Source organism: Novacetimonas cocois, assembly GCF_003311635.1.
GTDB lineage: Bacteria > Pseudomonadota > Alphaproteobacteria > Acetobacterales > Acetobacteraceae > Novacetimonas > Novacetimonas cocois.
Genome location: NZ_QEXL01000002.1, coordinates 112,379 through 227,721 on the forward strand (window position 1 = coordinate 112,379; position 115,343 = coordinate 227,721).

Annotated in this window: 92 protein-coding genes (2 of these 92 running past the window's edge); 36 read left to right on the plus strand and 56 right to left on the minus strand. The window is 64.4% G+C overall.

Annotated features, from left to right (window positions below):
• The 4 genes from NJLHNGOC_RS02210 to NJLHNGOC_RS02225 all read left to right on the plus strand — a co-directional run.
• On the plus strand, positions 1-131 hold the 3' end of the coding sequence (locus NJLHNGOC_RS02210; RefSeq protein WP_113594898.1) for a 50S ribosomal protein L11 methyltransferase. Its footprint begins 772 nt before the window's first position; the window shows 131 of its 903 coding nt (coding positions 773-903); its start codon lies beyond the left edge, outside the window; the stop codon is at positions 129-131.
• Positions 124-645 (plus strand): GNAT family N-acetyltransferase, encoded by a 522-nt coding sequence (locus NJLHNGOC_RS02215; protein ID WP_113594899.1) that lies wholly within the window; start codon positions 124-126, stop codon positions 643-645. The genes NJLHNGOC_RS02210 and NJLHNGOC_RS02215 overlap by 8 nt, the downstream gene beginning before the upstream one ends.
• A 61-nt stretch (positions 646-706) precedes the next feature.
• Positions 707-2,491, plus strand: coding sequence for an aminopeptidase P family protein (locus NJLHNGOC_RS02220; RefSeq protein WP_113595023.1), 1,785 nt, complete (start codon positions 707-709; stop codon positions 2,489-2,491).
• Positions 2,492-2,666: 175 nt separating this feature from the next.
• Positions 2,667-3,695: an isocitrate/isopropylmalate dehydrogenase family protein gene (locus NJLHNGOC_RS02225; RefSeq protein ID WP_110527166.1), complete on the plus strand. Its 1,029-nt coding sequence runs from the start codon at positions 2,667-2,669 to the stop codon at positions 3,693-3,695.
• Positions 3,696-3,890: 195 nt separating this feature from the next.
• On the opposite strand, the gene uraH is transcribed toward NJLHNGOC_RS02225, so the two are convergent.
• From uraH to NJLHNGOC_RS02300, 14 genes are all read right to left on the minus strand, one after another.
• Positions 3,891-4,247 carry a hydroxyisourate hydrolase gene (gene uraH, locus NJLHNGOC_RS02230; protein ID WP_113594900.1) on the minus strand — a complete coding sequence of 119 codons (357 nt, stop codon included), beginning with the start codon at positions 4,245-4,247 and terminating at the stop codon, positions 3,891-3,893.
• Positions 4,244-4,759 (minus strand): 2-oxo-4-hydroxy-4-carboxy-5-ureidoimidazoline decarboxylase, encoded by a 516-nt coding sequence (gene uraD, locus NJLHNGOC_RS02235; RefSeq protein ID WP_113594901.1) that lies wholly within the window; start codon positions 4,757-4,759, stop codon positions 4,244-4,246. Before uraD ends, uraH begins: the two co-directional genes overlap by 4 nt.
• Before the next feature lie 8 nt (positions 4,760-4,767).
• Positions 4,768-5,679: an allantoinase PuuE gene (gene puuE, locus NJLHNGOC_RS02240; protein ID WP_113595024.1), complete on the minus strand. Its 912-nt coding sequence runs from the start codon at positions 5,677-5,679 to the stop codon at positions 4,768-4,770.
• Positions 5,680-5,683: 4 nt separating this feature from the next.
• Positions 5,684-6,913 carry a pyridoxal-phosphate-dependent aminotransferase family protein gene (locus NJLHNGOC_RS02245; RefSeq protein ID WP_113594902.1) on the minus strand — a complete coding sequence of 410 codons (1,230 nt, stop codon included), beginning with the start codon at positions 6,911-6,913 and terminating at the stop codon, positions 5,684-5,686.
• Positions 6,913-8,181 (minus strand): allantoate amidohydrolase, encoded by a 1,269-nt coding sequence (locus NJLHNGOC_RS02250; protein ID WP_408890431.1) that lies wholly within the window; start codon positions 8,179-8,181, stop codon positions 6,913-6,915. The genes NJLHNGOC_RS02245 and NJLHNGOC_RS02250 overlap by 1 nt, the downstream gene beginning before the upstream one ends.
• Positions 8,175-9,767, minus strand: coding sequence for a gamma-glutamyltransferase family protein (locus tag NJLHNGOC_RS02255; RefSeq protein WP_113594904.1), 1,593 nt, complete (start codon positions 9,765-9,767; stop codon positions 8,175-8,177). Before NJLHNGOC_RS02255 ends, NJLHNGOC_RS02250 begins: the two co-directional genes overlap by 7 nt.
• 6 nt (positions 9,768-9,773) lie before the next feature.
• Entirely contained in the window at positions 9,774-11,141 is a 1,368-nt protein-coding gene (locus tag NJLHNGOC_RS02260) for an AtzE family amidohydrolase (RefSeq protein ID WP_113594905.1), read from the minus strand.
• Positions 11,138-11,371 carry a DUF4089 domain-containing protein gene (locus tag NJLHNGOC_RS02265; RefSeq protein WP_113594906.1) on the minus strand — a complete coding sequence of 78 codons (234 nt, stop codon included), beginning with the start codon at positions 11,369-11,371 and terminating at the stop codon, positions 11,138-11,140. The genes NJLHNGOC_RS02260 and NJLHNGOC_RS02265 overlap by 4 nt, the downstream gene beginning before the upstream one ends.
• A 42-nt stretch (positions 11,372-11,413) precedes the next feature.
• Positions 11,414-12,880: an NAD(P)-binding domain-containing protein gene (locus NJLHNGOC_RS02270; RefSeq protein ID WP_206059687.1), complete on the minus strand. Its 1,467-nt coding sequence runs from the start codon at positions 12,878-12,880 to the stop codon at positions 11,414-11,416.
• Positions 12,881-13,069: 189 nt separating this feature from the next.
• Entirely contained in the window at positions 13,070-14,026 is a 957-nt protein-coding gene (locus tag NJLHNGOC_RS02275) for a LysR family transcriptional regulator (RefSeq protein ID WP_110527141.1), read from the minus strand.
• Between the two features lie 246 nt (positions 14,027-14,272).
• A complete protein-coding gene (locus tag NJLHNGOC_RS02280) occupies positions 14,273-15,616 on the minus strand; it encodes an amidohydrolase family protein (protein WP_113594907.1) in 1,344 nt (447 codons plus the stop codon).
• Between the two features lie 267 nt (positions 15,617-15,883).
• The gene (locus NJLHNGOC_RS02290) at positions 15,884-17,371 is read right to left on the minus strand and encodes a Ppx/GppA family phosphatase (RefSeq protein WP_113594909.1); all 1,488 of its coding nucleotides are present in this window, start codon (positions 17,369-17,371) and stop codon (positions 15,884-15,886) included.
• Between the two features lie 78 nt (positions 17,372-17,449).
• Positions 17,450-19,780: an RNA degradosome polyphosphate kinase gene (locus NJLHNGOC_RS02295; RefSeq protein WP_408890435.1), complete on the minus strand. Its 2,331-nt coding sequence runs from the start codon at positions 19,778-19,780 to the stop codon at positions 17,450-17,452.
• Between the two features lie 111 nt (positions 19,781-19,891).
• Positions 19,892-20,629, minus strand: coding sequence for a P-loop NTPase family protein (locus tag NJLHNGOC_RS02300; protein WP_113594910.1), 738 nt, complete (start codon positions 20,627-20,629; stop codon positions 19,892-19,894).
• A gap of 175 nt (positions 20,630-20,804) precedes the next feature.
• Here NJLHNGOC_RS02300 and purM point away from each other — a divergent pair, with 175 nt between their 5' ends.
• On the plus strand, positions 20,805-21,941 hold the full coding sequence (gene purM / locus NJLHNGOC_RS02305) for a phosphoribosylformylglycinamidine cyclo-ligase (protein ID WP_113594911.1): 1,137 nt from the start codon (positions 20,805-20,807) through the stop codon (positions 21,939-21,941).
• A gap of 1 nt (position 21,942) precedes the next feature.
• Entirely contained in the window at positions 21,943-22,569 is a 627-nt protein-coding gene (gene purN, locus NJLHNGOC_RS02310) for a phosphoribosylglycinamide formyltransferase (protein ID WP_113594912.1), read from the plus strand.
• Positions 22,570-22,766: 197 nt separating this feature from the next.
• On the opposite strand, the gene ndk is transcribed toward purN, so the two are convergent.
• Positions 22,767-23,189: a nucleoside-diphosphate kinase gene (ndk, locus tag NJLHNGOC_RS02315; RefSeq protein WP_110527117.1), complete on the minus strand. Its 423-nt coding sequence runs from the start codon at positions 23,187-23,189 to the stop codon at positions 22,767-22,769.
• A 168-nt stretch (positions 23,190-23,357) separates the two neighbouring features.
• Here ndk and NJLHNGOC_RS02320 point away from each other — a divergent pair, with 168 nt between their 5' ends.
• The 3 genes from NJLHNGOC_RS02320 to NJLHNGOC_RS02330 all read left to right on the plus strand — a co-directional run bounded on the left by NJLHNGOC_RS02320 (position 23,358) and on the right by NJLHNGOC_RS02330 (position 26,730).
• Entirely contained in the window at positions 23,358-25,250 is a 1,893-nt protein-coding gene (locus NJLHNGOC_RS02320; protein WP_113594913.1) for an ABC-F family ATP-binding cassette domain-containing protein, read from the plus strand.
• Positions 25,251-25,263: 13 nt separating this feature from the next.
• The gene (locus NJLHNGOC_RS02325; RefSeq protein ID WP_133258657.1) at positions 25,264-25,494 is read left to right on the plus strand and encodes a hypothetical protein; all 231 of its coding nucleotides are present in this window, start codon (positions 25,264-25,266) and stop codon (positions 25,492-25,494) included.
• Positions 25,495-25,611: 117 nt separating this feature from the next.
• Positions 25,612-26,730: an AI-2E family transporter gene (locus tag NJLHNGOC_RS02330; RefSeq protein ID WP_239021269.1), complete on the plus strand. Its 1,119-nt coding sequence runs from the start codon at positions 25,612-25,614 to the stop codon at positions 26,728-26,730.
• Between the two features lie 155 nt (positions 26,731-26,885).
• On the opposite strand, the gene NJLHNGOC_RS02335 is transcribed toward NJLHNGOC_RS02330, so the two are convergent.
• Positions 26,886-28,541 carry a DUF2029 domain-containing protein gene (locus NJLHNGOC_RS02335; RefSeq protein ID WP_133258658.1) on the minus strand — a complete coding sequence of 552 codons (1,656 nt, stop codon included), beginning with the start codon at positions 28,539-28,541 and terminating at the stop codon, positions 26,886-26,888.
• 347 nt (positions 28,542-28,888) lie between these two features.
• Here NJLHNGOC_RS02335 and NJLHNGOC_RS02340 point away from each other — a divergent pair, with 347 nt between their 5' ends.
• Positions 28,889-29,107: a hypothetical protein gene (locus NJLHNGOC_RS02340; RefSeq protein ID WP_113594916.1), complete on the plus strand. Its 219-nt coding sequence runs from the start codon at positions 28,889-28,891 to the stop codon at positions 29,105-29,107.
• Between the two features lie 74 nt (positions 29,108-29,181).
• On the opposite strand, the gene NJLHNGOC_RS02345 is transcribed toward NJLHNGOC_RS02340, so the two are convergent.
• The 4 genes from NJLHNGOC_RS02345 to NJLHNGOC_RS02360 form a co-directional block, all read right to left on the minus strand.
• On the minus strand, positions 29,182-29,766 hold the full coding sequence (locus NJLHNGOC_RS02345; RefSeq protein ID WP_113594917.1) for an HAD family hydrolase: 585 nt from the start codon (positions 29,764-29,766) through the stop codon (positions 29,182-29,184).
• Positions 29,763-30,257, minus strand: coding sequence for a hypothetical protein (locus NJLHNGOC_RS02350; RefSeq protein ID WP_110527103.1), 495 nt, complete (start codon positions 30,255-30,257; stop codon positions 29,763-29,765). The genes NJLHNGOC_RS02345 and NJLHNGOC_RS02350 overlap by 4 nt, the downstream gene beginning before the upstream one ends.
• A 200-nt stretch (positions 30,258-30,457) precedes the next feature.
• Entirely contained in the window at positions 30,458-31,600 is a 1,143-nt protein-coding gene (locus NJLHNGOC_RS02355) for a DegT/DnrJ/EryC1/StrS family aminotransferase (protein ID WP_113594918.1), read from the minus strand.
• Positions 31,597-33,504, minus strand: coding sequence for a polysaccharide biosynthesis protein (locus NJLHNGOC_RS02360; protein ID WP_239021270.1), 1,908 nt, complete (start codon positions 33,502-33,504; stop codon positions 31,597-31,599). The genes NJLHNGOC_RS02355 and NJLHNGOC_RS02360 overlap by 4 nt, the downstream gene beginning before the upstream one ends.
• Positions 33,505-33,647: 143 nt before the next feature.
• Between NJLHNGOC_RS02360 and NJLHNGOC_RS02365 the strand changes: the two genes are divergently transcribed.
• Positions 33,648-34,649, plus strand: coding sequence for an MraY family glycosyltransferase (locus tag NJLHNGOC_RS02365; RefSeq protein ID WP_113594920.1), 1,002 nt, complete (start codon positions 33,648-33,650; stop codon positions 34,647-34,649).
• A 117-nt stretch (positions 34,650-34,766) separates the two neighbouring features.
• Here NJLHNGOC_RS02365 and NJLHNGOC_RS02370 read toward each other — a convergent pair whose 3' ends face one another.
• From NJLHNGOC_RS02370 to NJLHNGOC_RS02380, 3 genes are all read right to left on the minus strand, one after another.
• Entirely contained in the window at positions 34,767-35,213 is a 447-nt protein-coding gene (locus tag NJLHNGOC_RS02370; protein WP_165837826.1) for a hypothetical protein, read from the minus strand.
• A 124-nt stretch (positions 35,214-35,337) separates the two neighbouring features.
• Complete coding sequence (locus NJLHNGOC_RS02375; protein WP_113594922.1) at positions 35,338-35,754, minus strand: MarR family winged helix-turn-helix transcriptional regulator; 417 nt, start codon at positions 35,752-35,754, stop codon at positions 35,338-35,340.
• A gap of 160 nt (positions 35,755-35,914) precedes the next feature.
• The gene (locus NJLHNGOC_RS02380) at positions 35,915-37,354 is read right to left on the minus strand and encodes a leucyl aminopeptidase family protein (RefSeq protein ID WP_113594923.1); all 1,440 of its coding nucleotides are present in this window, start codon (positions 37,352-37,354) and stop codon (positions 35,915-35,917) included.
• A gap of 138 nt (positions 37,355-37,492) precedes the next feature.
• On the opposite strand from NJLHNGOC_RS02380, the gene NJLHNGOC_RS02385 reads away from it, so the two are divergent.
• The 3 genes from NJLHNGOC_RS02385 to fdxA all read left to right on the plus strand — a co-directional run bounded on the left by NJLHNGOC_RS02385 (position 37,493) and on the right by fdxA (position 40,974).
• Entirely contained in the window at positions 37,493-40,135 is a 2,643-nt protein-coding gene (locus tag NJLHNGOC_RS02385) for a helicase-related protein (RefSeq protein ID WP_113595027.1), read from the plus strand.
• Positions 40,132-40,464 (plus strand): S4 domain-containing protein, encoded by a 333-nt coding sequence (locus NJLHNGOC_RS02390; protein ID WP_113594924.1) that lies wholly within the window; start codon positions 40,132-40,134, stop codon positions 40,462-40,464. Before NJLHNGOC_RS02385 ends, NJLHNGOC_RS02390 begins: the two co-directional genes overlap by 4 nt.
• Before the next feature lie 177 nt (positions 40,465-40,641).
• The gene (fdxA, locus tag NJLHNGOC_RS02395) at positions 40,642-40,974 is read left to right on the plus strand and encodes a ferredoxin FdxA (protein WP_110527080.1); all 333 of its coding nucleotides are present in this window, start codon (positions 40,642-40,644) and stop codon (positions 40,972-40,974) included.
• 140 nt (positions 40,975-41,114) lie between these two features.
• Here fdxA and cyoD read toward each other — a convergent pair whose 3' ends face one another.
• From cyoD to NJLHNGOC_RS02420, 5 genes are all read right to left on the minus strand, one after another.
• Complete coding sequence (gene cyoD / locus NJLHNGOC_RS02400) at positions 41,115-41,447, minus strand: cytochrome o ubiquinol oxidase subunit IV (protein WP_110527077.1); 333 nt, start codon at positions 41,445-41,447, stop codon at positions 41,115-41,117.
• Positions 41,447-42,052, minus strand: coding sequence for a cytochrome o ubiquinol oxidase subunit III (gene cyoC / locus NJLHNGOC_RS02405; protein ID WP_110527074.1), 606 nt, complete (start codon positions 42,050-42,052; stop codon positions 41,447-41,449). Before cyoC ends, cyoD begins: the two co-directional genes overlap by 1 nt.
• On the minus strand, positions 42,052-44,046 hold the full coding sequence (cyoB, locus tag NJLHNGOC_RS02410) for a cytochrome o ubiquinol oxidase subunit I (protein ID WP_110527071.1): 1,995 nt from the start codon (positions 44,044-44,046) through the stop codon (positions 42,052-42,054). Before cyoB ends, cyoC begins: the two co-directional genes overlap by 1 nt.
• A gap of 5 nt (positions 44,047-44,051) precedes the next feature.
• Positions 44,052-44,978, minus strand: coding sequence for a ubiquinol oxidase subunit II (gene cyoA, locus NJLHNGOC_RS02415; RefSeq protein ID WP_165829188.1), 927 nt, complete (start codon positions 44,976-44,978; stop codon positions 44,052-44,054).
• A gap of 726 nt (positions 44,979-45,704) precedes the next feature.
• Positions 45,705-46,484: a Bax inhibitor-1/YccA family protein gene (locus NJLHNGOC_RS02420; protein ID WP_113594925.1), complete on the minus strand. Its 780-nt coding sequence runs from the start codon at positions 46,482-46,484 to the stop codon at positions 45,705-45,707.
• 282 nt (positions 46,485-46,766) lie between these two features.
• Here NJLHNGOC_RS02420 and thpR point away from each other — a divergent pair, with 282 nt between their 5' ends.
• From thpR to NJLHNGOC_RS02445, 5 genes are all read left to right on the plus strand, one after another.
• A complete protein-coding gene (gene thpR, locus NJLHNGOC_RS02425; RefSeq protein ID WP_113594926.1) occupies positions 46,767-47,306 on the plus strand; it encodes an RNA 2',3'-cyclic phosphodiesterase in 540 nt (179 codons plus the stop codon).
• Positions 47,307-47,774: 468 nt separating this feature from the next.
• Complete coding sequence (locus tag NJLHNGOC_RS02430) at positions 47,775-49,997, plus strand: PQQ-dependent dehydrogenase, methanol/ethanol family (RefSeq protein WP_110559442.1); 2,223 nt, start codon at positions 47,775-47,777, stop codon at positions 49,995-49,997.
• Positions 49,998-50,048: 51 nt separating this feature from the next.
• Complete coding sequence (locus tag NJLHNGOC_RS02435; protein ID WP_206057851.1) at positions 50,049-51,449, plus strand: c-type cytochrome; 1,401 nt, start codon at positions 50,049-50,051, stop codon at positions 51,447-51,449.
• A gap of 125 nt (positions 51,450-51,574) precedes the next feature.
• The gene (locus tag NJLHNGOC_RS02440; protein WP_113594927.1) at positions 51,575-52,279 is read left to right on the plus strand and encodes an NAD-dependent deacylase; all 705 of its coding nucleotides are present in this window, start codon (positions 51,575-51,577) and stop codon (positions 52,277-52,279) included.
• Complete coding sequence (locus tag NJLHNGOC_RS02445; protein WP_113594928.1) at positions 52,276-52,899, plus strand: uracil-DNA glycosylase family protein; 624 nt, start codon at positions 52,276-52,278, stop codon at positions 52,897-52,899. The genes NJLHNGOC_RS02440 and NJLHNGOC_RS02445 overlap by 4 nt, the downstream gene beginning before the upstream one ends.
• 4 nt (positions 52,900-52,903) lie before the next feature.
• On the opposite strand, the gene NJLHNGOC_RS02450 is transcribed toward NJLHNGOC_RS02445, so the two are convergent.
• The 3 genes from NJLHNGOC_RS02450 to NJLHNGOC_RS02460 form a co-directional block, all read right to left on the minus strand.
• A complete protein-coding gene (locus NJLHNGOC_RS02450; protein ID WP_239021283.1) occupies positions 52,904-53,566 on the minus strand; it encodes a MarC family protein in 663 nt (220 codons plus the stop codon).
• Between the two features lie 200 nt (positions 53,567-53,766).
• Positions 53,767-55,737 (minus strand): lysylphosphatidylglycerol synthase domain-containing protein, encoded by a 1,971-nt coding sequence (locus tag NJLHNGOC_RS02455; RefSeq protein WP_113594930.1) that lies wholly within the window; start codon positions 55,735-55,737, stop codon positions 53,767-53,769.
• A 145-nt stretch (positions 55,738-55,882) separates the two neighbouring features.
• Positions 55,883-57,499, minus strand: a complete 1,617-nt coding sequence (locus tag NJLHNGOC_RS02460) for a lysine--tRNA ligase (RefSeq protein ID WP_113594931.1) — start codon at positions 57,497-57,499, stop codon at positions 55,883-55,885.
• Between the two features lie 129 nt (positions 57,500-57,628).
• Here NJLHNGOC_RS02460 and NJLHNGOC_RS02465 point away from each other — a divergent pair, with 129 nt between their 5' ends.
• Positions 57,629-60,598, plus strand: a complete 2,970-nt coding sequence (locus tag NJLHNGOC_RS02465) for an ATP-dependent DNA helicase (RefSeq protein ID WP_113595028.1) — start codon at positions 57,629-57,631, stop codon at positions 60,596-60,598.
• Between the two features lie 22 nt (positions 60,599-60,620).
• Here the strand turns inward: NJLHNGOC_RS02465 and NJLHNGOC_RS02470 are convergent, their stop codons facing one another.
• From NJLHNGOC_RS02470 to NJLHNGOC_RS02480, 3 genes are all read right to left on the minus strand, one after another.
• On the minus strand, positions 60,621-60,824 hold the full coding sequence (locus NJLHNGOC_RS02470) for a cold-shock protein (protein ID WP_110527040.1): 204 nt from the start codon (positions 60,822-60,824) through the stop codon (positions 60,621-60,623).
• Between the two features lie 315 nt (positions 60,825-61,139).
• Positions 61,140-62,789 (minus strand): chaperonin GroEL, encoded by a 1,650-nt coding sequence (groL, locus tag NJLHNGOC_RS02475; protein ID WP_110527037.1) that lies wholly within the window; start codon positions 62,787-62,789, stop codon positions 61,140-61,142.
• Positions 62,790-62,848: 59 nt separating this feature from the next.
• Positions 62,849-63,139: a co-chaperone GroES gene (locus NJLHNGOC_RS02480; RefSeq protein ID WP_110096383.1), complete on the minus strand. Its 291-nt coding sequence runs from the start codon at positions 63,137-63,139 to the stop codon at positions 62,849-62,851.
• 490 nt (positions 63,140-63,629) lie between these two features.
• Here NJLHNGOC_RS02480 and NJLHNGOC_RS02485 point away from each other — a divergent pair, with 490 nt between their 5' ends.
• Positions 63,630-64,292 carry a dienelactone hydrolase family protein gene (locus NJLHNGOC_RS02485; RefSeq protein ID WP_113594932.1) on the plus strand — a complete coding sequence of 221 codons (663 nt, stop codon included), beginning with the start codon at positions 63,630-63,632 and terminating at the stop codon, positions 64,290-64,292.
• Positions 64,293-64,571: 279 nt separating this feature from the next.
• On the opposite strand, the gene NJLHNGOC_RS02490 is transcribed toward NJLHNGOC_RS02485, so the two are convergent.
• Positions 64,572-65,480 (minus strand): S-methyl-5'-thioadenosine phosphorylase, encoded by a 909-nt coding sequence (locus tag NJLHNGOC_RS02490; protein ID WP_113594933.1) that lies wholly within the window; start codon positions 65,478-65,480, stop codon positions 64,572-64,574.
• Complete coding sequence (locus tag NJLHNGOC_RS02495) at positions 65,470-66,306, minus strand: cytochrome c1 (protein ID WP_113594934.1); 837 nt, start codon at positions 66,304-66,306, stop codon at positions 65,470-65,472. The genes NJLHNGOC_RS02490 and NJLHNGOC_RS02495 overlap by 11 nt, the downstream gene beginning before the upstream one ends.
• A gap of 193 nt (positions 66,307-66,499) precedes the next feature.
• On the opposite strand from NJLHNGOC_RS02495, the gene hemF reads away from it, so the two are divergent.
• Both hemF and NJLHNGOC_RS02505 read left to right on the plus strand, forming a co-directional pair.
• Positions 66,500-67,408, plus strand: coding sequence for an oxygen-dependent coproporphyrinogen oxidase (gene hemF / locus NJLHNGOC_RS02500; RefSeq protein ID WP_113594935.1), 909 nt, complete (start codon positions 66,500-66,502; stop codon positions 67,406-67,408).
• Positions 67,409-67,479: 71 nt separating this feature from the next.
• Positions 67,480-68,637, plus strand: coding sequence for a hypothetical protein (locus tag NJLHNGOC_RS02505; protein ID WP_239021273.1), 1,158 nt, complete (start codon positions 67,480-67,482; stop codon positions 68,635-68,637).
• Positions 68,638-68,646: 9 nt separating this feature from the next.
• Here the strand turns inward: NJLHNGOC_RS02505 and NJLHNGOC_RS02510 are convergent, their stop codons facing one another.
• The 5 genes from NJLHNGOC_RS02510 to NJLHNGOC_RS02530 form a co-directional block, all read right to left on the minus strand.
• Entirely contained in the window at positions 68,647-69,246 is a 600-nt protein-coding gene (locus tag NJLHNGOC_RS02510) for a Smr/MutS family protein (RefSeq protein WP_113594937.1), read from the minus strand.
• Positions 69,247-69,553: 307 nt separating this feature from the next.
• Positions 69,554-70,963, minus strand: coding sequence for a cytochrome-c peroxidase (locus tag NJLHNGOC_RS02515; protein ID WP_113594938.1), 1,410 nt, complete (start codon positions 70,961-70,963; stop codon positions 69,554-69,556).
• Positions 70,964-71,084: 121 nt separating this feature from the next.
• Positions 71,085-71,945, minus strand: a complete 861-nt coding sequence (locus NJLHNGOC_RS02520; protein WP_113594939.1) for a DNA-methyltransferase — start codon at positions 71,943-71,945, stop codon at positions 71,085-71,087.
• 39 nt (positions 71,946-71,984) lie between these two features.
• Positions 71,985-73,214 carry a murein transglycosylase A gene (gene mltA / locus NJLHNGOC_RS02525; protein ID WP_239021274.1) on the minus strand — a complete coding sequence of 410 codons (1,230 nt, stop codon included), beginning with the start codon at positions 73,212-73,214 and terminating at the stop codon, positions 71,985-71,987.
• 40 nt (positions 73,215-73,254) lie between these two features.
• A complete protein-coding gene (locus NJLHNGOC_RS02530) occupies positions 73,255-73,938 on the minus strand; it encodes a Tim44/TimA family putative adaptor protein (protein WP_113594941.1) in 684 nt (227 codons plus the stop codon).
• A 221-nt stretch (positions 73,939-74,159) separates the two neighbouring features.
• Between NJLHNGOC_RS02530 and secB the strand changes: the two genes are divergently transcribed.
• A complete protein-coding gene (gene secB, locus NJLHNGOC_RS02535) occupies positions 74,160-74,693 on the plus strand; it encodes a protein-export chaperone SecB (protein ID WP_110527002.1) in 534 nt (177 codons plus the stop codon).
• Positions 74,694-74,770: 77 nt separating this feature from the next.
• On the opposite strand, the gene NJLHNGOC_RS02540 is transcribed toward secB, so the two are convergent.
• The gene (locus tag NJLHNGOC_RS02540; protein ID WP_113594942.1) at positions 74,771-75,547 is read right to left on the minus strand and encodes a uroporphyrinogen-III synthase; all 777 of its coding nucleotides are present in this window, start codon (positions 75,545-75,547) and stop codon (positions 74,771-74,773) included.
• Complete coding sequence (gene hemC, locus NJLHNGOC_RS02545; RefSeq protein ID WP_110526997.1) at positions 75,537-76,613, minus strand: hydroxymethylbilane synthase; 1,077 nt, start codon at positions 76,611-76,613, stop codon at positions 75,537-75,539. The genes NJLHNGOC_RS02540 and hemC overlap by 11 nt, the downstream gene beginning before the upstream one ends.
• Before the next feature lie 71 nt (positions 76,614-76,684).
• On the opposite strand from hemC, the gene tsaD reads away from it, so the two are divergent.
• The 6 genes from tsaD to NJLHNGOC_RS02575 all read left to right on the plus strand — a co-directional run bounded on the left by tsaD (position 76,685) and on the right by NJLHNGOC_RS02575 (position 87,032).
• Positions 76,685-77,794 (plus strand): tRNA (adenosine(37)-N6)-threonylcarbamoyltransferase complex transferase subunit TsaD, encoded by a 1,110-nt coding sequence (gene tsaD, locus NJLHNGOC_RS02550; protein WP_113594943.1) that lies wholly within the window; start codon positions 76,685-76,687, stop codon positions 77,792-77,794.
• Between the two features lie 306 nt (positions 77,795-78,100).
• The gene (locus NJLHNGOC_RS02555; protein ID WP_113594944.1) at positions 78,101-79,081 is read left to right on the plus strand and encodes an NAD(P)H-dependent glycerol-3-phosphate dehydrogenase; all 981 of its coding nucleotides are present in this window, start codon (positions 78,101-78,103) and stop codon (positions 79,079-79,081) included.
• 178 nt (positions 79,082-79,259) lie between these two features.
• Positions 79,260-79,745: a glutathione peroxidase gene (locus NJLHNGOC_RS02560; RefSeq protein ID WP_113594945.1), complete on the plus strand. Its 486-nt coding sequence runs from the start codon at positions 79,260-79,262 to the stop codon at positions 79,743-79,745.
• A 36-nt stretch (positions 79,746-79,781) separates the two neighbouring features.
• Entirely contained in the window at positions 79,782-81,356 is a 1,575-nt protein-coding gene (gene murJ, locus NJLHNGOC_RS02565; protein ID WP_113594946.1) for a murein biosynthesis integral membrane protein MurJ, read from the plus strand.
• 104 nt (positions 81,357-81,460) lie between these two features.
• Positions 81,461-84,088 carry a DNA mismatch repair protein MutS gene (gene mutS / locus NJLHNGOC_RS02570; protein ID WP_113594947.1) on the plus strand — a complete coding sequence of 876 codons (2,628 nt, stop codon included), beginning with the start codon at positions 81,461-81,463 and terminating at the stop codon, positions 84,086-84,088.
• A gap of 58 nt (positions 84,089-84,146) precedes the next feature.
• Positions 84,147-87,032, plus strand: a complete 2,886-nt coding sequence (locus tag NJLHNGOC_RS02575; protein WP_113594948.1) for a [protein-PII] uridylyltransferase — start codon at positions 84,147-84,149, stop codon at positions 87,030-87,032.
• Here the strand turns inward: NJLHNGOC_RS02575 and NJLHNGOC_RS02580 are convergent.
• Positions 87,022-88,971, minus strand: a complete 1,950-nt coding sequence (locus NJLHNGOC_RS02580) for a tetratricopeptide repeat protein (protein ID WP_113594949.1) — start codon at positions 88,969-88,971, stop codon at positions 87,022-87,024. The genes NJLHNGOC_RS02575 and NJLHNGOC_RS02580 overlap by 11 nt on opposite strands.
• A 91-nt stretch (positions 88,972-89,062) precedes the next feature.
• On the opposite strand from NJLHNGOC_RS02580, the gene NJLHNGOC_RS02585 reads away from it, so the two are divergent.
• The 6 genes from NJLHNGOC_RS02585 (at position 89,063) to NJLHNGOC_RS02610 (ending at position 97,192) form a co-directional block, all read left to right on the plus strand.
• Positions 89,063-90,583 carry a carboxypeptidase M32 gene (locus tag NJLHNGOC_RS02585; RefSeq protein ID WP_113594950.1) on the plus strand — a complete coding sequence of 507 codons (1,521 nt, stop codon included), beginning with the start codon at positions 89,063-89,065 and terminating at the stop codon, positions 90,581-90,583.
• A gap of 73 nt (positions 90,584-90,656) precedes the next feature.
• The gene (locus NJLHNGOC_RS02590; protein ID WP_239021275.1) at positions 90,657-91,889 is read left to right on the plus strand and encodes a major royal jelly family protein; all 1,233 of its coding nucleotides are present in this window, start codon (positions 90,657-90,659) and stop codon (positions 91,887-91,889) included.
• Between the two features lie 89 nt (positions 91,890-91,978).
• Entirely contained in the window at positions 91,979-93,376 is a 1,398-nt protein-coding gene (thrC, locus tag NJLHNGOC_RS02595) for a threonine synthase (RefSeq protein WP_113595030.1), read from the plus strand.
• Between the two features lie 82 nt (positions 93,377-93,458).
• A complete protein-coding gene (locus NJLHNGOC_RS02600) occupies positions 93,459-94,724 on the plus strand; it encodes a M16 family metallopeptidase (protein ID WP_113594951.1) in 1,266 nt (421 codons plus the stop codon).
• Positions 94,721-96,061: a TldD/PmbA family protein gene (locus NJLHNGOC_RS02605; protein WP_113594952.1), complete on the plus strand. Its 1,341-nt coding sequence runs from the start codon at positions 94,721-94,723 to the stop codon at positions 96,059-96,061. Before NJLHNGOC_RS02600 ends, NJLHNGOC_RS02605 begins: the two co-directional genes overlap by 4 nt.
• Before the next feature lie 138 nt (positions 96,062-96,199).
• Positions 96,200-97,192: a Tim44 domain-containing protein gene (locus tag NJLHNGOC_RS02610; RefSeq protein ID WP_113594953.1), complete on the plus strand. Its 993-nt coding sequence runs from the start codon at positions 96,200-96,202 to the stop codon at positions 97,190-97,192.
• 240 nt (positions 97,193-97,432) lie between these two features.
• Here NJLHNGOC_RS02610 and NJLHNGOC_RS15820 read toward each other — a convergent pair whose 3' ends face one another.
• The 12 genes from NJLHNGOC_RS15820 to NJLHNGOC_RS02665 form a co-directional block, all read right to left on the minus strand.
• Positions 97,433-97,573, minus strand: a complete 141-nt coding sequence (locus NJLHNGOC_RS15820; protein WP_165837822.1) for a hypothetical protein — start codon at positions 97,571-97,573, stop codon at positions 97,433-97,435.
• 77 nt (positions 97,574-97,650) lie between these two features.
• Positions 97,651-98,598, minus strand: a complete 948-nt coding sequence (gene cyoE / locus NJLHNGOC_RS02615) for a heme o synthase (protein WP_110559416.1) — start codon at positions 98,596-98,598, stop codon at positions 97,651-97,653.
• On the minus strand, positions 98,595-100,016 hold the full coding sequence (locus NJLHNGOC_RS02620) for a cbb3-type cytochrome c oxidase subunit I (RefSeq protein WP_113594954.1): 1,422 nt from the start codon (positions 100,014-100,016) through the stop codon (positions 98,595-98,597). Before NJLHNGOC_RS02620 ends, cyoE begins: the two co-directional genes overlap by 4 nt.
• A 187-nt stretch (positions 100,017-100,203) precedes the next feature.
• Positions 100,204-100,914 carry a class I SAM-dependent methyltransferase gene (locus tag NJLHNGOC_RS02625; RefSeq protein WP_113594955.1) on the minus strand — a complete coding sequence of 237 codons (711 nt, stop codon included), beginning with the start codon at positions 100,912-100,914 and terminating at the stop codon, positions 100,204-100,206.
• A 240-nt stretch (positions 100,915-101,154) separates the two neighbouring features.
• Positions 101,155-102,153 carry a glutathione synthase gene (gshB, locus tag NJLHNGOC_RS02630; RefSeq protein ID WP_113594956.1) on the minus strand — a complete coding sequence of 333 codons (999 nt, stop codon included), beginning with the start codon at positions 102,151-102,153 and terminating at the stop codon, positions 101,155-101,157.
• A gap of 120 nt (positions 102,154-102,273) precedes the next feature.
• The gene (greB, locus tag NJLHNGOC_RS02635; protein ID WP_113594957.1) at positions 102,274-102,807 is read right to left on the minus strand and encodes a transcription elongation factor GreB; all 534 of its coding nucleotides are present in this window, start codon (positions 102,805-102,807) and stop codon (positions 102,274-102,276) included.
• Positions 102,801-103,685 carry an aldose 1-epimerase gene (locus NJLHNGOC_RS02640; protein WP_113595031.1) on the minus strand — a complete coding sequence of 295 codons (885 nt, stop codon included), beginning with the start codon at positions 103,683-103,685 and terminating at the stop codon, positions 102,801-102,803. The genes greB and NJLHNGOC_RS02640 overlap by 7 nt, the downstream gene beginning before the upstream one ends.
• A gap of 93 nt (positions 103,686-103,778) precedes the next feature.
• Positions 103,779-106,013 (minus strand): excinuclease ABC subunit UvrB, encoded by a 2,235-nt coding sequence (gene uvrB / locus NJLHNGOC_RS02645; protein WP_113594958.1) that lies wholly within the window; start codon positions 106,011-106,013, stop codon positions 103,779-103,781.
• A gap of 105 nt (positions 106,014-106,118) precedes the next feature.
• A complete protein-coding gene (locus NJLHNGOC_RS02650) occupies positions 106,119-107,507 on the minus strand; it encodes an ABC1 kinase family protein (protein ID WP_113594959.1) in 1,389 nt (462 codons plus the stop codon).
• Positions 107,488-109,341: a M3 family oligoendopeptidase gene (locus NJLHNGOC_RS02655; RefSeq protein WP_408890466.1), complete on the minus strand. Its 1,854-nt coding sequence runs from the start codon at positions 109,339-109,341 to the stop codon at positions 107,488-107,490. The genes NJLHNGOC_RS02650 and NJLHNGOC_RS02655 overlap by 20 nt, the downstream gene beginning before the upstream one ends.
• A gap of 216 nt (positions 109,342-109,557) precedes the next feature.
• On the minus strand, positions 109,558-114,096 hold the full coding sequence (gene gltB, locus NJLHNGOC_RS02660; RefSeq protein ID WP_113594961.1) for a glutamate synthase large subunit: 4,539 nt from the start codon (positions 114,094-114,096) through the stop codon (positions 109,558-109,560).
• Between the two features lie 5 nt (positions 114,097-114,101).
• A protein-coding gene (locus tag NJLHNGOC_RS02665; RefSeq protein ID WP_113594962.1) for an NAD(P)-dependent oxidoreductase crosses the window boundary here: on the minus strand, positions 114,102-115,343 show its 3' portion. Its footprint extends 213 nt past the window's final position; 1,242 of the gene's 1,455 nt are visible here — the last part of the coding sequence; the start codon falls outside the window, past its right edge; its stop codon occupies positions 114,102-114,104.

Consider the following 115,343-nt stretch of genomic DNA (forward strand, 5'->3'; position numbering starts at 1 on the left):
TCCTTGCGGGGCTGTTGCAGACGCAGGTGCGCATGGTGCTTTCGGCCCACCGCCGGCAGGGGCTGGTACTGGAACGTCACCTGCGCGAAGGCGACTGGGCCACGCTGATCCTGAGAAAACCCGATGCCTGAGCCCACACCCCCCGTTCATATCCGTCCCGCGACGGACGACGACATTCCCGCGATCGTGGACATCATCAACGACGCCATCCGCAATAGCACCACCCTGTGGGAAACGCGCGAGACGACGGTGCCCGTCCGGCTGGAATGGCTGCATGACAGCCAGAAGAACGGCCATCCCGTCCTTGTCGCCGTCACGCCGGAGGGCGTGGTCGCGGGATACTGCAGCTGGAAGACCTTCCGTCCGTTTTCGGGCTATGCCCACACGGTCGAACATTCCATCTATATCGCCCCCGCGTACAAGCGCCGGGGCATCGGCAGCCTGCTGCTGGGACACCTGTGCGAGCTTGCACGCCATTCGGACGTGCATGTGATGGTCGCGGCCATTACCGCGTCGAACACGGCGTCGCGCCTGCTGCATGAACGTTTCGATTTCCAGCGCGGCGGCACGATCCCGCAATGCGGGACCAAGTTCGGCAAATGGATGGACCTGATGTTCCTCTACCGGCTTGTCCCGAACGACTGAGCGTCGTCATGAACATGACGCGCGCGCCTGCTTTTTCATTCCAGAAACGGAGTCACGTTCCATGACGGATGCCCCCACCCGCCTCCGCGCCCTGCGACAGATCCTGCGGGAGGACAATGTCGATGGTTTCATCCTGCCGCGCGGGGACGAACATCTGGGCGAATATGTCGCCCCCTGCGCCGAACGGCTGGCGTGGCTGACGGATTTCACCGGCAGCGCGGGCATGGCGACGGTGCTGATGGATCGCGCGGCGGTCTTTTCCGATGGCCGCTATACCACCCAGATGGAACATCAGGTGGACGGGCTGTGCTGGGAACGGCTGCACCTGCGCGAAACGCCGCCTGCGCAATGGCTGGCCCAGCATGCCGCTGGCGCGCGGATCGGGTACGACCCGCGCCTGCTGAGCGAAAACGCCCTCCTGCCCTTCATCCAGGCGGGACTGACGCTGGTGGCCCTGGTGCGCAACCCGGTTGACGCCATATGGACCGACCGCCCCGAACCGCCACGCACCCCCTGCCTGGAACAGCCGCTTGAATATAGTGGCATCGACAGCCTGACCAAGCGCCAGACGCTGGCGGCACAGTTGCGCAAGTCGGGCGAAGCCTGCGTGGTGCTCAGCGATCCGGCCTCCATCGCATGGCTGCTCAACATCCGTGGCAACGATGTTCCCTATACGCCGCTGAGCCTGTGCTTTGCCATCGTCAACGCGGATGCCTCCGTCTCCCTGTTCATTGACCCGGTCAAGCTGACCCCGCGCACGCGCGAATGGCTGGGGGAGGACGTGCGCGTTTTCACCCCCGATGACCTGCCGGCGCAACTGGCGGCACAGGCGGGACAGCGGGTGCAGATCGACCCGGCGGCGAATTCCGTGTGGTTCATCCAGACGCTGGAACAGGCCGGCGCCACCGTCATCCGCGCCACCGACCCCTGCCTGCTGCCCAAGGCCATCAAGAATCAGGTGGAACAGCAGGGTGCGCGTCACGCCCATGAACAGGATGCCATCGCCATCTGCCGTTTCCTGCACTGGCTGGACACCGAAGGGGTCGGCACGGGCGAGCTGGAGGCAGCGCAGCGTCTGGACGCATTCCGCAAGGGATCGCAGGATTATCGCGAGGAAAGCTTTCCCGCCATTTCCGGATCCGGCCCCAATGGCGCGATCATCCATTACCGCGTCACGGCCGAAACGGACCGCATCCTGCGCCATAACGAGGTGTACCTGATCGACAGCGGGGGACAGTATCCCTATGGCACCACGGACATCACCCGCACCGTGTGGACGGGCCCCGAACAGCCCGACGATGATGTCTGCGACGCCTTTACCCGCGTCCTGCGCGGCCATATCGCGCTGGCGCGCGCCCATTTCCCGCACGGCACCACGGGACACGCGCTCGACGCGCTGGCGCGGCAGGCCCTGTGGGAAGGCGGGCTGGATTACGACCATGGCACCGGGCATGGAATCGGCAGCTACCTGTCGGTGCATGAAGGGCCGTGCAACATTTCCACCAATTACCGTCCCGTCCCGCTGGAGGCGGGGATGATCATCTCGAACGAGCCGGGATATTACCGCCCCGGCGCGTTTGGCATCCGCCTGGAAAACCTGCTGCTGGTGCAGCCCGCGATCACCCCCGCGGTCACCACGGGCGCGACGCGGCGCTTTCTGGCGTTCGAGGTGCTGACGCTGGCGCCGTTCGATCGCCGCCTGATTGCGGTGGACATGCTCAACACCACCGAAATTGCCTGGCTCGACGCCTATCATGCACGCGTTTTTGAACAGGTCGCGCCACATCTGGACAAAGTCGGGCAGACATGGCTGCAGGCGGCCTGCGCGCCGCTGAGCGCCAGATAATGTGACCACGAATCTGGTCCCGGACGGGGGGGATGGAATTGTCACATGCCGGTCCGGGGCCTAGGACTTTTTACCAGTTCCGACGCAACTGGATCCGAAGCATCAGCGGAAACAGCCAAGCCGGTGCGCAACCTGCCCCCCGGGCAGGCGCAAGCACGATAGGGAGACGTTCAAAATGTCCGCAGAAAAAACAATTCCCGCCACCCTGATCCCCGGCGACGGGATCGGCCCTGAAATTGTTGACTCCGTCATCGAAATCCTCGACGCCGTCGGCGCACCGTTCAAGTGGGAAAAGGCATTGGGTGGCGTCGCGGCCCTTGATGCCACCGGCAGCCCGCTTCCCAAGGAAACGATCGAAAGCATCCGTCGCACCGGCCTCGCGCTGAAGGGTCCGCTGACCACCCCCGTCGGTGGCGGCTTCAAGTCCATCAACGTGACACTGCGTCAGGAGTTCGGTCTGTTCGCGAATGTCCGTCCCACGAAAACGATCGTGCCGGGTGGCCGCTTCGACAACATCAACCTCGTCATCTTCCGCGAAAACCTCGAAGGCTATTACGCTGCCCTGGAAAACTACATCCCGGTTGGTGACGACCCGCATGCCATCGCCACCAGCGCGGGCTATACCTCGCGCGCGGAATGCAACCGGATCGTGCGTTACGCCTTTGAATACGCGGTCAAGAACAACCGCAAGCGCGTGACCCTGGTGCACAAGGCCAACATCCTGAAGCTGCTGACCGGCCTGTTTCTGGAAGAAGGCCGCAAGGTCGCCAAGGAATATGAAGGCCGCGTGGAAGTGAACGAGCGTATCGTCGATGCCTGCGCCATGCAGCTGGTGACCGATCCGTGGCAGTTCGACTGCATCGTGACCACCAACCTGTTCGGTGACATCCTGTCCGACCTGACGGCCGGCCTGGTGGGTGGCCTGGGTCTGGCGCCCGGCGCGAACATCGGCGAAAAGGCCGCCGTGTTCGAAGCCGTCCACGGTTCCGCCCCCGACATCGCGGGCCAGAACAAGGCCAACCCGACCGCGCTGCTGCTGGCGGCGAACATGATGCTGCAGCATGTCGGCCGGAAGGATCTTGCCGACCGCATCGACAGCGCCATCAACAAGGTCATCACCTCCGGCGCGGTGCGCACGGGCGACCTTGGCGGCAAGGCGACCACGACCGACCTGACGGCAGCCCTGAAGCAGGCGCTGGTCTGATCCGGTGATTATTCCCGCGACGGCTGATCGCTGTCGCGGGACATGAAAAAAGGGTCGTGGCAGATGATGCCACGGCCCTTTTTACGTTTCCGGCCGGCGGGAACAATACACGTCCTCCGGGACAGTATTTTTTAAAAATTCAGTGTTCTTTCGAAGCTTTTGCGAAAAGCTTCACCAAAACCCTCCTTCGGGCTTTCAGCTTCCGCGATAGGTCGAAAACCCGTAGGGGGAAACCAGCAGCGGCACATGGTAATGCCCGCCCTTTTCCCCCGCCGTGGCCCGCGCCATGCCAAAGACAATCGGCACGACATCAAGGAACGGCGGATCGGACAGCACCACCCCGCGCCCCCGGAAATAGGCCGCAACGCCGAATTCCAGCCGGTAAGTGCCCTGTGCCATTTCCCCCGTCGCGGCCGACAGTTCGGGGCAGCGCCCGTCCGCATTGGTGATCCCGTGGAACAGGCGCTCATTCCCTGACCACAGGCCGATTTCCATGCCAGCCGCAGGCAGGCCGGAGACAAGGTCCAGCACATGGGTCGAAAGGGTGCTCATGACGCGTCCTCCATCTGTCTGAGGATGCCGTCCTGCCGCAGGGCCGCGATCCTGGCAATTTCATCAAGCGCCGTCTGGATTTCGGTGTCGGGATCATGCTCCAGCCGTCGCTGCATTTCCGCAAGGATCCGTTCCTTGTCCGCCAGCCGGACGCAGATGATGAACGGAATGCCGAATTTGGCCGCATAGGCGTCATTGAGCGCACGGAACCGGGCGAATTCCTCCGGCGTGAGACGGTCCAGCCCGGCGGAGGCCTGCTCAGTGGCGGAGGCATCGGTCAGCGTCGGGTCCACCCCGGCACGGCGCGCAAGTTCGGGATGGGCCCGGATCAGCGCCATCTGCTCCCCGTCCGTGGCGCGGCGCATCTCATGGTCCATGACGCGCAGCATGTGCGCGGCATCTGCGAACGGACGGTGGTCGAACGCGCGTTCGGCCACCCAGGGGGAATGTTCGTACATCGGCCCGAACAGTTCGACGAACCGCGCCTCGTCCAGGGTATTGACGCGTGCCATATCCGCTGTCATGCCGGATGCACCGACAGCCAGTGCCGCGCAATATCCAGCCGTGTCGCGACCCACACCTGTTCCTTTGTGGCGATGTAATCAAGGAACCGCGCCACGGCCCGCGCGCGGCCCGGTCGCCCCGCCACCCGGCAGTGCAGTCCGACCGACATCATCTTTGGCGTCTGTGCCCCTTCCTCATACAGCTCATCAAACGTGTCGCGCAGGTAGTTGAAGAACTGCTCCCCCTCGGTAAAGCCGTTCAGGGCGACGAAGCGCATGTCGTTCACATCCAGCGTATAGGGCACGATCAGCTGCGCGCGGCCATTCGCACGATCGTAATACGGCAGGTCATCGGCATAGGAATCGGCGTCATAGACAAACCCGCCTTCCTGCGCGACCAGACGCGCGGTGTTGGGGCTGGTACGGCCCTGATACCATCCCAGCGGGCGCGATCCCGTCACCCTGGTATGCAGGGCAATGCATTCCTCGATATGGGCGCGTTCCACCGCTTCGGGAATGTGCTGGTAATCGATCCAGCGCAGCCCGTGGGAGGCGATTTCCCACCCGGCGTCCTTCATCGCGCGCACGGCATCGGGGTTGCGGGCCATGGCCATCGCGACCCCGAACACGGTCACGGGCTGGCGTCGCTGCGTGAAAATCCGGTGCAGGCGCCAGAACCCGGCACGCGCGCCATATTCATACAGGCTTTCCATCGCGATCGCCCGCGCGCCGGGGATCGATGCCGCGCCAATCATTTCCGACAGGAATGCCTCGGACCCGCGATCGCCATGCAGGATGGAGTTTTCGGCCCCCTCCTCGTAATTGATGACGAACTGCACCGCGATGCGCGCCCCGCCCGGCCATTTCGCATCCGGCGGAGATGCGCCATAGCCGACAAGGTCACGCGGATATCCGGTCTGCTGTTCCATCACGTCATTCACCATATTCTGCCAGCGCGGCATCGACGGCACGCCCCGAAACCAGGTTATGCCCTTCCTGCCGCAGGACTGCCTCAAGCGCGCCAAGCGTCAGGAGGACCTTGTGCTTCGCCGCGTTGTATCCCATCGCGCCGATACGCCAGATCCTGCCCTGCAGCGGGCCAAAGGCCGATCCGATCTCGATCTCGAAATCATCGCGCATGCGCGCGCGCACCCGTTCGCCGTCAACGCCATCGGGGATAAGGACGCCGGTCACGTTGGTCATGCGGTGCGCGTCACTGCCGAACAGGCTCAGGCCCATCGCGCGCAGGCCCGCGCCCATCGCCCGGCTGGCGGCGGCATGGCGGGCGAAACGCGCCTCCAGCCCTTCCTCCACCATGATGCGGGCGGCCTCGCGCGCGGCATACAGCATGCTTGTCGCCTCGGTATGGTGGTTCAGGCGCTTTTCGGACCAGTAATCCATGATCATCGCAAGGTCGAAATAGTTCGAGGCAATGCGCGCGCGTATCCCGTCCGTGGTCGTGGCGCTGCGGATCCCGGCCTCCACATGGCGGCGCGACATGATGTAGTCGGCGGCGCGGTCCGAAATCGTGATGGGCGAGGACCCGGGCGGGCCGCCCATGCATTTCTGCAGCCCGCCGGTCACGATATCCACGCCCCAGCGGTCCGTCGCAACCGGCATGCCGCCCAGCGTCGCCGTCGCATCGACATACGACAGCACATCATGCCGGCGACACAGTTCCCCCACCCCGTCCAGCGGCTGCGCCATGGTGGTGGAGGTATCGCCATGAATACATGCCAGCACATGCGGGCGATGCGCGACGATGCCGTCCTCGATCTGCTTCAGGGTCGCGACCTCGCCCCACGGGATGTCGATGGTAAAGATTTCCGCGCCTATCCGCTGCGCGATTTCCGACAGAAGCAGCCCGAACCGCCCCGCGCATACGATCAGCAGCCGCGCCCCCGGTTCCAGCAGGGAGACCAGCGCCGCCTCGATCCCCGCGCGCGCCGTGCCGTCAACCAGCAGCGTCCAGCGGTTTTCGGTCATGAAGACCTGACGGTACAGCGCCATGGTCTGGTTCATGTAGCCGGTCATTTCGGGATCGAACTGCCCCAGCATGTCGGCCGCCATGGCACGCAGCACGCGCGGATGCACGTTGACCGGCCCCGGCCCCATCAGCATCCGTGAAGGAGGATCGATCTGGCCAAAAATATTCTGTGTCATCAACAACGTCTTTCAAACAGGCGGACAAAATCCATCATGGCGCGCAGGGCGATTTCCACGTCCGCCGCCGTCACGGCCTCGGCCGGGTTGTGGCTGATCCCCTTTTCACAGCGGACAAACAGCATCGAAACCGGGGCCAGATGCGCCATGACCATCGCGTCATGGCCCGCGCCACTGACCAGCACGCGCGCCGGCGCGCCCGTCACATCCGCCACCGCCTGTTCCATCAGCTGCGTCAGCACGCCATCACAGGGGGTGGCCGACAGGTCCTGCTGCAGCTCGACCTCCAGCCCGATCCCGCGCCGGTCCGCAATCTGGCGCAGTTCGTGGCGTATCGCCTTCGCCGCTGCATCGCGCTGCGCGTTGGTTCCCGCGCGCACATCGATGCTGAAGACCACGTCGCCGGGCACGACATTCGCGGCACCCGGCGCAACCTCCAGCCGTCCCACCGTGGCGACAAGGTCGTCCGGCCCGCCCCGGCCGATACGTTCCACCATGGCGATCGCTTCCGCCGCCGCCGCCAGCGCGTCATGGCGCAGGCGCATCGCAATCGTGCCCGCATGGCCCGCGACACCGTGCATGGTCACGAGATAGCGGTACTGCGCGGCAATGGCGCTGACGACGCCCACGGCGTGTCCTTCCGCCTCCAGCACCGGCCCCTGCTCGATATGTGCCTCGACATAGGCCAGCACGCGTTCGCGCGTCATCCGGGCCTCATCGATGGTGGCAAGGTCGAGGCCGAATTCCGACAGGGCCTCCGACAGGGAAATCCCCTCACGATCCGTCATCGACAGGTCGAAGCCATCGCGTGTGCCCGCGACCGTGCGCGACGTCAGCATGGCGGCGGGAAAGCGTGATCCTTCCTCATCCCCGAAACCGATGACCTCCAGCGCGAAGGGAAAGCGCCGTCCCTCCCGCGCGAAGCAGGCCACCACCTCGATCCCCAGAACCACGCCGAGCATCCCGTCATAACGGCCGCCATTGCGCACGCTGTCCACGTGCGAGCCAAGCAGGAGGGCGGGCGCGTCGGGAACGGCCCCTTCGTACCGCCCCACCACGTTGCCCACCGCATCGACATGCACGGACATGTCCGCCAGCGCCATCCACGCCGCGATCCGGTCCAGCGTCGCCCGGTAGCCGGAGCCGAGATAGGGGCGGAACAGGCTGCCCGCCTCGTCGGAATAGGGGGGACGGCCCAGCAGGTCGCAGCGTTCGACAATGCGCCGACCGCCCGGCGGCGGGGCGGAGAGTCCGTGCATGTTCACCATGCCGCCACCCCTCCATCGCTGCGGGGGTCGGTCGCCCCCTCGATCAGGCCCGTTTCATGGCGCACCAGTGCCCCCGCATGCCCCATGGCCTGTGAAAATGCCTCCACCCGTTCCATCTGGTGGCCGGCGGCCGACATGCGCGCGATCAGTTCGGGGTCAAAGCGGTCCTCATATTTCAGGCTGACGCTTTCCTCCCCCCACGTGCGGCCCAGCAGCCAGCGCGGGGCGGTGACGGCGCGCTGCAACGGCACGCCGTAACAGGCGTAACGGGTAAACACCGCCGCCTGCGTCTGGGGCTGTCCCTCGCCCCCCATGGTGCCATAGACCATGACGCGGCCATCATCGAAACGCGCCCCGGCGGGATTGAGGGTATGAAAGGGCTTGCGCTCCGGACGCAGGCCGTTCCAGCCATCAGGGTCCATGCCGAAGCTGGTGCCCCGGTTCTGCCACACCACGCCGGTGCGCGGCAGGACAATGCCGGAGCCATATTCGAAATACAGGCTCTGGATCATGCTGACCGCCAGCCCGTCGGAATCAACGACACCCAGCCATACTGTGTCGCCCGGCTGTGACGGGTCGGGCCACGGCGCCGCGCGCTGCGGGTCGATGGACGCCGCCATGCGGTCCAGCGCCCCCGCGTCGTCAAGGATATCCTGCGCCTGGACCGTCATCAGCGCGGGATCGCCCACATGCGTGTCGCGATAGCGAAAGGCGATCTTCGTCGCCTCCACCAAGGTGTGCATGTAATCGTAACTGTCTGCCTTCGCCGCGCGCAGGCGATCGAACAGCGACAGGATCAGCAGGGAGGCGACGCCCTGCGTCGGGGGCGCGACATTGTAAAGATCCGCCCCCCTGATGCGCGCATGCAGCGCGGGCTGGTGCACGGCGCGATGGGCCTGAAGGTCCGCCAGCGCAAGCGGACTGCCCAGATCGGCAAGGTCGGCCGCAAGGTCGGCCCCGACCCGCCCGCGATAGAAACTGTCCAGCCCGTCATCCGCCAGCGCGCGCAACGTGCGGGCAAGGCGCGGGTTATGCAGGATGTCGCCCGCGCGTGGCAGGCGGCCATGGGGCATGAACTGATCCGCGAACCCCGGAACCTTCCGCAGTTCGTCCGCCTTTGCCCGCGTGATGTCGGCGGCACCCGCCGTGACCGGCGCCCCCTGTTCGGCGTAATAGATCGCATCGCGCAGCACGCGCCCCAGCGACAGGCCGGGCTGTATGCCATGACTCCATGACAGGGCCATGTCCCAGCCCGAAACCGTGCCCGCCACCGTATTCGCCGCCAGCGGCCCGCGCCACGGGATACGCGACAGGCCCCTGTCGCGGTAGAACCCGACATCCGCATGCCGCGCCGCGGCCCCGCACGCGTCGATCGTCTCCGCCCGTCCGTCAGGCCACAGCGTCAGCCAGAACGCGTCCCCGCCAATGCCCGTCATGTGGGGATAGACCACGGCCAGCGCCGCTGCGGTGGCGACCGCGGCCTCGATCGCCGTACCCCCGGCCTTGAGGACATCAAGACCCGCCTGACTGGCGAGGTGATGGGGCGATGTCACCATCCCCCGGCAGGAGCGCGGCGTGTTGAGCATGAAGGTTCAGTCCCCGGTGGTCAGTGGCGTACAGCGGGCAAGCCCCGCGCGTTGCAGTTCCCCCGCCACCGCGAACAGCGCGGCCTCCGCCCCGGGTGCGCCGATCAGCTGCAGCCCCAGCGGCAGCCCGGACGGATGGGCCAGCGGCGTGGAGAGCACCGGCACGCCCGCCAGGCTGATTGGCTGCGTGAACAGGCCCAGGTTGGCGCGGGCCGAAACCTCGCGTCCCTCCACCACGATGGTGGGCTGGTCGATACGCGGCGCGGGACCGACGGTTGCCGGCGCGACCAGAACGTCATGGTGGCTGAACAGTTCATGGATCCGCGCACGGAACCAGTTGCGGAAGCGCTGCGCCTGCACCAGCGTCGCGGACGGCAGCATCGCCCCGGCCATCAGGCGGCTGCGGGTGGCGGGATCGTACTGCATCGCGCGCTGGCGCAGGCGCGGCAGGTGCAGGTTGCCGCCTTCGGACGCGGTAATCAGGAACGAGGCGGCGCGGGCGCGCGCGGCCTCGGGCAGTTCAATGACCTTCGTGCTGTTCAGGTGGGCCATCACCGCGTCAATGGCGGCGGTGAAATCCGCGCTGATATTGCGCGCGAACCATCCCCCCAGACGCGCGATGCGCAGCGAGGCGACATCGGGCAGCCCACCCAGCGAACGGCCATCCATCACCTCGAACACCGTGCGCAGGTCCCCGATGCTGTCGGCCATCGGCCCCACGACATCAAGGCTGGCGGCAAAGGGATAGGCCCCGTCGCGCGGTACCCGCCCAAATGTCGGCTTCAGCCCCCACACCCCGCACAGCGCCGCAGGCAGCCGGATCGAGCCGTTGGTGTCCGACCCCAGCGCGAACGGCATCAGCCCCGCCGCCACCGCCGCCGCCGAACCGCCCGACGACCCGCCGGCAAGGCAGGCCGGGTCATGCGGGTTGCGCGTCACGCCGGTATGCGCGTTCTCGGTCGAGAAGCCATAGGCGAATTCGTCCATGTTCAGGCTGGCCACCGCGATCGCGCCCTGCGCCTGCAGCCGCGCGACCACGGTGGCATCATGCGCCGCGGGCGGATTGCCGCGCAGGACGATGGAACCCGCCGTCGTGACCTCGCCCGCGATATCGAACAGGTCCTTGACCCCGAACGGCACGCCGGCCAGCACGCCCGGATCCTCCCCGCGCGCGATCCGCTGGTCCAGCTGTTCGGCGCGGGCCACGGCGGCGGGGCCGAAGATGCGCGTCACGCTGTTGTAACGGGTGTCGCGGGCCTCGATATCGGCAATGACGCCCGTCACGACGGAAACGGCGGTGCGGCGCCCCGCGCGGACATCCGCCGCGATCCCCAGCGCATCGCGCGCCGTCGTCCCCACCTGCGCCTGCGTCATGGGACGTACTCCCCGGCGGGTTCGCACGTATCGGGCAGGGCGAAACCGTTCAGCAGGTCGGCATATCCCTGCAGGAGTGCCGCATTGGCGGTCACGTCGTTCATGCATGCCGGCGGCACGGTCAGCCCGATGCACCGCGCGACCTGAACCACTGGAAAGACGCCATCGCCACCGGGCGTCACGACAGGTGATGGCGGGGGTGCCGCCTCATCATGCAAAGGGCTGCTCATCCGTTCTTCTCCCGGATCTGTCCGTTGAAATACCGTCTCCTTTTAGACGGGATCGGAGACAGGGGGGTCAAGACTGACGAGTTCGGGCGTGTCGTACGAAAGCAGGCTGTCGAGGTGTTCCTGCCCGTCCGCGACATACAGGTCGCGCCCCAGCCCCTGCGCCAGCCGTTCGACACCGAAACGCATGCCACTGATGGAGGCACCGGAAAGCCCCATGCTCGGCGTGGCGGAGAAGGTGAAGTTATGGATGTTCGCAAGCATCGGCGCCAGCGGATCTGCGGGGTCGCGCGCGATGAACTGGTACCGCTCCCCAAGGTAGGGATACGTGCCCAGCACCTCGCTTTCCTCGCCCGCGGGCGGGGCATAGCGTTCGCGCCACAGCGCCACGGAGTTCGCGAACGAACGGGTTTCGGGACGGCGCGACAGGTCGACGGTAAAGCCCGTGCCGATGATGACGAAATCGAACCTCATCTCCCCCTTCGGGGTGCGCACGACAATGTCATCGCCATCCATCCGCACACCCTCCCACGGGCAGCCGGTGTGATAGGCGAAATTCGCATGGCGACGGCAACGCCAGAACGTGTCCTGCGGCGGGGGCTGGTTCAGTTCGAAGATGCGCCGCATGAAGCCCCAGCGCAGCCGGTCCTCCAGCGCGGGGAAATAGGCAAGGAAGCCGGTGTTTTCCATCCAGCGGTACGGATTGATCGAGGGGATTTCCCGCCGGCGCAGGCACAGCGTGACCGACCCGGCCCCGGCCTCCAGCGCCGTGGCGGCGTTGTCAAAGGCCGATGCCCCGGCCCCCAGCACCCCGATGCGTCTGCCCTTCAGCGCGTCGAAGTCGATGGCTTCGGACGTATGGGCGAACCGTTCGCGCGGCAGGCTGTCGCGGATGAAGGCGGGCACGTGCCATTCGCCACATCCCTCGATCCCGGTCGCAAGCACCAGCTTGCGCGCGTAATGGGTATGGACATCCCCGCCCGACGTGCGGAACGACAGGCGCAGCAGGCCGTCTTCCCACTCCACCGCCTCAAGCGCGTGGTCATTGGCGACCGGCAGGTCGAGGATGTCGCGATACCAGTCCAGATAGGCCTGCCAGTCCTGACGCGGTATCTTGTCGAGCTTTTCCCACGCCTGCGCGCCGTAACGCGCCTCGAACCACGCGCGCGGCGTCAGGTTCGGCACGCCAAGGTCGGGTCCCGTCACGTATTTGGGCGTGCGCAGGGTAATCATGCGGGCAAAGGTGATCCACGGCCCCTCCCCCCCACGGGCCGCGCGATCGAAGATCTGCACGTTGTCGATGCTGGTGCGCCTGAGCGCGAAGGCGGTGGCAAGGCCGCCCTGCCCCGCGCCGATGATCGCGACATCAAGCACCCGCCTGCCATCGTGATAGCGTGGGGGCACCCATTCGCGCCGGGGATAGCCGATGACCTCCAGATCACGGCGCACGGCCTCATCCAGGGTCCCGAGGCCACCGCGCGCATCCGTGCCGTCCCGTCCGTGCATCGTCATATGCCTGTCCCACCGTCATTTGCGTCATTGCCGATGCAGTGGCCGTGGCGTCCCCCGACACCACGCGTCCGATATCCCCCCAACCGCACCGTTGATGAAACAGTGTAATCAGGCCGTCGCGTGTTTCGTCCAGTAGAATGATCTGACCATTCTGTTTCAGAAAACAGAACAGGAAGGCAGTGCGCTGAGCTACAGTATCTTTTCGTCGCCCACGCCCTGTATCCGGCGCAGTTCCTGACGCAGTTCCTCGATCACCGTTTCCAGAAGCGGCGGCAGCCAGCGCGATTCCCGCACGTACACCCCAAGGTCCGTGACCGCGCGGGTATCACGCAGGGGGACGTGGCACAGGCTTTCATGGCCGGCCTGCATTTCCACCGCCAGGGGCGACTGGAACGCAAGGCCGCTGCCGGCAGCCACCATGCGGTTTGTCAGTTCGATGGAGCCGGTATGCAGCACGACATGCAGGTGTTCCTGCCAGGGACGCAGCATCGGTTCCATCACGCGATACAGCGACAGGGTCCGCGTGGGCAGGATCAGGCGATGGCGCACGCATTCCTCGATCGTGACGGTGCGCAGGGGGGCGACCGGATGGTCCCGCCGCACCACCGCCCCCACGGGGAAATGCGCCACCGCCACGCGACGCAGGTCGGGATACAGCGCCAGCGAGAACGCGATGCCAAGGTCCACGCTGCCATCCTGCAGGGCGGAGACGATGTTCTTGGGCGATCCGATCTCCACATTCAGGTCCACCGCGGGATACATCCGCGTGATCCGTTCCAGCAGCGGCGGCAGAAGCTGGCCGGTCACCCCCTCCACCGCCATGATGCGCAGGCGCCCGTCCTGCCGTCCCGACAGCGCGTTGATCTGCTCCTCCGTCCGGGCGGCGTCCTGCATGACGGTCACGATATGCCGCGCCATGATGCGCCCCACCTCCGTCAGGACCATCCCTTCGGGCAGGCGGTCGAACAGGGGGGCGCCGACCTCGGCCTCCATCTGCGCCAGCTGCCGCGTCAGGGCGGAAGGGGTGACATTCAGGCGACGCGCGGCCTCGCGGATGGAACGGCATTCCCGCACGGCGTTGAAATAGGAAATGCCCCGCGCATGCAGGCGCATCATGCGTGGGGTGCGTAATAACGGCTCGCTCATGCGCGATCACCCGCCCGCATCACGGACACCGCCGCCGGATGCCCCCGCGTCGCACCGGCATGGCGGCAGGCCATGCGTTGCGTGCCATCCGACCGTGCCTGCCATTCCATGTCAAAACCGCTCCCCGCGTCATACAAATGCGCCGGCATCCCCATCGGGCACGCAGGCGCGAAACATCCCGGCGGGATGATACTTCATTCCCGCCCCGTTGCCAGAACCCGCGCGCGGGATATCGTCCAATATCGCCTAACCATCCTGTGCCGCCAGATGCGCGCTGCGCCTGACCCGCGCGGAAAGTTTGCGCCCGAAACAGGGACGCGCGACATGCCGCCCCTGCCCGGCCGCGCACGCCTGCGTATCGGACCATGCCAGCACGCCACCGTGCACCACGTGACGGACGCATCCCGACACGACCGGCGCGCCGTGGCATGACGACAGCGCCCGGGCCTCGCCCCGCGGGTCCCACAGCACGAGGTCCGCATCGGCCCCCACCATGATCGCGCCCTTGCGGGGATAGATGTTGAAGGCCCGTGCCGCGTTGGCGGAAGTCACGGCCACGAATTCCTCCACCGACAGGCGACCTGTCTCCACCCCGTGATGCCACAGCAGCCCCAGTCGTCCCGACAGGTCGGGCATGGGACGCGCATCCTCATCCGCCTGCGTCGCATCATCTCCCGCGCCGCTGGCGGTCATGGCCGCCATGCCCGCCGACAGGCCGCCCCACAGGGCCTGCCGGTGTTCCTCCGCCCGCAATGGCGGCAGATCGGGACAGAACGGCGCATCGTCATCTTCCGTCATCACCAGATGCCGCACCAGCACCTCCGCGCTGGTGCGCTGTCCATGCAGGCGCGCCGTCGTGATCGCGCTGATGGCCCCTTTCGTCGAAACCGGCCCCAGATGCACCGGCGAACCCAGGACACCCGCCAGCATGAGGGCGCGGGCAGTCCCGGCCTCCTCGATCATGGGGACGCAGGACAGCGACTGTGCCTCAACCGTTCCGATCCCGGCATCGCGCAGCCCGACGCGCAGATAGTCCGCGACCTGCCCCCTGTGGGTATCGAACGCGCACAGCGCACCCAGCGCCATCGCATGGTCGATCACGCCCAGCAACTGCGTATCCGGCAGGTCGCCGCCACACGACAGACGAAAGGAATTCACCCCGCATTCCCGCGTGACCGCCCTCATGCCGGCCGCCATCCGCGCATCCCGGTGATTGATGACCATATGGGCCGAAAAATCGACGCCGCCCCCACGCGCCGCGTGTCGCCATTCCTCCCACGCCGCGCGCATTTCATGCCCGGCGGGCACGTCGATGCAATCGATGAGCGTGGTCGTTCCCGCCGCCAGCGCGGCATGGCCGATATCGGCAAAGCGGCGGGCATCCGGCCCGATGCGGGTATGGGGATCGACGCCGCCGGGCATCACCAGCAATCCCCCCGCATCCAGCACGCGGCATCCGTGGGGCGGGTCCAGCGCGGGGCCGATGGCTGCGATCTCCCCGTCCCTGCCGCACAGGACGTCAATCCTGAAGGAGGCCTCCGCCGTGACCACCGTCCCACCGCGCACCAGCAGCATCGCCTGTTTTCCCATCCGTTCCGAACAGCCCATTTTCAGGGAAGATGACGTTCCATGCAAAAGGCCGCGATGTCCCGCAATCCAGCACACACGAATCCCCCGGTGACAGGCGTGGTGGAGCAGGAAACCTTTTGAAAACGGTCTGTCGATAAAAAATAACGAAAGTTTCCGGGCGTCGCCTTTTTTCGAACAGGCGACGTCCTTCGAAGCTTTTTGCAAAAAGCTTTACCAAAAACCTTTATGATTTCAGGAGATTACTGAACCTGCCATTTGAATGGTCCGTTAGACGCTTTGCGCGATCGCGGTCGCCACGGACAGGCTCGCGCCCAGTCGTTCCAGTCGCCGCCGCACGCTTTCGCCCTGCACCACGTCCTGCCCCGACGCGAAACGCAGGGTCAGCGTGTGCCCGTCGAACAGGAGTTCCGTTCCGCGCAGCAGCGCATCGGTCCCGCCGCTGACGCTGTAGGCAAGGCGAAGCGCCTGTCCCAGCACCACGGCACGCGCGAATCCCGCCTCGTCCAGCAGCCGGCGCGAGGGTTCCAGACACGCGATTCCCATATCGACGCCGTACCGCACCGCCAGCGTCAGCGCGAGGGAGGCACGCGCCGCATGCGTGAAACCGACCCCCTGCATGCGCAGGATCCGCAGATAGGTCTGTTCCGCCCGGTATTCCGGGTGATCGTACGACCCGACATCCGACATCCAGCACGCGGCATGGCGCAGGCGGCGCGCCGCCTCGTCCTCCGCCGGGAACAGCGGCGCCGTCCATGGCACAAGCCGCAGCGGCAGCGTCATGCTGCGGCCCAGGCGCGCGCACATTTCCTGCGCCACGGCTTCCTGCGGGTCGGTGCCCGCCACGGCGGCCGCGACCTTGCGCATGTACCACCCCTCGCGCAGGCCATCGACGCAGAACACCAGCCGTTCGGGCTGCACCCGGCGCATCAGCCGGCGCAGGACCGTCGCGGCAAAGGGCGCGTCCTCCAGCCGCTTGCGCGGCACGCCGGGCAGGCGTTCAAGCATGCGCCGCGACGACCCGATGATCCAGTCCGCCATGTCGCGCGCATCCGCCGCGCCCAGTTCATAAAGGTGGACGATATTGAGCGGATAGGCCGTGCGCGCGATCTGCAGGCGCGCAAGCGCACGAAACCCGCCGCCAACGACATACAGCGGGCATCCGCGCACTTCATCAAGCCAGTCGATGCGCGACAGGTCCGCATCGACGATCTGCCGCGCGGAACCGAGATCGCCCTGCGCCCGGTCATTGAGGCGGATGACCCCCAGCGGCAGCGTGCATGCCTCCATCCTGCGCCCGCCCACCAGCCGGATCAGCTCCAGCGACCCGCCACCGATATCGGCCACCAGCCCGTGGGCGTCGGGAATCCCGCACAGGACGCCGGTGGCGGAATATTCGGCCTCCTGCTCCCCCGACAGGATATGGATCGGGACCCCCGGCAGGCGGGTCCGCAGGCCCGCGACGAAATCCGGGCCATTTGTGGCGTCGCGGACCGCCGCCGTGGCCAGCACCTCGAACGGGCTTGCGTCCATGCCGCGGGCAATGGCGTTGAAACGGTCCATGACCTCCATCGCCATGGGAACTGCCTCCTCGTTCAGGCGGCCCGTCGCGTTGAGGCCGCGGCCAAGGCGCAGGACGACCTTTTCATTGAAAATCGGGATGGGATTGCGCGAAATCCCGTCAAACACCACCAGACGCACGGAATTCGAACCCAGATCGATAACGGCCGAACGGTTCTGCCCCGATGCCCCGCTCACGCAGGGGCTCCCGCCATGGGGAAGGCGACGGTGGAAACGTCACGGGTCATCATGGTGCCTGCCATGGCGGGTATGTCCTCAGTCCTCAATACTCTGCTCCGTATGCCACGGCTGCGACGCGCTGACGCGGATACCGCCATCGCCGGGCGCGCGTCCCCCGCCAGAGGGATGCTCCATGAAATATTCATGCGCCGAGAAGGGCGCGCGCCCGGGTTCCAGTCGTCTCCATACGCCATTTCGCTGCAATATCCATGACTGAAGATTGTCCTTCAGGTCCGCCATCATGATCTGGTTCAGCACGCGGGCATGCACGGCGGGATCGCGCATCGGCACCATGCTTTCGACGCGCCAGTCCATGTTGCGTACCATCCAATCGGCGGATGAGATGTAAAGTTTCGCGTTGCGCGACGGCAGGCGGTGGCCATTGCCAAAGGCAAAGATGCGGGCATGTTCCAGGAAACGCCCGACGATCGACTTGACCCGGATGTTTTCCGAAAGTCCCGGCACGCCCGGACGCAGGCAGCAGATGCCGCGCACCACCGCCATGATGTGCACCCCCGCGCATGATGCCTCGTACAGCCGGTCGATCAGGCCCGGATCGACAAGGGAGTTCATCTTGAGCCAGATGCGCCCCGGACGCCCGGCCTTCACATGTTCGATTTCCGCGTCGATCAGTTCATTGAGGGTGGAGCGGATGGTCACAGGCGAAAACGCGATCGCCTCCATCCGCGCGGGCATGGCATAGCCGGTCATGTAATTGAACAGCCGCGCCGAATCGCGCACCAGTTCCGGATCGCAGGTAAAGAACGACAGGTCGGTATAGATGCGCGCCGTGATCGGGTGGTAATTGCCGGTCCCGAAATGGGCATAGGACCGCAGCGTTCCCCCCTCCCGCCGGACCACGAGGCTGAGCTTCGCATGGGTCTTGAGGTCGGAAAAGCCAAAGACCACCTGCACGCCCGCCGCCTCCAGCGCGCGGGCAAGGCGAATGTTCGCCTCCTCGTCGAAACGCGCGCGCAGCTCGACCATCGCGGTGACGGACTTGCCCCCTTCCGCCGCCTCGATCAGCGCCTTGACGATCGGGCTGTCGCGCGAGGTGCGGTAGAGCGTCTGCTTGATCGCGACCACCGCCGGGTCCAGCGCCGCCTGACGCAGGAACTGCACCACGACGTCAAAGCTTTCGAACGGATGATGCACGATCATGTCGCGCGCGCGGATCGCGGCGAAACAGTCGCCCCCGCAATCGATGATCCGTTCGGGAAAACGCGGCGTATAGGGCGGGAACAGCAGGTCCGGCCGGTCATCGACGATCAGTTGCTTCAGATCTACCACCCCGATCAGCCCCGACTGCACCAGAACCTCGTCCGGCGGCGCGTTGAGGGAGGCGGCCATGGAGCGGGCCAGATCCTCGGGCATGCGCGATTCGATGTCGAGATGGATGACCACCCCGCGACGCCTGCGCTTGAGCGCGCTTTCATATGAACGGACCAGATCCTCGGCCTCGTCCTCGAACTCCACGTCGGTGTCGCGCACCACGCGCATCACCCCCCATTCTCCGGCGACCAGACCGGGAAAGAGGCGTCCGATGCACATCACGATCAGGCGTTCGAGCAGGATGAAGCGCGTCTGCCCCGGCGGCGAGAGGGAATCGGGCATGCGGATGAAACGTTCGATGCGCGAGGGCAGCAGGATCAGCGCCTCCATCACGAACTGTCCGGTGCGCGCGTTCATCAGGCGCAGCGCCTGCGCGATGCCCATGTTGGGAATGAAGGGCAGCGGATGGGCCGGGTCGATCGCCAGCGGCGTCAGCACCGGAAAGACCCGTTCCATGAAACAGGTGTCCAGCCATTCCCGCTCCGCCGTATCAAGCTGGTCCTCGTCACACAGGACGATCCCCGCCTCCGACAGTTCGTGGAGGAGGTCGCGCCAGATGCGCTGCTGTTCATGCAGCAGGCGCGCGGTACGTTCGCGCACCGCGACAAGCTGCTGTGCGGGGGTCAGCCCGTCGGGCGACGGGGTGATCAGCCCCTCGCGCACCTGTCCCACCAGCCCCGCGACACGCACGGAATAGAACTCGTCAAGGTTGCTGGCGCTGATGGACAGGAACCTGACGCGTTCCAGCAGCGGATTGCGGGGATTGTCCGCCTCGTCCACCACGCGCTGGTTGAAATCAAGCCATGACAGTTCGCGGTTGATGAAACGTTCGGGCGAATGCGCGTCCGGCGCGGGCATGTCAGGGCATGGATCATGCACCACCAGGTCGCGCGACGGCGCGGCATCATCCTCGGCCTTTGTCGTGGCGCGTGTTGTCGCGCGCGCGCGCGTGGTGCGGCGCGGGGCGCGACGCGGCGCGGCCCTGCCGTCTTTTGCCGTGGCGGAGGAGGCTGGCTTGCGCGGAGGTCTGGACAAGGAACTCGAACTCCCGATAGGGACCGCCGCCGCGAAAGGGGGCGACCGTGGCCAAAAGCAGTCATGCAAGGGTAGGACAGCAGCGCGGGCGTTGACCAGAGGGGGCCGTTGCTACACCTCCCCTGCCGGAACGGTTTCGCATGCGGCGTCGGGGGGCAGCAGATCGCCCAGTTCCGCGATCGCCATGGCGCGCGTGACCGGCCGCCCGGTGGCAAGGGCGGCATGGTCCAGCCGATGCGCGACCTCCATCATCGCGGCGGCGGTGCGCGGAAGCCGGCGCAACAGCCATTCCAGCACGGGATGCGCCACGACAATCTGCCGCTCCGCCAGCAGCCGCAGGAGCACGATCCGCAGCAGCGTATCCTCGGGCTGGCGCATCTCCACCGCCATGGTCGCGCGCAGCCTGCTCTGCAGATCCGGCAGCGTGACGGACCAGCGCGCGGGCGCCGCCCGCCCGGCCAGCGCCAGCGCCATGCCATGTTCGCGCGCACCGTTGAGCAGGTGCAGCACCGCGCGTTCATCCGCGCACCCCTGCGCATCATCCAGCGCGATGGCCATGATGCCCGAACGGTGCTGCGCCCCGAACAGGCGCGCGACATCATCGCGCGTCAGGTCCGGCCCCGACAGCAGCACCGCGTCATGTTCGCTGGCCCAGATTTCCAGCAGGTGCGTCTTGCCGCATCCCCGCGCGCCCCACAGCGCCAGCCGCCGGTCGGGCCACGCCGTGCGCCCCAGCAGCCACGCGCGGGCCGCCGCGTTGGAGGGCGCGGCGACAAAATCCGCCCGCGTGAAACGCGGCTTGTGCGCAAAGGGCAACACAAGCTGCCCGATCGTGTCGCGGATCGGCATTTTCTCCGTTTTCGGCCCTGTGCGCGCAACCACCGCTTGGTGCCCGGCCCCGGCTTGACGTAAAGAGAAGCGCAAAGACCGTATTGACCCCAATGCTGTCGCATCCATCGCGTCCTCCATAGCCTGCGGGCAGGAGTCCGGGAAAGCGATAGTTTGACGATGAAGGCCCCTGCGCATGACTTCCGCCCCGTCCAATCCCCCCACCCCTTCGTCCCCCGATGCGTCCCGTGCGGACGCAACGTCCGGGGGGGCGACCTATCGCGATGCGGGCGTGGACATCGCCGCGGGCGACGCGCTGGTGGAGGTGATAAAGCCGGCCGCCCGCGCCACCGACCGTCCCGGCACGATGGGTGGACTTGGCGGATTCGGCGCGTTGTTCGACCTGAAGGCGGCGGGGTTTTCAGATCCCATCCTGGTGTCATGCACCGATGGCGTCGGCACGAAGCTGATGATCGCCATCGAAAGCGGACTGCATGAAACGGTGGGCATCGACCTTGTGGCGATGTGCGTGAACGACCTCGTGGTGCAGGGGGCGACACCGCTGTTCTTCCTCGACTACTTCGCGACGGGGCACCTGTCGGTCGATGACGCGGCGAAGGTCGTGCGTGGCATCGCGACGGGCTGCGCGGGGTCGGGCTGCGCCCTTGTCGGGGGGGAAACGGCGGAAATGCCGGGCATGTACGCCGCCGGGCATTATGACCTTGCCGGGTTTTCGGTGGGGGCGGCCGAACGCACCGCGCTGCTGCCGCGCGACATCCGGCCCGGCGACACGCTGATCGGGCTGCCATCCGCCGGGGTGCATTCCAACGGATTTTCGCTGGTGCGCGCCATCGTCAAGCGTTCCGGCCTGCAATGGGATGCGCCGTGCCCGTTCGCGGCGGGACAGACGCTGGCGCAGGCGCTGATGACGCCGACGACGCTGTATGTCCATCAGGTCCTGAACCTGCATCACGCGGGCCTGTTGCAGGCGGCGGCGCATATCACGGGCGGCGGCCTGCCGGGCAACCTGCCGCGCGTGCTGCCGCGCGGCACGCGCGCCGTGATCGACGGACAGTGGGATGTCCCGCCCGTCTTCGGCTGGCTGGCAAGGATGGGTCAGGTCGCGACCGAAGAAATGCTGCGGGTATTCAACTGCGGGATCGGCATGGTGCTTGTCACGCGCGATCCCGAAGAAGTCATGAAGCGCCTGTCCGAAACGGGTGAAAAGGCGCATGTCATCGGCCGGATCGAAGCCGCCGACAGCCCGGACGCCGATGCCTCGCTGGTGATGAAGACGCAGCCGGATTTCGGCGCGACCGGGACCCGTGCCTGAAATGACGGCCACGACCAAGCGTCCCATCGGCATCCTGATCAGCGGGCGCGGCAGCAACATGGGCGCGCTGATCGCGGCATGCGCGGCGGCGGATTATCCCGCGCGCATCGCCATCGTCATCAGCAACAATCCCGACGCGCCGGGGCTGGAGACCGCGCGCCGGGCGGGACTTGCGACGAAGGCGATCGACCACCGCACCTTTGGCCGCGACCGCGCTGCGCATGAGCGCGTGATTGACGCAGCCCTGCGCGACGCGGGGGTGGAGGTCGTCTGCCTGGCGGGATACATGCGCCTGCTGACGCCGTTCCTGACGCAGGCATGGGCCGGGCGGATGCTGAACATCCATCCCAGCCTGCTGCCGTCCTTTCCGGGGCTGCATACCCACGAACGCGCGCTGGAGGCCGGGGTGCGCCTGCATGGCTGCACGGTGCATCTGGTGACGGAAGAAATGGATGAAGGCCCGATCATCGGACAGGCGGCGGTGCCCGTCCTGTCCGGCGATACGCCCGACAGCCTTGCCGCGCGTATCCTGATGCAGGAACACCTGCTGTATCCGGCGGCGCTGCGGCGCGTGCTGATGCCCGAAACCCAGGCGGAGGCAACGGCGGACGCGCTGCTGTGCGTCTGAAAAACCGCTTCGGACGGATTACTGAAAATGAACGTTTCCGGGTGCTGCCTTTTCTAAGAAAGGTAGTATCCTTCGCAGCTTTTTGAAAAAAAGCTTCACCAAAAATTTCTGATATTCGAAGACAGTCTTCAAAAGATCCGTCCATAAAAAAAGCCGGCATTTCTGCCGGCTTTTCCCACTGATGTCCGCAGGGACGATCAGGGCAGGATTTCGGTCCCGGCGAAGAAGAACGCGATTTCGTTCTTCGCGTTTTCCAGGCTGTCGGAGCCATGGACGGAGTTCGCTTCGATGCTTTCGGCGAACTGTGCGCGGATCGTGTGGGCCTCGGCCTTCTTCGGGTCGGTCGCGCCCATCACTTCACGGTTCTTCGCCACCGCGTTTTCGCCCTGCAGCACCTGCACGACGACCGGGCCGGAGACCATGAAGGACACCAGGTCGTTATAGAACGGACGTTCCTTGTGCACTTCGTAAAACGCGCCGGCCGTGGCGGGCGTCAGCTGGATGCGCTTCTGCGCAACGATACGCAGGCCCGCGTCCTCGAACACGGCATTGATCTTGCCGGTCAGGTTACGACGGGTCGCATCGGGCTTGATGATCGAAAGGGTACGTTCGACAGCCATGGAACTGGCTCCTTTTAACTCAGATACGTTGTGATCGACAGGACATGGCGCCACAAGGGCACGTGCGTCCTTACCTGACGCCATCTAGAGCATATCGCCAAGGACTGGTAGGTACTAGCGCGACGAATCCTGCCATCCGCGCCACATATTCCCGGAGTACCGCGTTTCGTGAGCCTGCTTGTCATATCCGACCTGACCCTTCGCATCGCTGGGCGCACTCTTCTGAACGGGGCCAGCCTGACCATCGATCCCGGCCGCAAGGTGGGACTGGTGGGGCATAACGGGGCGGGAAAATCGACGCTGCTGGCCGCGATCGCAGGGGATATCGCGCCCGATGGCGGGGAAATCCGCCTGTCGTCGCGCGCGCGCATGGCCCGCATCCGGCAGGAAGCGCCAACAGGACATGGATCGCTGCTGGAAACGGTGCTGGCGGGCGATACCGAACGCACCGCCCTGCTGGCGGAAGCGGACAGCGCGACCGACCCGATGCGCATTGCCGACATCCATGAACGTCTGCGCGCCATCGATGCCCACAGCGCGCCCGCGCGCGCGGCGGGCATCCTGTCGGGGCTGGGGTTCGACATGGCGGCACAGGCACGTCCCGTCTCGGACTTTTCGGGGGGATGGCGCATGCGCGTGGCGCTGGCCACCGCGCTGTTCCTCAATCCCGACCTGCTTCTGCTCGATGAGCCGACAAACCACCTCGACCTCGAGGCCACGCTGTGGCTGGAGGGGTGGCTGGCGCGTTTCGCGGGCGCGGCGCTGATCGTCAGCCACGACCGCGGGCTGCTGGACCGCGCGGTCGATGCGATCGCCCATCTGGACCGCGGCAGGTTGACGCTGACGCCCGGCGGGTATGAGGAGTTCGTGCGCATCCGCACCGAACAGGCCCTGCAGCAGGCGCGCATGGCCGAACGCATCAATGCGCGGCGCGCGCACATGCAGTCCTTTGTCGACCGTTTCCGCGCCAAGGCGACCAAGGCGAAACAGGCGCAGGCGCGGCTGAAGGCGCTGGAAAAACTGCCGGTCATCGAATCGGTGGTCGAAGACGCACCCAGCCAGTTCTCCTTTCCCGAACCCTCCCCCCTGCCGCCGCCGATGCTGACGATGGACCGGGTTTCGGTCGGATATGGCGACACCACCATCCTGTCGAACCTGTCGCTGCGCATCGACATGGAGGACCGCATCGCCCTGCTGGGCGCGAACGGCAATGGCAAGTCCACCTTCGCCAAGCTGGTGGCCGGGCGGCTTGCGCCGCAATCGGGCACCCTGTCGCACAGCCCGCGCCTGCGCGTCGGCTATTTCGCACAGCACCAGGCCGAGGAACTGCGTCCCGACGAAACGCCCGTCGATCACATGGCCCGCGCCCTGCCGGATGCCACCCCGGTGGCGGTCCGTTCGCAGCTTGCGCGTTTCGGGCTGGACGCCGCGCGGGCCGAAACCGTCACGCGCGACCTTTCAGGCGGGGAAAAGGCGCGCCTGCTGCTTGCCCTCGCCACGCGGGATGCGCCGCACCTGCTGATCCTTGATGAACCGACGAACCACCTTGACCTTGACGCGCGCGACGCGCTGATCCGCGCGCTGGCGGAATTCGAAGGCGCGGTCCTGCTGATCAGCCATGACCCTCATCTTGTGGAACTGGTGGCCGACCGGCTGTGGTTGGTGGGCGATGGCGGCATCCGCACGTTCGAGGGGGATATGGCGGAATACCGCGCATGGCTGATCGAACGCGCCCGCGTGGCCTCCTCCGGCGGGGAGGGGCCGCGCCCGGCCGCCCCCGCGCGTCGCGAGGACCGTCGCGAACGCGCCGAAGCGCGCAAGGCACTTGCCCCCCTGCGCCGCCGCATCCGCGATGCGGAGGCACGCATGACGAAGCTCGCCACGGAACAGGCAAAGGTGGAAGCAAGGCTGGCGGACCCCACCCTGTATGAAGCGGCAGGCAGCGCGGAAGAAGTGACCGCCCTCAACACCCGCCTCGCCACCCTGCGGCGGGAGCACGAAGCGGCGGAAGAGGACTGGCTGGCCGCGGAAACGGAACTCGAAGCCGCCGAGGCGCAATGACCTTGCGTCCGGCATGGCGGGCGGTCGATGGCGGCCATTCGCCCGCGCCCGCCCTGTTGCGCCTGCACCGCCCTGCGCCGCCAGCCTGTCGCGACGGAATTACGCGCATGGCGTGCGCTTCCTGCACGCTTTCTTCATATCGCGGGGGGCATGGTGGCGCCGCATGTTGCGGTGGCACATGGACGTGACGATGATGGGTTCGCGACGTGACCTTCCGCGTGGTGGCATCTCCACCATTGCATGAAAAAACAGGAATGCCGTGGGGCGACCGCCTTGTTCGCGCGTTTCTCAAGACCTTCGCGCAACGCGACGGCAGCATCCCGATCATTTCCTCAATCCTTACCAACTCACGGAAAACCTGATGCCCTCTTCCAAGACAGAGCGTGACGCCCCGCCCGCAGCGGAGGACGCGGCGGACAACGCCCCTGCCAGCAACCCGCAGGCGGAACAGCTTGCCCGCATTCACCACCTCCTGCGCCTTGCCCTGGTGGTCACGATGCTGGTGGTGTCGATCTGGCTGGTGGGCGATGTGCTGATGGTGCTGTTCGCCGCCACGCTGGTGGCGGTGATCCTGCATAACCTCGCCACCCATCTGGAGCGTCACACGCGCCTGCCCTACTGGCTGGCGCTGAGCATTGTCGTGCTGGTCATCATCTCCGCCCTGACCGGCCTGATCTGGAGCAGCGGGCCGGAGATTTCGGAACAGGCCATCCGCCTGCGCGCCGCCCTGACGGAACAGGCGCACAACCTTCGCGACCATATGGCCGACAGCACGCTGGGGCGCATGATCCTTGACAACCTTCCGGCCTCGCTCGGCGGGAACGAGCATTCGTCCGAAGGCAACGGCTTTGGCTCCATCGCGGGGTCCATGACGGGGTTCGTCACCTCCGCCTTTGGCGCGGCGGGCACACTGGCGGTGGTCCTGATCGCCGGGCTGTATTTTGCGATATCGCCCGAAATCTATGTCAACGGCACGCTGCGTCTGGTGCCGCGTGACTATCGCGCGCGGGCGCGCGACCTGCTGCTGACGGCGGGGCAGACGCTGTGGGCATGGACGGCGGGGCAGGCGTTGGACATGACGGTCGTGGGGCTGCTGTCGTTCATCGGCCTGTGGATCATCGGCGTGCCGCTGGCCCTTGCGCTGGGGGTCGTGGCGGGGCTTGCGAACTTCATCCCCTATATCGGCGCGTTCGTCGGGGCGGTGCCTGCCGTCCTGATCGGGCTGTCGCAGGGCACGCGTGAAGGGCTGACGGTACTGGGCCTGTATGCCGCCATCCAGTTTTTCGAAGGCAACGTCATGGCCCCGCTGATCCAGCGTCACGCGGTCAAGATGCCGCCGGGACTGACCATCCTGTCCCAGACGATTTTCGGCACCATCCTGGGCATTCCGGGACTGATCCTTGCCTCCCCCCTGACGGCGGCGCTTCTGGCGATGATGGACAAGGCCACGCCGCCACTATCGGATGACGAACGGGTCTGAACGCATCACGGGCGCGGAAGTCCCCCTCCCGCGCCCGTTCGTATCATCCTGACCGACATGTGCCGAATGACATGCGCGCCGGGAATATGACCGTCCTGAAGGCGATGCCGATCAGAAGATCGCACGCCGCCATCTGCTGATTTCTCAGACCGGCATTATTTTTCCATGCCGTTGGAAACCCTGCACAGACGGGGCAGGCGTATAGCGGTGGCCTCACCCTCATAATGCTTCTGACGGTTTAATGCCGTGGGTATTTCGCGGCACTCCCTTACATTCATGTCCGGCAAAAAACGTCTGAGAAGCACGGTATAGTCTTTTTCACCGGGGTCTCCCGGTTCCACCATCCATATGGGCCGGCCTGATGTCAGAAGCGTCCGCGCGGTTCGGCCGGGAAAGTAATCGAATGATGCCTCCATCATGTCATTCATGCCCACGAAATGAAGATCTTCCGGATGTTTGAAAAATGGGGCCAGATAACTCAGGTTCCGGCCCATCAGAAGCACGACGCTGTCCTTATCCACATCCTGTGGCGCCACATCGAATGTCTTTTTGGAAAAGTTATTATGCCCAAAACCCGGATAACGTGTCGTCAGGCCCAGAAAGACGATTATTGCAGTTGTCGTAATCATGATGGGCGTTCTGATCGATTTATGATCCACGCATAGCAACAGATCCCTTGTTGCACTTATGATCAGAAATCCGGTCATGACTTCTATTGGAATGGCATAGCGCAGGATCGAATACAGTCTGATCCAGACAATATATCCCACAATAACGAAAACCAGGACGGCTATTTTCCGACGGCGCTCAACAGTAAGCGGGCATTTTTTCCTGAATGAAAAGGCCAGATGCAAGCTCAGCCAGAGGCACGAAATCATGGCCAGCGCAAAGCGCCAGTCGGTAAAGGCTGGTTCCGTAACTATCTTTTCCTTATGACCCAGCCAGAAAAACGGATATGCAATCCATTGAAGTATTGTCTTTGGCTTGTAACGCTGATCCGTGAATGCACCGGCTGGCGCCCAGCTGGAATGGAAGAATTCGTTGAACATCGGGAAAACAGGATTTCCCGTCTGATGCCACAGATGAACCGCCCACCATCCATATGTCACGAAGAATCCTGTAGCGCATCCGACAAGACACAGAAGCGCCGAAAGCATTCGTGTGCGTTGATTTGATGACATGACCAGAACCACCGCAAGTATGGCGGGGCCATACGTCACCTCGGTAGGTTTGATCCCGGCAGCCAGACCCGTCATGATCCCGCCGGCAAGGCTCCTCCATTTCAGGGAACTGTCAGTTTCCTCCACCGTATTTTTCTGCGGGGAGAGTATGACAAGTCCAACGCCAACAAGCACAAGATCGGCAAGTGGCACTTCATTGGATGACAGTCCCGCCTGACATACGGCCGCGGATCCGGTCACGCCAATAAGTACGGACGCGATTATTTCATACAGGCTGAAACCCTGCTTTTTATCGTAATTGCCCGAAATGCCTTTTATGAACCATATGACTATACATATCAGCAAACCGTACCAGAGCCCCTGGTACGCAGCAAAAATACGTGGGTAATTCGAAAATATCCCGGTCCCAAGCCAATAAAGCGGAAGATCGCCAAGCGGATTAAAAAAGGTCTGCAGATCCGCCGGATAGAGGTCCAGTCCATCGCGGTGCGTGACAAAGGCCCAGGGATCATAAAGGTGATAGTTTCTAAGATCAGCTGATCTGTCCTGTTTCATGCCAACTGAAACAGCACAGCCTGCGATCAGTGATAACAGATAAGGAAACGCCCGTCGGAAGATCGTGTGAAGCAAGCCCCACCCTCCAGCAATACTAAATCGCGATATGCGATAGAATCAGAGTGTTATATATGGATCAGGAAGGAATTGACGTTTTTTTCGGGTTTCCCTGTCGAAATATGATGCGAAAAAATCGGAATTGCCGGGTTTGGTTTTCACAGGGCGAACAGGAAAAGCATCAGGCATGATTTAATGAAAATCAGCAGATCCGGTTTGATATTCGCATGAATATGCGCTGTAAATTATTTATAAGTATCAATCAGTGACAGCTTCATCCCGCCCCCGCTCCTTATTACAAGGGCATGGCTTCCCCGGTCAGGACGCACGCGAAATAATGCCCTGAAATCATAAGGAAGTTTTTGGTGAAGCTTTTTTCAAAAAGCTTCGAAGAACACCGCATTTTTGAAAAAAGACGACACCCGGAAACGTTTGTCCTCTTTGCCCTGCAGGATATTTTCAAACAGTCCCGCAGACAGAGGGAGAAAGAAGCCTTTCCCGGACACGGCCACATAACCGGTGTCGAAAACGACCCCGAACCGCCCTCCATTTGCCCAACATATCCACCAGCTCGCATCCAGTGACCGGCCGGTTGCCGACGCTCCTGCGCCGGGGCATTCCCAATGCGAACGGAAAGGCGGCCTTCAATATTCCAAGGCTAGGCCAGCAATGTCGCAACATCGACATAGGCCATGCCGGCGTTCCGGGCGGCGGCCATGCCTTCGCGGCTGTCCTCGAACACGAAGCAATGTTCCGGCGCGACCCCCAGCCTTTTCGCCGCGGCAAGGAACAGGTCCGGCGCGGGCTTGCCATGCTGCACGTCATCAATGGTCAGCATCGCATCGAACAGGTGATCCAGCCCCACCCGCGACAGCGACGCCTGCACGATCTGGCGCGACCCGTTGGAGGCGACAGCCATCGGCAGGCGACGGTGATACTGCCGCGCGATCGCGGCCACGACCGAAATCTCCTCCAGTTCGTCGAGCAGGTCATGCAGGCTGGCCCGCGCGGTGGTGATGATGCGTTCCCGGTCCACCGGACGACCCAGCCTGTCCTCCACGATATCGAGGACCATGTGTTCGGACATGCCGCCATGGCCGCGGAACCATTCGCGTGAGACGGGCTGCTGCGTCACCTCCTCCAGCGTCGCAAGCCACGCCCGCAGATACAGGGGCAATGTATCGACAAGCGTGCCGTCACAATCGAAAATCAACGCCTTCATGCCCGGCGGCACGATGCTCATGGAAATGCGGACCGGGGATAGTTGTACTGGTTGATGAGTTCACGCAGCGGGGCAAAATCCTTATCGCTGAAATGATGGATGCGGATGACCGCGCCGGGCCGTTCCTCGACAAAGACGGTGTTGTTCCAGTCGGCGGCACTGATCCCGGTCCACAGCGTGATGCGGAACGGCCCGTCATCGCCCGGCGGCGGGGCAGAGGCATTGTCCACATGCGCGACGCGCAGTTCCAGGATCGCATCGCCACTGGATGGCGGCGTCTGGCCCAGCGGACCCCAGCCCGCCTTGTGATCGGCCAGCCAGTCGTTAAGCGTCTTGACCTGTGCTGCGGTCAGGACCCGGTCCTTGCGCATCGGGCCGACGGAAATGGTGCCTGACTGCAACTGCGGGAAAGTCAGGGGATGGAAATTGGGCATGGCCATCGACCACAGCCCCGCGGCCGTACCAATCGTTATGACCAGAAACCCGATCAGCAGGGCTGTCTCACGTCTCATGTGTGTCTGTTCTCCTTGACGCATCTTTCGGCGCCATGTGCCCCGGGACGCGCGAACGCGCCCCCATCAGTACCGCATACCCGCATGCCGGGATATCCTGATCCCATACTGCAAACACGCGCGCTGCGACCACCCTATCGGGGTAAGACCTGCCACGCGCGCGGCCGCCGGAAGGAAGATGCCCCGTCATCAGGCGGGATTCAGTCATGCCCGCAGACAGCGGCAACGACACGCGCGACGTCCCACCGCGCAAGCTGCGGGTGCAGCGGCAGGGCGAGGATGCGATTCGACAGGTCCTCCGACACCAGCAGCGACACGCCATCATGATGCGGCTGGTACGCAGGCTGCAGGTGCAGGGGACGCGGATAGTAAATCGCGGAGGCCACGTTGCGGGCCTGCATCTGCTGCTGCAGCGCGGCGCGATCCTCCGGCCCGCGCGTCAGCACGGAATAGATCGCCCACGCCGACTCGCTGTCCGGCACGCGCGCGGGGGGGATGACCCGCTCCGCCACGCCAGCGTCATAGACGCGCGCGATGTCGCGACGGCGGGCAAGGTCCAGATCAAGGACATCCATCTTCGCCAGCAGCACCGCCGCCTGAATGGTATCCAGCCGGGCATTCATGCCGGTCCGCAGCACCTCGTACCGGGTTTTCCCCTCCCCATGACTGCGGAGCGAACGATACAGTTCGGCCCGTTCCGGGTCGTCGGTCAGGATGGCCCCGGCATCGCCATAGGCGCCCAGCGGCTTGGACGGAAAGAACGACAGGGTGGTCGCCGTCGCCTCGCGCCCCAGCCGCCGTCCCGACAGGCTGGCGCCGAAGGACTGCGCGCAGTCGGCCATCAGGAACATCTCCTCCGCCGTGGCGATGGCGCGCAGTTCCGGCCACGGTGCGGGCTGCCCGAACAGGTCCACGCCGATGATGGCACGCGGCCGCAGCCTGCCCTGCGCGCGGACATGGGCGATGCGCTGGCGCAGGCTGGCGGGATCGATCTGGAAGGTATGCGGATCGACATCGACGAAAACCGGGGTCGCCCCCAGCACCAGCGGCACCTCCGCCGTGGCGGTATAGGTAAAGGCGGGCAGGAACACGGCATCGCCCGGGCCGATTCCTTCCGCCATCAGGACGACCTGGATCGCATCGGTGCCCGATGACACGCCCACGCAGGCCGCGGCTCCGACATAGGCCGCCAGCCGTTCCTCCAGTTCCTGCACCTCCGGCCCCATGACGAAACGGCAGTGTTCCATGACCCTGTCGAGGCGGACCCGCAGGTTATCGGCTATCACCTTCTGCTGGCGGGGCAGATCCAGAAAACCAATCGGTTGTTCAGCCGAAGAGGTCATGATGCGTTCCTTTCGCGGTCGGTCCCCCGGGCCGGCGCCTGCTGGACGCCAGATGCTCCCCTGTGGACGAATTCGGGCACAAGCTTCTTGAGCAGTACAAGCGCGGTGCCAGCATCGCCCGCCCTGCATGCCCCTACCATCGCATCCATGATAGACGTCGCCAGCGCAAGGTCCACCGTGCGCGGCGTTGCCATGCGCAGCCCGCTGTGACCGGTGGGACGCGGCACCTCGCGCTGGTGGAACAGGTCTTCGGACAGCTTTTCGCCCGGCCGCGCACCGGTAAAGCGGATATCGATGTCCTGACCCGGACGCAGCCCGGCAAGGATGATCATCTGATGCGCCAGATCGACGATGCGGACCGGCTGTCCCATATCGAGGACGAATATCCCCCCCGCCCGCAGCATGTCGTCGATCCGTCCCTCCCCCGGCCGGGTGTCCATGCCGCGCGCGCTGGCCTGCAGCACAAGGGCCACGGCCTCCGCCACGGTCATGAAATAGCGTTCCATTTCGGGATCGGTGATCGTCAGCGGGCCGCCACGCTCGATCTGGTGGCGAAACAGCGAGACGACGGAACCGGCGGAGCCCAGCACATTGCCGAAACGCACCGTGATGCAGCGCAGGTCCCTGCCATCGCGCCGCGCCGTCATGTCGAGGGCCTGACAGTACATCTCCGCCACGCGCTTGGACGCACCCATGATGCTGGAAGGATTGACAGCCTTGTCAGTGGAAATCTGCACCATGGCCCGCGTGCCATGCCGGCGCGCCGCATCCGCGACGACGCGGGTTCCCTCGATATTGGTCAGCAGCCCCTCGCACGGATTGTCCTCCACCATCGGGACATGTTTCAGCGCGGCGGCATGAAAGACCAGTTCAGGGCGATAGCGGGCGAAAACCTGTTCAATGCGCTGCGGGTCGCGCACATCGGCGATCACGATATGACGCGGGACCTGTGGCGCCTGTTCGGACAGGGCAACGTCGATGCGCCACAGGGGATATTCCCCGTTATCCAGCAGGATCAGGCTTTCGGGGGCATAATGCGCGATCTGGTGGACAAGTTCGGTCCCGATGGATCCCCCCGCCCCGGTCACCAGCACCCTGCGCCCGCGCAGCATTCCCTCCAGCCGGCCGAAATCGGGGGGAACAGGTGGCCGGTTCAGCAGTTCCTCGATCTCCACGGGATAGAGTTCGCTCCATTCCGGGGCCGTGACCGCCGCGATGTCGGGCATGCGCCGCACCTGCGCGCCATGCGCCTGCGCAATCCGCAGCACAGTGGCAAGCGCGGTTCCCGTGCAACACGGATCCACGATGACCCTTACGGCATGGGACGCACCGTGGGCGCACAGGCGGTCCAGAACCCGGTCGAGTTCATCGACCGTCCCCAGCACGGGCACGCCGTGGATGCGCCTGCCGCGACGGTGCGCGCCATTGACCACCATGCCGGTCACCGCCATTCCCGCCGATGCCGCGCGCAGGAACAGATCCGCGCTCTTGCCATCCGCCACCAGCACGATGCGGCACTGGGCGTCGTTTCGCGCCCTGCGCTGCTGCCGCCATTGCCGCCACTGCTGGTATGCCAGGCGACTGCCCGCCAGCATGACCATCAGCACGAGCATATGGATGATGGGAAAAGTCATCCCCGGCGGCCCGTGACCGACAAGGACCCGCCCCCCGGCATAGAAAAGGGCCGCCAGTAAGGCAGCCCATGCCATACGCCAGAAATCGGCACTTCCTGAAAAACGCCAGTGCTGCTGCGCGATCCGGAAAGGCAGTCCCCCCGCCAGCAACGCAACGGCGCCAGCCGCCATCGATCGCCAGCCCCAGCCCGTGACCTCCCCTCCGGAGGCCAGCCATTGCGCGCAGGGCACGGCGCAGGCCCCGATACAGCAATCGAGACTTACGTTCACGACGATTGCCTTTATCGTAAGCAGCCGATGAATGAACGCGCCTGACCTGAGAGATTGCACAACCATTGCCCTTCCCCCTATAGCCCAGCAGAAAGAGCGTCCAAAGGGAAGATCATGTTCCAAAGCGTAAAGCCGGTCCCGTGATGGCGACGGCGGCACTGTCCGTGGCGATCTGGTGTCTTTCCGCGCTGCTGGTGTGGATCATGATCCGCGTGCGGGTGCTGGATCATCCCGTCGCACGCAGCGCCCATGCCGTCGCGGTGCCGACAGGCGGGGGGATCGGCATCATGACCGCGTTCATGGCCGGGCTGCTTCCCGCCTTCATGATATGGGGAACAGGCAGGGACAACTTTCCGGTGTGGGGATTCCTCGGCGGGCTCGCGCTGCTCTGCCTTGTTTCGTGGTACGATGACATCCGGCCACAACCCGCCGCCGTCAAGCTGCTGGCGCAGTGCGCGGCGGCCGTGACCATCGTCGTGTCCCTGCGCCTCTCATCCGGCGGGCAGACGGGGATTTTCGATATCATCGCCAGCATCGCCTGGCTGGTCTTCATGGCGAACTGCGTCAATTTCATGGACGGGCTGAACGGCCTGGCCTCGGGCACGATCCTGTGCGCCTGCCTGATGCTGGCATGGCTTGGCCCCATGACAGGGGCCGGGGCGGTCATGCCCGTCGCCCTGGTCATGGCGATCGCCGTGACAGGTTTCATTCCATTCAATTTTCCCCGTGCCCGTATTTTCATGGGCGATGTCGGCAGTCAGGGATGCGGCATGGTGCTGGGGACACTCGGCCTGATCATGGGACATAAAGGCGGCGGCTGGGGCTGGAGCGTCATGCTGCTGCTGCTGGCCAATTTCATGGGCGACGTGCTGTTCACGCTGGGACGGCGATATTACGAAGGCGAATCGGTCATGACGGCGCATCGGGGGCACCTGTACCAAATCGCGCACCGGACCGGACTGCCCTGCACCATCATCGCGCCCCTGGCATGGGGGGGATGTCTTCTGGGTGGGACCATGGCGTGGATGGTCCGCGCGGGGCTGGTGTCGCTTCCGCTCGCCTTTGTGCTGGCCCTTGGTCCACAGGTGGCATGGGCCGCCTATGTCATCTATCGCACCCGCGCCCATCCCATCGGCCTGTGGTAGGCTTTTTCCCATAAAAAAAGGGACCAGCCCCGTGGCCGATCCCCCTGTGGCGGATCCCCTGCGGCTGGTCCCTCGTGACAGGCACCCTGCGACGGGTGCGTATGGATCTGGTCCTCGTTACTTGACCATCGTGATCTTCATGCCCTGTGCCGCGGCGGCAAGACGTCCGCCCTTGCTCTGGGTCACCAGCTTGATCTTCACGCCGTTGGGGTTGCTCAGCACGATGCCCCCGACGCCGGTCCCGGCAGTGGCCTCGCCATTCACGGCGGCATAGCTGCCTTCCAGGTCCCTGGCGGTATGCAGGTTATAGACTTCGCCGCTGCCCGTGACCTTGGAATAACCAACCGCAGCGATGGACCCGCCATCGATGCGGAAACGATAGGTATGTTTCTGGAACGTCAGACGTCCCGATCCCCAGGTGCGACCGATACCGATATCGGCGGACTGAACCTTGATCGTGACATGTCCCACCGGCGTTCCAAGCGCATCATCGGCCTGAGCCGCGACGCCAAGAAGAGGCATCGCCACAAGGGCGACTGCCGCCGCGCGGGTTACCATGCGAATCATCGATTTCTCCTACCCGTTTGCCCGTTACCGTATGAAAGGAAGATAGCCACCACCTGACGCGCCACAAGAGCGACGGTTGCATGGGGCCATGAGAAACTCACAGCCCCATGACCGGGCAGCCTCAGCCCGCGCGACGCAGGCGCTCTTCCATACGGCGGCCGCGCACCTTGCGGACCGGGGCTGCGGCTTCCTCTTCGCGCGGGGCCGTCGCCTCGTTCACGATGGCCGACAGGTCACGCAGGTAGGCCTTGCCCTTGAGCGTGCGACGGATCAGGACCGAACGGCCATCCATCGGGTCGCGCGTGCGCCACGCAAGGTCGAGGTCCTGCAGGCGGTCCAGCGCGCGGGTGATCGCGGGCTTGGACACGTTCAGCTCCGCCGCGAGGCCGCGCACCGTATGCGCGTCATCCTGCAGGTAGCAGGTCAGGAAGACCGCCAGCTGACGCGCCGACAGATCGGGGCCATCGCGACGCACCATCGAAACAATGGTGTCGCGCAGAGTATTGATCATCGAATCCGAACCTGATGACATTGCCATCACTACAATCCTTGTCTGTTGTCCAGGGCCGGCCCGGACAGGCCTCCCTGCCTGCGGTGTCGGTCGAACACGGGGTAACTATGGTATTGCACATATAATTGGGAATTACGGCATATATAAGTCGCAGAATGCAAATTAGTTTCTGGGACGGATCGTTACTTCAGTCATCTTTTATCCCATCGAAATCGAAGATTTTTAATATACCGCCGTAAGTCGCTCTTAAACAAAGACTTTCTCCGCCCTCCGGACGACCGGGACGTGCGGAATCATTCCATCCATACGTGTCGATATGAGCCCAGCGCACACCAGTTTTGACAAAATTCTGCAAAAACAGGGCCGCCGTAACCGCCCCTGCCATGGGTCGGGATGAAATATTGTTCATATCTGCCACCGGACTGCGCAACCATTCGCGATACCCGTTCCACAGCGGCAGGCGCCACATCGGATCGGCGCACATGTCGCCCGCCGCCAGCAGGTGAACCGCAACCGCATCGTCATTGCAGAACAGCGCGGGCAGGTCCGGCCCCAGCGCCACGCGCGCCGCGCCGGTCAGCGTGGCCGCATCGATCAGGAGATCGGGGCCGGAGTCGCATGCGGCACTCAGCAGGTCACACAGAACCAGCCGCCCTTCCGCGTCGGTGTTGCCGACCTCCACCGTCTGTCCCGACCGGGTGACGATCACGTCCGACGGGCGCATGGCATGGCCCGACACGCTGTTTTCAACACAGCCCAGCCGCAGTTCCAGACGCAGCGGCAGGTCACGCAGCATGACCAGCCGCGCCAGCGACAGCATCAGCGCGGCGCCGCCCATGTCCTTTTTCATCCGCAGCATGGAGGACGCGGGCTTGATGTCATATCCCCCCGTATCGAAACACACCCCCTTGCCCGCCAGCGACAGCAGCGGCGCGTTCACGTCCGCCCTGCTGCCACGCCATTGCGCCACCACGACGCAGGGCGGCCGGTCGGACCCCATGCCCACATGCGCCACGGTGGGATAGTCACGTAGCAGTTCCTCGCCCGTGATGACCTTCACATCCGCCCCCAGCGCCGACAGCGTCAGGCGCGCGGCATCAGCCAGGTCCATCGGCCCCATCAGGTTGGGGGGCGTGTTGATAAGATCACGCCCCTGACAGATACATGCCGCGACCTCGGCCGCCGCGACGGCCTGTTCCGTCACGACAAGGCGGGGGCCGTCACTGTCCGACGATTGGGCGCGGCCGAACGCGGGCATCCGGTAGGCGCCAAGGCAGAAGCCAAGCACGATATCCCCCGCCCCGACATCCGCGGGCGCCTGCACGCGCCACGCGCCCGCGGGCAGGCGCGGCAGCAACGCCCCGAAGACGAACGGATCACAGCCGCCATCGTCCCTGCCATCGCCCAGCCCCAGGAGCGCCGATTCCACGCCCTGATCGCCGGGAAGAAGCAGCACCTCCCCGTATTTCGCGCCAAAGCCCATGTCAGTGGCAAAGGCCGCCGCCCGTCCGTCCGTCAGGGCCGCAAGCTGTGGCAGCTGGGCAGGGCGAAGCGCATGGACCACCCGCACGGGATGCCCGCCCACCGCCGCCTGCGGCAACAGGCAGGGAAAATCGTCAAGTGTCATGACATCTGGCCCTTTCATGTCATTTTCATCCTCAGCGTGCGTCCGACACGCGTCGCGTGCAAGCCATGACAACGCAATATACGGACAGGTATGCGGGTTTTGCTTGCATTTGCACGCAGGCCGCCAGAGCATGCGGACATGACGGGTGTACCCATGGGGGCTGGCCCCCTTCATTCCGCCGCCGGACGCGCGACCGGCATTTCGTCCTCCGCGCAGGTGCGCGCCGTTCTCGGCCCCACCAATACCGGAAAGACGCATCTGGCCATCGAACGGATGCTGGCGCATGCCAGTGGCATCATCGGCTTTCCGCTGCGTCTTCTGGCACGCGAAAACTATGACCGCATGGTCGCGCGCAAGGGGGCCGGGGCCGTCGCGCTCATCACGGGCGAGGAAAAGATCATCCCGCCCAACGCGCGCTGGTTTTCCTGCACGGTGGAGGCAATGCCCCTTGACCGGCGGGTTGCGTTCGTCGCCGTCGATGAAATCCAGCTGTGCGCCGATCCGGACCGGGGACATATCTTTACTGACCGCCTGCTGCATGCGCGCGGACAGGTGGAAACGATGTTCCTGGGGGCCGACACCATCCGTCCCCTGCTGCGCCGGCTGGTGCCCGGCATCGAAATCGACCATCGCCCGCGCCTGTCCCATCTGGCGCATACCGGGGTCACCAAGCTGACGCGCCTGCCGCCCCGTTCGGCCATCGTCGCCTTTTCCGCTGCCGAGGTTTACGCCATCGCCGAACTGATCCGCCGCAGGCGCGGGGGCTGCGCCATCGTGATGGGACAGCTGTCGCCACGCACCCGCAACGCGCAGGTCGCCCTGTATCAGGACAAGGAGGTGGATTACCTCGTCGCGACGGATGCGATCGGCATGGGACTGAACATGGACGTCAACCATGTGGCCTTCGCCAGCCTGTCGAAATTCGACGGTACGCGCATGCGCCCCCTGACGCCCGCCGAAATCGCGCAGGTCGCGGGCCGGGCCGGACGGGGCCTGCGCGATGGCACCTTCGGCACGACCGGAATGTGCCGCCCCCTGTCCGAAGAGGTCGCCGAAGCGGTGGAGGAACACCGTTTCGACCCGCTGACGCGCCTGTCGTGGCGTAACAGCGCACTCGATTTTTCCAGTCCGGACGCGCTGCTGTCGAGTCTGGGGCGCTCCCCGCCGCTGCCGGAACTGACGGCGGGACATGAGGCGTCGGATGTGCTCGCGCTCGCCAGCCTGGCGGCCAATCCGGAAATCCGCACCCTTGCCCGCTCACGCGCAGCGACCCGCCTGTTGTGGGAAAGCTGCCAGATCCCCGATTTCCGCAAGCTGGGCGATGAAAGTCATATCCGCCTGTGCGCACGCGTCTTTTCCTATGTCATGCGCGACGGGCGGGTGCCCCCTGCCTGGATGGAGGGGCAGATCGCGGCCTTCCTGCGTCCCGAGGGCACGATCGATTCCCTGATGCACCGCCTGTCCGGCATCCGCGTCTGCGCCTATATCGCCGCGCGTCCCGACTGGCTGCGCAATGCGCAGTACTGGCAGGACCGCACGCGGGAAGCGGAAAACCAGCTGTCCGATGCCCTGCATGAACAGCTGACCGCCCGCTTCGTCGACCGGCGGGCGGCGACCCTGATCCGGCGACTGGATGAAGGGGGCGCCGATGACCTGCTGTCCGCCGTCACGGCGCAGGGCGAGGTCCTGGTGGAGGGACACGCCGTCGGGCGCATCGCGGGGCTGGACCTGCTGGCCGAGGGGATCGACGTTCCGGACCGGCGGCTGCTGATGCGCGCGGCGCGACGGGCCGTGCGCACCGAAATTCCGCGCCGGGTGCATGTGCTGGCCCATGCGCCGGATTCCTGCTTTGATTTCGCAGCGGATGGCCGCCACCTGACATGGGAAGGCGTCAATGTCGCGCGCCTGCGTCGGGGCCATCATCTGCTGCATCCCCGTATCGAGGTCCTGGACAATCCGCTGCTGGATAACGTGCAGCGCGAGCGTATCCGCGAACGGCTGGCGGAATGGCTGGGACGGCACGTGCGGGAGGTATTCGCCCCCCTGTTCGCAGCCCAGGCCGCCATGCCGGACGATCCGGCCCTGCGTGGAGTCGTGCATCGCCTGATGGAGGGCGCGGGCCTCACGCCACTGGAACGGCATGAGGAACGTTCGCGTGGCCTGCGGGGGCATCTCGGCCGGCTGGGAATCCGCATCGGGCAGCTGGCGCTGTTCATGCCCGCACTGATGAAGCCTCGTGGCATGCGCCTGCGCGCCATCCTGACATGCGCCCACATGGAAACGGAAATCCCGGACCTGCCGGCCCCCGGCAGGATCTCCGTGCCCCATGACATGCTGCCCGCCCTGTTCATGGACCGCATGGGCTGGATGCGGGCAGGTCCCGTGCGAATCCGCGTCGATATCGCGGAAAAGCTGATTACCGAACTGACACGCCAGACACGGCAGCATCCGGTGCCGCTGTCGCACGCGCTGGCATCGCGCCTGAGCATACGTCGTGACGCCATACAGGCCGTCCTGAAGGGGCTGGACATCCATGTGCGGCCATCGCGCCCCATGTCACCGGAACAGTTCGGGCCCCCTCCCCCGGCCATGCTGGTGGGACGCCTGCGCCGCAAGGGATCGTCCGGGGCGTCCAAACCCGTATCGGCCCGTCATTCCCGGCAGGAGCGCACGCACGAACATGGATCGCCAAAAGGCATGCAGGTCGTTGCCCGTCGCCCGGCCATCCGCGAGGATCACCCCTTCGCCGCGCTGGCGGTGCTGAGGAACCGTAGGCCATGAGCCGCAGGGCGCCCGCCGCGTCCATCACGCGGGATGAGACCCCGCAGGCACAGCGGCTGGATCTGTGGCTGTGGCATGCGCGATTTGCGCGGAGTCGTAATGATTGCGGGGAATTCATCGCAACGGGACATGTGCGCATCAACCGACAGCGCACCGTAAAGGCCCATGCCCAAGTGCATATCGGCGATATCCTGACCCTGCCATCGCCGGATCGTCGCACCGTGATGGTCGTTCGCGTCATGGGCTTCGCACGCCGCCGCGAAGGCGCCGCAGCTGCACGGATGCTATATGAGATTATTCCAGAAATTGATGAAAAGCATCGCGAATAACACACCACACCACGGATTATTCATTTATGGGCGTCTTTGACTTGCCACAATGGCAAAAGCCTCTCATATCTTCGGCCATTCTCGATGAGGTTTTCTGCCCTGGATGGCGCCCTCGTCTCATGTCCCTGGCTGGAAGATATACTGCTTCGGCCTGTAAATAATGATCGGAGATAGGCGATGACCTATGTGGTCACCGAAAACTGCATTCGCTGCAAGTTCATGGATTGCGTCGAGGTCTGCCCCGTCGACTGCTTCTATGCGGGTGAAAACTTCCTGGTAATCAGCCCGGATGAATGCATCGACTGCGGCGTGTGTGAGCCGGAATGCCCGGCCGAGGCAATCTTTCCCGATAGCGATGACCGCGCCACCGCATGGGCGGAAATCAACGCCAAATACGCGGGCGTCTGGCCGAACATCACCCGCAAGGGCGAACCCCCCGCCGATGCGGAGGAATGGAAGGACAAGCCCAACAAGGCCGAACTGCTGTCCCCGGAACCCCAGAAAAACTGATCCAGGGAAAACTGGCCCGGAGAAAACTGATCCGGGCACCCCGTTCATGAAAAAGGGCCGGCGAGGAAATCCTCGCCGGCCCTTTTTTTGATCCCTGACCAGGCATCCTTTGCGGGATGCCCGGACCCGGCTGATACCGCTTAGCGCGACATCATGTTGATCGCGGTGTCATGCATGATGAAGACCGTGCCGCCAACCAGGATCAGAACCGTCACGACCGTGAAAGCAAAGGCCATGACATTCCAACGCTGCTCGGACGAAGCGTTCATATGCAGGAAGAAGATCAGGTGAACGACGATCTGCACCACGGCGAGGAGCGTGATCGCCCCGGCGGTTCCGGACGGTGAGAACGTATGCGCCATCACCAGGCCGAAGGCCGCTGCCGTCAGCAGAACAGAGATCACGAACCCGGTGAGGTAAGACCCTACACTCCCGTGGCTCTCGCCTGAGGCGGATGTATGTGCATCAGACATCAGATCACACTCATCAGATAGACAAAGGTGAAGACACAGATCCAGACGATGTCCAGAAAGTGCCAGAACAGGCTGAGGCAGGTGAGCTTGTTGATCATGCGTTCGTTCAGCTCGGTCTTGCCCGCCGTCTGGAACAGCAGAACCGCCATCCACAGAAGGCCGCAGGTGACATGCAGACCATGCGTGCCAACCAGCGTGAAGAACGACGACAGGAACGCGCTGCGATCCGGGCCGTTGCCTTCGGCAATCATGTGAGAGAACTCACGAAGTTCCATGAACAGGAAGCCCAGGCCCAGCAGGAAGGTAACCCCCAGCCAGGTCCGCATCGTGCTGATCTTGTTATCGTGTGCGGCGATCATGCCGAAACCGTAGGTGATGGAGCTGAGCAGCAGGATCGCTGTTTCAATTCCGACACCCGACAGTTCGAAGACTTCATGACCATTCGGTCCGCCGTTGAACTGGGTCCGCAGCACCGCGAACACAGCAAACAGCGTGCCGAAGATGATGCAGTCCGTCATCAGATACAGCCAGAACCCGAACACCACGGGAGATTCGTGGTGTTCTTCGTGGGCGTGGGCCGCATCAGCAGTAATATTATGCGCCATTATTCTGCTGCCTGTGCTGCCATAAGGTTGTGGGTGTGTTCGTTTTCAATGCGGACAACCTCGGAAACCGGCACATAGTAGTCGACATCGTTGTCGGACGAACGTGCGATCACCGTCGCGATGACGCCAATCAGACCAACAGCTGCCAGCCACCAGATCCACCACACAGCGGCAAAGCCAAGGATGAAGCTGAACGCACCGATCAGGAAACCACAGGCCGTGTTCTTCGGCATATGGATGGGCTGGTAATCACCACCCGCATTGCGCGTGTCGATACCGGCTTCCTTGTCGTGGGCAAACGCATCCAGTTCATGAACAACCGGCAGGATCGCGAAGTTGTAGAACGGCGGAGGCGAAGACGTGGACCATTCCAGCGTGCGCGCATTCCAGGGATCACCCGTCATGTCGCGGTTTTCAGCCAGGTTACGATCACGGATCGAAACATACAGCTGCGTCAGCTGGCACACGATACCCAAGGCGATCAGGACCGCACCGAATTCCGCGATCAGCAGCCAGGGGTGCCACGCAGGGTTGTCGTAGTGGTTCATACGACGGGTCATGCCCTCGAAGCCAAGGACATACAGCGGCATGAACGCGAAGTAGAAGCCAACGAACCAGAACCAGAACGCCCGCTTGCCCCATGCTTCGTTCAGCTTGAAGCCGAAGGACTTGGGGAACCAGAAGTTCATGGCCGCGACGTAACCGAAGTACACGCCACCGATAATCACGTTATGGAAGTGGGCGATAACGAAGAGACTGTTATGCAGCACGAAGTCCGAAGCCGGGATCGCAAGCATAACGCCGGTCATGCCACCGATGGAGAAGGTGATCATGAAGCCGATGACCCAGTACATGGTCGCGTGGAATTCGACGCGGCCCTTATACATGGTGAACAGCCAGTTGAAGATCTTCACGCCCGTCGGGACCGCGATGATCATGGTCATGATGCCAAAGAACGCGTTGACGTTCGGGCCGGCACCCATGGTGAAGAAGTGATGGACCCACACAACCAGCGACAGGACCATGATGGACGCCGTGGCGTAAACCATCGTCTTGTAGCCGAACAGCGGCTTGCGGGAGAAGGTCTGGGTGATTTCGGAGAAGGCACCGAAAGCAGGCAGCACCAGGATGTACACTTCGGGATGGCCCCAGCCCCAGATCACGCTCAGATAGAGCATCTGGTTGCCGCCGCCGTCGTTGGTGAAGAAGTGCATACCCAGGTAACGGTCAAGACCCAGCAGACCCATCGCAACGGTCAGGATCGGGAAGGCCACCATGATCAGCACGGTCGTGCAGAAGATGGTCCAGGTGAAAACCGGCATCCGCATGTAGTCCATGCCAGGCGCACGCATCTTCACGATGGTCGTGAAGAAGTTCACACCCGTCAGCAGCGTGCCCACACCAGACAGCTGAACCGCCCAGATGTAGTAGTCGACGCCGACGCCAGGGCTGAACTGCTGTTCGGACAGGGGCGGATACGCCAGCCAGCCGCACTGCGAGAACTCGCCGATGAACAGGGAGACGTTGACCAGCAGGAAGCTGATGGTCGTCATCCAGAAGCTCAGCGTGTTCACGAAGGGGAAGGCAACGTCGCGCGCACCGATCTGCAGCGGCACCACGATGTTCATCAGACCCTGCATGAACGCCATGGCCATGAAGAAGATCATGATCGTGCCATGGGCGGAGAAGATCTGGTCATAGTGATGCGGCGGCAGGTAACCGGGGTTCCCGGCATAGGCCAGCGCAAGCTGCGAACGCATCATGATGGCGTCGGCAAAACCACGGAACAGCGCAACCAGCGCGACCACGATATACATGACGCCAATGCGCTTGTGATCGACCGAGGTCAGCCACTCACGCCACAGGTAACCCCATTTGCCGTAATAGGTAATCAGCCCCAGAACAGCCAGCCCCGCGATCGCGGCACCGATAAAGGTTCCAACAAGAATCGGCACATCGATAGGAATGGCCGACCAGGTTAATTTTCCTAACATCTGTCCTATTCCTTCATATTCATGTCGGACATTGCGGACTGCTGCATGTGCAGCATTTTGCCGGTGCTCTTATCCATGACCATGCCGTTGTTGTACTTGGCAACGATATCGTCAAACAGAGTCGCATCGACATGCGAGAAGTACTCGACCGGGTTCGCCTCGCTCGGCGCAGCAAGCTTGGGATAGCTTGCGCTGTCCAGTTGCTCGGACGAAGCCTTCACCTTTTCCACCCACGCGCTGTACTGGTCCGCCGGCATTGCCAGGGCACGGAAGCGCATGTCGGAGAAGCCACGGCCACTAAAGTTAGAGGATTCACCCTGGAAATCACCAGCCTCATTTGCGATCAGGTGAAGCTGCGTCTGCATGCCCGCCATGGCGTAAATCATGGTGCCAAGCTGGGGAATGAAGAACGAGTTCATCACGGAATCAGAGGTGATCCGGAAATCAACCGGCGTATTCACCGGCATCGCCATCTGGTTGACCGTGGCAATTCCTTCATCCGGATAGATAAAGAGCCACTTCCAGTCCAGCGCCACGACCTCGACATGGATCGGCTTGACGTTCGCTTCGGCCTCAAGCGGCTTGTACGGGTCAAGCGAATGGCAGGTCTGGTAGGTCAGCACAGCCAGGAACAGGATGATCAGGCTGGGCACGGCCCAGATAATCACCTCGATCTTGTTGGAATGCGACCATTTCGGCAGGTATTCCGCCGAGGTGTTGGACTGACGGTAATGCCAGGCAAACACCAGGGTCAGGATACATACCGGAATGACAACCAGCAGCATCGCATAGGTGGAGGTCAGGATCAGGCTTTTTTCCTGTGCCCCGATCACACCTTTGGGGTTCAGCGTATCCCAATCGCATCCTGCCAAGAGGGCTGCGGAGGACAAGCACATTAATTTCGATAATCTTGGCAAGATTTTTTTCTTCATCTCACGCCTCGTTGGTTTCGACATCACCCTATTTCGCTCACATCCTCGCTTCATCCACGGGCACTAACAACAACGGTCACGTTATACGCACGCCACGGGTCCTGCATCTGCGTTCGTGCAGGCAACAACGTCCCACAACAGCGACATCGCGCCTTCGTCAACTCCCGAAAATCAAACATAATGGTTTTTTTCGGTTTGCATCTGTCATGAGTTGGTTGCCGACCGGCTGACCATGATTTCGATCAATCCAGCCCATCAGATATCAATCCTGGTTTCTGTCAGGGCAGATCGGACCGGTAATCGCGATGCCGTCCTGTGTCTTGAAGCGTACCTTTTTCGTGCCGTATCCCTTTCATATGTTTTCTCTATTCAAGGGTTATCCGACCTGAACCCCACTATAAGCAAGTCTTCACATAATATTTCAATAGATTTCAACGAAGGGCAGATATGATTTTTTGCCGTTTGAAAACAATGCACTAACTCTTTGTCTCGTGCATCACACTCTCGTCAACGGACTGTTTCTCATAATGAATAAGTCTTATTTCGGGCGTCATTTGTTCTGATCCGCCCCAAAATGTTCCAGTCCCGTTCATGATTTCGTTGTGATGTGGAGACGACACAAAAAAACCCGCCACATGTGTGGCGGGCTGATTTGGCTGAGTCTCTGTCTAGCGTGTCCTTCCGGCGTCCGGGACGATGCCCGGACCGATCCGGAGGAAGGCGCGATCAGTCGTTGTTGTTGTTCCGGACACCCATGAACTGCAGCATGAACTGGAACAGGTTGATGAAGTTCAGATAGAGGTCCAGCGCATCGTAAACCGCGCGCCGCGCCGCCATATCCGGTCCCTCATACGCGGCGACCTGCTGATAGGTCAGCTTGATCCGCTGCGTGTCGAACATCGTCAGGCCGATGAACAGCGCCAGTCCCACCACGCTGTAGATGAAATAGACAGCCGGGCTCTGCATGAAGATATTGACGACTCCGGCGATCACCAGACCGAAAAGTCCCATTATCAGGAACGAACCGAAACGGGTCAGATCGGCGCGGGTGGTGTATCCCCAGATGGACATCGCCGCGAACGTGGCTGCGGTGATAAAGAACACGCGCGCCACCGAAACGCCGGTGAAGACCAGGAAGATGTTCGCCAGGCTGCATCCCATGACGCCACAGAACAGCCAGAACAGTCCCTGCACCGCCTGAAGCGACAGGCGGTTCACGCCAAACGACATCACAAGGACGAATCCAAGCGGGGCGATCATTGCCAGCATCCCCAGCCCCGTCGGCCGGATCGCCGCCCCCGCCGGGGTATTTACGATCTGGTAGAACAGGGACTGAAGGGTGGCGTTATGGGCGATGAGATAGGCAACGAGTCCCGTCAGCACCAACCCAGAGGTCATCCAGTTGTAAACGCGCAACATATAGGTGCGCAGCCCCATATCGATGGAGCCGACGGCGCCATTTGCCGCAGGGCGGGCAAAAGTTCGCGAATCCGGGCCAAAAGCCATTTCAAGTTTCCTTCATCCACGTCATGCGAACGTGTCATCCCTGAATGTTGGGGCATCCTATAGAGGCTTCAAGAACGTCCGCGTGGCCAACACATTAAAAGATGGCAAGACAAGCCTGTTGTCGGGGGACACTACCCCACAAACGCAACGGCATCATAGATGCCTACACTACTTATATAGTACAGCAGTGGCATTATCCGTTTTTCGGGACGGAACGATCATGCGGCATGTCCCCTTTGTGGCGCATCTTCCCTCCAATCACCTGCCTGACTGGTCTGCCTGATGAGACTCTTCATTGCCCTTGGCATTCCCCATCCGCTTTCGGAACTGCTGAACGGGCTGCGGGGCAGCCTTGCCGAGGTGAACTGGATGCCGCCCGAAACCTATCACCTCACCCTGCGCTTCCTTGGGGAGGTCACCGACCGGCATCTGATGGAAGACATCCATTACGCGCTGTCGACCATCCACGCCCCCGCGTTCGACCTGTTTCCCGATGCGCCGGGCCTGTTCGAGCGACCGGCATCGCCGGCGGTGCTGTGGATGGGAGTCGCGCGCAACGACTCCCTCTTCCATCTCCAGCGCAAGATCGACACCGCGATGCGGCGTGTGGGGCTGGCGGAACGCCGCAGGCGGTTCGTGCCGCACATCACGCTTGGCACCATCCCCTATCCCGACCCGTCGCGGCTGGCGTCCTGGCTGCAACGACAGGCGCCCCTCAACAGTTCCCCTACGCGGATCAGGACATTTTCCCTCTATAATTCACTGCGGGGAAAAGAGACGCCGACCTATGAGGTGCTGGAGGATTATCCCCTGAGTCCGTGATGCGAAAGTTGCATCAGTTCCGAAACAATCTGCCTCACAACAGACCCGATCCATCTCTTTTTCGGATATATGAAATGCAAAAGTGGCATACAAAGTTGTCATGCTGCGATATGTCTTCATGCATTATCCGCGAAAATATCCTTTGAAAACAAATACATTTCAAAAGATTACACGCGGTTCATCTAAGAGCATTCATTGCTTATCGGACACCTTGTTCACAATTTAGTGATCTCAAACACTAAAATGTCAGAAGACGTATGTAATCCCGACAGTTTTTTCGGATGAAACGGACTACCTGCTTAATTCTCCCTGTCGAAGGCCGGTTTTTCAATCTCTTGCGCAGGTGTAGTGACTGGGGTCGGATTTGTGGCTCCGCCCCTGCGCTGGAAATGAAAGACCCGCCCCGGCGGAAAGTTGCAGCGGCGGCGTCCCGAATTCGAAACCGTTAGTTTTCTGAGGACATCACATATGATTTCTGCCGTTTTCGGAAAAAGACGTTCTCTGAGCAGAACGCTTACAGCCGGAACGATATGTGCGGCTCTCGTCTCCGGTTACGCCAACATGGCATTTTCCGCTGATGAGGGTCAGGGCCAGACCGGGGAAGCGATCATCCACGCGGATGACCATCCCGAGAACTGGATGACCTATGGTCGCACGTATTCTGAACAGCGCTACAGCCCGCTGGATCAGATCAACCGTTCCAATGTCGGAAACCTCAAGCTGGCATGGTATCTGGATCTCGATACCAACCGTGGCCAGGAAGGCACGCCGCTGGTTGTTGATGGCGTCATGTATGCCACCACCAACTGGAGCATGATGAAGGCCATCGATGCCGCCACCGGCAAGCTGCTGTGGTCGTATGACCCGCGCGTGCCCGGCAACATCGCGGACAAGGGCTGCTGCGATACCGTCAACCGCGGTGCGGCGTACTGGAATGGCAAGGTCTATTTCGGCACGTTCGACGGTCGCCTGATCGCCCTGGACGCCAAGACCGGCAAGCTGGTCTGGAGCGTGAACACCATTCCCCCCGACGCCGAACTCGGCAAGCAGCGTTCCTATACGGTTGATGGCGCACCGCGCATCGCCAAGGGCCGCGTGATCATCGGTAACGGTGGTTCCGAATTCGGTGCCCGTGGCTTTGTCACCGCGTTCGACGCGGAAACCGGCAAGGTCGACTGGCGCTTCTTCACGGTTCCCAACCCCAAGAACGAGCCTGATCACGCAGCATCCGACAGCGTGCTGATGAACAAGGCCTATCAGACCTGGAGCCCGACCGGCGCCTGGACCCGTCAGGGTGGCGGCGGCACCGTGTGGGATTCGCTCGTCTATGACCCCGTGACCGACCTGGTCTATCTCGGCGTGGGTAACGGCTCTCCGTGGAACTACAAGTACCGTTCCGAAGGCAAGGGCGACAACCTGTTCCTGGGCAGCATCGTCGCGCTGAAGCCTGAAACCGGCGAATACGTCTGGCATTTCCAGGAAACGCCGATGGACCAGTGGGACTTCACCTCGGTCCAGCAGATCATGACGCTTGACCTGCCGATCAATGGTGAAACCCGCCACGTCATCGTTCACGCGCCGAAGAATGGCTTCTTCTACATCATCGACGCCAAGACCGGTGAGTTCATTTCGGGCAAGAACTATGTCTATGTGAACTGGGCCAGCGGCCTCGATCCGAAGACAGGCCGTCCCATCTACAACCCCGATGCGCTGTACACGCTTACGGGCAAGGAATGGTACGGTATCCCGGGCGATCTGGGTGGACACAACTTCGCCGCCATGGCCTTCAGCCCCAAGACGGGCCTGGTCTATATCCCGGCGCAGCAGGTTCCGTTCCTGTACACGAACCAGAAGGGTGGCTTCCTGCCGCATCCCGACAGCTGGAACCTTGGTCTTGACATGAACAAGGTCGGTATCCCCGACTCCCCCGAAGCGAAGGCTGCCTTCGTCAAGGACCTGAAGGGCTACCTCCTCGCATGGGATCCGCAGAAGCAGGCCGAAGCATGGCGCGTCGACCACAAGGGTCCGTGGAACGGCGGTATCCTGGCAACGGGCGGCGACCTGCTGTTCCAGGGTCTGGCGAACGGTGAATTCCACGCCTATGACGCCACCAACGGTTCCGACCTGTTCCACTTTACGGCTGACAGCGGCATCATCGCACCGCCTGTGACCTACCTTGCCCATGGCAAGCAGTATGTCGCGGTGGAAGTGGGCTGGGGCGGTATCTATCCGTTCTTCCTCGGTGGCCTCGCGCGCACCAGTGGCTGGACGGTCAACCACTCCCACGTGATTGCCTTCTCGCTCGACGGCAAGGCCGGTCCGATGCCCAAGCAGAACGACCAGGGCTTCCTGCCGGTGAAGCCGCCTGAAAAGTTCGATGCAAGCCGCACCGATAACGGATACTTCCAGTTCCAGACCTATTGCGCGGCCTGTCACGGCGATAACGCCGAAGGCGCTGGCGTGCTGCCTGATCTGCGCTGGTCCGGTTCGATCCGCCACAGCGACGCGTTCTATAACGTTGTTGGTCGCGGTGCCCTTACCGCCTACGGCATGGATCGCTTCGACGGCAACATGAACCCGAACGAGATCGAGGATATTCGCCAGTACCTGATCAAGCGTGCGAACGAAACCTACCAGCGGGAAGTTGATGCGCGGAAAAACGCAGCCGGTATCCCCGAGCAGCTGCCGTAATCCCGTTTTTTTCAATTTTTCGCATCAACGCGACGCATGATGGTGAACATAATGATCAACAGGCTTAAGGTGACTTTCGGCGCGGCAGCGCTTAGTCTGCTGGCTGGCACAGCATTGGCGCAGACGCCCGATGCCGAGCTGGTCCAGAAAGGGGCATATGTCGCAAGGCTGGGTGACTGCGTGGCATGTCATACGGCCCTGCATGGAACGGCATATGCCGGCGGGCTCGAAATCAAGAGCCCGATCGGGACAATCTACTCGACGAACATTACCCCCGATCCGACGTACGGTATCGGCCGCTATACTTACGAGGAATTTGACGAAGCCGTTCGTCATGGCATCCGCAAGGATGGTTCCACGCTGTATCCGGCGATGCCCTATCCTTCCTTCTCCCGCATGACGAAGGAAGATACCCGCGCCCTGTATGCATATTTCATGCATGGCGTGCAGCCGGTGGCGCAGCCGGACAAGCAGCCCGAGATTTCGTGGCCGATGTCCATGCGCTGGCCGCTGTCGATCTGGCGCATGATGTTCTCTCCCTCGCCCAAGGATTTCACGCCGGCTCCCGGTACGGATCCTGAGGTCGCACGGGGCGAATATCTCGTGACGGGCGCCGGGCATTGCGGTGCGTGTCATACCCCGCGTGGCTTTGCCATGCAGGAAAAGGCCCTGGATGCTTCGGGTGGTCCCGACTTCCTGGCCGGTGGCGCGCCCATCGACAACTGGGTTGCCCCCAGCCTGCGTAACGACCCGAACGTGGGTCTGGGACGCTGGTCCGAGGACGACATCTACCTCTTCCTGAAGTCCGGCCGTATCGATCATTCGGCTGTCTTCGGCGGAATGGGCGATGTCGTGGCGTGGAGCACGCAGTACTTCACCGATGACGACCTGCATGCCATCGCGAAATACCTGAAGAGCCTGCCGCCGGTCCCGCCGTCACAGGCCCCGTACACCTATGACGCGACCACGGCGAACACGCTGGCGTCCGGTAATTTCGCGAACATTCCGGGTGCCGATACCTACGTCAAGGAATGCGCCATCTGTCACCGTAACGATGGTGGTGGCGTGCCGCGCATGTTCCCGCCGCTGGCTGGAAACCCGGTTGTCGTGACCGACGATCCGACCTCGCTGGTGAACGTGATCGCGCATGGTGGCGTCCTGCCGCCGAGCAACTGGGCACCGTCCGCCGTGGCGATGCCGGGTTACAGCAAGACGCTGTCGGCACAGCAGATCGCGGATGTCGTCAACTTCATCCGCACCAGCTGGGGCAACAAGGCGCAGGGCACTGTCTCCGCCGCCGATGTGGCCAAGCTGCGCGATACGGGGGCCCCGGTCTCCAGCGCGGGCTGGAACTCCACCAGCAGTGGCTGGCTTGTCTTCCAGCCGCAGCCTTACGGCCATGGCTGGACGTTTGCTCCGCAGACGCATACTGGTGTGGACAACGCTCAGTAAGACCGATCGGTTTCATACCGATTGCGATTATCAGGGACCGCCGCAGACACTGTCTGCGGCGGTTTTCTTATGCGCGCCAATCATTCACACTGCGGGGGTAGACAGGCTGTGATAAAGGAACCCCCATGCAACGCATCGTTGTCCTTACCGGCGCGGGAATAAGCCAGGAATCCGGCCTTCAGACCTTTCGGGGGGAAGACGGGTTATGGAACCACGAACGGATCAGCGACATCTGCACGCCAGAGGGGTTCGCGCGCGATCCCCTGCGGGTGGACCGTTTCTATAACGGCCTGCGCGCCGGACTGGCCCATGTGCATCCCAATGCCGCCCACAAGGCGCTTGCCCGGCTGGAGGAATGTTCGAATGCCGGCACGTGGGATGGGGAACTGCTGATTGTCACGCAGAACATCGACGATCTGCATGAACGCGCCGGCAGCCGCAACATCATCCACATGCATGGTGAACTGATGCGCGTCCGCTGCACCAGCTGTGGCGCGACCCCGCCATGGCATACCGACTGCCTGCCCCAGACCCCATGCCCGACCTGCCATCGTCCGACATTGCGGCCCGATGTCGTCTGGTTTGGCGAAATTCCCTACCACATGGACCGGATCGACCGGGCGCTGCGCCAATGCGACCTTTTCGTCGCAATCGGGACATCCGGCGTGGTCTATCCGGCTGCGGGATTTGTCCAACTTGCAGGCACGCATGCCGATACGATGGAATTCAACATGGAACCATCCGCCGGCAACGCCCTGTTTGACCAGGCGATCCTTGGCCCCGCCACGAAAACGGTTCCCCTGTGGGTCCGGGATCTCCTCAACGGATGACACGTCCCGTTTCCTCCGCCGGCGCGGATCCCGACGCGCAGGGACCGGATGATGCGCTGGAACGGCTGGTGCGTGAAATCCGCGCCTGCACCGCCTGTGCCCACGTGCTGCCACTGGGTCCGCGCCCTGTCCTGCATGTCTCCCCCACCGCGCGGATCCTGATTGCCAGTCAGGCCCCCGGCACCCGCGTCCATGAAACGGGACAGTCCTTCAACGATGCGTCGGGGGACCGCCTGCGAGGATGGCTTGATATAGACCGGGCGACATTTTACGACTCCAGCCGCATCGCCATCATGCCCATGGGAATGTGTTATCCCGGCCGGATGCCCAAGGGGGGCGACAGGCCGCCACGTCGCGAATGCGCCCCGTTATGGCGCGACAGGGTGCTGGCGCTGATGCCCGACATCCGCCTGACGCTGCTGGTCGGATCCTATGCCCAGACCCATGTGCTGGGACCGGGCAGGGTGGAGGACCGCGTGCGGCACTATCGTGATTTCCTGCCGCGCTATTTCCCCCTGCCCCATCCCTCGTGGCGGACGGGCGCATGGGAACGCCGCTCCCCATGGTTCGGGGCCGAGGTGCTGCCGGCGCTCCGCACGGCGGTGCATGCGTTGCTGTGAACGGTCAGTGGCCCATCTGCGCGATGTTATGGGCCATGGACATGACGACCCCCTGCACGCCGGTAATCAGGATCTGCACCCCGATCGACAGCAGGATCAGCGCCACCAGACGCGATACGATACGCGTGCCCGTCGTGCCCAGCAGGGTCATGAGCTGATCGGCATAGGCATAGGCGATCCAGATGATGCAGGCCACGGCCAGGGCCGCCAGCGACAGGATGCCATAGAACATGACGGTGCTGCCGCCTGTGGATCCTTCGGAACTGAGCGCGATGGCGACCGCAATCGTGCCGGGACCGACGGTAAAAGGCATCGTCAGCGGAAAGAACGCCAGTTCCATCCCGTTCGTGCGCGTGGCACTCAGGCCGCCCTGGCTTGCCTGCGCCTGCTTGCGCGCTTCCTCCGTTTCCGGCGCCTGAAGCAGCGCCCATGCCCGTACCGCCACGACCAGCCCGCCGGCAATCCGCAGGGCATCGATCGTGATGCCGAAGAAGGACAGGATGGTCCCCCCCATCCAGATGGAGGCAATCATCAGCATGGCGGAATAAAATGCCACCTTGCGCGCCAGCGCCAGACATTCCGCACGGCTGCGCCCATCGGTGACCTGCGCGAAAATCAGCGCGGCCCCCAGCGGATTGACGATGGAAAACAGCGCCGGGAACGCCATCAGGAACGCACCCGATGCGCTGGTCAGGCCGATGGGGACGCTCAGGTGGGTCAGGACGTCATGGGAAACAGCCACGCTTCATACCTTTTCTCGGCAGAACCAGTTGTCAACGCCGCTGGCATCCGTCCCGGAACGGGCATGATTTATGCAGCATCTTTTCAGGAACATGCCTTATCCGCCAAATCGCGCCGCATCCACCCCTACGTGCGCATAAGCGACTGCAGCAGTCGCGCATCTTCCGGCCGGGCACACAGATACAGGGACTCGTCCTCTTCCGGCCCTGCCGTCGATGACCCGATCGTGACAGGCCACGCCGTCAGGCCCAGCCCGTTATAGACCGACAGGAACATTGACCCCACGCACCAGAAGGCGGCCTGCCGTCCTTCCTGCACCGCCAGATCACGCAGCCACCAGATCGCGGAGACACAGTCCTGCGCATTGCCCGCCGGATCGCCCAGGCCGATCAGGAACGTCCCCCGCCGCACGAACGGCAGCAGCGCCTGTCCCCGCGCGCCCACAATCAGGCCCGCGGGCACCCAGTCTTTTCCCACCGCGTCGATCGCATGGTCCAGCATGCGGTAACGCGCTTCTCCCTCGCCATCCCACGGCACGATGGCGATCCGGCCCGGGCGGATCAGGCGCATGATCATCAGCAGTCCCAGCATGACCGCCAGCCCCATCGTCCAGCGTCCCACCCCGGAGGACGAGGCGAACAGCATGATTTCCCACCAGCTGCCGCCCATCTCGTCATCCGGCCCGGCGCAGGCCAGCACCACCACGCAGGCGATCAGCAGCAGCAGGGACATGATCGTGGGAAAGGACAGCGGTTCGCTCAACACCCGCGCATGGCGGTAATAGGAACTCCGGAAGGGCGCGATCAGGATCGCCACCAGCGCCGGCAGGGCCGGAATGATGATGGGCGATCCACGCAGCAGGGTCAGCCCCGCCGCCGTTACCAGCAGGCCCAGCGTCACCTTCCATGCCAGCGTCACACGCTGCGACAGGCCAATCGCCAGCCCGATCAGGGCAACCCCGATCAGGGACAGCAGGTAATCCCCCGCCATGCCGAACAGGCCATGCAGCCGGCCCGCCGCGTTATCCCATGTTTCGGGGTCCAGAATCGTCAGCGCGATCAGCACGCCACCACACAGCGATACCGCCCCCGTCGCCACGGCTACGGAAAAATCGGCCTCGCTTTCGCGGATCACGACACTGGGCCGCATCGTCCGGGGACCGCGCACGGGTGTCCCCTGCGCGGCCTTGCGCGACAGCAGCACGGCATCGCCACGCAGGAACAGTTCATGCCCCGCGAACATCACCCCGGCGATGAACAGCGGGATGATGTAATAGAACAGGCGAAAAATCAGGATCGCCGTGATGATGCGCGGCGCGGGCATGTAGCTTCCCAGCGCCAGCATCATCGCCCCGTCGAAAACCCCCAGCCCCCCCGGCACGCTGGCCACCAGCCCGGCGGTATAGGACGCGATGTAGATCGCAAGGAACACGCCATATCCCAGCCCCGGCGCATCAGGCAGGAAGATGTAGGCAATGGCTGCCGTCGCCGCGACCTCGGCCGCGGAGACGACCGTCTGCGCCACCGCCATGGAGGACGAGGGAAAGGTGATGGTCCAGCGCCACAGCGTGACCTCGTTCAGGCGGCGTCCCATCAGGATATACAGCCCGACACCACCCCACAGCAGCAGCCCGATCGCCTGCAGCACAAGATGCGGCAGGCGCGCGCCCACCACCGGCACCATCTCCGGCTCCCACAGCAGGACGCCGCCGATCAGGACGGCCGCACCCAGCAGGTAGGTGGCGGAGCAGAAGGCGATGATCTGCGCGACCTCAAGCGGGCGCAGGCCCCAGTTGCCATACAGCCGGAAACGCACGGCCGCGCCGGAAATGGCCGAAAAGCCGAGGTTATGCGACAGGACATAGGAACAGAATGCCGCAAAGGCCGTGCGCCTGAACGGCATCGTGTGCCCGATCTGCCGTACCGCAAGCCAGTCGTAAAATGACAGGACGGTATAGGACAGGACCGTCATGCCCGCCCCCGCCCACAACGTGGTGTGTGGAATGCCAGCCAGCGCCCGGCGGATGTCCATCCAGTGCAGGTTGCGCATTTCGCGCTGCACCACGATGATGGCGGCGATCATCAGCAGCAGCCCCATCGCGTGGGGCAGATGCCGCAGCAGCCTGCGCCATCCCGTCCTGCCCTTTCCCTCCGCACAGGGAGGGGGCGTGGGCGGACGTGATGGGGAAGGACCGGACGTCACGGGAAATACGCTGCCATCAAACGGACAAGTCCTGACGCGCCTACGATTGGTCGGCCTGCGATACGCTGCGGGTCAGGGCGGCCTCGATCAGGGCAATGGTTTCGCTGACGCCATACAGCGCAATGAAAATTCCGAAACGCGGTCCTTCCTTCTGTCCCAGCAGAACTTCGTAAAGACAGCCGAACCAGCTTCGCAGGGGTTCGAACTGATGACGCTTGCCAATCTCGAACACAAGGTTCTGATAATCATCCGGCGTGGCGGCCGAACCTTCCATCCCGCGCAGCGCATCCGCCAGGTCGGACAGTGCCGCGCGTTCCTTGCCCTCGGGCGCGCGATAGCTTTTCGTGGGGCGCACGAAATCGGCGTAATAGACGATCGCGTGATCCACCAGCCGCGCCAGCATGGGGAAGCGTTCGGGCGTGGCGTCGGGGTCGTAGCGCTGGATGAATTTCCACAGCACGTCCGGCGTTTCGGCATTGGCAACGCTGGCAAGGTTCAGCAGCATGCTGAACGTGACCGGGCTGCCCGCGTCATCGGGAATCCGGCCGCCATGAATGAACCATGCCGCATTGGTCCATAGCGTGGGGTCCTGCACCGCCTGTGCCGTGCGTGCGCGGGTGACATTGGCAAGGTATTCATCCGTCGCCTTGGGGATCACGTCGAAAAACAGCCGCTTTGCCCGCTGCGGGGCGTTGAACATGTATTGCCCCAGACTTTCGGGCGGGGCGTAACGCAGCCATTCCTCCACCGAAATGCCGTTACCCTTCGACTTGGAAATCTTCTGCCCGTTTTCATCAAGGAACAGTTCATAGGTCAGGCCCGCGGGCGCGCTTCCGCCAAGGATACGGCAGATCTTGCCCGACAGGCGCACGCTGTCGATCAGATCCTTGCCCGACATCTCGTAATCGACGCCCAGCGCGTACCACCGCATGGCCCAGTCGGCCTTCCACTGCATCTTGGCATGGCCGCCCGTCACCGGGGTCTCGAACGTCTCGCCTTCGTCATCGGTCCAGCGCACGGTGCCCGCCATGGGGTCGATCGCATCCATGCGGACCTGCATCACCTGCCCGGTGCGCGGATGGATCGGCAGGACGGGGGAATAGGTGGCGCGGCGTTCCGCACCCAGCGTCGGCGCGATGACATCCACGATCTTGTCATGCACCTCCAGCACGCGACGCAGGGCGGCGTCGAAACGGCCGTCCTCGTAATACCGCGTGGACGAGGCGAATTCGTAATCGAAGCCGAAACTGTCAAGAAAGGCCCGCAGACGCGCGTTGTTGTGGGCCGCGAACGATTCATGCGTGCCAAACGGATCGGGCACCCGCGACAGCGGCTTGCCGATGAACTGGCGCAGCATGTCCTGGTTGGGAACGTTGTCGGGCACCTTTCGCAGGGCGTCCATGTCATCGGAAAATGCCAGCAGGCGCGTCGGCTTTCCGGTCATGGCGGTAAAGGCCTGACGGACCCATGACGTGCGCGCGACCTCGCCAAACGTGCCGATATGCGGCAGGCCCGACGGACCATAGCCGGTTTCCAGAAGGACCGGCCGTTCGGCGCTGACGGGTCTGTCGCCGACATGGGCCGCGAGTTTGGCGGCTTCCTCGAAAGGCCATGCCTTGGGCAGGGGAGAGGAGGGAATGCGATGCTGTTCTGACATGGGCCCGAAAGCTATGAATTGCGGAAAGGCAGGTCAATCACCACCTTACACCATAATCGGCGCCAAAGATAATTTACGTTACATGGAACTGGCGACATCGCGGGTCATGTGCCCTATATGTTCACCATCATGACAGCCCCCCCGTCCCTGCCGGATACCGCGCCTGCCCTGATTGCCAGACATGGCGCCTGTTCGGTCCTGACGCCGGATGGGGAAATTCTGTCGCTGTCACCCGCCGACGTGCGGCGCGAACTGCGCGACTGGCCCGCGCCGGTCGTGATCCATGCACCCGCCACCGCGCGTCGCCTCGACCTGCCGCCGCCGGGGCAGCCGACCCCGTGGCTGGATCTGCTGGAACTGTTCGCGTTCGCCATGCCCGCGCAGACGGTTCCACCAACCCTGCGCGGACTGGGCCGGGCGCTGGATTTTCCCCTCGCCCGGATTGAAAACGCCGAAGCCGACCTGCTGCTGGACATGGCCGACGACCTGCTGGGCCGGATCGCACGCCAGCGCCACGGCGCGGATGGCCCCATGATGGCCGCGCTGGCATTCAAGATGCGCCAGATGGGCTGGGCATGGGGCGACAGCGTGTGCCACGCGCTTGGCGTCGGCACGGCCATTCCCCCCGAGGACCTGCAGCCCAACGATGCGATCCGGGTCTGGCGCACCCTGCCGAAGTGGGAGGAAGCCGCCCCGCGTCCGCCCCCCGGTCCCCATCCCGTCACCCCGGCGGAAGCCCGCGCCCGGCTGAGCGAAATCCTTGGTCCCGATGCGCAGACACGCGCGGGACAGGCGGATTTCGCCGATGTCGCCACCGCCGCCTTTGCCCCGCGCGACAGGCGCGGCGCCCCGCACATGGTCCTGGCGGAGGCTGGGACGGGCACGGGCAAGACGCTGGGCTATATCGCGCCCTCCAGCGTCTGGGCACGGCGCAATGACGCCGCCGTATGGATCAGCACCTATACCCGCCACCTCCAGCGGCAGATCGAATCGGAACTGTCGCGCCTTTACCCCGAACCCGCCATCCGGCGCGAACATGTGGTGATCCGCAAGGGACGGGAAAATTACCTCTGCCTCCTCAACATGGAGGAATCGGTCAACATCGCGCTGTCGCGAGGAAGCAACGCCGCAGGGGCGATGATCGGGCTGTGCCTGATTGCGCGCTGGGCCACGGCCAGCGCCGATGGCGACCTGTCGGGCGGGGACCTGCCGGGATGGTTCGGCGACCTGTTCGGGCGCGGGCTGCTGGCCGGGATCGCGGACCGGCGGGGCGAATGCATCCATGGCGCATGTCCGCATTACCAGCGCTGTTTCGTGGAACATTCGATCCGCCGCGCCCGGACGGCCGACCTTGTCATCGCCAACCATGCCCTCGTCATGTCGCAGGCCGCCTGGCACGCCCTTGACGGCGCGGGCACCGGCAGCGAGGACAATATCCCCACGCGCTATGTCTTTGACGAGGGGCATCACCTGATGGATGCCGCCGACAGCGCATTTTCCACCGAGTTGTCGGGGCTGGAGGCGGCGGAGCTGCGCCGCTGGCTGCTGGGCGCCGAAGGGGCGCGGTCGCGCGCGCGCGGGCTGAAAAAGCGGCTCGATGACCTCGTGGTCGGCATGCCGCAGCTGGAAACCCCGCTGGATGCCGCCCTGCTTGCCGCCCATGCCCTGCCCGCCCCCGGATGGTCCGCCCGACTTGCCGATGCCCGCCTCACCGATGCGCAGGACGCGCCGCCGCCTGACCCCGAAGTCCCGCCACCGCAGGGTGAACTGATCGACGCGGCGGCGGAACCGGTGGAGCCGGTCCTGTCGAATCCGACGGAGGCCCTGCTCCACCTGCTGCGCCAGCAGGCGCTGGCCCGGACCCATGGCGCCCCCGGCGGCCCGCAGCGCGGCACGGTGGAATGTGACCTCCATCCCGTCCCTGCCCCCCTGACCGAAGCGGCGCGGACGCTGGCGCGCGCGTTGCAGCGCCTGTCCACGCCACTGCGCACGCTGGTCGATCGCCTTGGGGAGCGGCTGGAAGATGATGCGGACATGCTCGACAGCGTATCGCGCGAACGTATCGAGGCCGCGATCCGCTCCATCCGCAAACGCGCGCTGGCACGCGTGGATGGATGGATCGCCATGCTGGGCGCCGTTGGCGAGGGCAGGTCGTCCGAACCGGGGAATACGCCGCAATATATCGATTTCATCCGCCTTGACCGGCGCGAGGGACAGCGGCCGGGCGAACGTGATGTCGGGCTTTACCGTCACTGGCTGGACCCGACCATCCCGTTTTCCGCCGTGCTGGCCGCGCCCGCGCACGGGCTGCTGGTGACGTCGGCCACCCTGCGCGATGAAAATGGCAGCGAGGACGAGGACGAAGCCGAACGCGCGTGGGAAGCCGCCGAGGCCCGCTCCGGCGTCACGCACCTGCCCATGCCCGCGCTGCGCGCCTCGCTCGCCAGTCCGTTCGATTACCGCAGGCAGAGCCGCGCCTTCATCATAACCGATGTCGCCCATGACGATCCGGCCTCGCTGGCGGGGGCATACCGCACCCTGTTCGAGGCATCGGGCGGTGGTGGGCTGGGGCTTTTCACGGCGATATCACGACTGCGCGACGTGCATGCGCGCCTGGCCGGACCGCTGGAGGCGGCGGGCCTGCCGCTTTATGCCCAGCATGTCGATCCGATGGACAATGCCACGCTGGTCGATATTTTCCGCAGTGAACGCAATTCATGCCTGCTGGGGACCGACGCCATGCGTGACGGCGTGGACGTGCCCGGACAGGCGCTGCGTCTGGTTGTGTTTGAACGGGTGCCATGGCCGCGTCCCGATATCCTGCATCGCGAACGACGCATCCATCTGTCGGGCGGGGCACCATCGCGGTACGATGACCGCATCGCGCGTCTGCGGCTGCGCCAGGCCTTTGGCCGGCTGATCCGCAATGAAAGCGATCGTGGGGTCTTTGTCCTGCTGGACCGGCGCACCCCGTCGCGCCTGCTGTCCGCCTTTCCGGCGGGTGTCGCCGTTCACCGCATGGGACTGGCCCATGCGGCGCGGGAAATCACCCGGTTTCTGCAAACCGGTGACGGAACGCATGACGTTCCGCCAACATGATCCTTCGGCAGTCTGTCGGGGCCTAGAGCGGCTTGAGGTTGCTTGCCGCCGCCTTGCCGCGTTCCATCGTGATGTCGTAGCTGACGGGCTGGTTCTCATCCAGACCACGCAGACCAGCTGCCTGCACTGCGGTGATATGCACGAAAACGTCCTTGCCACCATCGTCAGGCATAATGAAACCAAAACCCTTGGTCGCGTTGAACCACTTAACTTTTCCGGTTGCCATAGCCGATATACTCTCCTGCGCCTCTTTGCCGGTCCCAATACCGGGAATTCGGGCTCTTGCCTTTACGGTCATGAAAAAAACAGGGCATCCGGAAAAAACACCCAGTCGGATTTCACGTCGTTCGTGCTGCCTATAGGGGCAGCATGAATAGCTGCCCCTTGTCAAATCGCATCTTTTAAAAAATGGTTGTAAACATAAAAAAAGGGGAAGACGGACATGCCGCCTTCCCCTTTTTTGCGTTGCCGCAGGGCCCGGAAAATGGGGGAACGGTCCCGGCCGGAAACCGCGCCCCCACTTTTTCCGTGGTGGAGTGGATCAGAAATCCATTCCGCCCATGCCACCCATGCCGCCCATGCCACCTTCGGGCATCGCGGGCGCCTTCTTCTCCGGCCGTTCCGCCACCATCGCTTCGGTGGTGATCAGCAGGCCGGCAACCGAAGCCGCGTCCTGAAGGGCGGTGCGCACGACCTTCATCGGATCGATGATGCCGGCGGCGACCAGATCCTTGTAGGTGCCTTCCTGCGCATCGAAACCGAACGGATAGCTGTCGTTCTCCAGCACCTTGCCGGCGATGACCGCACCATCTTCGCCCGCGTTGTGGGCGATCTGGCGCAGCGGGGCCTGCAGGGCCTTGCGGATGATGTCCGCACCGACGCGCTGGTCGTCGTTGTGGAAGTGCAGGTGACCCAGCGTCGTGGACGCACGCGCCAGCGCCGTGCCACCACCCGGAACGATGCCTTCCTCAACCGCGGCGCGGGTCGCATGCAGCGCGTCATCGACGCGGTCCTTGCGTTCCTTCACCTCGATCTCGGTCGAACCACCGACGCGGATCACCGCGACACCACCGGCCAGCTTCGCAAGACGTTCCTGCAGCTTTTCACGGTCGTAGTCGGAGGTGGTTTCCTCGATCTGCGCGCGGATCTGGCTGCAGCGGCCCTTGATGGCCTCGCCTTCGCCCGCACCCTCGACGATCGTGGTGTTTTCCTTGTCGATGTGCACCTTCTTGGCGGTGCCCAGCATGTTCAGCGTGACGCTTTCGAGCTTGATGCCCAGGTCTTCGCTGATGACCTGGCCGCCGGTCAGGATCGCGATGTCTTCAAGCATCGCCTTGCGACGGTCGCCAAAGCCCGGAGCCTTCACCGCGGCGATCTTCAGGCCGCCACGCAGCTTGTTGACCACCAGGGTCGCCAGCGCCTCGCCATCGACGTCTTCGGCGATGATCAGCAGCGGACGGCCCGACTGCACGACCGCCTCAAGCAGCGGCAGCATCGGCTGCAGCGACGACAGCTTCTTTTCGTGGATCAGGATGTAGGGGTTATCCAGATCGACGGTCATCTTTTCCGCGTTGGTCACGAAATACGGCGAGATGTAGCCGCGGTCGAACTGCATGCCCTCGACAACGTCGAGTTCGGTGTGCAGGCCCTTCGCTTCCTCGACGGTGATCACGCCCTCGCTGCCGACCTTCTGCATGGCCTGCGAGATCATTTCGCCGATTTCCTTTTCGCCGTTGGCGGAAATCGTGCCGACCTGCGCCGTTTCGGCGGGGGTGGTGATCTTCTTGGTGTTCTTCTTCAGTTCCTCGACAACCGCGCCGACAGCCTTGTCGATTCCGCGCTTGAGGTCCATCGGGTTCATGCCGGCAGCAACGGCCTTGGCACCTTCGCGCACGATCGCCTGCGCCAGGACGGTCGCGGTGGTCGTGCCGTCACCGGCGATGTCGTTGGTCTTGCTGGCAACTTCGCGCACCATCTGCGCGCCCATGTTCTCGAACTTGTCAGCCAGTTCGATTTCCTTGGCAACCGACACACCGTCCTTGGTGATGCGCGGTGCGCCAAAGCTCTTGTCGAGGACGACGTTGCGTCCCTTCGGACCCAGTGTCACCTTGACCGCATCGGCCAGGATATCCACGCCACGCAGCATGCGCCGACGTGCTTCATCGCCGAACTTTACGTCCTTGGCAGCCATTTTCAGTTTCTCCAGTAGGAAAGGTTAAATTGATCGGACAGAAGGAAAGCGCGAAAGGATCAGGCGACAACGCCCATGATGTCGCTTTCCTTCATGATGAGCAGTTCCTCACCATCGATCGTCACTTCGGTGCCGGACCACTTGCCGAACAGCACGCGGTCACCAGCCTTGACGTCGAGGGCGACAATCTGGCCCTGCTCGTTACGGGCACCCGGCCCGACCGAGATAACCTCGCCTTCCATCGGCTTTTCCTTGGCGGTCTCGGGGATGATGATCCCACCAGCCGTCTTCTCCTCGCTCTTCAGGCGACGGACAACCACACGGTCATGCAGGGGACGAAATTTCGTCATTGGATGGATCGCTCCATAATCTAAAAAAGGTAACGCCCTTGAATTAAGCAACGCCACCGGTTTGGCGCGCGCGCCAGGCCGCATCGCGTTAGCACTCCCCTCATGAGAGTGCTAGAGAGCAGATAGGAAGCCCCCTTTTTGGTGTCAAGGGACGGCACGGAGATTCCGGTGCAAGTTTCCATCCCCCGCGACAGGCAGGGCATACCAGCCCCGGACATTCGATAAAAAGAATTTATATATCAGTCAGTTGCACGAATATCGCACGTCGAATTCACGCCCTGTGCCAGTCCTCCGTCCATTGCATGCCCCCGACACGGGGCCTGCATATTTCCTGCCACTATCCAGTTCCCATCCCCCAGACCATGACCGCCGGGGGGAGAGCATGTGTCGGAGGGCGGAACGAATGTGGTATAGGTGCATTCACGCGACGATAACGACGGCATCGTCATCTCAACACAAACAACAACCCAGGAATCAGGGGGAGACACACATGGGATCGATCATCACCCTGTCCGCCGCGGACAGGCATCAGTTTTCCGCCTATCGCGCCGGACGGCCGGACGCCCCACGCGCGGTGGTGGTGGTGCAGGAAATATTCGGCATCACCCCCTATATCCGCGCGGTCTGCGACCATCTGGCCAGCAACGGGTACCAGGTCATCGCGCCCGCCATTTTCGACCGCGTGCAGCGCGATGCGATCCTTCCCTATACCCCGGAGGGCATGAAGGAAGGGCTGGAGCTGCGGGCGAAGGTTCCGCTGGAAAAGACCCTGCTGGACCTCAGTGCGGCGGCAGAGGGGCTGACGACGGAAAAGAAGGGGATCATGGGCTTCTGCTGGGGTGGCACGCTGGCGTGGGAGGCCGCATGCCGCACCACCGACTTTGCCGCCGCGGTGGGATGGTATGGCGGCGGGATCGCCGCCGAACGCGCGCTGACGCCCAACTGCCCGGTGCAGCTGCACTTTGGCGCGGAGGACGCGCATATCCCGCCTTCGGACATCGACGCCATCCGCGATGCGCATGAAGATATCGAAATCTTCGTCTATGAAGGCGCGGACCACGGCTTTGGCTGCACCGACCGCGCCAGCTATAACGAGGCGGCGGCGACACTGGCGATGCAGCGTTCGCTCAGCTTCTTCGAACACTGGCTCTGACAGGATTGTGACCTGATGGCGGGGGTGAAGCGACTCGTGCATCCCACCTGCAGGCGGACGTTCGCCGGGTCCTGCCATCAAGGGTGGCGCAATGCGCGCCCTTGATGGAAGGGTGTTCATTCAGAGACAGTCTGAAATAACTCATTGATAAAAATAAAAGTTTTTGGGTGTCGCCTTTTTTCAAAAAGGCGACGTTCTTCGAAGCTTTTTGGAAAAAGCTTCACCAAAAACTTTTATGATTTCAGTATGTTATCAGACCCGTCTTTTCAAACAGCGCGTTCAGCGCGGGGACAGCACCCGGCCCGCGATCGCGTCCAGTTTCGCCAGCAGGGCGGGATCGCGGCGATCGGGGGCGGTAATGATGGCATGTTCCAGCGCGCGGTCGCATCCGGCGTGACAGGGGCCGCGCGGCTTGCCCAGCTGCGGGATCACGGCGCGGACCAGCGCACGGGCGCGGCTGGAGTTTTCCTGCATCACCTTGACCACCGCATCGACCGTCACGCTGTCATGGGCGTCGTGCCAGCAGTCGTAATCGGTGACCATAGCGACGGTGGCGTAACAGATCTCCGCCTCGCGGGCGAGCTTGGCTTCGGGCATGTTCGTCATGCCCACGACCGAACACCCCCAGGAGCGGTACAGGTTGCTTTCCGCACGGGTGGAAAACTGCGGCCCTTCCATCACAAGGTACGTGCCGCCGCGCGTGACATCCAGCCCCAGCGTCCGGCATTCACCTTCCAGCACATCGCCGATGCGCGGGCACAGCGGGTCGGCCATGCTGACATGCGCGACGCATCCGCTGTCGAAAAACGTCTTTTCTCGCGCGAAGGAACGGTCGATGAACTGATCGATGACCACGAAATGACCGGGCGGCAGTTCCTCCTTCAGCGACCCCACGGCGGAGAGGGAGACGATGTCGGTCACGCCCGAACGCTTCAGCGCGTCGATGTTGGCGCGATAGTTCAGCCGTGTCGGCGGCAGCGGGTGCCCGCGCCCGTGACGCGGCAGGAAAACGCAGCGCACGCCGTCCAGCCGCCCGAACAGCAGCTGGTCCGACGGCTTGCCCCACGGGGTTTCGACCGTGCGCCATTCCTTATCTTCCAGACCCTCGATATCATAGAGGCCGGATCCTCCGATCAGGCCGATGACGGGCTCGATCACCTCGGACGGGGGGGCGGGTTCAGTGGACATCGGACCATATTCTCCGTTTCAGACAAAAGGTAAGGACAAGCAGCACAAGCAGGAAGGCGATGACACGCACCCCCGTGCGATGGCGTTCCTCCAGATGGGGCTGCGCCACCCAGGCAAGGAAGGTCACGACATCATCGGCCTGCTGCGCCGCCGTGGGGGACGTGCCATCCGCATAGGTCACGCCGCCATCATGCAGCAGCGGCGGCATGGCGATCAGCCCGTTGACGGCATAGGGGTTGTAGAAACTGCCTTCGGGAACCTGCGTCCCGGGGGGCGGGGACCGCCCGTATCCCAGCAGAAGGGCGCGCATGCGATCCACGCCCCCCGGATAGACCACCGCAAGGCGCGACTGGTCCGGTGGGCGGGCGCCATGATTGGCGGCGACGGCCGCCGCGGGCGAGGCATAAGGCGAAAGAAGATGGTCATCCGACGTCGCGGGCCGCGAAGCCGGCTTGCCCGTGGCATCGGTCCCGGCGCGAACATGATGGGCATGGGCGATACGGCCCACTTGTTCCTCCGTCAGGCCCATGCCGCCAAGATCACCATAGGTCACCGCCGTCATGCCATGGCACGAGGCGCAGACCTGGTCATAAACGGCATAGCCACGCTGCACCGCCGCCATGTCGAAATGACTCAGCGGCCCCGTGAAGCTCCATGAATGATGGGGAACGGGCGTCGGGGACTGGGCGCGGGCAGCATCCGGCAGACAGCCGGCGGCACCCGCCAGCGCAAGGCAGGCGACAAGCGCGCCGGTCGCGAATGCACCGGGACCGTTTCCAGGCGCGCCGGGGCGCGATGACCGTATCGTAAAGGCTTCAGGCTTCATTACAGGCGCGAATATGCAGCATGGTGATCCGGTCATGTCCGTGTCGGCAGCAGGCATGCCCGCTGCGTTCATCCGGCGCCGAACATAGCCGCCCCCGTTGCCTTTTCCTAGCGGCGGCACGAGCTGTCTTGCAATCGAAAGGACAAACAGGCACCCATACCCAATCACGGACCAGACCTGAAGAATGACACGAATGACCAGCCCCAGCCCTCTTCTTGCCCACGACGCCATGAAAGAGGCGGCCCGCACATGGTTCGAAAGCCTGCGCGACCGCATCTGCGCCGCATTTGAACAGATCGAGGACGAAGCCGCGCGCGCCGATGCCCCCGTGCTTGGCGAGCGCACCGCGCCGGGACGTTTCGAGCGCACCCCGTGGAAGCGCACGAACGAGGACGGGTCATCAGGCGGCGGTGGCGTCATCGGCCTGATGCGCGGCCGGGTGTTTGAAAAGGTGGGGGTCAATGTCTCCACCGTATCGGGGACCTTCAGCCCGGAATTCCGCCACAGCATTCCCGGCGCGTCCGAAGACCCGCGCTTCTTTGCAACCGGCATCAGCCTTGTCGCCCATATGTGCAGCCCGCTGGTCCCTGCGGCGCATTTCAACACGCGCATGATCATCACCACCGAAGGGTGGTTCGGCGGGGGCGGCGACATCACGCCCATGTTTCCCGATAGCGCGGAAGCCATTGCCGACGCCCGGCGCTTTCATGACGGGTTCCGGCTGGCCTGTGAAAAGCACGACCCCGAATATTACCCGCGCTTCCGCGACTGGTGCGACCGGTATTTCCACCTGCCCCATCGCAATGAACCGCGCGGGCTTGGCGGGATTTTCTATGACCGCCTGCACAGCGGCGACGCCGAAGCCGATTTCGCCTTTACCCGCGATGTGGGACTTGGCTTTCTGGAGACCTATCCCGACATCGTGCGCAACCGCATGATGGAGCCGTGGACCCCCGCCCAGCGGGAGGCCCAGCTGATCCGGCGGGGACGTTACGTGGAATTCAACCTGCTGCATGATCGCGGCACCCTGTTCGGGCTGAAAACCGGCGGAAATACCGAAGCGATACTGATGAGTCTTCCCCCTGAGGTGCGCTGGCCCTAAATTGGCCGCACGGCTGCCGCAATGCGCGGCGAGCATCCCCTTTCACCCCCAGCAGGCGGAGTAGCCACAACTTGTCCCCAGCCCCTCCCGAGGATCCGCCATCCCAATGTCGCGTCCGTCGCGCGCGCGCGGACGGGCGGGCGATGCGACGCCGGAATTTCCTGCTGGGCGCCATTCCCCTTGCGGGCATGGCGCTGGGCGCGCAGGCGGAGGCTTCGGAACTGCCGGTAAAGCGGATGCCGGTCCAGGCGCAGCCGGTCGCCAATCCTCAGCTTCTGCTGGGTGGGGACAAGGGCAGCATGGCCGGGCGATGGGGCGGGCTGCTGGCGCCTGCGCTGGAACATGGCTTCATCCAGGCGCAGGGCGTTTCAACCAGGATGACGGTGGGACAGGATGGCGTCACGGCGGCCAACCTGTTCGATACCCAGACGCCGCCCGACGGCACGACCGCGCTGGCGGTTCCGGGCGCGGCGCTGGTGGCGGCCCTGTCGGGGGAGCCGCGCATCCATTTCGACTACACCCGCTGGCTGCCACTGTTCTTCAGCCTGCTGTCGCCGGTCGTGATCGGTCGCGCGCAGCTTCACCACAATCTGGAAAACTTCATGCGGGACCGCCCGGTGCGCATCGCGGTCTCCACCCTGACGGGGATAGAACTGCCGACTGTGCTGGGCATGACGCTTTTTGGCCTGCGTCCCATTCCCGTTCCGGGACTGGCAAGCGTGAAGGATGCCGTCAGCGCCCTGCGTGACAATCAGGTCGATGTCATACAGATCCTCGACCCGCAGGGATCGCCCGAAACACGCGACGCGATCGCGGCACTGGCAAGGGACGGCTATCCCGCGCTGTTTTCCCTGATGGACAACATGCCGCCTGATGCCGGCACGCCGCATGTGCCATGCATGCATGACGTGCTGCTGCGTGAAAACCGTTCCGCCGCGTCCTCCCTCCTCCATTCCGCGTGGACGGCGCTGGCGAGTGCGGCCTCCCTCGACATCGCGCTGGTGCTGCCGATGCTGACGCCGCCCGCCCTTGTGGCGGAATGGCGTCACGCGACGGACATCGCCATCGACAGCGCGGATATCCGCACGATGGCCAGCGAGACGGGACGCAGGCTGGTGAGCGGGTCGGCATGCGCCGAATCCTTCCGGCAGATGGCGGGCGACGTCACGTCCGTCATGGCGCTGCGGCGATGGCTTGCGACCCACCTGCCGGACTGGCGGATGGGGTAAGGCGGTCCGCTACCGCCGCGACTGACGGCGCAGCAGGACACGCACCGCGCCCTGATTGGCGGCATGCGGATGCACCACCGCCAGGATAAAGCGCCGCATGTCCGCCCGCCCCAGCCACAGCGGCAGTTCACGGCGCAGGATGCCGCCATTGGCCCCGCTGCCAAGCCCGGTGATGATTTCAACGCAACGCACATTGTCGGCACGCGCCTGAAGCAGGAACGCATGCAGGCGATGAAAGGCGGTCTGTGCGATCTGTCCATGCAGGTCCAGCCGCCGCTGCGGGCGCAGCCGCCCACTGACCAGTCCGCGCCAGCTTGTATCGTCCAGGCCGGGCCGCCTGACCCCGATTTCAATCGCGCTGCCACGGTCATGCTCCATCCTGCCATGGGATGGGGCATGATGATGCAGCCCCGGCGCGGCAAGGCGGTGGATGTCATCCATCGGCGCTGATGGTGCCGGGGTTCCTGCTGCCTGCGCGGGTTTTTCGGCGGGGGCTGCGCGCGGGGTGGCGGGACGCGCCGCCCGGGCATGGCGCAGCGGGGAAATATCCTGCGTAAAGGCGGCCCACAGCGCCTGCTCGTCCTGATTGAGTGTCCGACGCCGTCGCACGTTTATCGCCCTTCCCCTTATGCGCTGGTCACGTTTCGCGAAAAAAACAGTGCCTCACGACAAAGTAGCGTGCGGCCTGTAACAAAGCATAGCCCTATTGCCATCCCTTATCATGACGGCGGGTAATATCCGCATGAGAAAACCCCGCCACATGATGTGGCGGGGTCGAAACGAAGGCACCCGGATCGGGGCGCGGCCTCCGTGAAGGTCGTTTTTGCAGAAAGCTTCGAAAGGACGCCGCCTTTTTCAAAAAGGCGGCGTCCAAAAACTTCTGTTATTTTATCAGCAGGTTATTTCGGACTGCCGCTTACTGTTCCAGCGTCAGGGTCTGTCCCTGATACTTGCCCGTCAGGGTATTGAGGAAGGCGACAATATCGGCGACATCCTGATCGGAAATGTCGTGATCCGGCGTCTGGTACCGCGCCATGTCACGCACCGCGCCATCCAGCGTCTTGACGCTGCCGTCATGGAAATAGGGCGCGGTCAGGGCGACGTTACGCAGGTTCGGCACCTTGAAACGCTCCATGTCCTGCTGCTGATGGGTCACGGTAAAGCGTCCCTTGTCCGCATCGGTCAGGGCACCGCCACGCGCGGCGAAGTAATTCCCCTCCAGGCCCATGACCTCGAACGCCTGTCCGCCCATGGACGCGCCGGTATGACAGCCGGAACACCCGATGCTCTTGAACAGTTCATAACCGTGCTTTTCCTGCGTATTGAGGGCGGTATCATCCCCCTTCAGATACTGGTCAAACCGGCTGTCCGGGGTCAGCAGGGTCTTTTCGAATTCGGCGATCGCGGCGGTAATCGTGTCCTGATTGATGTCCGGGCTGCCAAAGGCGGTCTGGAAATCCGCGACATAGGTCGGATCCGAACGCAGGCGGTCCGCGACACTGCCCCAGTCATGCGATCCCATTTCCAGCGGGTTCATGACCGGACCGGCCGCCTGATCGGCCAGGGTCGCCGCGCGTCCGTTCCAGAACTGGCTCTTGTTCAGGGCGGCATTGAAGACGGTAGGATCGTTGATCGGCCCCTTCTGCCCATAGATGCCCGTCGCCGTCACAAGGCCATCCATCCCCGCATGCTGGAGGCTGTGGCAGCTGGCGCAGTTCAGCTCCCCATTTTCCGACAGTTTCTTTTCAAAGAACAGGCGCTGGCCCAGCGCGACCTTGTTCGCATCGACAGGTATGGATTCGGGCACCGGCTGCACCGGTTCGGCGGCAAAGCGCTCGGCAACGCCCGGCGTCATGTAATGCTCACGCCGTTCCTGCGCGATCCATGCCAGCACGGCATCGCGCTGCGCGGCCGACATATGGGCATGCCAGTGCATCAGCAGGTAAAGCGACGGGGGCATGCGGTTCTGGCGCACGACTTCCTCGATGCGGGCAAGGGCTTCCTCGCCGGGGACCTTGCCGGTCTGCAGGGCCTCGATCACGGGTTCGACCCGGAAATGGCGCAGGCCCTGTTCGCGATCGCTGCTCATCAGCTGATTGGCGACAGGCACCTTGAAATAGAACGGCAGTTCCACTTTGGCCGCGTGACAGTAATCACAGCGCGCCTCGCGGATGACATTCAGCGCGGTGGCCGAAACCGCATCGACATCGGCCGACGCCGGCGCAGGAGCCGTTTCGTGATCGAAATGCGTCAGATAGGCAACAACACCGCCATATGCCACGCCACCCGCGGCCATAAGCCCCAGAATCGCCTTTCGTACCGACATGTCCTCTTGTTCCCCCCGTCAGTGTTCAGGGGCTGTTCTGACCGATCGGCAAAGCATTTGTCAAAATAATCATTTCAATGAAAACGAGTGGAAAGTTCGATAACGCGGGCCGCGTCGCAACTCATGCCCCGCTTTCGCGCAGGGCCGCGCGTACCCGTTCACGCGCGATATCGACATATCCGCTGTCCAGATCGATCCCGATTCCGCGCGCCCCCTCCCTCAGGGCGGCGACAATGGTGGTGCCGGTCCCCATGAACGGGTCCAGCACCACCGCATCGGGACGGCCATGCAGACGTATGCACATCTGCGGCAGGCTGACGGGGAATGTCCCCGGATGGTTGTACTTCTGCGCCTTGCCCTGCACCGTTTCATACGGGACGAACCATGTATCGCCACGGCACCGTCGGTCCTGCCGATGGCCGCGCCGCGCGATGTTCGACTTGTCCATATAGGGAACGCCGACATCAAGCCGCCGCAGGTTCACGTCCCCCGAGCGCGTCAGGTGGAAAAGATGTTCGTGGTTGCGATGCAGGTAGCGATGGCTGTTCACCGGCTTGAAATGACCGAACGTCTCCGTCCCGATCGAAATCGACTTCACCCAGCTGATATGGTTCTGCAGCGCGAACAGGCCGCGCAGCCGCACCATCAGTTCAAACGGCAGCCACGGCTGGGCCGAGGACCCGGCGATGTTGAGAAAGAACGAGGCATCGGGCTTCATCACGCGCCGGACCTGCCGCGCGATCGCCATCATCCAGTCCAGATATCCCTGTTCGTCCAGCGTATCATTATAGGTGCTGTAGCGCAGGCCGATATTGTACGGCGGCGACGTCACCACGACATCGACGCTTTCCGCCGGCATGCGGCGCAATACCTTCAGGCAGTCGCCGCGCACCAGCTGATGCGGCCCTTCACGATAACGCACGGTACGTGGCGGCGCGGCCCCTTGCGGACCGCCCGCCGTGGTGGTGGACCGCCCAGCCATGGCTTTCTACTCTTTTTTCGCACGATCACTGACGGATGCTCAGGACCCGTCGTCCTTGCCGTCTTTCGCTACATTGTCCTGACGGGCCACGGGACGGGGCAGTAGCACGACCATCTGGCCCACGGAATGCTGTGCCGCCGCGTCCTGCGCCGCCTCCGGCCCCCAGCCGAGATACAGGTCCGCCCGTCCGGCGCCCCTGACATCCTTGCCAAGGTCCTGCGCGAATCCCAGCCGCTTCCACGCTTCCAGATGGCCGGAGGCGCTGACGGACGTATCGATCCAGACCGGCGCACCCAGCGGGATGACATGCCGGTCAACCGCCAGCGAACGGCCCGGCGTCAGCGCCACGCCCAGCGCCCCCGGCGCCCCGACATCCGCGGAGGCGGAAGCCAGTTCGGTAAAGAAGACATAATTCGGGTTCTGCTCCATCACGGCGCGCGCCTCGTCGCGATGGGTCTCCAGCCAGCCGCGAATCGCCTGGAAACTGACCTGTCCCTGCTGGAGATAGCCCTTCTGCACCATGATCTGGCCCAGCGGGACATAGGGCTGCCCGTTATGCCCGTCGAACCTGAGGCGGACGACCTTTTCATTCGGCAGACGCACGCGCCCCGCCCCCTGCACCTGCATGAAGAACAGGTCCACGGGATCGGCAACCCACAGAAGCTCCAGCCTGTGGCGCGCCAGGGCGCCGTCGTCGATCTGCGCACGGGTGGGATAGGGCACGAATTTCTTGCCCTCCCAACGTCCGATCTGCATGTGCCCCTGCGCGTCGCGGACGCGCTGCAGGTCGGCGGGACGGCGATAGACCGGGGTCTGGTAAATTCCCCCGCGCTTCAGGGATCCGCGGATTTCCGGCTCGTAATAACCGGTGAACAGCGTGCCCTGACGGTCCGCCGTCCCGATGCGGTACGGCTGGAACCATGTCTGGAAAAAACTGCGGGCGGCCACACTGTTGTCGGGCGCGACCGCGCGCGCGGCGTTACAGGCCGGCAGCCAGTCCCCGACATGGGTACCCATCCCGCCCGCGTCATCGCCAAGCGCGCTGTCGGCGGGCAGCGCCCCCAGCCGATGGCACTCCTCGACAAAGACGGACAGGGACTGCGCCGCGTCATCATCGTTCCAGCCCGGGATCTTAGTAAAGGACACGGCCTTTGTCCGGGCGGGGAACCTGTGATCGGCGGAAGACTGATGATCAAGCCGGGGAGCAATGTTATGGCAGGCGCACAGCAGCAGGACCGATGCAACGGCGGAAAGACGCTTTGTAATCACTATGGGGCAATCAGGCTCATATGGGTTGTACGGAACGGGTTCACGCGCTGCGGCTGGCACCAAGGCGCCACTGCGATGCCGGTGTCGCCCCATCCAGAATCCGCTCGAACGTCCACAGGTCGGAAAACTCCGTCACGGCGTCCACGCCAGCCACCGGCTGACCGTTCTGGTCCAGCGTCACGCTGACCTGATCCGACACGATCCGGACCTCGATCCGGGCATAGGGCAGGCTTGCATCCTCGACAAGTTCGGCATCCACGATCGCCATGTCGGTAATGTCACGGATTTCGCTGCGCAGGGTTTCATGCGCCTGCTGGCGCGACATGATCGCGGCCTCGAACGTGGTGAACGTGCTGTCGGTCAGGCGCTGGCGCAGGGTCTGGATATCGCCCGCGGCATAGGCCTGCACGATCTGGCGGAAGGCGGTCTCGGCCTCCCGGATGAAAGTGTCGGGCGAAAAGCCGGGCTGACGCTGCGCGATCGCGGCCAGCACCTGTCCCACGCGCGTATCGGGGGTGGGAATGTCATAGGTCGTCGCGGGCGGGACGGGTTCGGCCTTGCCCTCGATCACCGGCGCGGCAGGGGTGACAGGCTGCACCGGCTGCGGGGCGGGTTCAACGCCGACACGCTTTCCAAGGATGCTTCTCAGGCGGAGCACCAGAAAAGCGGCGACGAGCCCCAGAAACACCAGGTCGAGGGGGAAATGCCCAAATAAAAAATCCATGCCGCCTGTCCATACCGTCGGACGGGTTGCCCCGTCCCGCTGAAAATTCTTAGGCAAACATAGGCAACGCCTGATCCCAAGACAATGCGACCGTGGCGTTTAATGTACATATCGCGGCAATTGCCCCGCCTCGCGATATGGTTGGCGAACGCGTGGAGGCATGCTACCGGCTGGAAATACGTTTTTTCTTCTCTTTGCGTTTTCAGGGAATACAGATCCACATGACCGATACGCCTTCCATCCTTCCGAAGGACGACGAGGAACCGCAGGCACAGCCCGCCCCCCCGATGGCGCTGAACATCAACCACCAGTACATCAAGGACCTGTCGTTCGAGGTGCCGGGTGGCGCGGCGATCTTCCAGCTCATGCAGGGTGCCGCGCCGACCATCTCGATCGACATCGACACGCAGGCCAACCGCCTCCAGCAGGACCAGCCGATCTATGAGGTGACCCTGACCACCAAGATCGAGGCCAAGCTGCCCGCCGCCACGCAGGACGGGACAGCGGGCCGCACGCTGTTCATCGCGGAACTGAGCTACGCCGCGATCGCAACGCTCGTCGCCGCGCCCGACGCCATGGTCGAACCGATGCTGATGGTCGAGGTGCCGCGCTTCATCTTCCCGTTCGTGCGCGCCATCATCTGCGACGTCACCCGCGACGGCGGCTTCCCGCCCATCGTGCTCCAGCCGATCGACTTCGTCGCGCTGTGGCAGTCAAAGCGCAATTCCTTCGCACAGGCGGCTGGCCACGCCTGATCGGCGGTCCACCCGGACTGCCTTCTGACCAGGCTCCGCTCTGATCAGGGCCCGACGGAAATCCCGTCGGGCCTTTTTCATGTCGCCGGATCCAGTGGCCCATTCCCCAGACACGCCAGCATGCCCGCACTGTCGGGGGTGGACGCGACACCGACCGATTTCCATTCCCCCATATCCAGCACCGCTGCCGTACGATCGGAAATGACGATGGCCCGCACCTGCCGCAGCATCGCACGCTGCGGCGGGGTCAGGGCCGCCATGAATGACTGCGCCGTCCGGGGGGAAAAGAACATGACGGCGTCGGCCCGGCCGTCGATCGTCGCGGCAATCCGCGCAGGCAGGCGACCGCGCGCCATCACGCGATAGACGCTGCGCCGCCGCACCCGGAACCCGGCGTCGCGCAGCATCCCGGCCAGTTCCACACCATATCCCCGCCCCACCGCCAGCAGCAGCGCACCCGCGGCGGGAGACAGATCATGCGCCACCATACGGCCCAGCCCGGCGGCGGTGCCTTCATCGGCCATTTCCACATGCACAAACCCGGCGTCACGCGCGCGACGGGCGGTGGCCGCCCCCACCGCATAGCACGGAACATCCAGCAGGTCGGGACGCGCAATGGCCCGCACCGCCTGCCCGCTGGTCACGATGATGGCCTGGGGCAGCGGCGTTGGGGCAAGAAGCAGGGGAAGCGCCACGATATCGAGCATCGGTGCCGCCACCGGCAGCCAGCCCCGCGCGCCCACCGCGCCCATCGTTTCGGCAAGTCCCGGCGGGGGCCGGGTCACCAGTACCGCCGCCCGCCCCCCTGCGGGACGGGCGGGCGTGTCATGTGTCGGGCTGCCCCTATTCGACAAAGATGTCCGCCGGGCTGTCGGCCCGCAGGCTGCGGCCCAGCGCGCGGCCCAGTCGAGCGGCATCGGACGGCGCGCCGCTGATGGAACGCTTGAGCAGGAAAGAGCCGTCCTCGCGCGCGACCAGCCCCGTCAGGTGCAGTTCCGGCGCCCCCCCGGCGACCACCGGGATCAGCCGGGCATACCCGCCGATCGGCGTGCGGCACGACCCGTCCAGTTCGGCCAGCAGCGCGCGCTCGGCCGTCGCGACGGCCCGCGCTTCGTAATCCTCGATCGCAGCCAGCAGTTCGCGCAGTTCGATATCACTTTCGCGCACCGTCACGCCAACGATCCCCTGCCCCGCGGCGGGAACCATGATGGTGGGGTCAAGGATCACGTCCGCGCGGTCCTCCATCCCCAGACGGCGCAGCCCGGCCAGCGCCAGCAGCGTCGCGTCGCACTGCCGCGCCGCCAGCTTGTCGAGGCGCGTCTGCACATTGCCGCGCAGCAGGCCGAATTTCAGGTCGGGCCGCACATGCAGCATCTGCGCCTGCCGCCGGACGGAGGCACACCCTACCAGCGCGCCCTCGGGCAGGGCGGAATACGGATCCATCGGGTCGGGCGTTGCGCAGTCGGGACCAAGGATCAGGACATCGCGCGCGTCCTCGCGCCGCAGGGTGCAGGCCAGCACCAGTCCCGGCGGCAGCGTCGTTTCAAGGTCCTTGAGGCTGTGGACCGCGAAATCAATGCGCCCGTCGAGCAGTGCCTCGTGGATTTCCTTGGCGAACAGGCCCTTGCCTCCGATCTCCGCCAGCTTGCGGTTCTGTACCTGATCGCCGGTGGTGCTGATCTGGTGCTCCTGGAACGCGCCCATGTCGCGCAGGACCGGACAGAAACGCGTCAGCACGGTCAGGAAGGCGCGCGTCTGCACCAGCGCGAGCGGGGACGCGCGCGTCCCCACCTTCAGCGGCAGCTGCCGGCGGTGCGGTTCGGCGCGGGTGGTGTCCTTTCGCTGACGTGCAGCGGCCTCGGCCGCGACTTTCTGCAGCGCGGACGATGGAGCAGGGGCGGAAGACTTTGCGAAATCCATATCGCGTGTCTATTACCCCCTCGCGATAAAGGAAAGATGACATTCGCCCCAAACGGACTGTATTTTGCACGATGAGCCTGCGCCCGCCCCCCGTCCCCGACCTGCCGTCACCCGTCCTGGCGATTGAATCTTCGTGCGATGACACGGCCTGCGCCATTGTCGGGACCGACGGGACGATCATGGCAGAGGCGACATTATCGCAATCCGGACATGTGCCATTCGGTGGAGTCGTACCTGAAATCGCGGCCCGCGCGCACCTTGGCGCCCTGCCCGCGCTGGTGCGCGACGTGCTGGCGCGGGCGGGCATGCGGCCCGGCGATATCGGCGCTGTCGCCGCAAGCTGTGGTCCGGGACTGATTGGCGGGCTGATCGTCGGTGCGAACTTCGCAAAGGGGCTGGCAATCGCGCTGGAGCGTCCCTTCATCGCCGTCAACCATATCGAGGCCCATGCCCTGACGGCGCGCCTGCCGGGGATTGCCCCCGATGGCGCGCCCTTTCCCTACCTGCTGCTGCTGGTGTCCGGCGGCCACTGCCAGTGCATCGCGGTGGAGGGCGTGGGTCATTACCGCAGGCTGGGCGGGACGATCGACGATGCCGCGGGGGAGGCCTTCGACAAGGTGGCAAAGATGCTGGGCCTTGGCTGGCCCGGTGGCCCGGCGGTCGAAGCCCTGGCGCGGGAGGGTGACCCCGCCGCCTTTGCCCTGCCGCGTCCGCTGATGGGGCGGGCGGGATGCGATTTTTCCTTTTCGGGCCTGAAGACGGCCGTGGCGCAGAAGCTTGCCCCCTATGACCGCGACGCGTTGCCGCATGACGTGGCGGCGGGACTCGCCGCCAGTTTCCAGCTGGCGGTCAGCGACATCGTGGCCGACCGAATCGGACATGCGCTGGACATGATGCCCGACGCACGCGGGCTGGTGGCGGCCGGTGGCGTTGCGGCCAATACGGTGCTGCGCGCCCGCCTGACGGACATCGCGCGCGCGCGCGGCCTGCCCTTCGCCGCGCCGCCGCTGCGGCTGTGCACGGACAACGCGGTGATGGTGGCGTGGGCGGCGATCGAAACCATGCGCGAAGCCGCAGCGCGGGGCCTGCCGATTCCCGACGATATCGCCCTGCGCCCTCGCCCGCGCTGGCCGCTGGGTGAAATGGCTGCGCGCCTTGCCGCGCCGCAGGCCGGAACCTGAACGTCACATGCCCGCAACAGACTGAAATCATAAAAGTTTTTGGTAAAGCTTTTTGTAAAAAGCTTTGAAAGACGTCACCTTTTTGGAAAAAGGCGACACCCAAAAACTTTTGTTTTTATCAACAGCCTGTCTTCAGACAGCCTCTGAGCCCGACCGGAGACTTCCCGACGCGGCCGATCTCCCCGGCGGCGCGGCTTCTCCCATTCCCGGCAGTCCACGACCGGGGCATCTCCCCTTGCATGGTTCCCCCTTCGGGCGCATGCCAGTGCGATATTCCATCCACCACCGTCGAGGAGCAGTTCGGCCATGGGCAGCGCACGTATCGCCGTCATCGGCGCGGGAGCATGGGGAATCGCGCTGGCGATACAGGCGGCGCGCGCGGGGGCCAGGGTGCATCTGTGGGCGCGGCGCCCCGGAACCCTGTCATCGCGACGCACCCTGCCCCGCCTGCCGGACGTCTCCCTGCCCGAACACATCACGCTCAGCGCGGACATGCCCGAACGCGCCGATGCGATCCTGTTCGCCGTGCCCACCCAGCACCTGCGCGACATCTGCGCGCAGGTGCCCCCCGTCGCGCCGATGATCGCATGCTGCAAGGGGGTGGAACTGTCGACCTGCCTGCTGCCGACGCAAATCATGGCGCAGGTCCATCCCACGGTGACGCATGGCGTGCTGTCCGGCCCGAATTTCGCCCATGAAATCGCAGCCGGCCTGCCCGCGGCCTCCGTCCTGGCGTGCGACAGCGCCGCGCAGGCGCGTGCGCTGGGCGATCTGCTGACCACGCCATCCTTCCGCCTTTACGCCAGCGACGATCCCACCGGCGTGCAGGTCGGCGGCGCGGCCAAGAATGTCATCGCCATCGCCGCTGGCGCCACGATCGGCGCGGGCATGGGCGAAAACGCCCGCGCGGCCCTGATGACGCGCAGCATCGCCGAACTGGGCCGCCTGTCCCATGCCCTTGGCGGGCGTGCGGAAACGCTGTCGGGCCTTGCGGGGATCGGGGACCTGATCCTGACCTGCACGGGGGGCGCGTCGCGCAACCAGACGCTGGGGCTGGCGCTGGGACGCGGGGAACCGCTGAAGGCGATCATGGCGCGTGGCGGCGGCGTGATCGAAGGCGTGACCACGGCCCCGGCACTGCTGGAACTGGCGCGCACGCACGGCGTATCCGTGCCAATCATCGAGACCGTCGCCCTTCTGCTGGAGGGAACGATCGGCCTGTCCGACGCGCGGGCGCGCCTGCTGAACCGCCCCGTGGGGCAGGAGTTCGCCCGCCATCACGCATGACATATCCGACGCACATGACCGCCATGCGGCCCCTGTTACATCATGTTCATACAAAACCCCGCCGATCCCGCCGGTCGGGCCTTGACTGCGCCGGATGAATATTCGCCTATCCCCGACAGGCCGACGGCCGGACCATAATGACCAGACCATACCCGTTTCCAAAGCCCGAGCGATTTCCATGACCTGTGCGTATGATTTCACGCTTCCCGCCCTGAACGGAACCCCGATCGACCTTTCCACATGGCGTGGAAAGCCCATCCTGATCGTCAACACGGCTTCGAAATGCGGTTTCACTCCCCAGTACGAGGGGTTGCAGGGACTGTGGACCACATGGCGCAGCCATGACCTGATGGTACTGGGCGTGCCGTCGAACGATTTCGGCGCGCAGGAACCCGGCGATGCGCAGCAGATCGGCACGTTCTGCGAACGCAATTATCACGTGACCTTCCCGCTGGCGGCGAAATGCCATGTGCGTGGCCCGCAGGCGGTGCCGCTGTTCCGATGGCTCGCGCGGGAGGGCGGGTTCCTGGCGCGGCCGCGATGGAATTTCTACAAATACCTGATCGGGCGCGACGGCGCGCTGGTGAACTGGTTTTCCTCCATCACCTCGCCCGAATCGCGTCGCGTCCGCATGGCGGTCGAACGCGCCGTCATGGACCACTGATGCCATCACCCAACGGCGCCCCGCGGGGGAGAGGAAGTGCTTAGGGGCTTCCTGACGGTTGGCGGCTGGACCATGCTCAGCCGCGTGCTGGGGCTTGTGCGCGATCAGCTGCTTGCAGCACTGATCGGGGTGGGGCCTGTCCAGGATGCCTACCAGATCGCCTTCAGGCTGCCGAACATGTTCCGTCGCCTGTTTGGCGAAGGCGCGCTGAACGCGGCGTTCGTGCCCCTGTTCTCCTCCCTGCTGGCGACCGAAGGCCCCGTCCCGGCCCGGCGCTTTGCCAATGAAACCCTCAGCGTCCTGATCGCATGGCTTACGCTGCTGACGGTGGGGGGGGAGATTTTCATGCCCGGCGTGCTGCGCCTGCTGGCGCCGGGGTTCGCCCATGACGGCGTGCGCGACACGCTTGCGATTTCGCTCAGCCGCATCACCTTCCCCTATCTCGTGCTGATCTGCGGGGCGGCACTCGTGTCGGGGGTGCTCAACGGCATGCACCATTTCGGCGTGGCCGCCGCCGCCTATGTCAGCTTCAATGTGGTGGGAATCGCGGCCATCGTGCTTCTGCCGCCCTATGTGGGGGGCGTGGCGCATGCCGCCGCGTGGGGCGTTACGGCGTCGGGCGTCATACAGTTCGGCATCCTGCTGTATGCGCTGCATCGCGCGGGGATGACCCTGCATCCGGTCATGCCCTGCGTGACGCCGCGCATCCGCATGCTGCTGGGACGCATGGCCGTCGGCCTGCTGGGAAGCGGCATCACGCAGATCAACCTGATGATCGACACCATCATCGCCACCCTGCTGCCGACGGGCAGCGTGTCGCTGATGTATTTCGCCGACCGCGTGAACCAGCTTCCGCTGGGGGTGCTGGGAGCGGCTGCGGGCACCACCCTCCTTCCGGTGCTGACGCGCCACCTCGCCCGGGGGGAGATGGCCGATGCCCATGCCGTCCACAACCGCGCCATCGAATACGCGCTGATCCTGACCCTGCCCGCCACGCTGGGGCTGATCCTGGTGGCGGACCCGGTGATGATGACCCTGTTCGGCCATGGGTCATTTTCCGCCCGCGACGCGATCCTGTCGGGGCAGTCGCTGCGGGCCTATGCGCTGGGGCTGCCGGCCTTCGTGATGGTCAAGGTGCTGTCGCCTGGATATTTCGCGCGCGGCGACACCCGCACCCCCGTGCTGATCGGGCTGATGACGCTGGCGCTCAACCTCGTGCTCAACCTTGTGTTCATGCACCCCCTCGCCCATGTCGGCCCGCCACTGGCAAGCAGCCTTGCCGCCATCGTCAACATGATGGTGCTGGGGATCGTCCTGCTGCGCACGGGCGCGATGCATGTGACCGATGGCCTGATTTCGCGCCTGTCGCGGATGTCCGCCTGCACGGCCATCATGGGGGTAGTGGTCATGCTGTGCTGCCTGCTGACGCCTGCGGGCCACATGATGGAAATGAGCGGCACCGCGCGCCTGTTTACGCTGGGCGCGGTCATGGCGGCGGCGATGGCGACATATGCGACGGGCCTGCACATGACCGGGGTGATCGACATGGGCCGGGTCAGCGCCGCGATACGCCGCAGGCTGGGCCTGCGCCCCTCGTCCCCCCGCGCATGAGGCCCGCGCGGGCGTAGGACGGGACGCGCCCGGAAAGCCTTTTCACGCGCGCCACCATCGCGGGGTCTGGAAAATCGGCCATGGCCCCTTTACACATCCACAGCATGACCATCCCCTCCCCCGAAGGCGCCACCCCGGCCATGGCGCAATGGTTCGCCCTCAAGGCGGAGCATCCCGAAGCCCTGCTGTTTTTCAGGATGGGCGACTTCTACGAACTGTTCTTCGCCGATGCGGAGGCGGCAGCGGCGGCACTTGACATCTCGCTGACGGCGCGGGGCACCCATGCGGGCGCGCCCATCGCGATGTGCGGCGTGCCGGTCCATGCGGCGCCGGCCTATCTCGCACGGCTGATCCGCCGTGGCTTTCGCGTGTCCGTCGCGGAACAGACCGAGGCCCCGCGCAAGGGACGCGGCGCGGCGAAAGGCCCCCTGCGGCGCGAGGTCGTGCGGCTGGTCACCCCCGGCACCCTGACCGAGGACGAACTGTTGGAGGCGGGACGCCAGAACCTGCTGGCCTGCATCGTGGCCGACCGGTCCCACGCGCGGCTGGGCGTGGCGTGGATCGACATTTCCACCGGCCTGTTCGAAACCGCCAGCCTCGGGGCGGAGGGGCTGCAGGACCTGCTGGGACGGCTGGACCCGGCGGAAATCCTGTGTGCCGAGGATATCGCGCTGGGCGATTTCGCCGGCCGCCGCGCACCACCCGTCATCCCCGTCGCGGCCGCCGTCGCGCGCACGCGCATGGCCGAGACGTTCGGCGCGGCCAGCCTTGACGCGTTCGGCACGTTTTCGGACGAGGAAGCCATGGCGGGCGCCACCGCCATCGACTACATCCGCCGCAGCCAGGCGGGACAGCTGCCGCGCCTGTCGCGCCCGCAGCCCCATGACAGCACGGATGTCCTTGGCCTCGACCCCGCGACACGCGCCAGCCTCGACCTGCTGCGCACCCGCGACGGGGAAAACACGCACACCCTGTTCGCCGCCGTCGACCGCACGGTGACGGCGGCGGGCAGCCGCCTGCTGAGCGAATGGATCGCCGCCCCCCTGACGGACGTGGCGCGCATCACCGCGCGTCAGGACGCGTGGACGTGGCTGCTGGACAAGCCACAGGTGCGCCAGTCCCTTCGCGATGCGCTACGTCCCGCGCCCGACGTGGCGCGCGCGCTGGGCCGCCTGTCGCTGGGGCGGGGGCAGCCACGCGACGCGGCGGCGATCCGCACGGCGCTGTCCACCGCGCGACAGGTCGCGGCCATCGTGCGCGCCACGACGGATGTCCCGGCGCTGGTCCTGCGCGCCACCGCGCACCTGGACAAGGCGACGGAGCTTGAGGCGCTGCTGGCCCGCGCCCTGTCCGACAGCCTGCCCGCGCGGCTGGAGGATGGCGGCGTCATCGCAGGCGGATATGACGCCGAACTCGACAGCGAACGCGAACTGCGCGATGGCAGCCGCCGGGTCGTCGCCGCCCTGCAGCAGGAATATGCCGATGAGTTCGGCATCTCCAACCTCAAGATCCGCCACCATGCGCAGCTTGGCTACGTGATCGAGGTGCCGTCGGCCGCCTCCGCCCGGCTGAAGGGCCGCGACGACCTGATCCTGCGTCAGGGCACCGCCAGCGCCGCGCGGTTTTCCACCGATCGCCTCGTCACCCTCGACCAGCGCATCATCGAGGCCGCCGAGCACGCGGCCGCGCGTGAACGCGCCCTGTTCACGCAGCTTGTCCAGCGCATACTCGACGAACCGGCGCTTCCCGACATCGCAACCGCGCTGGCGGTCCTCGATATCGTGCAGTCGTGCGCCGAACTGGCGGGCGGGGGAACATGGTGCCGCGCCGCCATCAGCGACGACACCACGTTCGACCTGACCGACTGCCGCCACCCGGTGGTGGAGGCGGCGCTGCCGCGCGACGCGCGATTTACCCCCAACAGCTGCGACCTGTCGCCCGACCGGCGCGTCATGCTGCTGACGGGGCCGAACATGGCGGGCAAGTCAACCTTCCTGCGGCAGACGGCGCTGGCGGTCATCCTGGCGCAGGCGGGACTGCCGGTCTGTGCCACGGCCGCGCGCATCGGCATCGTCGATCGCCTGTTTTCACGCGTGGGCGCGGCGGACGACCTGGCGCGCGGGCGTTCCACCTTCATGGTGGAAATGACGGAAACGGCCGCGATCCTGAACCAGGCCGGCCCGCGTTCTCTGGTCGTGGTCGATGAAATCGGGCGCGGGACGGCAACACTCGACGGGCTGGCAATCGCGTGGGCCGTGCTGGAGGCCATGCATTCGACGCTGCGGTGCCGGGCGATATTCGCGACGCATTTCCACGAACTCTCCGAACTGGCCGAAAGCCTGCCGCGCCTTGCGCCCCATACGATGAGCGTGCGCGAATGGAAGGGCGAGGTGATTTTCCAGCACGAAGTCATCGCCGGGACGGCGCGGCGCAGTTGGGGCGTGCATGTCGCGCGGCTGGCGGGCGTGCCCGAACCCGTGGTAAAACGGGCCGGACGCCTGCTGGCGGGACTGGAGAAGGAACGCCATGCCGCGGCCCCCGCCCTGCCACTGTTCGAACGGGTGGGCGCGTCCCCGGCGGCGGCGGAGCCGGACAGGCCCGCACTGCCGGAAAAAGTGATCGAGATGGTCATCGCCCTCGATCCCGACGGACTGACCCCGCGCACGGCGCTCGACACCCTTTACCAGTTAAAAAAACTCCTACATTCCAGTAAGGAACCTCTGGACCCGTAACAGCAAAGACCGGCACACTCATCCGGCCATTCGCCCAAAGGACGCCGATCACACCCCGATGCCGAGCCATGCCCACGCCTCCTCCACTGTCGAGGACATGACCCTTGCCCTGCGCGAGACGCTAGGGCTGAGCGGTCCTCATGCCCCGTGTCCGTCGCGTGAAGAGGCGATCAGCCTGTTCCGCAGGCATCTGGCGCATTTCCAGACGCATGTGCGCGAGGAGTTCGAGGCCCACCGCCTTGGCGGAGCGGCGGCGGGCAAGCTGCTGGCGGCATATACGGACGGAATGATCCGCACGCTGTGCGATTTCGCGACCCGCAGCGTCCCTGCCGAGTCGCAGGAAGAGGACGACATCAGTTTCGCCATCACCGCGACGGGGGGGTACGGGCGCGGGCTGCTGGCGCCCTTCAGCGATATCGACCTGCTGTTCCTGACGTCCGATACGCCATCGGACAACGTGCGCGGCATTGTCGAATACATCCTGTATTTCCTGTGGGACCTGGGGCTGAAGGTCGGGCACGCGACGCGCACCATCGACGAATGCATTACCGAGGCGGAGGCCGACACCACCGTGCGCACCACGCTGCTGGACGCGCGGCTGCTGGCGGGGGATGCCAACCTGTTCGCCATGTTCGAGGCCCGTTACATCGTGGCCTGCGTCACGGTGGGCGCGGCGTCCTTCATCACGGACAAGCGGCGTGAGCGCGCGGCCCGCCACCACCGTTTCGGCGACAGTCCCTATCTGGTGGAACCCAACGTCAAGGAAGGGCGCGGCGGCCTGCGGGACCTGCAGACGCTTTACTGGATGTGCCGCTATACCTTCGGCACGCGCCATGTCTCCGACCTGCTGGCGCCGGGGTTCAACACGCTGGGCCTGCTGACGGAGCAGGAGGCGAAACGCGCGCGGCGGTCGTGGGATTTCCTGTGGCGGGTGCGTTTTCACCTGCACTACGTCTCCGGCCGGGCGGAGGAACGCCTGACCTTCGACGTGCAGCCGGTGGTTGGCGGGCGGATGGGATATACCCGCCATGGCCGACAGGTCGGGGTGGAACGCTTCATGCGCCACTACTTCCTGACGGTGCGCGAGGTGATGCGCCTGACGCTGGTGCTGGAGCCCGCGGTGCTGCGCCAGGCGCTGGGTCCCATCGCCAACGCGCCACAGGCCGACACGCAGATGCGCGACGCGGGCTTTACCGTCATGGATGGCCGCATCCTGCCCGAACGCGGAACCTCCTTCGAGCATGAGCCCATCCAGATGATGCGGCTGCTGGCCTGGGCGAAAAAGCGCAAGCTGCCGATCCATCCCCTTGCGATGCAGCAGATGATCCGATGGGAACGCCATGCGGCCAGCCTGCGCGGCAATCCCGAATCCGCCGCCATTTTCCTTGACCTGATGTGCGGCACCCCGCCCGATCGCCCGCGCCATGCCACATCCGGCGCGGCGCAGGGCGATGACGCACCCAGTTTCCACCAGATGGACGAGGGACGGCGCAAGGGGAACGCCTACTGGCTGCATATCCTCAATGAAACCGGGCTGATGGGACGGCTGCTGCCGGACTGGTCGCGGGTCGTGGGGCAGATGCAGTTCGACACCTATCACGTCTTTACGGTGGACGAGCACATCATCGACGCGCTGCATATCCTGGAGCGGGTCGAGCATGGCGCGATGGCCGACGAAATCCCGCTGGCCTATGAACTGGCGCGAAACCTGCATTCGCGCCGTGCGCTGTATGTGGCGGTCCTGCTGCATGACATCGCAAAGGGACGCGGGGGCGACCATTCCGAAATCGGTTCCGAAATCGCGCTGCATGTCTGTCCAGAACTGGGCATGGACAGCGAGGAGACCGAGACGGTCTCATGGCTGGTGCTGCATCACCTGCTGCTTAGTCACACGGCGTTCCAGCGCGATATCGACGATCCCAAGACGATCCTCGACCTTGCCGACATCATCCAGTCGCCCGAGCGGCTCCGCCTGCTGCTGCTGCTGACCATCGTGGACATGCGCGCCGTTGGCCCGCGCGTGTGGAACGCATGGAAGGCGACGCTGCTGAACGAGCTTTACATACGCGTGGCGGAAGTCCTCGAAGGCAGCATGGCGACGACGGAGCGTGACGTGCGCGTGGCCCGCGCCAAGGCCGCGACCGCCCAGTGGCTGGCCGAGGACGGGCTGCCCGAAAAGGACATCACCCATTTCATGGGGCTTGGCTATGGCAGTTACTGGCTGTCGTTCGACCGCGATACCCATCGCCGCCATATCCGCCTGATTACCGATTCGGAAGCGCGCGAATCCCCCCTGACGATCGAATCGCAGCCCATTCCCGCGCGTGGCGTCACCGAAGTCACGATCTATGCCGGCGACCATCCGGGGCTGTTTTCGCGCATCGCCGGCGCGGTCGCCATTGCCGGCGCGTCCATCGTGGATGCGCGCATCCACACCATGACCAACGGCATGGCGCTGGATACGCTGTGGATACAGGATGCGGACGGCGCGGCGTTCGAGGAACCGCAGCAGCTGGCCCGCCTGTCGATGCTGGTGGAACAGGCGATGTCGGGACGCATCAACATCAGCCGCGAAATCGCCGGATGCGGGCGGCGCGGCAGCGGCCGGCGCATGCGCGCCATCCATGTCCCGCCACGCGTGGTGATGGACAACCGGGCCTCCAATGCCTGCACGGTCATTGAAATCAACGGGCGCGACCGTCCCGGCCTGCTGCATGACATCACCGCGACCATCAGCGACCAGAAGCTGCAGATCGCCTCCGCCCACATCACGACCTATGGCGTGCGGGCGGTTGACGTCTTTTACGTCAAGGACCTTTTCGGGCTGAAAATCACGGACCAGTCCCGGCTGGACACCATCCGCCAGGCCCTGCTGTCGGGTCTTCAGAAGGCGGAGGCGGATGCCACGCGCCTGACCTCGCAGTTCGACAGCATCACGATCTGACGTCCCGCGCCGCGCGCCAGTCGCGCAGCGCGTCGCGCACCTGCATCAGGACATCATCCCACGAATCGGGCGGCAGGCCGCATTCCGCCTGCCGGAACTGCCGCAGGTGGGGATACCAGCAGCTTCCCCGCTGCCCATAGGGCGAAGCCCCGCCCCCATCCAGCGCGGCGGACCAGCGCCAGTCCCCGCCATGGCGGTTCAGCAGCCAGACCGGCCATCCCATCGCACCGGCAAGATGCGCAACCATCGTATCCACGCAGATCACCAGATCCAGCGTGGCGATGACCCGCGCCGTCGCCATCACGTCATCCATCGCGGGGATTTCCATGGGGAACGGCAGCTCATCCGCCGTCGCCCCATGTTGCAGGCTGACGAACTCCACCCCTTCCACATCACGCAGCAACGCCATCCGCGCCGCCGGAATCGAACGCAGCCTGTCAAAACGGTACTGCGCGTTCCCCGACCAGCACAGTCCCACCCGGACGCGTGCCGACCGGCGTGGCGGGCCATGTGGCCCGACACATGCGTCCGCCGGCCGGGGCAGGACATCAAGTCCCAGAAGATGCGGCAGGCTGAACAGGTCGCATTGCGCGAAAACTCCTGCGGGATATCTGTCATCAGGTGCGATAATTTCCACACGCGACCCGACTGGCGCGCCTGTCCGGTCACGCAGGCTGCGTGCAAGGCGGTGCAGCGCGGGCGGCAGCACCAGCACCACCCGCCATCGCCGCGCCAGCAGCGGGACATAACGCAGGAACTGGATCGTATCGCCCATGCCCTGCATGGCGCGCACCACAATCCGGCATTCCGCCCGCGTACCGTCCGCCGCCATGGGGGAACCGTTGGCCACAAGGGCGCGATCACAACAGGGCAGCACGGGATAATGAGTCACGACAGCCGGCATGAGCGCATGTCGCGCCTCCCAGCAGGCCCATCCTTCGCCCATGCGTCCCTGCGCCAGCAGGATCGTGCCAAGGTTGAAACGTGCCTGCGCCCTTGTATGGCTGTCGGCCTCCGCATCCTCCATGACGGCGCGGCACAGGCGGGCGGCCTCATCCCGCCCTTCCCCCTGTTCCGACAGGACGGTGGCAAGGTTGACGGCAATCCGCCCGTCACGCGGGCGCATGTCACGCGCCATCGACAGGGCCTGCCGCGCGCCCTTCACATCCCCCAGCGCCATGAGGGTCAGGCCGAGATTGTTGAGGCAGTCCGCATTCGGCATGACATCGGCACAGCGCCGCAGCCATAGCAGGGCGCCCGTGAAATCGCGTTGCGCGAACAGCACCGCACCAAGGTTTCCCGCCGCCAGCGCGTCATCGGGCAGATGCCGCAGCCATGCCTCGAGGCTGAGGCGCGCCTCCCCCAGATGACCACAGCCCAGCAGCATCTCCACCAGTTCATGAAACATCGCCGTATCTTCCACAGGGGAAAGGCGATAGGCCTCGCGCATCCACGATAGGGCATCGTCGCGCCGGTCGCGCCGCCACAGGAAACGCGCCATGTCGGCGCGGGGCCGCCATGCCTGCGCACCAGCGACCGCGATTGCCTGCGCGCAGGCGGACTCGGCCGTGGCAAAATCGCCGCATGCCTCGGCAATGCGGGCCTGCGCGGCACAGGCCATCGGATCGCGCGGGGCCTTGAGGATCGCGATGTTCACTGCCGCGCGCGCCTGCGCCAGATGACCGCGCGCCATCAGCGCGAGGGCGAGCGTCACGTAATAATGCGCCGCCCCCTCGATTTCGATCGCGCGTCCCGCCAGCCCGATCGCAAGGTCATCGCGCCCGCAGGCCCGCACCACGCACGCCATCCCGTGCAGTGCCCCGGCATTATGCCCGTCACGGCGCAGGACCTGGCGGAAATGTCCCGCCGCCGCCACCGTCTGGCCGCGCGCCAGCATCCGCATGCCCTGATCGATCGCGTTGGCTGCGCTTCCCGGCATGGATAAGGCCACTCCTGCTTGCGTGTTACGTCTGACGCCGCCACGCTAGGGCGCAATGGATAACGACTCCTTTACGTCTGGAAACCGCCCCATGCCTGATGCCGCCCCCACCGCCTCCGCGCTGGCCGCATATGAAACCCTGACCCGCCGCTTCGCGCAGATGGGCCATATCACCAACGCGCTGGGCATCCTTGGATGGGACAGGGCCACCATGATGCCATCGGGGGCGGCGCACAGCCGTGCCGAAAGTATCGCAACCCTGTCGGTCCTGCAGCACGGGATCATGACGGACCCGGAAATGGCCGGACTGCTGGCGGCGGCGGAGGTCGCGGATGATCCGTGGAAGGTCGCGAACCTGCATGAAATGCGCAGGGTCCACGCCCACGCGGTCGCCGTGCCGTCACGACTGGTGGAGGCGATGTCGCGCGCGTCCTCCCGGTGCGAGATGGCGTGGCGCACGGCGCGGCGTGACAATGACTTCGCCTCCCTCCTGCCCCTGCTGACGGAGGTGCTCGACCTTACCCGCGAAACCGCGCAGGCAAAGGGGGCGGCGCTGGGCCTGTCGCCCTATGACGCGCTGCTGGACCAGTATGATCCCGGCACGCGGCAGGATGATATCGACCCGGTGTTTCATCGCCTGTCAACCGAACTGCCCGGCCTGATCGCCGATGCCCTTGACCACCAGCGCGGACATCGCGTCCCTGCCCTGCCCGGTGGACCATTCGATACGGCGGCGCAGGCGGCGCTGGGACACACGATGATGCGCACGGTGGGATTCGACATGTCGCGCGGGCGGCTTGACGTCAGCCTGCATCCCTTCTGCGGCGGGGCGGAGGATGATGTCCGCATCACCACGCGTTACGAGGATGGCGATTTCCTCAATGCCCTGATGGGCGTCCTGCATGAAAGCGGACATGCCCTGTATGAACAGGGTCTGCCGCGCGAATGGCATGTGCAGCCGGTTGGCAGCGCGCGCGGGATGAGCCTGCATGAAAGCCAGTCGCTGCTGATGGAAATGCAGATCTGCCGGTCGCACGAATTCATGACATGGGCCGCGCCCGTCGTGGCGCGGGCACTGGGCGGGGACGCGGACGACCCCGCATGGTCGGCCGATACGCTGTACCGGCAGGTGACGCGCGTGCATCCCGGTTTCATCAGGGTGGACGCGGACGAAATCACCTACCCGGCCCACATCCTTGTCCGTTACGAGATGGAGACGGCGCTGATCAATGGACAGATGTCCCTGCGCGACCTGCCCGCCGCCTTCAATGAACGCATCCATGACCTGCTGGGCCTGACGGTGAAGGAAGACCGCCTGGGCTGCCTGCAGGACATTCACTGGCCTTCTGGGGCGTGGGGCTATTTTCCGACCTATACGCTGGGCGCGATGATCGCGGCACAGCTGCGCGAAGCGGCGCAACGCGACAATCCCGCCCTGATGGAAGAAATCGGGCGCGGGGATTTCACGTCGCTGCTGTCATGGCTGCGCACGCATGTCCATCATCGCGCCAGCAGCGCGTCCACGCGCGACATCGTGGCCGACGCCACGGGCGCGCCGCCGGAACCGGATGCCTACCTGCGGCATCTGCGCAGCCGGTATTGCGGGAAATAGGACCGGCCCTTTCCCCTCCCCTGACGCATCCCGCGCTGGCATCCTGTGACGCCATGTCCCCGTAGCATCTCCCGTGGCATCTCCTGTGGCGATGCCCGTCATTCCGTCGCCCCCCTTGCCATCCGGGGCGGTTCATGGCGACATGCGCACGATGTCCAGCCATGCTTCCATACCGTCGCGCCCGCACCGCGCCTGCCGTGCGGGTGCCGCCTTCGCCCTTGCCGGGGTGCTCGCCATGATGAATGCCACCGCCGCGCGGGCGGCCAAGCCGGCGCCGCCGCTTGATCCCTCCGCCCCGATGGAGGAGGTCGCGACATCGACAGCCGCGACGTGGGACCGCGTGGTCGTCCTTCCCGACGGGCGGATCATCGCCGAAGCCCCCGCATGGACCGGCGTGAAGCAGGGCGGGCTTGTCATCCTCGATTCCGCGAAACAGCCCCATCCCTATCCCGACGCGGCATGGAACGATCCCGCCACGCCGGAGGGACAGCGCCTGACAGCGCCCACGGACATCCAGCTGCAGGATGACGGGACGTTATGGGTGCTGGACAGCGGCATCGCCGCCGATGGCACGCGCGGCCAGCCGAAGGTCGTGCGGATCGACACCCGCACCGCGCAGGTCACGGCCACGTGGAACATCGATGCCGCCGCCCTGCGCCCCGACAGCCGCCTTGCGGCCATGCGAGTGGGCAATGGCCATGCCTATATCGGCGACGAAGGCGTGCCCGCGATCATCGTGGCCGACCTTGACGGCCATGCGCAGCGTCGGCTGATGGAACACAACCCCGCGCTTACGGCCGGGCGGCCCATCATTGGCCCCGACGGACGGGTGATGAAGAACGCGGCAGGTCACACCGCCATCGTCAATGTCAGCCAGATGGCGATCAGCCCGGATGAAAAATGGCTGTATTTCGAACCGCTCAGCGGACCGATCTACAAGCTGGGCACCGATGTGCTGATCGATCCCAAGGTCACCCCGATCGAGCTGGAGGACAGTCCCACCCTGTGGTACAAATCCCCCCCCTATGGCGGGATCGCGGTGGGACCTGACGGGACGCTCTACCTCAACGACGTATCGACCAGCAGCATCTTCCGCCTCACCCCCGGACGCATCTATCAACGCATCGTGACGGATGCGCGCCTGCAGTGGCCCGCGGGTTCCCACGTCACGCCGCAGGGGATGCTGTATGTTCCCGCAGCCCAGCTTGACCGCACCCCCGCGCTCAATGGCGGGCAGATGCAGGTGACATGGCCCGTCCATGTCTATCGCATCAACGTGGCGGCCCTGCCCGAAGCGAAATTCTGACACATCTTCCGCAAAATCGTTCAGGATAGGGCAATCGATCCCCCCGCGCCCCCTTCGCGCGGTGGGGTGATGGCATTATGATCGGATCCATGCGTTACATTTCCACCCGGGGACAAGCCCCTGTCCGCGATTTTTCGTCCGTGCTCCTGGCTGGCCTGGCCGAGGATGGCGGCCTTTTCATGCCCGAAAGCTGGCCGACATTCTCCGTCCAGCAGTGGCGGGAACTGCGTGGCCTTGCGTATCCCGAACTGGCCGCGCGCGTCATTGCGCCGTTCGCCGAAGGCTCCATCGCGCCGGACGTGCTGCTGGGCCTGTGCCGGGACGCCTATGCCCATTTCGACCATGCCGCCATCGTGCCCCTGACGCAGGTGGAGGACGGCCTGTTCGTGCAGGAACTGTTCCATGGCCCGACGCTGGCGTTCAAGGACATGGCGATGCAGCTGCTGGGCCGCCTGTTCGACCATGTCCTGACGCAGCGTAACGGGCATGTGACCATCGTGGGCGCGACCTCGGGCGATACCGGCTCTGCCGCGATCGAGGCCTGTCGCGGGCGCGAACGCCTGCGCGTGGTCATCCTGCATCCCGAAGGCCGCACATCGGACGTGCAGCGCCGACAGATGACCACCGTGCTGGAACCCAACGTCACCAACCTTGCGGTGCAGGGGACGTTCGACGACTGCCAGGACATGGTAAAGGCCATGTTCGCGGACGCCACGTTCCGTGCGGACATGCACCTGTCCGCCGTCAATTCCATCAACTGGGCGCGGATCGCGGCACAGGTTCCCTATTACATCTATTCCGCGCTAGCGCTCGGCGCGCCCGACCGGGAGGTTGCGTTCGCCGTGCCCACGGGCAATTTCGGCAACGTGCTGGCCGCATGGGTGGCACGGCAGATGGGGCTGCCGGTCCGCGCGCTGTGCGTGGGGTCGAACCGCAACGATATCCTGACGCGCTTCCTCAACGAAAACGACATGAGCATTCATGGCGTCGTGCCCAGCCTGTCGCCGTCGATGGATATCCAGGTGTCATCCAATTTCGAACGGCTGCTGTTCGAACTCCTCGACCGCGACGCGGGCGCATGCGCACGGATCATGACGGAGTTCCGCAAGACCGGACGGATGCACGTTGCCACCCCCGTATGGGACCGGGCGAACGCCCTGTTCCACGGTGTCGCGCTGGATGACGATGCGACGATGGCTGAAATCCGGCGCATTCATGCCGAAAGCCATTACATGGCGGACCCGCATACGGCCATCGGCATCGCCGCCGGACATGCCTTCCGCGAACCGGGCATCCCCATGGTGGCCATGGCGACGGCGCATCCGGCCAAATTCCCCGATGCGATGGAAAAGGCCATCGGGATCCGCCCGGCGCTGCCCGATGCGCTGGCGGATCTGTTCGACCGGCCGGAGCGTTACGAGGTCGTCCCCGCCGACCTTGGCGCGATCGAGGACAGGGTTCGCGCCGCCGTGCTGAAAAACGGCTGACTCCTTCGCGCGTTCTCCTTTTTTCATGATTTCTTAAAATGGCCCCGCCGGTGCAGATGCCGGCCGGCCCCGCAGGATCCGAATGACTGACCTCATCAATGTTACCCGCCTGCCTTCCGGGCTGACTGTCGTCACCGAACGGATGGAGCGTGTCGAGACCGTTTCGTTCGGGGCGTATGTCGCCGCCGGCACCTGCAACGAAGCCGCGAGCGAGAACGGGGTTTCCCATTTCCTCGAACACATGGCCTTCAAGGGCACGGCAACGCGCACGGCGGCGGGCATCGCGGAAGAGATCGAGAATGTCGGCGGCCACATCAATGCCTATACCGCCCGCGAACACACGGCCTATTACGTCAAGCTGCTGAAGGAGGACCTGCCGCTGGGTGTGGACATCATCGGCGACATCCTGACCCACAGCAGCTTCGCCCCCGAGGAGCTGGAGCGCGAACGCGGCGTGATCCTGCAGGAAATCGGGCAGGCGAACGATACGCCCGATGACATCGTGTTCGACCATTTCCAGGAAACGGCCTTTCCGGACCAGCCGATGGGCCGCCCCACCCTGGGGACCGAGGACGGCATCCGCGGAATGAGCCGCGAGACCCTGATGACCTACATGCGCACGCATTACACCACGCGCAACACCATCATCGCGGCGGCAGGCAACCTGCATCACCACAAGGTGGTGGCGCTGGTTGAAAAATATTTCCAGGACCTGCCGCAGACAGACGTCCCCCCGCGTCCCGCCGTGACCTATGTCGGGGGCGATTTCGCGCAGCAGCGTGAGCTTGACCAGGCGCATATCGTGCTCGGCTTCCCCTCCGTCGGATATGGCGATCCGGACTATTACCCCACCCTGCTGCTTTCGACCCTGCTGGGCGGTGGCATGTCGTCGCGCCTGTTCCAGGAAATCCGCGAGAAGCGTGGCCTCGTCTATTCCGTCTATTCCTTCAACGCCCCGTTCCGTCAGGGCGGCCTGTTCGGCATTTACGCCGGCACGGGCGAGGCACAGGTGGCCGACCTGATCCCCGTAACACTGGAGGAACTGCGCAAGGTGCAGGGGCAGGTGGCGCAGAATGAGCTTGACCGCGCGCGCGCGCAGCTGAAATCATCGCTGCTGATGTCACTGGAAAGCACCGGCAGCCGATGCGAACAGCTGGCGCGGCAGCTGCAGATTTTCGACCGCCTGATTCCCACCCATGAAACGGTGAAACGGATCGACGCCGTCACCATCGCCGACGTGCAGCGCGTGGCGGCACGGATTTTCCATGGCACGCCCACCCTGACGTCGCTGGGACCGGTCCGGCACATGCCCCCCGTCGCCACCGTTGCGGAGATCCTTGCCCGATGAATGCACAGCCGCTCGACCTCGTCTCGACCCTGCTCAGCCGGGCACGCGCCGCCGGCGCGGATGCGGCCGATGCGGTTTACATCACCCGGACCGCCCATGCGGCGCAGGTGCGCAATGGCAAGGCGGAGGATCTGGAACGTTCCGAGACATGCGACCTTGGGCTGCGTGTTTTCGTGGGACGGCGTTCGGCCATCGTTTCGGCCACCAGCCTTGATCCCGCGCGCTTCGACCTGCTGGTGACACAGGCGCTTGCCATGGCGCGCGTCGTGCCGGAGGACCGCTTTGCCGGGCTGTGTGACCAGGCGGTGCAGGGACGCCTTGACGCGGCGGGGCTGGACCTTGTGGATACGGCGACGCCTTCGACGGCGGATCTGATCGAACGCGCCCGCGTGGCCGAGGCCGCGGCACTTGCGGTAAGCGGCGTGACCAACACCAACGGTGCGTCCGCCAGCGCGGGACATACCGACATCGTCCTGATGACCTCCGCCGGGTTTTCGGGGGAATATTCACGCACCAGCCACTCCGTCTCCGCCAGCGTGGTGGCGGGGCAGGGCACCGCGATGCAGCGTGATTACGATTATCATTCGGCGGTGCACCTGTCGGACCTGGAGGACGCAGCCACCATCGGGCGGCGGGCGGGCGAACGCACCGTGGCGCGCCTGAACCCGACACGGCCGCGTACCGGCCGGCTGCCCATCGTGCTGGACCCGCGTATCTCCACCAGTCTGCTGGGCCATCTGTCGGGCGCGATCAACGGGATTTCCATCGCGCGGGGGACCTCCTTCCTCAAGGACCGGCTGGAGCGGAAGATCATGGAGTCCGGTATCACCATCATCGACGATCCCGTACGCCGGCGCGGTCTGGGCGCGCATCCGTTTGATGGCGAGGGAATGCGCACGCATCCCCTGACGATCGTGGAAAACGGGGTGCTCAGGACATGGGCGCTCGACGCGCGCAGTGCGCGGCAGCTGGGGCTGACATCGAACGGATGCGCCAGCCGTGGCGCCTCCTCCCCACCGTCGCCGTCGCTGGGCAACCTGTACATGCAGCCGGGACAGGTGACACCGCAGGAACTGATGGCGGATATCGGCGAAGGAATTTACATCACCGAACTGATGGGATCGGCCATCAACGGCATCACGGGCGATTACAGCCGCGGGGCCGCCGGTTTCATGATCCGTGACGGGGAACTGGCGGAACCGGTGGCGGAACTGACGGTTGCGGGCAACCTGCTGGAAATGTTCGGTCGCATGCAGGTCGCCAATGACCTGGAATTCCGTCGCGCGACCAACGCCCCGACCGTGCGGATCGATGACATGATGATTGCCGGGGCATGAAATCCACGTCAGAAGGCAGGATAATACGGCCCGCCCCCTGTTTATCCGCCCATCGATACCCCATATCTGGGTAAACTCTGGTCCGGTCGGTCATCGACGGGATCGCCCTATCGCAGGATACCAGATACCCTGACGCAGATGAAACAGACCCATACGCGACAGATGCCACGTAAACGCATCATCCTGAGCCTGAGTGCCGCACTCGCAGTGCTGCCGTTGCTTGTCCATTCCGTGCCCGCCGATGCGCGGGCCGGTGGTGGCATGTCGATGGGCAGCCGGGGGTCCCGCACATACAGCGCACCTCCCCGGTCGGCCACGGCCCCGTATGGCGCGACTCCGTTCCAGCAGACGATGACGCCGCGTTCCAGCCCGTCCGCGCCTTATGGCACGGCCTCGCGCATGCCTTATGGCGCGGGGGCGGCTGCGATGATGGGGCGGCCCCGCCATCCCTTCCTCAGCGGCTTTGCCGGTGGTCTGCTGGGCGCGGGCCTGTTCGGCATGCTGTTTGGTCATGGGATGTTCGGTGGCGGCATGGGGGGTAGCGGGATCTTCGGCCTGCTGATCCAGCTTCTGCTGATTTTCTTCGTGGTACGCTGGCTGGTCCGCCGCTTTGCCGGGAACAGGGCTTCCGGCGGTCCGGTGAGCATGCCGGGCCTGTCCAGCCTGACGGGCGGCGCCCCCGCGCAGCAGCCGATGGGGGGCAGCAGTGCCGCCAGTCCGCAGCCTGTCCTGACGGCAGCGGATTATCAGGCGTTCGAGCAGGCGCTGATCAATGTGCAGACGGCATGGAGCCAGCAGAACCTTGGTGCGCTGCAGCATATGGCAACGCCCGAGATGGTCAATTACTTCAGCAACCAGCTGAACGAACTTGCCAGCCGGGGCGCACGCAATGTCGTGTCGGACGTACGCTTTGAACGGGGAGACCTGACGGAAAGCTGGCGGGAAAACGGCATGGATTATGCCACGGTCGCCATGCGGTATTCCCTGATCGACATCACCACCGACATGACCGGCCGTGTAATTGACGGTAGCTCCACAGAGCGCACGACGGTCACGGAACTCTGGACCTTCGTGCGCAGTGCACGTGGCGGAACATGGCTGGTGGCCGCCATACAGCAGGCCGCCCGGTGACGACGCGGACATGATACGGCGATAAAAAGGGTGGCGGGACATGATGTTCCGCCACCCTTTTTCATATGTCGTGATCGGGATTTTGGCCTGAAAGAGAAGCTTCCTTCAGGACCCCGGGAAGTCATAAACGTTTTTGGATGCCGCCTTTTTTCAAAAAGGTGGCGTCTCTTTGAAGCTTTTTGAAAAAAGCTTCACCAAAAACTTTCCTATGATTACAGGCTCTTTTTTCGACGGCCTGTCTCAGATCCTGATGAGGCTCAACACATACAGGATCGTTGCCAGCGCACCCAGCGTCAGGGCAACACCATAGATGCGTCCTTTGTGACGGCGGGCGGATTCCTCGGCCTCGGTCCGTAAGACGGGGGCATTATCCGATGACATTGCGCGATCCCTTGCAAGACGTGGCGAAAGCGGAAGGCGACAAATGCCTCTTCACCTTCGCGCCGTCGGATTTCATTTCAGTGCATGATCAGGAAATGATCGGCCAGCAGTCCGCAGAACAGCAGGAACAGGTACGCAAGGGAATAGCGGAACGCCTTGCGCGCCGGCAGGTCGCCTGTCTGGCTCACGCCCTGCGCATCCTGCCTGTCACGCAGCACCCCAATGGCACGATAGATGAACCCCAGCCCCAGCACCGTGGCCGTCAGGGTATAGAGCCATCCGGCCAGATGCATCACGGACGGCACCAGCGTCACGGCCATCAGGATGATGGTGTACCACAGGATCTGCCAGCGCGTATGCCGCGCGCCCCGCACCACCGGCAGCATCGGGATCCCCGCCCGCCCGTAATCCTTGCACGCATAAAGCGACAGCGACCAGAAATGCGGTGGCGTCCACAGGAAAATGATGCCGAACATGACAATCGGCAGGACCGACAGCGACCCTGTCGCCGCTGCCCATCCGATCATGGGAGGAAAGGCACCCGCCGCACCACCGATGACGATATTCTGCGGCGTGGAACGTTTCAGCCACATCGTATAGACAACGGCATAGAAAAAGATCGAGAACGCCAGGATACCCGCCGCCAGCGCATTCGTCGCCAGCCACATCAGGATGACCGACGCGACCGACAGGCCGATGCCAAATCCCAGCACCTCGTCCGGGGCCATGCGTCCATCGGGGATGGGACGGGTGGCCGTGCGTTTCATCACGGCGTCGATGTCACGGTCATACCACATGTTGATCGCGCCCGCCGCGCCCGACGCCATGCAGATGCACAGGATGCTGATGGCCGCGATCACGGGATGAATCGACCCCGGCGCCATCGCAAGGCCCGCGGCACCGGTAAAGACCACAAGGGAAATCACCCGTGGCTTGAGCAACACGAACCAGTCACGCGCCTGCGTCCCCACGACGGAAAGGCGATAGGTCGGCTTCTCGCCGGCAGATGCGACCGAACCACTCATGACCGGTTCCCTTTCGCGTCGGTGTTCAGCGCGGTTCCGACAGGCGAAGGCAGGCGCCATTCCAGCGTCCGCGCCCCGGTACCCCAGTAATTGGCGGCAACATGGCCCTGCCCGCGCATGCAGGTCGCGACAAGCACGCCCGCGAAGACCAAGATGGAAACCCCCATCATCACCGCGCCCGCAACGGCCAGCGGCCCCTGATGCGTCATCAGGGAAACGGCCGTGCCAACCGCCGTCAGGGCGAAATGGATATTCCCGGCCATGCGTGGGACAAGATGGCCGCTCATCTTGCCAATCCAGTAATAGAAACCGGCAAAGGTCGCAAAAACCGCAGCGAATACGGTCGCGGCATGCACGTCACCCGTTCCACCGGACCGCAGCGACATCATGCCACCTGCCACCAGCAGGACGGCGCATCCCCCGGCCCAGGCCATCGGCAGGCGAAAAGATATCCGTCCCGCCGCGCCAATGGTCGCCACCCACGCCGCCATCACCACCACGACAGGGGCAAGAATGACGATCAGTTCCCCCGTCGTCCGGAACGCATCCGCCGTGTTCAGCAGGCCGTCGAACAGGTCATGGGTCCAGACGGAGGCCCCACCCACGGACATCACCGTCAGCGCCATGACAACCGGCATGCGCCAGCGCAGGGAAACGCCACAGAAGGTTTCGACGACCTGGCTGACAATCCCCATGGACGGCAGCAGCAGCAGCGCCACCTCCGGACCGGAAAAGGCATGCAGCACCGTATCGACATGGGCCAGGACATCGCCGCCATCCAGCACGATGCGCGTCAGTGCCGCCGCCAGCACCGGCACGACCATGACCAGCATGAACGCCGTCAGCACCTGCGCCCAGACAAACACCGGCATGTCGCGAAGCCGCATGGCGGGCGCGCGCATGTTCAGGACGGACGCCACCATGTTGATGCCCATTCCCAGCATGCCGACACACCACAGCAGCAGGGCGGCGACGGATACCAGCGGCGACGTCGCCACCGACAGGCCGACCAGCGTCATCACGAAACTGCCCGCGACCGCGCACCAGCAGGCCATGTTGAGCCGGGGAAAGGCCATGTCGCGCGCACCGGTCAGCAGCGGCACGAACCAGTTGCCGAACCCGCCGGACAGGGCGGGCAGCACGCAGAAAAAGACCATCATCATGCCGTGGCGCGTGGCGATGCGTTCCCACATTCCGGCGGGATCGCCCCCGCCCCAGCGCGCCAGCACGTCATGGGGCAGCAACCCGGCCTGCAGCGCAACCGCAAGCATGCCGCCCACGATCCCCGCCACGACCGCGAGGGAGAGATACAGCGTTCCCACCTTCCGGTGGCCATCCGCATGGCCCCGCTGTCCCGCCAGCCGCGCAGGCAGGCCAGCGTTTCCGCCATCGATCCGGTCGTGACCGACTGTCGGCATATATATCTACTCCCCTCGTGACGCGGGGATTGCGCCACTGCCCTGATATAGCATTTCAGGCGGCAATATATCGCGGCATATCCGCAAAAACGACCCCGTGATCGGGCCTGTCGGTCGCGGGAATGTCATTACAGCCCTGCCGTCAGGACAGGGCTGCATGCAAATCCGGCATCCCGATCAGGGATGTTCAGGCCACCAGCGACTCAGTCTTCTCGTCCAGCCGGTCGAGCGTGACAAGCGTGAACAGGCCCGCAGGCGGCACGGGACGGATGACCGCGCGCGCCAGATCCTCCGGCGGGAGGAGGCTTTCCATCGCGAAATCCGGGTGCCAGCCCAGCGAGCGCGAGGCCCGTGCCATGCCGCGCTCCACCGCCAGCCGCACGCCGCCGGTCGCAAGGAAATGGTTAACGAACAGGATATGCCCGCCCGGCTTGACCACGCGCTTGAGCTCGCTGAGCAGGCGACGCGGATGCGGCACGACCGACGCCACGAACATCGCCACCGCGATATCGAACGACGCATCGGGGAACTTTGTTTCCTCCGCGTCCATTTCCAGCAGCGCATCCACGTTCGTAAGGTGCATCTTCGTCACGCGCTGACGCGCGCGTTCCAGCATGTCTTCCGACAGGTCGATCCCCGTGATCTGCTTGTCACGGCGGTAATAGGGCAGCGCCAGCCCCGTGCCGACCCCGACCTCCAGCACTTGCTGGCCCGGCAGGGCATTCACCGCTTCGACCGCCCGCTTGCGCGCAAGGGCCGATATGCCACCGAAAAGGGTGTCGTACACCGCCGCCCAGCGACGATAGGCGACCCTGACGGCATCGGCGTCCAGGGCGGAGCGCGGCGACGGAATCTCGACCACTTTTTCGGCAGTGGCATTACGCAGAACGTCACTCATCAGATGTTACCCATCCCCTTGATGCAAACCATCTTCAGGGTCCGGCCCTGCCGTTGCGCGTCTGGCATAATCAAACCTGTCCCGTTCTGCTGCATTAGATTCCCATTCTGTATCCCGGAACGGCGCCCGGAATATTCCCTGTGCAATTACGCCAGATGGCATACGTCACGGCAAGGGCGCGCAATGGCATAGCATTTTCATCCGCCAGCCGATACGTTCCGTCCGCATTCCCCGGTCCCATCATCCGTTGCCGCCAAGACGGGCAAGAATGCAGTCCCACAGCAGGCCCGCGGTATTGACGCCGTCGAAACGATCGATTTCCTGCAGGCCCGTCGGCGATGTCACATTGATTTCCGTCAACCATTCGCCAATGACATCGATGCCGACGAAAATCAGCCCCTGTTCACGCAGCATCGGGCCGATGGCCGCGCAGATTTCCATGTCACGCGGCGTCAGCGCGGCCTTTACCGCCCTGCCCCCGACATGCATGTTCGAACGCGCCTCCCCTTCGGCGGGGACGCGGTCGATCGCGCCGATCGGCTTCCCGTCCGCCAGGATGATCCGCTTGTCCCCCTTGCGCACGGCGGGTTCATAACGCTGGATCATCAGCGGTTCGCGTGAGCGGGCGAAATGCATTTCCAGCAGCGCGTTGAGGTTCGGGTCATCCTCGCGGATGCGAAAGACCCCCGCGCCGCCATTGCCAAACAGCGGCTTTACGATGATGTCGCGCCACCGGGCGCGGAAATCGTGGATGGCGCGGATGTCCCATGTCACCAGCGTCGGCGGCATCAGGTCGGGATAATGCGTCACCAGCAGCTTTTCCGGGGCGTTGCGCACGGCGGCCGGGTCATTGACCACCAGCGCACGCCCCGGCCCGACGCCGTGGACATGTTCCAGCATATGGGTGGCGGTAATATAGGCCATGTCGAACGGCGGATCCTGGCGCATCAGGATCACATCCATCCCGCCAAGATCAAGAACCTGCTCTTCCCCGAAGGTGGCGTGCGCGCCCTTCACGCGCTGCACATGGACGCGCCGCGCGCGCGCGGCAAGCCGTTCCAGACGCGAACCATCGGGCGAGACGCGCCCTTCGCTCAGCGTCAGCGTCTCCACCTGATAGACGAACAGTTCGTATCCGCGGGCCTCGGCTTCCAGCATCATGGCAAAGGTGGAATCGCCGTTGATGTCTATGGCACCAAGCGGGTCCATCTGGACCGCTACTTTCAATGGGCGCGACATGACTGGACCTCCGGACGGCACACAGAGCGGATACTCCGACCGTGTAATAATACGAAATAACGCTTTTGAAAAACGTCATAATGTGTAAACGGCCCGACAGCCACCATCATCTGTCTTTTTTCATGGGCGCGCCTCGGCGGGCGGGGGATAGGAAATGGCGACGATTTCAAGCATCTCGTCCCCGCGCGGCGTCCTCAGCCGGACCTCGTCGCCCACCTGCGCGCGCATCAGGGCACGCGCTACCGGCGACAGCAGGCTGATTTCGCCCCGCGCGGTATCGGCCTCGTCCACGCCCATGATGGTGACGACGCGCGTTTCATCGCGTTCCGTAAGGTAGGTGACGCTGGCCCCGAAAAAGACGCGGTCGCGCCGGGGCTGTGCCGCCGGATCGACGACAATGGCCTTTTCGATGCGTTTCGTCAGGAAACGCACCCTGCGGTCGATTTCCCGCAGGCGCTTCTTGCCATAGAGGTAGTCGCCATTTTCCGAACGGTCGCCATTGCCCGCCGCCCACGACACGATTTCCACGATGCGGGGACGTTCATCGCGCAAAAGGGTATTGAGTTCGCGACGCAGCGTCTCCATCCCGACCGGGGAGATATAGCGCGCCAGATCGCGCCCGGCATCGGCGGCTGGCCGCGCCTGCGTCAGCATGTGGCGACGGTCATGCGGACATGTCCCTCCAGCTTTTCGCCGGGATGCAGGACATGCACGCCGCCATCGCCCACCCCCGGCCGGTTGAAGGCGTCATTCATGTTGGACACCGGCTCCACCGCGATGAAAGGCTGCTGCCTGGGGGTATAGAGGACAAGGTGGCTGAAGATTTCGCTGGCCTCCAGCGTCAGGGACATGCCCAGCCGCGGCCAGCGCAGGAAGGCGCTGCGGGACCATCCGGCATAGCAGTTGTCGATGTTGATATCCTCCACATCGCGCATCTTCTCGAACGACCACTCGCCCTGCGCCGGCACGCGCAGCAGCGGCAGGTGACTGTCATCGTTGGTCCAGACGGATTCCGCCGAAAACCCCAGCCGCAGGCCATTATGGCGCGGGAAATAGGGATGGAATCCCAATCCCACCGGCTGGTCCCGCGTATCGGTATTCTCGATCATCATCCCGATCGACAGGCCACATTCACGCAGGTCAAAACGCAGCAGCGCGCGATAGGAAAACGGCCACTGCGCCACCGGATCGGCGGGGGGCGTGTGGTCGAGTTCCAGCGTCGCGCTGTCATCCGACAGCAGGTCAAGCCGCCAGCGCCGTTCCCACCCGTTGCCATGGATGGTGTTGTCCTCGCCCGCGAAATTATGTTCCAGCTGGTAATCCTGTCCCTCGAAACGGAACTGCCCATCGGCGATGCGGTTGGAAAAAGGCAGCAGCGGATATCCACCCACCGCCCGCCCCCGCTGCGCCAGAAGGTGCGGATCGGCGACGGGGTGCAGGAACGACATGCCGCCCCGCCGCCAGAAGGAGATCGCCCCACCCACTTCAGGCAGAAGGCCCAGACGTGCCTCGCCCGCCTTAAGTTCGATCATCCCCACTCCTCTTGTCGCTGCTGGCATCCGTAACGATCCTGCCCGTTTTTGCAGCGTACGGAAAGGGATACCCCGATCAGGCCGGATGGAACGTCAGCGCCCCCTGCGCCGTCCGCCCCGACGGGCGGCGGGATCATACCCCCCGCCACCGGGGCCCAGCGGTTCTGGCGTGCGGGCGCGCCGGGCGTCCGCGCGCGGATTTCCGCCCGCGCGTCCCGCCACGGACTGCGGCAGTGGCGGTGGCTCCAGCCCCAGTTCCAGTGCCTCCAGCCTGCGGATTTCGTCGCGAAGCCGCGCCGCCGTCTCGAACTCGAGGTCGGCGGAGGCCGCGCGCATGCGTTTTTCCAGATCGGCGATCGCCCCCTTCAGGTCCTTGCCCACCATTTCGGTGATTTCGCCATCATTGGTGGGGGCGACGGTCACGTAGTCCTGTTCGAACACGGAGGACAGGACCTCGCCGATATGCTTGCGCACCGAACGCGGGGTGATGCCGTGTTCCTCGTTCCACAGGGTCTGCTTTTCACGACGCCGGGCCGTTTCCTCGATGGCGTAGGCAAGGCTGTCGGTCATCTTGTCGGCATACAGCAGGACGCGCCCGTCCACGTTACGCGCCGCGCGCCCGATGGTCTGGATCAGGGAGGTGCGCGAACGCAGGAACCCTTCCTTGTCGGCATCAAGGATCGCCACCAGCGAACATTCGGGGATATCCAGCCCCTCACGCAGCAGGTTGATGCCGATCAGTACGTCAAACGCGCCAAGGCGCAGATCGCGGATGATTTCGATGCGTTCCAGCGTATCGACATCCGAATGCAGGTAACGCACCTTGATCCCGGCTTCGTTCATGTATTCGGTCAGGTCTTCGGCCATGCGCTTGGTCAGCGTCGTCACCAGCACGCGCCCGCCACTGGCGATGGCCTGCCGGCATTCCGCCAGAAGGTCGTCCACCTGATGGGCAACGGGGCGCATGTCGGTCACCGGATCGATCAGCCCGGTGGGACGGATCACCTGTTCCGCGAACACGCCGCCCGTCCGCTGCAGTTCCCACGGCCCCGGCGTCGCGCTGACGAAGATGCTCTGCGGGCGATAGGCATCCCATTCCCCAAATTTCAGCGGACGGTTGTCCAGGCACGACGGCAGGCGGAAACCGAATTCCGCCAGCACGGACTTACGCGCGTAATCCCCCCGTTCCATCCCGCCGATCTGCGGCACGGTCACGTGGCTTTCATCCACGATCAGGAGCGCGTCCTCAGGCAGGTATTCGAACAGGGTTGGCGGCGGCTCCCCCGGCTGGCGTCCCGACAGGTAGCGTGAATAGTTCTCGATCCCCTTGCACACCCCTGTCGTCTCGATCATTTCCAGATCAAAGGTCGTGCGCTGCTGCAGCCGTTCCGCCTCCAGCAGCTTGCCTTCCTTCGTCAGGTGCTCAAGCTGCGTGCGCAGTTCCGCCTTGATGCCGCTGACCGCCTGGTTGAGGGTGGGGCGCGGGGTGACATAGTGACTGTTGGCGTAAATGCTGATTTCCGCCAGATCAGCGGTCTTTTCCCCCGTCAGCGGATCGAATTCCACGATCTCGTCAATTTCGTCGCCAAACAGGGTGACGCGCCACGCGCGGTCCTCGTTCTGGACGGGGAAGATGTCCACGCTTTCGCCACGGACACGGAAGGTGCCGCGCTGGAACGCCGCATCGTTGCGGCGGTACTGCAGTTCCACCAGCGCCTTGACCAGCTGGTCGCGGTCGATTTCCCCACCGCTTTCCAGCCGGACCACCATGCGCGAATATGTCTCGACCGAGCCGATACCATAGATGCACGAGACCGAAGCGACGATGATGACATCGTTGCGCTCCAGCAGCGCCTGCGTCGCGGCATGGCGCATGCGGTCGATCTGTTCGTTGATCTGGCTGTCTTTTTCGATATAGGTGTCGGACCGTGGAACGTAGGCCTCGGGCTGGTAATAATCGTAATAGCTGACGAAATATTCCACCGCGTTGTCGGGGAAGAATTCCTTCATCTCCGCATAAAGCTGCGCGGCCAGCGTCTTGTTCGGCGCAAGGACAAGGGTGGGTTTCTGCGTCGCCTCGATGACCTTGGCCATCGTGAAGGTCTTGCCCGACCCGGTGACGCCAAGGAGAACCTGATCGCGCTCCCCCGCCTCTATCCCCGAAACCAGCTCACGGATCGCCGTCGGCTGGTCGCCCGCGGGTTCATAGGGGGAGTTTATCTTGAACTGCCGGGTCTTGGGCTTGGCCGGCTGGCGTTCGGGCTGAAAGACGACCGGACCCTCGACACGATCGGTGATCCGTTTTTTCTTACGCGGTGCTGCTGCCATGATGTGATGACAGTGGGGAGCGCGGGCTGGCGGCGCAAGGGCGCGCGCCAAAGATATTACGCATCCCGTCGCATCCGTCCCGCCCGGCGGCCGGCGGGAACGCCGTCACCCGTTCCCCAGCGGCGGCGGCACGCGTGCCTCCCGCAGGGCCTGCGCCTGACGTTCCGCCAGCTTCGCGCGATCGAAATCCTCGATCATTTCCTGGAACAGGCGATACCAGTTCAGCCGTGCCTTGAGCCGCAGGAACACGCTGCCCAGCCCGATGGCCGAACGGTCCACCAGCACGAACGGACGCGGCGGCCGCACCCCGCCGGTGCGCTTCAGCCCGGCATAGACCCGTTCCGCCACCGCGCGGCCATATTGCGGGTCGTTCTCTTCCTGAATGGCCCGCACGCGGTCCTGCATCAGCGGTTCATAGATGAAACGCGCCCATTCGTTGAGCACCCGCATCGTCTCACGCGACATGCCGGTGAACCCCCACCCCTGATAGGCGTGATAGGCAAGGTCCTCGTCATTGGTTTCAAGTGCGCGGTACAGGTCGATGATGCCCTGGACGAAGGACGGCGGGAAAACACGGATCGCCCCGAAATCCAGCAGGTTGATGCCGTAATCGTCGCGCACGGTGAAATTGCCCATGTGCGGGTCGCCATGGATGACACCGTAACGGTACAGCGGAATGTACCATGCGTGGAACAGCGAACGCGCCATCATGTTGCGCTGTTCCTGATCGGGATCGGTATCCAGCACCTTCTGGATGCCACGGCCCGTCACCCATTCCATCGTCAGCAGCCGCTTCGTGCATAGCTGCTCGATCGGGGCGGGGACCGTCACGTCCGGCGATCCGGCCAGCATGATGCGATACAGCCGCATGTTCGCGGCCTCACGCGTGTAATCGAGTTCCTCGTACAGCCGGGCCTCAAGCTCCTCCAGCACGTCGTCCTGCTGAATGGTGCTGTCGATGCGATAGAACAGGCCCACGGCCATGCGGAACTGCCGCAGGTCGGATTCGACCGTTGCCTTCATGTCCGGATACTGCAGCTTGCACGCAACCACCCGGCCATCAGGCAGGACGGCGCGATGCACCTGTCCCAGGCTGGCGGCGGCCGCCGCCTCGCGCCCGAAACTGCGGAAATTGCGTTCCCAGTTCGGGCCAAGTTCGCTCGCCATGCGGCGGCGGACGAAATTCCATCCCATCGCCGGGGCATTCGCCTGCAGCTGCGCCAGTTCGACGGCGTATTCCTCGGGCAGGGCGCCGGGGATGGTAGACAAAAGCTGCGCGCCCTTCATCAGCGGCCCCTTGAGCCCGCCCAGCGCGGTCTTCAGGTCGCCCGCATGCATCGTCCGGTCGGAGCGGAAGCCCATCTTGTGCCCGGCGATCCGGGCCGCGATTCCCCCCATCGTGCCGGAGGTACGGACCATGCGGCGAAATTCGCCAAACAGTCCGCCGTTATCGAGATCCCGTTCTTCCGCCACGTCAGGTACGCTCCAGTTCATCAATAAATCCGGCGATCACATCCAGCCCGCGGTTCCAGAAACCGGGGTCGGCCGCATCCAGCCCGAAGGGCGCCAGCAGTTCGCGATGCCGTTTCGTGCCGCCCGCGCGCAGCATGTCCAGGTACTTGTCCTGGAATCCCGGATGCCCGGACTGAAACACATCATATAGGGCGTTCACAAGACAGTCTCCAAACGCATAGGCATAGACGTAGAACGGCGAATGGATGAAATGCGGCACATATGTCCAGTAAACATCATATTCCGGCGCGAACTCGAACGCCGGGCCAAGGCTTTCGGCCTGTGTCTGGCGCCAGATTTCGCCAATGCGTTCCGGCAGCAGCTCACCCGCGCGACGCTCATCATGCACCAGCGTCTCGAACCGGTAGAACGCGATCTGGCGCACGACGGTATTGAGCATGTCCTCCACCTTCGCCGCCAGCATCAGCCGCCGACGCGTGGGATCGGTCTGTGCGTCCAGCAGCGCGCGGAAGGTCAGCATCTCGCCAAACACGCTGGCGGTTTCAGCCAGCGTCAGCGGCGTGCCCGACATCAGGTATCCCTGCTGCCCCGCCAGCACCTGATGCACGCCATGACCCAGCTCATGCGCCAGCGTCATCACGTCGCGCGTGCGACCGCGATAGTTGAGCAGGAGGTAGGGATGCGCCGAGGGCACGGTCGGATGAGCGAACGCGCCGGACGCCTTGCCCGGCACCGGTGGCGCGTCGATCCACGGATTGTCGAAAAACCGCCGCCCGATTTCCCCCATGCGCGGGTCAAACCCTTCATACGCGCCCAGTACCTGCGCGGTTGCGTCCTTCCATGGGACAAGGGGTTCCGCCTGCGTGGTCAGCGGCGCATTGCGGTCCCAGTACTGCAGCTTTTCCACGCCCAGCCATTTCGCCTTGAGCGCGTAATAGCGGTGCGACAGCCGTGGATAGGAGGTCGTGACGGCCTGCACCAGCGCATCGACCACCGCGTCCTCCACCATGTTGGCGCAGTTGCGGGCCGATGTCGGGCGCGGGTAATGACGCAGCGTATCGGTAATGGCCTTGTCCTTGGCCAGGGTGTTCGTCACCAGCGAAAACAGCCGCAGCCGTTCCGTCAGGGTCTCCCCCACCGCCTTCGCCGCGCGGGCGCGCACGTTCTGGTCGGACGAGGACATCCGGTCCAGCGCCGTGCCCAGCGTCAGATCTTCCCCATCCAGCGACACGCGCAGGCTGGCCATCGTCTCGTCAAACAGGCGGTTCCACGCGGCCGCCCCCGTGACGGATTTTTCATGCAGGACCGATTCGACCTCATCGGACAGCTGATAGGGGCGGAAAACCCGCAGGTCGCGGATGAACGGCTCCCAATGGGCCAGCGCCGGATCGGAAAGCTGCCGGGCGAGGACATCATCGGGGATGCGGTTCATCTCCAGCGTGAAAAACAGCAGGTGGGTGGAAATGGCCGTCAGGCGTTCGTTCACCGACTGGCTGAAGCGCGCGATCCGGGCATCGGCCGAATTGGCGGCGAACAGCAGCTGGGCATAGGACGCGGCCCGGCCCAGCACTTCGTCAATGCGCTGGTATTCCGCGATGGCCGATGCCACCGCCGCGCCATCCGCCTGCGCCAGTTTCCCGCGCCATGCCTGTGCGAAGGCACGCGAATCCTCATCCGCCTGCTCCAGGTCCGTCTGCAGGCGTGGCGATTCGGGGCTTTCATACAGGTCACGCAGGTCCCATCGCGGCAGGGTCTCGTCCCACGCCGACGCGGCGGCCCCATCCGCCCCTGCGTGCGCGGAGGATGGCGCGTGCGCGCCGCGCGTGAGGAAACGGGAAAAATACAGATCGGACATCGGACCAACACCAGTCATCGCAAGAGGCCTCCGCAAACGGGTCACGGAAATCCCGGGTTCCAGTAATGGAGAATCTAGTCCCTCTGCCCCGCCAGTGCGACCCCCTGATGCCACATTCCCTGAAAACGGACAGGGCCGGGGATAAAAACCCCCGGCCCTGTCACAATGTTTCCCGATACCGGGGCAGACGACGCCCCGGCGCGTCCCGGCCGCGCGTCAGGCGCTGCGGGGCAGTTCGACCGGGGCAAAGCCGATGACCCTGGCATATTCGCGCGGCACGACATGCCAGAAACGCGGCAGCACCTTGTCCCAGTTATGCAGCAGCAGCTCGGCATAGCGGCTGCTGGTTTCGCGCACATGGGTTTCCACCTGTTCGCGCAGGGCGGCTTCCCATTTCGGGTCCTCGACACGGCTCCATGTCAGGGTGTCGGGATTGACCCGCTCCTCGAACGTGCCGCTTGCGTCATAGACAAAGGCCATGCCGCCGGTGAAGCCCGCGCCGAAATTGTCCCCGATTTCCCCAAGGATCACGACGAGGCCGCCCGTCATGTATTCGCACCCGTTGGAGCCACATCCCTCCACCACGCCGATCGCGCCGGAATTGCGCACGGCAAAGCGTTCGCCCGCCTGCCCCGCCGCATACAGCGCGCCTGCGGTTGCGCCATACAGCACGGTGTTGCCGATGATGGCATTTTCGTTGGACACGAGGTTGGACGAAGGCGACTGCCGCACGATGATCGTCGCCCCCGACAGGCCCTTGCCGACATAATCGTTGGCGTCGCCCAGCACCTCGAGCTTGAGGCCCTGCACCGCGAACGCGCCCAGCGACTGCCCCGCCGAACCACGCAGGCGCACCGTCAGGTGCCCCGGAACCAGCCGGTCCATGCCGAACTGCCGCACGATGAGCGAGGAAATGCGCGTGCCGATCGCGCGATGCGTATTCTGCACGTTGTACTGCAGCTGCATCTTCTCCCCATGATCGAACAGGGGCCGCGCATCGGCGATCATCTGCGCATCCAGCGTCTCCGGCACCTCGTTGCGGCCTTCGCGCGTGCAGTAGCGCGCATGCGGCCCCGGATCGGCCTGCGCCAGCAGGGAATTGAGGTCGAGGTCATCGAGGTAGTCCGCCCCACGCAGCACCTGATGCAGGAGGTCGGTGCGGCCGATCACCTCGTTAAGCGTCGCAAAGCCGAGAGAGGCAAGGATGTTGCGCACGTCCTCCGCGATGAAGGAGAACAGGTTGATCACCTTCTCCGGCGTGCCTTCGAACTTGCGGCGCAGGTCCTCGTCCTGGGTGCACACGCCCACCGGGCAGGTGTTGGAATGGCACTGGCGCACCATGATGCAGCCCATCGCGACAAGGCTCGCGGTGCCGATCCCGAATTCCTCCGCCCCCAGCATGGCGGCGATCACCACGTCGCGCCCGGTCTTCAGCCCGCCATCGGTGCGCAGCTTCACCCGGTGGCGCAGGCGGTTGAGCATCAGCACCTGATGCGCCTCGGCCAGGCCAAGTTCCCACGGCATGCCGGCGTACTTGACCGAACTCTGCGGACTGGCGCCTGTGCCCCCGCTATGGCCGGAAATCAGGATCGCGTCCGCCTTGGCCTTCGCCACGCCCGCCGCGATCGTGCCGATGCCCGAACGCGCCACCAGCTTGACGGTCACGGTGGCCTCCGGATTGATCTGCTTGAGGTCGTAGATCAGCTGGGCCAGATCCTCGATGGAATAGATGTCGTGGTGCGGCGGGGGGGAAATCAGCGTCACGCCCGGCGTCGCATGACGCAGCTTCGCGATCAGGCCCGTCACCTTGAAGCCGGGAAGCTGCCCGCCCTCGCCCGGTTTCGCGCCCTGCGCCATCTTGATCTCGATCTCGCGGCAGTCATTGAGGTACTGCGCGGTCACACCGAACCGGCCCGATGCGATCTGCTTGATCGCGGACGACGCGTTATCGCCGTTGGAACGCGGCTTCGCACGGGCAGGGTCCTCGCCCCCCTCGCCTGAATCGGACTTCGCCCCGATGCGGTTCATCGCGATCGACAGCGTCTCGTGCGCTTCGGGCGACAGCGCGCCGAGCGAAATCCCAGGCGCGATCAGGCGCTTGCGCAGTTCGGTGATGCTTTCGACCGATTCCACCGCGATGGGCGTGCGCCCGCCCCGGAAATCGAGCAGGTCGCGCAACGCCACCGGCGGCTGGCGCCGCACCGCGTCGGCATAACGCTGGTAGATGGAGAAGCTGTCGGTCGCCACCGCCGTCTGCAGCATGTGGATCAGCGTGCCGTCAAAGGCATGCACCTCCCCCGTGCGGCGCAGCTTGTAACGTCCCCCCACCGGCAGGGATTCGATCTGGCGGTCCCATGCCTTTTCATGGAAGCTCAGCACATTGCGCGCGATGCCCAGCAGGCCGATGCCCGAAATGCGCGAAGGCATGCCGGGAAAGAATTCCGCCGTCAGGGCGCGCGACAGGCCGATCGCCTCGAAATTATAGCCACCGCGATAGGCCGCGACGACGGAAATGCCCATCTTGGACATGATCTTCAGCAGGCCCTTGTTGACGGCCTTGCGGTAACGCTCCACCGCCTCGCCAAAGGACATGTCGCCAAACAGGCCGCGACGGTGCCGATCGGCGATGCTTTCCTGCGCCAGGTACGGATTGACCGTCGTGGCCCCCACCCCGATCGTCACCGCGATGGCATGGACATCCAGCGCCCCGGCCGACCGCACGTTCAGCGAGGTAAAGGTACGCAGCGACTGCCGCACGAGATGCGTATGCACCGCCGCCGTCGCAAGGATCATGGGGATATAGGCGCGTTCCGCCGACTGGTGTTCGTCGGTCAGGAAGACATGCGTGCATCCGCGCCGCACATGATCCTCCGCCTCCGTGCGGATGCGCGCAATCGCTTCGCGCAGCCCGGCCTCCCCGTCCGCCGCGGGGAAGGTGCAGTCGATGACGCAGGCATTGTCACCGCAGAACTCCCTCAGCGCCTGGAACTCGCCCGTCGTCAGCACCGGCGTCGGAAGCTGGAGCAGGTCGCACTGCGTCTCGCTTTCCTCAAGGATGTTGCCAAGATTGCCCAGACGGGTCACGAGGCTCATCACCCGGGTTTCGCGCAGGCTGTCGATGGGGGGGTTGGTGACCTGGCTGAAGGCCTGGCGGAAATAATGCGCAAGCCCGCGATAGCGCGTGGACAGCACCGCAAGCGGCGTATCGTCGCCCATGGAGCCGATGGCCTCGGCGGCATTTTCAACCATGGGCTGGAGGATGACCTCCAGCTCCTCCAGCGTGGTGCCGACCGCAAGCTGCCGGCGTCGCAGGTTCTCGCCCTCGTACAGGCTCAGCTCCCGGCTGCCCGCACGCACGAGGCAGGAGATGTCGCGCGTGCGCTTCACCCAGCCCGAAAAGTCCTGCCGCGCGGAGAGCATGTCCAGAAGCTGGTCATTGTTGTAAAGCCGCGCCTCCCTGAGGTCGAGCGCCAGCGACTGCCCCGGCCCGAGGCGGCCACGGCTGACGATGTCGGCCTCCGGCACCTTCACCATGCCGGTTTCCGAACCCACGATCAGCAGACCGCCCGACGTGATGGTATAGCGCAGGGGCCGCAGGCCGCTGCGGTCCAGCCCGGCCAGCATCCACCGCCCGTCCGTCGCGCAGATCGCGGCCGGCCCGTCCCACGGTTCCATCACCGCGTTGCAGTACGAATACATGTCCTTGTGCCGCTGCGGCATGGCGGAATTGCCGCCGATGCTGGCGGGCACCATCAGGCAGCGCGCCATCGGCGCGTCACGCCCCGCAAAGGTCAGCAGTTCAAAGACATTGTCAAAGCACGCCGTATCCGACCCCTGCGCCTGCACCACGGGCTTGAGGTCATCCATGTACGCATCCAGCGCCGGATCGGCCAGCCGCGTCTCGTGGCTTTTCATCCAGTTGACGTTGCCGGAAATGGTGTTGATCTCGCCATTATGGGCAAGGCGGCGGAACGGCTGCGCCAGCTTCCATGTCGGGAAGGTATTGGTGGAATAACGCTGGTGATAGATCGCAAAGCGGCTGACGAAACGCGGGTCCAGCAGGTCGGGATAGAACTCCGTCAGATGCTCCGCCAGGAACATGCCCTTGTAGATCAGCGAACGGCACGACAGCGAACAGACATACAGGTCCACCTGGTTGGCGATCGCGCTTTTCTCGATCCGGCGGCGGATGACATACAGGTCTCGCTCGAACGCGTCTTCCTGCGTGCCGGGCGTGTTGCGGATCAGGATCTGTTCGATTTCCGGCCGCGTGGCGTTCGCCTTGTCCCCGATACAATCGGTGTTGATCGGCACCTGACGCCAGCCATAGATCGCATAGCCGAAGGCGAGGATCTCGCTCTCGATGATCTGGCGGCAGCGTTCCTGGGCCGCGATGTCGGTCTTGGGCAGGAAGATCATGCCCACCGCGATCTGGCTGTCCACGCTGGCGTCGCCGCCGATATGGATGGCATCGGCAAAGAAATCCTGCGGGATTTCGACATGGATGCCCGCGCCGTCGCCAGTCTTGCCATCCGCATCGACTGCGCCACGGTGCCATACGGCCTTCAGCGCGGCAATCCCCGCCTCCACCACGTCGCGGCGCGGCTTGCCGTCAAGGGCGGCGACCATGCCGACGCCGCACGCATCATGCTCCTGCGCAGGGTCATACAGGCCCGAAATCGCCTGGGCATTGTCATGCCATTCGCGCACAAAATCGTCCGTCGGGGCCGTGTGCTGTGCTGTGTGCTGGTCCATTGTCGTTACTCCGCCGCTTCGGCGCGCACGGCCGCCACGGTCTCAAGCCAGCGGTGCATCTGCGCCGCCGCGTCCCGTCCATCGCGGATGGCCCACACCACAAGGCTGGCCCCCCGCACGATATCGCCCGCGGCGAACACGCCGGGCAGGCTGGTCATGAATGTCTGCCGGTCCACCATCAGGGTGCCCCAGCGCGAAACCTCGAGCTCCGGCTGCCCCCACAGGGTCGGCAGCGGTTCGGGGTCGAAGCCAAGGGCCTTGACCACGAGGTCGGCCTCCAGCGTGAAGGCGCTGCCTTCGACCGGCTCCACCGACTGCCGCCCGCTGGCGTCGGGCAGGCCGAGCTTCATGCGCACGGCGCGCACGCCGGTGACATGCCCATCGCCAAGGAAGGCCTCCGGCCCGGCGAGCCAGACGAACTCCACGCCTTCTTCTTCCGCGTTCTTCACCTCCCGCACCGAGCCGGGCATGTTGGCGCGGTCGCGGCGATACAGGCATTTTACCGACCGCGCGCCCTGCCGGATGGCGGTGCGTACGCAGTCCATCGCGGTATCGCCGCCGCCGATCACGACCACGGACTTACCCGCCGCGTTCAGCGCGCCGGATTCGTACTCCGCCACACTGTCGCCGAGGGAGACGCGGTTCGACGCGGTCAGGTAATCCAGCGCCCGCACGATCCCGCCCAGGCCCGCGCCGGGACCGCCGATATCGCGCGATTTGTACACGCCCGTTGTGATCAGCACCGCGTCATGGCGGTCATGAAGGGTGGAAAATGCGATGGTATCGTCACCGTCCACATCCGCGACCCCCCTGCCCAGATGAAAGGTGACGCCGGACTCCTCCAGCAGGCGATGGCGGCGCAGGACGATGTCCTTCTCCAGCTTGAAGCCGGGGATGCCATACATCATCAGCCCGCCGATGCGGTCATAACGGTCATAGACATGGACCTGAAAACCAAGTTCACGCAGTTGCACGGCAGCGGCGAGGCCACCGGGACCGGCCCCGATGATGCCGACCGTCTGCGTGCGCTCGGCCACCGGACGTACCGGCCTGACCCAGCCCTGCTCGAACGCGGTGTCGGTGATGAAACGCTCCACCGCGCCGATGGTGACGCTTTCGAATCCCGGCTCGATCACGCAGTTGCCTTCGCACAGGCGGTCCTGCGGACAGATGCGGCCACAGATTTCGGGGAAGTTGTTGGTGGCGGAGGACACTTCATAGGCTTCCTCCAGCCGTCCGGCCGCCGT

Coding starts and splice junctions, on each gene's coding strand:
- NJLHNGOC_RS02215 (WP_113594899.1), top strand. CDS start 124: ATGCCTGAGCCCACACCCCCCGTTCATATCCGTCCCGCGACGGACGAC.
- NJLHNGOC_RS02220 (WP_113595023.1), top strand. CDS start 707: ATGACGGATGCCCCCACCCGCCTCCGCGCCCTGCGACAGATCCTGCGG.
- NJLHNGOC_RS02225 (WP_110527166.1), top strand. CDS start 2,667: ATGTCCGCAGAAAAAACAATTCCCGCCACCCTGATCCCCGGCGACGGG.
- uraH (WP_113594900.1), bottom strand. CDS start 4,247: ATGAGCACCCTTTCGACCCATGTGCTGGACCTTGTCTCCGGCCTGCCT.
- uraD (WP_113594901.1), bottom strand. CDS start 4,759: ATGGCACGCGTCAATACCCTGGACGAGGCGCGGTTCGTCGAACTGTTC.
- puuE (WP_113595024.1), bottom strand. CDS start 5,679: ATGGAACAGCAGACCGGATATCCGCGTGACCTTGTCGGCTATGGCGCA.
- NJLHNGOC_RS02245 (WP_113594902.1), bottom strand. CDS start 6,913: ATGACACAGAATATTTTTGGCCAGATCGATCCTCCTTCACGGATGCTG.
- NJLHNGOC_RS02250 (WP_408890431.1), bottom strand. CDS start 8,181: ATGGTGAACATGCACGGACTCTCCGCCCCGCCGCCGGGCGGTCGGCGC.
- NJLHNGOC_RS02255 (WP_113594904.1), bottom strand. CDS start 9,767: ATGCTCAACACGCCGCGCTCCTGCCGGGGGATGGTGACATCGCCCCAT.
- NJLHNGOC_RS02260 (WP_113594905.1), bottom strand. CDS start 11,141: ATGACGCAGGCGCAGGTGGGGACGACGGCGCGCGATGCGCTGGGGATC.
- NJLHNGOC_RS02265 (WP_113594906.1), bottom strand. CDS start 11,371: ATGAGCAGCCCTTTGCATGATGAGGCGGCACCCCCGCCATCACCTGTC.
- NJLHNGOC_RS02270 (WP_206059687.1), bottom strand. CDS start 12,880: ATGACGATGCACGGACGGGACGGCACGGATGCGCGCGGTGGCCTCGGG.
- NJLHNGOC_RS02275 (WP_110527141.1), bottom strand. CDS start 14,026: ATGAGCGAGCCGTTATTACGCACCCCACGCATGATGCGCCTGCATGCG.
- NJLHNGOC_RS02280 (WP_113594907.1), bottom strand. CDS start 15,616: ATGGGAAAACAGGCGATGCTGCTGGTGCGCGGTGGGACGGTGGTCACG.
- NJLHNGOC_RS02300 (WP_113594910.1), bottom strand. CDS start 20,629: ATGCCGATCCGCGACACGATCGGGCAGCTTGTGTTGCCCTTTGCGCAC.
- purM (WP_113594911.1), top strand. CDS start 20,805: ATGACTTCCGCCCCGTCCAATCCCCCCACCCCTTCGTCCCCCGATGCG.
- purN (WP_113594912.1), top strand. CDS start 21,943: ATGACGGCCACGACCAAGCGTCCCATCGGCATCCTGATCAGCGGGCGC.
- ndk (WP_110527117.1), bottom strand. CDS start 23,189: ATGGCTGTCGAACGTACCCTTTCGATCATCAAGCCCGATGCGACCCGT.
- NJLHNGOC_RS02325 (WP_133258657.1), top strand. CDS start 25,264: ATGGCGGGCGGTCGATGGCGGCCATTCGCCCGCGCCCGCCCTGTTGCG.
- NJLHNGOC_RS02330 (WP_239021269.1), top strand. CDS start 25,612: ATGCCCTCTTCCAAGACAGAGCGTGACGCCCCGCCCGCAGCGGAGGAC.
- NJLHNGOC_RS02345 (WP_113594917.1), bottom strand. CDS start 29,766: ATGAGCATCGTGCCGCCGGGCATGAAGGCGTTGATTTTCGATTGTGAC.
- NJLHNGOC_RS02350 (WP_110527103.1), bottom strand. CDS start 30,257: ATGAGACGTGAGACAGCCCTGCTGATCGGGTTTCTGGTCATAACGATT.
- NJLHNGOC_RS02355 (WP_113594918.1), bottom strand. CDS start 31,600: ATGACCTCTTCGGCTGAACAACCGATTGGTTTTCTGGATCTGCCCCGC.
- NJLHNGOC_RS02365 (WP_113594920.1), top strand. CDS start 33,648: ATGGCGACGGCGGCACTGTCCGTGGCGATCTGGTGTCTTTCCGCGCTG.
- NJLHNGOC_RS02375 (WP_113594922.1), bottom strand. CDS start 35,754: ATGGCAATGTCATCAGGTTCGGATTCGATGATCAATACTCTGCGCGAC.
- NJLHNGOC_RS02380 (WP_113594923.1), bottom strand. CDS start 37,354: ATGACACTTGACGATTTTCCCTGCCTGTTGCCGCAGGCGGCGGTGGGC.
- NJLHNGOC_RS02385 (WP_113595027.1), top strand. CDS start 37,493: ATGACGGGTGTACCCATGGGGGCTGGCCCCCTTCATTCCGCCGCCGGA.
- NJLHNGOC_RS02390 (WP_113594924.1), top strand. CDS start 40,132: ATGAGCCGCAGGGCGCCCGCCGCGTCCATCACGCGGGATGAGACCCCG.
- fdxA (WP_110527080.1), top strand. CDS start 40,642: ATGACCTATGTGGTCACCGAAAACTGCATTCGCTGCAAGTTCATGGAT.
- cyoD (WP_110527077.1), bottom strand. CDS start 41,447: ATGTCTGATGCACATACATCCGCCTCAGGCGAGAGCCACGGGAGTGTA.
- cyoC (WP_110527074.1), bottom strand. CDS start 42,052: ATGGCGCATAATATTACTGCTGATGCGGCCCACGCCCACGAAGAACAC.
- cyoB (WP_110527071.1), bottom strand. CDS start 44,046: ATGTTAGGAAAATTAACCTGGTCGGCCATTCCTATCGATGTGCCGATT.
- cyoA (WP_165829188.1), bottom strand. CDS start 44,978: ATGAAGAAAAAAATCTTGCCAAGATTATCGAAATTAATGTGCTTGTCC.
- NJLHNGOC_RS02420 (WP_113594925.1), bottom strand. CDS start 46,484: ATGGCTTTTGGCCCGGATTCGCGAACTTTTGCCCGCCCTGCGGCAAAT.
- thpR (WP_113594926.1), top strand. CDS start 46,767: ATGAGACTCTTCATTGCCCTTGGCATTCCCCATCCGCTTTCGGAACTG.
- NJLHNGOC_RS02430 (WP_110559442.1), top strand. CDS start 47,775: ATGATTTCTGCCGTTTTCGGAAAAAGACGTTCTCTGAGCAGAACGCTT.
- NJLHNGOC_RS02435 (WP_206057851.1), top strand. CDS start 50,049: ATGATCAACAGGCTTAAGGTGACTTTCGGCGCGGCAGCGCTTAGTCTG.
- NJLHNGOC_RS02440 (WP_113594927.1), top strand. CDS start 51,575: ATGCAACGCATCGTTGTCCTTACCGGCGCGGGAATAAGCCAGGAATCC.
- NJLHNGOC_RS02445 (WP_113594928.1), top strand. CDS start 52,276: ATGACACGTCCCGTTTCCTCCGCCGGCGCGGATCCCGACGCGCAGGGA.
- NJLHNGOC_RS02450 (WP_239021283.1), bottom strand. CDS start 53,566: ATGGCGTTCCCGGCGCTGTTTTCCATCGTCAATCCGCTGGGGGCCGCG.
- NJLHNGOC_RS02455 (WP_113594930.1), bottom strand. CDS start 55,737: ATGGGGCTGCTGCTGATGATCGCCGCCATCATCGTGGTGCAGCGCGAA.
- NJLHNGOC_RS02460 (WP_113594931.1), bottom strand. CDS start 57,499: ATGTCAGAACAGCATCGCATTCCCTCCTCTCCCCTGCCCAAGGCATGG.
- NJLHNGOC_RS02465 (WP_113595028.1), top strand. CDS start 57,629: ATGACAGCCCCCCCGTCCCTGCCGGATACCGCGCCTGCCCTGATTGCC.
- NJLHNGOC_RS02470 (WP_110527040.1), bottom strand. CDS start 60,824: ATGGCAACCGGAAAAGTTAAGTGGTTCAACGCGACCAAGGGTTTTGGT.
- groL (WP_110527037.1), bottom strand. CDS start 62,789: ATGGCTGCCAAGGACGTAAAGTTCGGCGATGAAGCACGTCGGCGCATG.
- NJLHNGOC_RS02480 (WP_110096383.1), bottom strand. CDS start 63,139: ATGACGAAATTTCGTCCCCTGCATGACCGTGTGGTTGTCCGTCGCCTG.
- NJLHNGOC_RS02485 (WP_113594932.1), top strand. CDS start 63,630: ATGGGATCGATCATCACCCTGTCCGCCGCGGACAGGCATCAGTTTTCC.
- NJLHNGOC_RS02490 (WP_113594933.1), bottom strand. CDS start 65,480: ATGTCCACTGAACCCGCCCCCCCGTCCGAGGTGATCGAGCCCGTCATC.
- NJLHNGOC_RS02495 (WP_113594934.1), bottom strand. CDS start 66,306: ATGAAGCCTGAAGCCTTTACGATACGGTCATCGCGCCCCGGCGCGCCT.
- hemF (WP_113594935.1), top strand. CDS start 66,500: ATGACCAGCCCCAGCCCTCTTCTTGCCCACGACGCCATGAAAGAGGCG.
- NJLHNGOC_RS02515 (WP_113594938.1), bottom strand. CDS start 70,963: ATGTCGGTACGAAAGGCGATTCTGGGGCTTATGGCCGCGGGTGGCGTG.
- NJLHNGOC_RS02520 (WP_113594939.1), bottom strand. CDS start 71,945: ATGGCTGGGCGGTCCACCACCACGGCGGGCGGTCCGCAAGGGGCCGCG.
- NJLHNGOC_RS02530 (WP_113594941.1), bottom strand. CDS start 73,938: ATGGATTTTTTATTTGGGCATTTCCCCCTCGACCTGGTGTTTCTGGGG.
- secB (WP_110527002.1), top strand. CDS start 74,160: ATGACCGATACGCCTTCCATCCTTCCGAAGGACGACGAGGAACCGCAG.
- hemC (WP_110526997.1), bottom strand. CDS start 76,613: ATGGATTTCGCAAAGTCTTCCGCCCCTGCTCCATCGTCCGCGCTGCAG.
- tsaD (WP_113594943.1), top strand. CDS start 76,685: ATGAGCCTGCGCCCGCCCCCCGTCCCCGACCTGCCGTCACCCGTCCTG.
- NJLHNGOC_RS02555 (WP_113594944.1), top strand. CDS start 78,101: ATGGGCAGCGCACGTATCGCCGTCATCGGCGCGGGAGCATGGGGAATC.
- NJLHNGOC_RS02560 (WP_113594945.1), top strand. CDS start 79,260: ATGACCTGTGCGTATGATTTCACGCTTCCCGCCCTGAACGGAACCCCG.
- mutS (WP_113594947.1), top strand. CDS start 81,461: ATGACCATCCCCTCCCCCGAAGGCGCCACCCCGGCCATGGCGCAATGG.
- NJLHNGOC_RS02575 (WP_113594948.1), top strand. CDS start 84,147: ATGCCGAGCCATGCCCACGCCTCCTCCACTGTCGAGGACATGACCCTT.
- NJLHNGOC_RS02580 (WP_113594949.1), bottom strand. CDS start 88,971: ATGCCGGGAAGCGCAGCCAACGCGATCGATCAGGGCATGCGGATGCTG.
- NJLHNGOC_RS02585 (WP_113594950.1), top strand. CDS start 89,063: ATGCCTGATGCCGCCCCCACCGCCTCCGCGCTGGCCGCATATGAAACC.
- thrC (WP_113595030.1), top strand. CDS start 91,979: ATGCGTTACATTTCCACCCGGGGACAAGCCCCTGTCCGCGATTTTTCG.
- NJLHNGOC_RS02600 (WP_113594951.1), top strand. CDS start 93,459: ATGACTGACCTCATCAATGTTACCCGCCTGCCTTCCGGGCTGACTGTC.
- NJLHNGOC_RS02605 (WP_113594952.1), top strand. CDS start 94,721: ATGAATGCACAGCCGCTCGACCTCGTCTCGACCCTGCTCAGCCGGGCA.
- NJLHNGOC_RS02610 (WP_113594953.1), top strand. CDS start 96,200: ATGAAACAGACCCATACGCGACAGATGCCACGTAAACGCATCATCCTG.
- NJLHNGOC_RS15820 (WP_165837822.1), bottom strand. CDS start 97,573: ATGTCATCGGATAATGCCCCCGTCTTACGGACCGAGGCCGAGGAATCC.
- cyoE (WP_110559416.1), bottom strand. CDS start 98,598: ATGAGTGGTTCGGTCGCATCTGCCGGCGAGAAGCCGACCTATCGCCTT.
- NJLHNGOC_RS02620 (WP_113594954.1), bottom strand. CDS start 100,016: ATGCCGACAGTCGGTCACGACCGGATCGATGGCGGAAACGCTGGCCTG.
- NJLHNGOC_RS02625 (WP_113594955.1), bottom strand. CDS start 100,914: ATGAGTGACGTTCTGCGTAATGCCACTGCCGAAAAAGTGGTCGAGATT.
- gshB (WP_113594956.1), bottom strand. CDS start 102,153: ATGTCGCGCCCATTGAAAGTAGCGGTCCAGATGGACCCGCTTGGTGCC.
- greB (WP_113594957.1), bottom strand. CDS start 102,807: ATGCTGACGCAGGCGCGGCCAGCCGCCGATGCCGGGCGCGATCTGGCG.
- NJLHNGOC_RS02640 (WP_113595031.1), bottom strand. CDS start 103,685: ATGATCGAACTTAAGGCGGGCGAGGCACGTCTGGGCCTTCTGCCTGAA.
- uvrB (WP_113594958.1), bottom strand. CDS start 106,013: ATGGCAGCAGCACCGCGTAAGAAAAAACGGATCACCGATCGTGTCGAG.
- NJLHNGOC_RS02650 (WP_113594959.1), bottom strand. CDS start 107,507: ATGAACTGGAGCGTACCTGACGTGGCGGAAGAACGGGATCTCGATAAC.
- NJLHNGOC_RS02655 (WP_408890466.1), bottom strand. CDS start 109,341: ATGTCCGATCTGTATTTTTCCCGTTTCCTCACGCGCGGCGCGCACGCG.
- gltB (WP_113594961.1), bottom strand. CDS start 114,096: ATGGACCAGCACACAGCACAGCACACGGCCCCGACGGACGATTTTGTG.